Source organism: Limnothrix sp. HT2024 (genome assembly GCF_059138625.1).
This window is the reverse complement of record NZ_CM181121.1, coordinates 2,274,477-2,389,819: the sequence shown is the minus strand read 5'-3', so window position 1 is coordinate 2,389,819 and position 115,343 is coordinate 2,274,477. Positions and strand designations below refer to the sequence as shown.

85 protein-coding genes, 1 tRNA gene and 3 pseudogenes (2 of these 89 cut by a window edge) are annotated in these 115,343 nt (G+C 54.6%); 47 read left to right on the top strand and 42 right to left on the bottom strand.

From position 1 onward, the window contains the following. The 3 genes from galE to AC2IAX_RS09505 form a co-directional block, all read left to right on the top strand. On the top strand, positions 1-710 hold the 3' portion of the coding sequence (gene galE, locus AC2IAX_RS09515) for a UDP-glucose 4-epimerase GalE (protein ID WP_494387303.1). It extends 301 nt beyond the left edge of the window; 710 of the gene's 1,011 nt are visible here — the last part of the coding sequence; its start codon lies beyond the left edge, outside the window; it ends in the stop codon at positions 708-710. A 383-nt stretch (positions 711-1,093) separates the two neighbouring features. Then, the gene (locus AC2IAX_RS09510) at positions 1,094-1,846 is read left to right on the top strand and encodes a hypothetical protein (protein WP_494387302.1); all 753 of its coding nucleotides are present in this window, start codon (positions 1,094-1,096) and stop codon (positions 1,844-1,846) included. 43 nt (positions 1,847-1,889) lie between these two features. Further along, complete coding sequence (locus tag AC2IAX_RS09505; protein WP_494387301.1) at positions 1,890-2,351, top strand: type II toxin-antitoxin system VapC family toxin; 462 nt, start codon at positions 1,890-1,892, stop codon at positions 2,349-2,351. Positions 2,352-2,611: 260 nt separating this feature from the next. Here AC2IAX_RS09505 and egtD read toward each other — a convergent pair whose 3' ends face one another. The 11 genes from egtD to AC2IAX_RS09450 all read right to left on the bottom strand — a co-directional run bounded on the left by egtD (position 2,612) and on the right by AC2IAX_RS09450 (position 12,988). Beyond that, positions 2,612-3,622 carry an L-histidine N(alpha)-methyltransferase gene (gene egtD, locus AC2IAX_RS09500; RefSeq protein ID WP_494390344.1) on the bottom strand — a complete coding sequence of 337 codons (1,011 nt, stop codon included), beginning with the start codon at positions 3,620-3,622 and terminating at the stop codon, positions 2,612-2,614. A gap of 47 nt (positions 3,623-3,669) precedes the next feature. Next, entirely contained in the window at positions 3,670-5,178 is a 1,509-nt protein-coding gene (gene ovoA, locus AC2IAX_RS09495) for a 5-histidylcysteine sulfoxide synthase (protein WP_494387300.1), read from the bottom strand. 463 nt (positions 5,179-5,641) lie between these two features. Beyond that, positions 5,642-6,304 carry a Na(+)/H(+) antiporter subunit B gene (locus AC2IAX_RS09490; RefSeq protein WP_494390343.1) on the bottom strand — a complete coding sequence of 221 codons (663 nt, stop codon included), beginning with the start codon at positions 6,302-6,304 and terminating at the stop codon, positions 5,642-5,644. Further along, a complete protein-coding gene (locus AC2IAX_RS09485) occupies positions 6,304-7,035 on the bottom strand; it encodes a DUF4040 domain-containing protein (protein WP_494387299.1) in 732 nt (243 codons plus the stop codon). Before AC2IAX_RS09485 ends, AC2IAX_RS09490 begins: the two co-directional genes overlap by 1 nt. Then, the gene (locus AC2IAX_RS09480; protein WP_494387298.1) at positions 7,032-7,328 is read right to left on the bottom strand and encodes a monovalent cation/H(+) antiporter subunit G; all 297 of its coding nucleotides are present in this window, start codon (positions 7,326-7,328) and stop codon (positions 7,032-7,034) included. Before AC2IAX_RS09480 ends, AC2IAX_RS09485 begins: the two co-directional genes overlap by 4 nt. A gap of 2 nt (positions 7,329-7,330) precedes the next feature. Beyond that, positions 7,331-7,585: a hypothetical protein gene (locus AC2IAX_RS09475; RefSeq protein WP_099531615.1), complete on the bottom strand. Its 255-nt coding sequence runs from the start codon at positions 7,583-7,585 to the stop codon at positions 7,331-7,333. 57 nt (positions 7,586-7,642) lie between these two features. Then, positions 7,643-8,029 (bottom strand): Na+/H+ antiporter subunit E, encoded by a 387-nt coding sequence (locus tag AC2IAX_RS09470; RefSeq protein WP_494387297.1) that lies wholly within the window; start codon positions 8,027-8,029, stop codon positions 7,643-7,645. After that, positions 8,023-9,633 (bottom strand): cation:proton antiporter, encoded by a 1,611-nt coding sequence (locus tag AC2IAX_RS09465; RefSeq protein WP_494390342.1) that lies wholly within the window; start codon positions 9,631-9,633, stop codon positions 8,023-8,025. The genes AC2IAX_RS09470 and AC2IAX_RS09465 overlap by 7 nt, the downstream gene beginning before the upstream one ends. 437 nt (positions 9,634-10,070) lie before the next feature. Next, positions 10,071-10,409 (bottom strand): NADH-quinone oxidoreductase subunit K, encoded by a 339-nt coding sequence (locus tag AC2IAX_RS09460; RefSeq protein WP_494387296.1) that lies wholly within the window; start codon positions 10,407-10,409, stop codon positions 10,071-10,073. Between the two features lie 535 nt (positions 10,410-10,944). Further along, positions 10,945-12,264, bottom strand: coding sequence for an ABC transporter substrate-binding protein (locus AC2IAX_RS09455; protein ID WP_494390341.1), 1,320 nt, complete (start codon positions 12,262-12,264; stop codon positions 10,945-10,947). A 634-nt stretch (positions 12,265-12,898) separates the two neighbouring features. After that, positions 12,899-12,988, bottom strand: a tRNA-Ser gene (locus AC2IAX_RS09450). A gap of 102 nt (positions 12,989-13,090) precedes the next feature. Between AC2IAX_RS09450 and AC2IAX_RS09445 the strand changes: the two genes are divergently transcribed. After that, positions 13,091-13,270: a hypothetical protein gene (locus AC2IAX_RS09445; protein ID WP_494387295.1), complete on the top strand. Its 180-nt coding sequence runs from the start codon at positions 13,091-13,093 to the stop codon at positions 13,268-13,270. A gap of 162 nt (positions 13,271-13,432) precedes the next feature. Continuing rightward, positions 13,433-13,951, top strand: coding sequence for a low amplitude/bright protein LabA (labA, locus tag AC2IAX_RS09440; RefSeq protein ID WP_099531612.1), 519 nt, complete (start codon positions 13,433-13,435; stop codon positions 13,949-13,951). Between the two features lie 117 nt (positions 13,952-14,068). Here labA and AC2IAX_RS09435 read toward each other — a convergent pair whose 3' ends face one another. After that, complete coding sequence (locus tag AC2IAX_RS09435; RefSeq protein WP_494387294.1) at positions 14,069-14,284, bottom strand: hypothetical protein; 216 nt, start codon at positions 14,282-14,284, stop codon at positions 14,069-14,071. 99 nt (positions 14,285-14,383) lie between these two features. Between AC2IAX_RS09435 and AC2IAX_RS09430 the strand changes: the two genes are divergently transcribed. After that, on the top strand, positions 14,384-16,015 hold the full coding sequence (locus AC2IAX_RS09430) for a 2-isopropylmalate synthase (RefSeq protein WP_494387293.1): 1,632 nt from the start codon (positions 14,384-14,386) through the stop codon (positions 16,013-16,015). Positions 16,016-16,293: 278 nt separating this feature from the next. Here AC2IAX_RS09430 and AC2IAX_RS09425 read toward each other — a convergent pair whose 3' ends face one another. After that, complete coding sequence (locus AC2IAX_RS09425) at positions 16,294-16,569, bottom strand: MoaD/ThiS family protein (protein WP_494387292.1); 276 nt, start codon at positions 16,567-16,569, stop codon at positions 16,294-16,296. A 311-nt stretch (positions 16,570-16,880) separates the two neighbouring features. Beyond that, positions 16,881-18,233, bottom strand: a complete 1,353-nt coding sequence (gene thrC, locus AC2IAX_RS09420) for a threonine synthase (protein WP_494387291.1) — start codon at positions 18,231-18,233, stop codon at positions 16,881-16,883. Positions 18,234-18,534: 301 nt separating this feature from the next. Here thrC and AC2IAX_RS09415 point away from each other — a divergent pair, with 301 nt between their 5' ends. Continuing rightward, entirely contained in the window at positions 18,535-20,550 is a 2,016-nt protein-coding gene (locus AC2IAX_RS09415) for an alpha/beta hydrolase (protein ID WP_494387290.1), read from the top strand. A gap of 69 nt (positions 20,551-20,619) precedes the next feature. On the opposite strand, the gene btpA is transcribed toward AC2IAX_RS09415, so the two are convergent. Beyond that, on the bottom strand, positions 20,620-21,462 hold the full coding sequence (gene btpA / locus AC2IAX_RS09410; RefSeq protein ID WP_494387289.1) for a photosystem I biogenesis protein BtpA: 843 nt from the start codon (positions 21,460-21,462) through the stop codon (positions 20,620-20,622). A gap of 513 nt (positions 21,463-21,975) precedes the next feature. Here btpA and AC2IAX_RS09405 point away from each other — a divergent pair. Next, a complete protein-coding gene (locus AC2IAX_RS09405) occupies positions 21,976-23,589 on the top strand; it encodes an NB-ARC domain-containing protein (RefSeq protein ID WP_494387288.1) in 1,614 nt (537 codons plus the stop codon). Between the two features lie 357 nt (positions 23,590-23,946). On the opposite strand, the gene AC2IAX_RS09400 is transcribed toward AC2IAX_RS09405, so the two are convergent. Next, on the bottom strand, positions 23,947-24,420 hold the full coding sequence (locus tag AC2IAX_RS09400; RefSeq protein WP_494387287.1) for a (2Fe-2S) ferredoxin domain-containing protein: 474 nt from the start codon (positions 24,418-24,420) through the stop codon (positions 23,947-23,949). A gap of 115 nt (positions 24,421-24,535) precedes the next feature. Here AC2IAX_RS09400 and AC2IAX_RS09395 point away from each other — a divergent pair, with 115 nt between their 5' ends. The 5 genes from AC2IAX_RS09395 to gmd all read left to right on the top strand — a co-directional run bounded on the left by AC2IAX_RS09395 (position 24,536) and on the right by gmd (position 29,313). Next, on the top strand, positions 24,536-25,471 hold the full coding sequence (locus tag AC2IAX_RS09395) for a cell division protein FtsX (RefSeq protein WP_494387286.1): 936 nt from the start codon (positions 24,536-24,538) through the stop codon (positions 25,469-25,471). Between the two features lie 81 nt (positions 25,472-25,552). After that, positions 25,553-26,155 (top strand): peroxiredoxin, encoded by a 603-nt coding sequence (locus AC2IAX_RS09390; RefSeq protein WP_494387285.1) that lies wholly within the window; start codon positions 25,553-25,555, stop codon positions 26,153-26,155. A gap of 87 nt (positions 26,156-26,242) precedes the next feature. Then, positions 26,243-27,193, top strand: a complete 951-nt coding sequence (locus AC2IAX_RS09385) for a hypothetical protein (RefSeq protein ID WP_494387284.1) — start codon at positions 26,243-26,245, stop codon at positions 27,191-27,193. 123 nt (positions 27,194-27,316) lie between these two features. After that, entirely contained in the window at positions 27,317-28,021 is a 705-nt protein-coding gene (locus AC2IAX_RS09380; RefSeq protein ID WP_494387283.1) for an undecaprenyl-phosphate galactose phosphotransferase family protein, read from the top strand. A 203-nt stretch (positions 28,022-28,224) separates the two neighbouring features. Continuing rightward, the gene (gene gmd, locus AC2IAX_RS09375) at positions 28,225-29,313 is read left to right on the top strand and encodes a GDP-mannose 4,6-dehydratase (RefSeq protein ID WP_494387282.1); all 1,089 of its coding nucleotides are present in this window, start codon (positions 28,225-28,227) and stop codon (positions 29,311-29,313) included. Positions 29,314-29,473: 160 nt separating this feature from the next. Here gmd and AC2IAX_RS09370 read toward each other — a convergent pair whose 3' ends face one another. Both AC2IAX_RS09370 and AC2IAX_RS09365 read right to left on the bottom strand, forming a co-directional pair. After that, positions 29,474-31,255: an ABC transporter substrate-binding protein gene (locus AC2IAX_RS09370; protein WP_494387281.1), complete on the bottom strand. Its 1,782-nt coding sequence runs from the start codon at positions 31,253-31,255 to the stop codon at positions 29,474-29,476. A gap of 63 nt (positions 31,256-31,318) precedes the next feature. Then, entirely contained in the window at positions 31,319-32,395 is a 1,077-nt protein-coding gene (locus AC2IAX_RS09365; RefSeq protein ID WP_190355591.1) for a PIN/TRAM domain-containing protein, read from the bottom strand. 448 nt (positions 32,396-32,843) lie between these two features. On the opposite strand from AC2IAX_RS09365, the gene hemW reads away from it, so the two are divergent. Genes hemW through AC2IAX_RS09350 form a run of 3 tightly spaced genes read left to right on the top strand, consistent with a single transcriptional unit; the run spans position 32,844 to position 35,595 of the window. Further along, complete coding sequence (gene hemW / locus AC2IAX_RS09360; RefSeq protein WP_494387280.1) at positions 32,844-34,097, top strand: radical SAM family heme chaperone HemW; 1,254 nt, start codon at positions 32,844-32,846, stop codon at positions 34,095-34,097. Between the two features lie 23 nt (positions 34,098-34,120). Further along, entirely contained in the window at positions 34,121-34,981 is an 861-nt protein-coding gene (locus tag AC2IAX_RS09355) for a restriction endonuclease (RefSeq protein WP_494387279.1), read from the top strand. A 47-nt stretch (positions 34,982-35,028) separates the two neighbouring features. Continuing rightward, positions 35,029-35,595: a Uma2 family endonuclease gene (locus AC2IAX_RS09350; protein WP_494387278.1), complete on the top strand. Its 567-nt coding sequence runs from the start codon at positions 35,029-35,031 to the stop codon at positions 35,593-35,595. A gap of 433 nt (positions 35,596-36,028) precedes the next feature. Here AC2IAX_RS09350 and AC2IAX_RS09345 read toward each other — a convergent pair whose 3' ends face one another. Continuing rightward, on the bottom strand, positions 36,029-37,390 hold the full coding sequence (locus AC2IAX_RS09345; RefSeq protein ID WP_494387277.1) for a lysophospholipid acyltransferase family protein: 1,362 nt from the start codon (positions 37,388-37,390) through the stop codon (positions 36,029-36,031). Between the two features lie 215 nt (positions 37,391-37,605). On the opposite strand from AC2IAX_RS09345, the pseudogene AC2IAX_RS09340 reads away from it, so the two are divergent. The 8 genes and pseudogenes from AC2IAX_RS09340 to AC2IAX_RS09305 form a co-directional block, all read left to right on the top strand. Further along, a pseudogene (locus tag AC2IAX_RS09340) lies at positions 37,606-38,253 on the top strand (PDZ domain-containing protein); the annotation flags it as partial. Positions 38,254-38,349: 96 nt separating this feature from the next. Beyond that, positions 38,350-39,402: a DUF512 domain-containing protein gene (locus AC2IAX_RS09335; RefSeq protein WP_494390340.1), complete on the top strand. Its 1,053-nt coding sequence runs from the start codon at positions 38,350-38,352 to the stop codon at positions 39,400-39,402. 326 nt (positions 39,403-39,728) lie between these two features. Then, positions 39,729-41,711, top strand: coding sequence for a TolC family protein (locus AC2IAX_RS09330; RefSeq protein WP_494387276.1), 1,983 nt, complete (start codon positions 39,729-39,731; stop codon positions 41,709-41,711). Positions 41,712-42,178: 467 nt separating this feature from the next. Next, positions 42,179-42,475, top strand: coding sequence for a 2Fe-2S iron-sulfur cluster-binding protein (locus AC2IAX_RS09325; RefSeq protein WP_494387275.1), 297 nt, complete (start codon positions 42,179-42,181; stop codon positions 42,473-42,475). Between the two features lie 677 nt (positions 42,476-43,152). Continuing rightward, positions 43,153-44,763: an iron uptake porin gene (locus AC2IAX_RS09320; protein WP_494387274.1), complete on the top strand. Its 1,611-nt coding sequence runs from the start codon at positions 43,153-43,155 to the stop codon at positions 44,761-44,763. A 598-nt stretch (positions 44,764-45,361) separates the two neighbouring features. Continuing rightward, positions 45,362-46,732, top strand: a complete 1,371-nt coding sequence (gene clpX, locus AC2IAX_RS09315) for an ATP-dependent protease ATP-binding subunit ClpX (protein WP_494387273.1) — start codon at positions 45,362-45,364, stop codon at positions 46,730-46,732. 144 nt (positions 46,733-46,876) lie between these two features. After that, on the top strand, positions 46,877-47,731 hold the full coding sequence (locus AC2IAX_RS09310) for an alpha/beta fold hydrolase (RefSeq protein ID WP_494387272.1): 855 nt from the start codon (positions 46,877-46,879) through the stop codon (positions 47,729-47,731). Between the two features lie 191 nt (positions 47,732-47,922). After that, positions 47,923-48,711 carry a glycoside hydrolase gene (locus tag AC2IAX_RS09305; protein WP_494387271.1) on the top strand — a complete coding sequence of 263 codons (789 nt, stop codon included), beginning with the start codon at positions 47,923-47,925 and terminating at the stop codon, positions 48,709-48,711. 71 nt (positions 48,712-48,782) lie between these two features. On the opposite strand, the gene AC2IAX_RS09300 is transcribed toward AC2IAX_RS09305, so the two are convergent. Next, positions 48,783-49,754, bottom strand: coding sequence for a DUF3598 family protein (locus tag AC2IAX_RS09300; RefSeq protein WP_494387270.1), 972 nt, complete (start codon positions 49,752-49,754; stop codon positions 48,783-48,785). Between AC2IAX_RS09300 and pyk the strand changes: the two genes are divergently transcribed. Further along, a complete protein-coding gene (pyk, locus tag AC2IAX_RS09295) occupies positions 49,708-51,471 on the top strand; it encodes a pyruvate kinase (RefSeq protein WP_494387269.1) in 1,764 nt (587 codons plus the stop codon). The two genes, AC2IAX_RS09300 and pyk, sit on opposite strands and share 47 nt — an antisense overlap. A gap of 1,020 nt (positions 51,472-52,491) precedes the next feature. After that, positions 52,492-53,100, top strand: a complete 609-nt coding sequence (gene clpP, locus AC2IAX_RS09290) for an ATP-dependent Clp endopeptidase proteolytic subunit ClpP (protein WP_099531589.1) — start codon at positions 52,492-52,494, stop codon at positions 53,098-53,100. 401 nt (positions 53,101-53,501) lie between these two features. Here clpP and AC2IAX_RS09285 read toward each other — a convergent pair whose 3' ends face one another. Next, positions 53,502-54,632: a metallophosphoesterase family protein gene (locus tag AC2IAX_RS09285; protein WP_494387268.1), complete on the bottom strand. Its 1,131-nt coding sequence runs from the start codon at positions 54,630-54,632 to the stop codon at positions 53,502-53,504. A 325-nt stretch (positions 54,633-54,957) separates the two neighbouring features. Here AC2IAX_RS09285 and psb34 point away from each other — a divergent pair, with 325 nt between their 5' ends. Further along, entirely contained in the window at positions 54,958-55,137 is a 180-nt protein-coding gene (gene psb34, locus AC2IAX_RS09280) for a photosystem II assembly protein Psb34 (protein WP_494387267.1), read from the top strand. A gap of 294 nt (positions 55,138-55,431) precedes the next feature. On the opposite strand, the pseudogene AC2IAX_RS09275 reads toward psb34, so the two are convergent. From AC2IAX_RS09275 to AC2IAX_RS09260, 4 genes and pseudogenes are all read right to left on the bottom strand, one after another. Next, a pseudogene (locus AC2IAX_RS09275) lies at positions 55,432-55,722 on the bottom strand (transposase); the annotation flags it as partial. Positions 55,723-55,765: 43 nt separating this feature from the next. Further along, positions 55,766-56,589 (bottom strand): IS5 family transposase gene (locus AC2IAX_RS09270; protein ID WP_494387266.1). Its coding sequence is split into 2 segments (ribosomal slippage): positions 55,766-56,211 and positions 56,211-56,589, totalling 825 coding nucleotides; the frame shifts between segments, so codons are not numbered across the junction. A gap of 105 nt (positions 56,590-56,694) precedes the next feature. After that, positions 56,695-57,191, bottom strand: a pseudogene (locus AC2IAX_RS09265) (IS5 family transposase); the annotation flags it as partial. Between the two features lie 502 nt (positions 57,192-57,693). After that, complete coding sequence (locus tag AC2IAX_RS09260; RefSeq protein WP_494387265.1) at positions 57,694-58,209, bottom strand: hypothetical protein; 516 nt, start codon at positions 58,207-58,209, stop codon at positions 57,694-57,696. Positions 58,210-58,503: 294 nt separating this feature from the next. On the opposite strand from AC2IAX_RS09260, the gene hetZ reads away from it, so the two are divergent. The 3 genes from hetZ (at position 58,504) to AC2IAX_RS09245 (ending at position 61,309) form a co-directional block, all read left to right on the top strand. Continuing rightward, positions 58,504-59,682 carry a heterocyst differentiation protein HetZ gene (gene hetZ, locus AC2IAX_RS09255; protein WP_494387264.1) on the top strand — a complete coding sequence of 393 codons (1,179 nt, stop codon included), beginning with the start codon at positions 58,504-58,506 and terminating at the stop codon, positions 59,680-59,682. After that, complete coding sequence (locus AC2IAX_RS09250) at positions 59,675-60,793, top strand: hypothetical protein (protein WP_494387263.1); 1,119 nt, start codon at positions 59,675-59,677, stop codon at positions 60,791-60,793. The genes hetZ and AC2IAX_RS09250 overlap by 8 nt, the downstream gene beginning before the upstream one ends. 279 nt (positions 60,794-61,072) lie before the next feature. After that, positions 61,073-61,309 carry a NifU family protein gene (locus AC2IAX_RS09245; RefSeq protein ID WP_099531583.1) on the top strand — a complete coding sequence of 79 codons (237 nt, stop codon included), beginning with the start codon at positions 61,073-61,075 and terminating at the stop codon, positions 61,307-61,309. Between the two features lie 924 nt (positions 61,310-62,233). Here the strand turns inward: AC2IAX_RS09245 and AC2IAX_RS09240 are convergent. The 3 genes from AC2IAX_RS09240 to hemF form a co-directional block, all read right to left on the bottom strand. After that, positions 62,234-62,458 (bottom strand): DUF4327 family protein, encoded by a 225-nt coding sequence (locus tag AC2IAX_RS09240; protein ID WP_099531580.1) that lies wholly within the window; start codon positions 62,456-62,458, stop codon positions 62,234-62,236. Positions 62,459-63,042: 584 nt separating this feature from the next. Then, positions 63,043-63,402, bottom strand: coding sequence for an STAS domain-containing protein (locus AC2IAX_RS09235; protein ID WP_099531579.1), 360 nt, complete (start codon positions 63,400-63,402; stop codon positions 63,043-63,045). Positions 63,403-63,708: 306 nt separating this feature from the next. Next, positions 63,709-64,725 carry an oxygen-dependent coproporphyrinogen oxidase gene (gene hemF / locus AC2IAX_RS09230; RefSeq protein ID WP_494390339.1) on the bottom strand — a complete coding sequence of 339 codons (1,017 nt, stop codon included), beginning with the start codon at positions 64,723-64,725 and terminating at the stop codon, positions 63,709-63,711. Positions 64,726-65,627: 902 nt separating this feature from the next. Here hemF and AC2IAX_RS09225 point away from each other — a divergent pair. The 6 genes from AC2IAX_RS09225 to AC2IAX_RS09200 all read left to right on the top strand — a co-directional run bounded on the left by AC2IAX_RS09225 (position 65,628) and on the right by AC2IAX_RS09200 (position 73,464). After that, positions 65,628-66,707: an Mrp/NBP35 family ATP-binding protein gene (locus AC2IAX_RS09225; RefSeq protein ID WP_494387262.1), complete on the top strand. Its 1,080-nt coding sequence runs from the start codon at positions 65,628-65,630 to the stop codon at positions 66,705-66,707. 101 nt (positions 66,708-66,808) lie between these two features. Next, positions 66,809-68,068 carry a rod shape-determining protein RodA gene (gene rodA / locus AC2IAX_RS09220; RefSeq protein ID WP_242026199.1) on the top strand — a complete coding sequence of 420 codons (1,260 nt, stop codon included), beginning with the start codon at positions 66,809-66,811 and terminating at the stop codon, positions 68,066-68,068. A gap of 97 nt (positions 68,069-68,165) precedes the next feature. Further along, positions 68,166-68,831: a riboflavin synthase gene (locus AC2IAX_RS09215; protein ID WP_494387261.1), complete on the top strand. Its 666-nt coding sequence runs from the start codon at positions 68,166-68,168 to the stop codon at positions 68,829-68,831. Between the two features lie 518 nt (positions 68,832-69,349). Then, complete coding sequence (locus AC2IAX_RS09210; RefSeq protein WP_494387260.1) at positions 69,350-70,081, top strand: GUN4 N-terminal ARM-like repeat domain-containing protein; 732 nt, start codon at positions 69,350-69,352, stop codon at positions 70,079-70,081. A gap of 294 nt (positions 70,082-70,375) precedes the next feature. Continuing rightward, complete coding sequence (locus AC2IAX_RS09205) at positions 70,376-71,824, top strand: IctB family putative bicarbonate transporter (protein ID WP_494387259.1); 1,449 nt, start codon at positions 70,376-70,378, stop codon at positions 71,822-71,824. A gap of 230 nt (positions 71,825-72,054) precedes the next feature. Continuing rightward, on the top strand, positions 72,055-73,464 hold the full coding sequence (locus tag AC2IAX_RS09200) for a trypsin-like serine protease (protein ID WP_494387258.1): 1,410 nt from the start codon (positions 72,055-72,057) through the stop codon (positions 73,462-73,464). A 194-nt stretch (positions 73,465-73,658) separates the two neighbouring features. Here the strand turns inward: AC2IAX_RS09200 and cydB are convergent, their stop codons facing one another. Together cydB and AC2IAX_RS09190 are read right to left on the bottom strand one after the other, a co-directional pair. Then, entirely contained in the window at positions 73,659-74,672 is a 1,014-nt protein-coding gene (gene cydB, locus AC2IAX_RS09195; RefSeq protein ID WP_494387257.1) for a cytochrome d ubiquinol oxidase subunit II, read from the bottom strand. 30 nt (positions 74,673-74,702) lie between these two features. Then, positions 74,703-76,145: a cytochrome ubiquinol oxidase subunit I gene (locus tag AC2IAX_RS09190; protein ID WP_494390338.1), complete on the bottom strand. Its 1,443-nt coding sequence runs from the start codon at positions 76,143-76,145 to the stop codon at positions 74,703-74,705. A gap of 429 nt (positions 76,146-76,574) precedes the next feature. On the opposite strand from AC2IAX_RS09190, the gene AC2IAX_RS09185 reads away from it, so the two are divergent. Together AC2IAX_RS09185 and AC2IAX_RS09180 are read left to right on the top strand one after the other, a co-directional pair. Continuing rightward, positions 76,575-77,435 carry a GNAT family N-acetyltransferase gene (locus tag AC2IAX_RS09185; RefSeq protein WP_494387256.1) on the top strand — a complete coding sequence of 287 codons (861 nt, stop codon included), beginning with the start codon at positions 76,575-76,577 and terminating at the stop codon, positions 77,433-77,435. A gap of 334 nt (positions 77,436-77,769) precedes the next feature. Beyond that, positions 77,770-83,244: a trifunctional serine/threonine-protein kinase/ATP-binding protein/sensor histidine kinase gene (locus AC2IAX_RS09180; protein ID WP_494387255.1), complete on the top strand. Its 5,475-nt coding sequence runs from the start codon at positions 77,770-77,772 to the stop codon at positions 83,242-83,244. 32 nt (positions 83,245-83,276) lie between these two features. Here the strand turns inward: AC2IAX_RS09180 and AC2IAX_RS09175 are convergent, their stop codons facing one another. Together AC2IAX_RS09175 and plsX are read right to left on the bottom strand one after the other, a co-directional pair. Beyond that, positions 83,277-84,299, bottom strand: coding sequence for a beta-ketoacyl-ACP synthase III (locus tag AC2IAX_RS09175; RefSeq protein WP_494387254.1), 1,023 nt, complete (start codon positions 84,297-84,299; stop codon positions 83,277-83,279). Beyond that, a complete protein-coding gene (plsX, locus tag AC2IAX_RS09170) occupies positions 84,299-85,336 on the bottom strand; it encodes a phosphate acyltransferase PlsX (protein WP_494387253.1) in 1,038 nt (345 codons plus the stop codon). Before plsX ends, AC2IAX_RS09175 begins: the two co-directional genes overlap by 1 nt. A 942-nt stretch (positions 85,337-86,278) precedes the next feature. On the opposite strand from plsX, the gene AC2IAX_RS09165 reads away from it, so the two are divergent. The 5 genes from AC2IAX_RS09165 to AC2IAX_RS09145 all read left to right on the top strand — a co-directional run bounded on the left by AC2IAX_RS09165 (position 86,279) and on the right by AC2IAX_RS09145 (position 93,125). After that, on the top strand, positions 86,279-88,132 hold the full coding sequence (locus tag AC2IAX_RS09165; protein ID WP_494387252.1) for a diguanylate cyclase domain-containing protein: 1,854 nt from the start codon (positions 86,279-86,281) through the stop codon (positions 88,130-88,132). A gap of 201 nt (positions 88,133-88,333) precedes the next feature. Continuing rightward, positions 88,334-90,172 (top strand): threonine--tRNA ligase, encoded by a 1,839-nt coding sequence (thrS, locus tag AC2IAX_RS09160; protein ID WP_494387251.1) that lies wholly within the window; start codon positions 88,334-88,336, stop codon positions 90,170-90,172. A 140-nt stretch (positions 90,173-90,312) separates the two neighbouring features. Continuing rightward, positions 90,313-91,653: an AAA family ATPase gene (locus AC2IAX_RS09155; RefSeq protein ID WP_494387250.1), complete on the top strand. Its 1,341-nt coding sequence runs from the start codon at positions 90,313-90,315 to the stop codon at positions 91,651-91,653. Next, the gene (locus tag AC2IAX_RS09150; RefSeq protein WP_494387249.1) at positions 91,646-92,272 is read left to right on the top strand and encodes a hypothetical protein; all 627 of its coding nucleotides are present in this window, start codon (positions 91,646-91,648) and stop codon (positions 92,270-92,272) included. Before AC2IAX_RS09155 ends, AC2IAX_RS09150 begins: the two co-directional genes overlap by 8 nt. A gap of 364 nt (positions 92,273-92,636) precedes the next feature. Continuing rightward, positions 92,637-93,125: a hypothetical protein gene (locus AC2IAX_RS09145; RefSeq protein WP_494387248.1), complete on the top strand. Its 489-nt coding sequence runs from the start codon at positions 92,637-92,639 to the stop codon at positions 93,123-93,125. Positions 93,126-93,465: 340 nt separating this feature from the next. Here the strand turns inward: AC2IAX_RS09145 and AC2IAX_RS09140 are convergent, their stop codons facing one another. Further along, positions 93,466-93,864 (bottom strand): bactofilin family protein, encoded by a 399-nt coding sequence (locus AC2IAX_RS09140; protein WP_099534580.1) that lies wholly within the window; start codon positions 93,862-93,864, stop codon positions 93,466-93,468. Positions 93,865-94,646: 782 nt separating this feature from the next. Between AC2IAX_RS09140 and AC2IAX_RS09135 the strand changes: the two genes are divergently transcribed. Next, on the top strand, positions 94,647-95,597 hold the full coding sequence (locus tag AC2IAX_RS09135) for a DUF72 domain-containing protein (protein WP_494387247.1): 951 nt from the start codon (positions 94,647-94,649) through the stop codon (positions 95,595-95,597). Between the two features lie 55 nt (positions 95,598-95,652). Here AC2IAX_RS09135 and AC2IAX_RS09130 read toward each other — a convergent pair whose 3' ends face one another. From AC2IAX_RS09130 to rpsT, 9 genes are all read right to left on the bottom strand, one after another. Then, the gene (locus AC2IAX_RS09130) at positions 95,653-95,823 is read right to left on the bottom strand and encodes a hypothetical protein (RefSeq protein ID WP_190355568.1); all 171 of its coding nucleotides are present in this window, start codon (positions 95,821-95,823) and stop codon (positions 95,653-95,655) included. A 478-nt stretch (positions 95,824-96,301) separates the two neighbouring features. Next, a complete protein-coding gene (locus tag AC2IAX_RS09125) occupies positions 96,302-97,318 on the bottom strand; it encodes a hypothetical protein (RefSeq protein ID WP_494387246.1) in 1,017 nt (338 codons plus the stop codon). 136 nt (positions 97,319-97,454) lie between these two features. Continuing rightward, the gene (locus tag AC2IAX_RS09120) at positions 97,455-99,176 is read right to left on the bottom strand and encodes an Rqc2 family fibronectin-binding protein (protein ID WP_494387245.1); all 1,722 of its coding nucleotides are present in this window, start codon (positions 99,174-99,176) and stop codon (positions 97,455-97,457) included. Positions 99,177-99,251: 75 nt separating this feature from the next. Beyond that, entirely contained in the window at positions 99,252-100,382 is a 1,131-nt protein-coding gene (gcvT, locus tag AC2IAX_RS09115) for a glycine cleavage system aminomethyltransferase GcvT (protein WP_494387244.1), read from the bottom strand. 177 nt (positions 100,383-100,559) lie between these two features. Next, on the bottom strand, positions 100,560-104,579 hold the full coding sequence (locus tag AC2IAX_RS09110; protein WP_494387243.1) for a DNA-directed RNA polymerase subunit beta': 4,020 nt from the start codon (positions 104,577-104,579) through the stop codon (positions 100,560-100,562). Positions 104,580-104,674: 95 nt separating this feature from the next. Continuing rightward, entirely contained in the window at positions 104,675-106,753 is a 2,079-nt protein-coding gene (locus AC2IAX_RS09105; protein WP_494387242.1) for a DNA-directed RNA polymerase subunit gamma, read from the bottom strand. 99 nt (positions 106,754-106,852) lie between these two features. Continuing rightward, positions 106,853-110,152 (bottom strand): DNA-directed RNA polymerase subunit beta, encoded by a 3,300-nt coding sequence (gene rpoB, locus AC2IAX_RS09100; RefSeq protein ID WP_494387241.1) that lies wholly within the window; start codon positions 110,150-110,152, stop codon positions 106,853-106,855. Positions 110,153-110,293: 141 nt separating this feature from the next. Beyond that, positions 110,294-111,103 carry a TatD family hydrolase gene (locus AC2IAX_RS09095; RefSeq protein ID WP_494390337.1) on the bottom strand — a complete coding sequence of 270 codons (810 nt, stop codon included), beginning with the start codon at positions 111,101-111,103 and terminating at the stop codon, positions 110,294-110,296. A gap of 119 nt (positions 111,104-111,222) precedes the next feature. Further along, positions 111,223-111,513 carry a 30S ribosomal protein S20 gene (rpsT, locus tag AC2IAX_RS09090; protein WP_099534589.1) on the bottom strand — a complete coding sequence of 97 codons (291 nt, stop codon included), beginning with the start codon at positions 111,511-111,513 and terminating at the stop codon, positions 111,223-111,225. 574 nt (positions 111,514-112,087) lie between these two features. Between rpsT and hisD the strand changes: the two genes are divergently transcribed. The 3 genes from hisD to AC2IAX_RS09075 all read left to right on the top strand — a co-directional run. Further along, complete coding sequence (gene hisD, locus AC2IAX_RS09085; RefSeq protein ID WP_494387240.1) at positions 112,088-113,398, top strand: histidinol dehydrogenase; 1,311 nt, start codon at positions 112,088-112,090, stop codon at positions 113,396-113,398. Between the two features lie 363 nt (positions 113,399-113,761). Next, entirely contained in the window at positions 113,762-114,832 is a 1,071-nt protein-coding gene (gene acsF / locus AC2IAX_RS09080; RefSeq protein WP_494387239.1) for a magnesium-protoporphyrin IX monomethyl ester (oxidative) cyclase, read from the top strand. 252 nt (positions 114,833-115,084) lie between these two features. Continuing rightward, positions 115,085-115,343, top strand: the 5' end (the start) of a protein-coding gene (locus AC2IAX_RS09075) for a vitamin K epoxide reductase family protein (RefSeq protein WP_494387238.1). It continues 716 nt past the right edge of the window; 259 of the gene's 975 nt are visible here — the first part of the coding sequence; its start codon is at positions 115,085-115,087; its stop codon lies beyond the right edge, outside the window.

Here is a 115,343-nt window from a genome sequence, read left to right as displayed (position 1 = left end):
ACAACGTGGTGGGAACCTTGACCCTGTTGGAAGCCATGGTGGCGGCCCAAGTGCCCCATTTCGTGTTTTCCTCCACGGCGGCCACCTATGGTGTGCCCCAAACCCCGAAAATTGCCGAAGATCATCCCCAACTGCCGATTAATCCCTACGGGGAGTCTAAATTAACCGTCGAGCGCATGTTGCGGGATTTTGATCTGGCCTATGGATTGCGATCGGTCATCTTCCGCTACTTCAACGCCGCCGGAGCCGATCCCTCCGGCAACCTGGGCGAAGATCACCAGCCGGAAACCCATCTGATTCCCCTGATTTTGCTGGCGGCCCTGGGCCAGCGGGACAACATCGCCATTTTCGGCACAGATTACCCCACCCCCGATGGCACTTGCATTCGGGATTATGTCCATGTGAACGACTTGGCCCACGCCCATGTGTTGGGGTTGGAATATTTGCTGAACGGCGGTGAATCTACGGCATTTAATTTGGGCAATGGCAACGGATTTTCCGTGAAGGAAACGATCGCCGCTGCTCGCCAGGTCACCCAACGCCCGATCGTTGTGGTGGAGCGCGATCGTCGGGCTGGTGATCCGCCCGTGTTGGTCAGCAGCAGCGATCGGGCCCAGTCCGTTTTGGGCTGGCAACCGGAATACCCGGATTTAGAGGCGATCGTGTCCCATGCTTGGCACTGGCATCAACGCCGCCACGGCACTGAATAACGCCACCACGTCTTCACTGCTTCAACTCATGGTTGTGTGAAATAGTTGTGGCAGATCACCCTTACTTCCTCAGTCTGGGTGGCGTACTACAATTGAAATAACCAAATGGCAGAGGTTCCCTGCCTTAATATCAGTGTCCTAAGAGGATGTCTGAGAAGTATCTTTCAGTACGGGGCAAGCATCAATTATCGTGGAAGGGGCTTAAGCCCCTTGTTTGCGTTGGTCGCTGGATCGTACAGAGTAGCAATTTTGGCTTTCAGACATCCTTTAAGGCTCTGTTTCGGATCACTTCTTGGATCACTTTCCTGCTTAAACCAGCAATATTAGGATCAACAATCTAAGCCCTATAAAACAAACTAAATAAAAACTAGGAAGTGTAAATTATGAACACCGTAACAAAGTCTTCAATTGAATCCCTGGCCTCAGTTAATTCAGAATTGGTGAACTTCAAACAGCTTGATTGGCAATTCTTAGAAAAACTATTCCATACTGGTCATGATCAATCAATCTCAAGAGATCTTGAGCGTGATTTATTGGAACTTTTAGAAATTTCCCAAAAGATCAACCGAACCAAGACCCTTGCCAAGAAACTAGATTTATTTGTTTCTCAATATCGAATTCTGTTTAAGCAAATTCGCTTGAAATATGATGGAATTCTTTCGGAATTTTCTTTACAAGACCTAAAGGCATATGAAAAACAAATGGACGGAGTTTATCAACTTCTAATTATACATGGCTTGATTTTATCCTCTCTGGAGTCTTCAAGATCAGAACTCGAAAAATACCAAATTTTATACACAGGACTAATCCAGCTATCATCCTGGGTGGATAATTATTCGATCTATTTCTCCAATGAATCTATTGAGCAAGTGGAGTCTATTGCACAAGCTATTTTAGTGGATCAAGATTTGCAACCGAAGCCTGAAATCGAAAATGATCAGCCTGAAGCCCAATCATATTTACTGGCTTTGAGTAATACTGCTCATTCGATTCTTCATAAACTTGAAGATTCTGATCAACGACAGAGGAAGTTGTATGGGGAACTGACGGAAGAATCTGTTTTTTTAAAAGAAATTCAGATCAAAAATAATCAAAAATTAATGATTTGGCTGTCTCAAAAGCTCAATCAGAGCTAAATGATGAATTGCGGGCTTAAAACGTTGTAAATATTTGGCTTGAATGATCATTATCCTAGATTCAAATATCCTTGGATTCCTGACTAATCAAAACTCGCAATCAAATATGATTCGCCAGTGTCAAGAGTGGCTATATAAAGTGGTATCTCGCGGACACTTGGTCTACTCATCGGATATTTGCGATTACGAACTGAGGCGCGAGTTACTACGAATCAATAGCCAAGAAAGTATTCAAGAGTTGGATCGCCTCCGGGCAGAAGGATTAATCACCTTTCTGACAGTTGATATTCATGACTTAAGGATAGCGGCTGATCTTTGGTCAAACTCTAGAAAAGCGGGAAAGCCTAATAAGGATCAGAAAAATATTGACGTGGACTGCATTCTGTCTGCACAATGTCTCAATCTGAAGAAGCAATTTCCTGGTCATAGGGTTGTGCTTGCTACTATGAATCTAAAAGACTTTGAAGAGATGATTGATTGTGCATTGTGGGCAGATATTGGATAGCTTCTGATAACTTTAAAAAGAGGGTCACAATTTGAAAATGAGTGCTGTATTGACTCTATCAATTCTGGCCAATTAAAATGAATTGAACGTTAGTTCGAGTTAGCGCCACCATGCTCACTGATAGAAAATAGAAAGTTGAGAGGACAAATATTGACCTGCCCTCTCAATTTAGAAACTTCAAGAAAACAAGATGCTGACTAATTGAAGTCCCAAAGGAAGCTCATCTTCTATTTTTGCCCAGGCAATAATCGTGGTGTTGGTCAAAATTTTGTTGCTTGACACAACAGCAGTCCAAACCATTGCTGCGGATCGCTCCAGGTTTTGACGGTGGTGAGGCCGCGCGCTGCGAGTTGTTGGGGCAAGCGATCGAGCCGGAACTTGCGGGAAATTTCCGTCAAAATCGACTCGCCTGCTTGGAAGTTCACGGCAAAATCCAGGCGATCGAACTGCACTCGGCAATCGCGGTGGCAATGGAGATACATCTCAATTTGCGAGTCTGCGGTGTTATAAACCGCTTCATGACTAAAGGCATCGAGATCAAAATTTCCCCCAAAACGCCGGTTCAAATGGGCCAGCATGTTCAAGTTGAAGGCGGCCGTCACTCCCTGAGCATCGTTATAGGCTGCCTTGAGGATTTCCAGGTCTTTTTCAAGGTCAACTCCTAACAGGAAATAGTCACCGGGCTTGAGCGATTGGGCCACACGATCGACAAAGCTGTCGAAGTCTGCGGGGGAGAAATTACCCATCGAACTGCCCAGGAAAAACAAGAGGCGCGATCGCTCATTGCTGTGGGCTAAATAGTCCAAAGCTTGGTCATAGGTTCCCAACAGCCCCTGGATCCAAAATTCGGGATATTGTGATTGCAGTTGCACCACGCTGCTATGCAAAATGCCGCCACTAATATCCACCGGGAGATAGTGGCAAGTGTCGGGGCGATCGGCCCAGAGCGATCGATAGGCATCCAACAGTAAGCGAGTTTTGGTAGAACTGCCGCTGCCCAATTCAATCAGCTCATGGCTGTCGGTGATCGCAGCAATTTCGGTGGCATAGGTTTGCAAAATCCAAGCTTCTGTACGGGTTGGATAATATTCCGGAAGCTGGCAAATGTCCTCAAAGAGTTGCGATCCCCGATCGTCATAGAAATACTTGGGAGACAACTGCTTAGGGGTTTGGCTCAAGCCTTGGATCACCTCTGCGCCTTCTGGGGCGGCGGGTGCGTGGCTGTGATCCAAAACAATGATCGCTCCCGATCGAATATCCGCATCAACCATTTCAGCGGCGTTTACAGGGCGCGATTGAACAGACGAAGACCGGCTTTCTAGTGGCATAAATCACTTGTTCCTTGGGCAATCCGAAAGCCCACATGTTGATAGAAATGAGGTCGGAACCAATTGCGATAGGATGGCAGAGCCATAGAGCCATTGGTGGCCCAAGAACCACCCAACATCATGCGGTGATCTTCATCAAAAAAAGGTGCTGACTGATCCTCATAAAGGGGATGAGGTTCAAAGCCCGGTAATGGATTAAAGGCATCAGCAATCCATTCCCAAACATTGCCTCGCAAATCCGCAAGCCCTTGGGCGATCGCCCGGTTTGCATTCACGGCTCGGGGCGAGATCGATTGCCAGTGCAAATTGGGAGGCAATTCAGCAATGGGGCCTGAGTTTTGCCCAAAATCTTTCCCGAAAGCTTGCCCAAAATCTTGATCTAGATCTTGGATTAAAGGGCGGTTGAAGTGGGAATCTGTTGGCTGATTCCAAGGCTGAAAATCATGACTTTGAGTAGGGTTTTGTGCCTCTGTGGTTGACCACTGCAATGCACGATTCCATTCCGCCTCGCTGAGCAGTCGCACGCCTTTACCCTTCCAGCAACAGAAGGCGATCGCCTCGTAATAGTTCACCTCTGCGGGCCAGGCGAGGGGTAAATCACATTCAAAAAAGGTCGATCGATACCGGTAGTGATCTCCTTGCGGAATCCAAAACTTGGGATGGGAAACCTGGTAAGTTTCGCGCCATTGCCAACCCTCGGCTGACCAGTAGGCGGCGTTTTGGTAGCCACCGGCTGCCACGAACTCTTGATACTCTTGGTTGGTGATGAGGAACTGGCTCGCCCAAAAGCTGGGCACTTCCACTTCTCGGTGGCCATATTCACTATCCCAACCATAGGTGTGATCGGCTGGGGATTTGCCAAGGGTGACTGTGCCGCTAGGAATCAGGCGCATGAAATTTTGCGGCGCGGGCAAATCCGTTGGGGCGATCGACCAATCGGCCGGACATCGCAGGCGATCGAGTGGTAATTGGCGCAACAACATCGAAGAGGTTTCAATGTGAATCCGTTGATGTTCGATCGCCATCAACAGGGCCCAAAGGGGATGTTTGGGGTGAATAGGCAGTTCAAAATCAGCAGTTAAGATGATTTGCTCGATCGCTGCCTTCACCCGATCGCGATAGTCCCAAACAGCCGCCACTTCTGGCCATTGAATTTCGCCAATGACGGCATCCAATTCAACAGCAGTGTTAGGGTCAACCCCGATTTCAAACAACTGCTCATAGTCCGGGTTCAGCCGTTGCGACCACAGGCCAACTCGCACTAACTTATTGACATAAAAAACCGCTGAATGTCCTAGATAGAAAATCAGCGGGTTGCGTAGGGGATCTGGTCGTAAATAAAAGGTGGCTGGCTCTGCCAAACTGCTTAGCAGCTTATCTTCTAAAGCCCAGGCATCCTGAAAATAATGCAGCAGTTCCTGCGAGCAACAACGGTCTAACCGTGGCACAGTTGGGGCTGAATTCATCCGAAGGTCAGCCGGATTGGTTGCAACAGTCATATGGCTAGATCACCACGACGATTTCAAATGATCTGATCTCCAATGGTTTTAGCATTGGGCAATGGCCCGAGCCATCCCTTGAAAATCAAGACTGAATTTTCCCCATTGCGGTCAAAACCGATCCAGAAGGATCGGTTGAGGTCGCTTGCTTTGCAGTGAGTCTTGCCTAATTAGGATTTCAATGAGACAAGGGCAAAGGCTTGGGGAATTGTGTTCCCATCCTCAGTCTGATTTTGGATCCTGAAGGGGAACTTCAGCAATTCTTCAGCGTTATGGGATCCATTTCTTCACAAAGTGTGATTGAACATTTCTTCACAGAGTGTGATTGAAATTCCCTTGAAGAATCGCTGTCAGCAATTCGTTTTACAGATCATGTCTAAGCACCCCTTCCCAAGGTCGATCGGGGCGGCCAGCAGCATCACAGAAAACGATCAGTCAGATCACTCAACTGTAAAAGCCAAACCTAAAACAGTCCACGGTAGCGTATAAAAACTAACAACGCTGCCCAGGATCCCAAGGCCACTTTCACGGCTACTAGAAAGTTTAAAACGGGCAATAAACCGCCGCTGGCGAGGGTTCCTAACTCACCGTGGGGCAATTCGTACCCAATTAAGGTGATGACAGCCAAGGCGATGAAAACAAGGACGGAAATTTTTTCCCAAGTTGCAGCTCGCCAACGCTGATAAAGATTCTGCATCCAGTCCGGTGAAGCGGTAATGGTCACTAATCCGATCGCAGTGCCCCCCGCCACACCCGCTGCAAAGCCACCTCCGGGGCTGAGGTGACCGCGAATTCCTAGCTCGATCGCGACCAGGGCAGCAATCGTGGCCCCTAACCGCGCCAGCACGATCGAGGGCTGATCCACCAATCGTTGAATTGAGCAGGATGGATTTTCATTGGCCAATAAAAATTGCGATCCCATGATTGCAATTGTAAAGACCACCACCTCAAAAATGGTGTCGTATAACCGATTGCGGAAAATGATCCCCGAAACAGCATTCGGAACCCCGCTGTCGGTCACCACCGCCTGTACAATTTCAGCCCCAATCACATCTGGTGCGTAGTTGGGAAACAGCACCATTTTGCAATAGAACGCTAAGCCTGCCAGTACATAAATCCACTTAATCATGAGGGTTTGCGCTCCTGGGTGAGGGTGACGTTGGCTGACGAATCAGTTGATAAATTGGCTAATAAATTGGCTGACTGATGCGCTGACTGATAAGTAATGGTGGCCAAGTCTGACAGGGGCTTTTCCCGCATAATTTCGTAGAGCCGTTGAACGCGGGTGATGAGTTGTGGCTTTTCGGAATTGGGCTGAGGGGTTGTTGAATCTTCTGGGGCACTTGAGAGACCGAATGTTGGCGCATAAATGGCATGAACTTCCCGATCGCCCAAGGCTCGCTGGAGTGCCGTCAGGCTGGGATAGGGAACCAATTCAATGCGGAGGTAAAAGGGCTTGAATGTATTTGCTAAACATTCCACGACCGTGGGATCTAATTCCGCATTGGCAGACTCTTGGGTTAAGTCAGGTGCGTGGGTTTCTGGGTCTAAATGCAGTAAATGAGGCGGAGTAACGATAGTTGGATCTTCTAGATATCCCAACTGCAAAACTAGGGACGATCGCACGGCAATTGCATACAGTGTAATTGCCAGCAATGTGCCCATGAGTGCTTCCGTTAAAGACACATCAGCAGCACCCAAAATCGCATAAACAGCCGCCGCCAAAGCGCCCAAAATGCCACGGATCACCAGTGCATGGTAGGGATTCGATTGAAAAATCACCATCGCTGCCGAAAGTGGCAACAGCGCAGTGATCACATAAATTGGCAAATCATTAACCCAGTTCAACTCATTCATGGTTGGTCTCCGCTGGTGGAGCAGTAGGCCAAAACATAGCCCAACATGGTGTTCCAAACGGCCAAACAAATCATGGCTAAAATGAGCAATGGCCACTCATTGGGAATCTTTAATAGCAACCCAAACACGATCGCCAAAGATCCCAAAGTGTCCGCCACCGATAAGCCGTGCAATTTAAAAAGTACCGATCGGCGGGTGAGTAATTGTGTTGTGCCCCAAAACCAAAACACCATCCCACCCACTAAACAAACATTGCTGATGCCATCAATCAAAGGCATTTCCGTCCAGGTCATAATTAGGCTTCTCCCATTCGTTTCAAAACGTTAGCCAGCAGCATTAATCCCGCATTGCCCACGCTCAACACAATCACTGCTACAACCCCGATCGACCAATCATCGCGCTGCACCGAAACCAGCAAAATGGCGATTGAAACCTTGCTGGAAACACTCGATAGGGCCAACATTTTCTGCCAAACGTCTTCCTCCGTGCAGGCCTTATAAATTGGAATGAGTAAAGCCAAAATAGCCGCAATCAAAATGGCATTGGTCATGGTGAATTGAGCAACCTGAATCACGACGTTGAGCAGTCACGGTGAAGCAATCAAAACCTAGGGATCAATTTTGTGAACGGCATAGCCGGTTTTTTTGTCGTATCGGCAAACGATGGTTTTGGGGGTGAAGGTAATGAGAAAAATGTCTAAGAAAATCAGTTGAGTTGATCGCCGCTGAGGAACCTGTTCCCAAACAATGCTTTCCCGATGATGGGGACGGAGCATGATTTCAATGGATTCGATATAGGCCATGGGAATGGCAGTTGCGATCTTCCAGAAAATGGTGAGCCAATCTTTGAGGCGATCGGGTGCAAAGGACTGACGCGGCAAGAGCACAGCGACCACAATCCCGATCGCGAGGTTGACCCCGCTGCCATCGGCTGTTAGCAACAACCAAATCAGAAGGCGAAATAAAATAATTGCGAGCCGGCCGATCTTTACCATGACAATGCCATCCAAAACAGCACAACAGACGTTAAACTCATGGCCCCCACCAGGTGATCAAATTCTTCGGCCACCTGAGGTAATTTCACAGTGCTTTGACGAATCACAACCCAATAAACCAGCCAGCCTGCGGCAATGGTGAAACCAGCTTTACTGGCACTATCGATCGTGTAAGCGGCCCCATAAAAACCATTGGCGAGTACCAAGCTGACGAGCAGTAAAGTCACTGCAATCCAAAGCCCAGAATTAGTAGTGGTGGCGGCTGTTTTGGGTTCCAAATGGGCGGCACTTGTGCCAGCAAAATCTAGGTTTTGGGTAGCCAAACCTGATGTGGCTAATGCTGAGCTAGCCATGGCGGCTATTTCGGGTTGCGGCAGAGCATGGGATGTGATTTGGCCTGCCCCTTGGTCACTGCCGATCGCCTTGCCAAAGGATGGGAATCCATGGGGTTTGAGGAAGATGAATTTCGCAAAGGAAATGGCTGTTCCGATCGCGGCTGCATTCATCAGCATGGTTTGCCAAGGTTGCAGTTCTTTCAGGGTTAAAGCCTTGGCCGCAAAACCAGCTAAAAGAGGCAACCCAGAAATCGACAAACTAGCTAGCAGCAAGCCAACCCAAAGGGTGCGATCGATCGTTTGGCTTTTTAAAACTTTGAAGTTGCGGCTGGGCAAAGAACCCGCCAATAAAAACAAACAAGACTTCACCAAGCCATGGGTAAGGGCATAGAAGCCACCCACCAAGGGCGCGGCCAAAACAAATCCCAATTGCGAAATGGTGTGAAAGGCCAACATTCGTTTGGTGTCCTTTTCAAACATGGCGTAGCTAACCCCTAAAAGGGCTGTTGCGACCCCAAAGATTCGGACAATTAAGTCCAAATCATCAGACACCAAAGCACAGCGCAACAGAGGTAAAATACTGGCTTTAATGGCGATTCCCGAAAGCAGGGCTGAAACGGAGGTTTCTGATTCTGAGTGGGTGAGCGGTAGCCACAAACCGGAGATAAAAACCCCACCTTTCACCAACAGTCCTAAAAAGATGAGGGCGATCGCCTCCGGCGGAGCCTTGGCAAGACCTGCTAGGGCAAAGGAATGTTGATGTTGATAAACGGAAACTGCCCCCACCAGGTAAAACAACATGGCAGCATTGCTAATGAAGAGATAGCGCAGGGCGACCCAAATGGAGCGATCGCTGCGGGGATAGGCAATTAGCAAAAAAGCTGCAATGCCGCTAACTTCCAGGGCAATATAAATGCTGACTAAATCAGCGCAAATAAAAGCCGCATTGAGGCTGCCATGGAGCATTAACAATTGGCTGTAGAAAAATGCTTTCTTGGAACTTTGCCAGGAGTAGCACAAGACTGCGAGGGTGACGATCGCATTGGTCAAAATGAAAAAAGCCGCCAGGGAATCGGCAACCAAAGTCACCCCAAAGCGATCCAAGAGGGTCAGCGGCAAGGGAGCATTGGCGGTGAACAGCAGCCCAGCGTAAACGGCTGAGGTGACGGCAACCAGTAGGGACAAGACGCGATCGAGCTTGGGCAGCAGGGCAATCGTAAATCCCACCATCAGGGAAAAAACAACCCAGCCAACGGTTAAAGGTTCCAAGGTAGAAGATGCAAGCATGGTGGCTTCTGGGGGTGGTGAATGAGCCAGCAGTGGGCTATCAGCGACTCGATCCAGGGCGGGGCTAGCTCAGGACGCGATCGCATCCTGAACCATTGTTGAGCCATTTGGGATGCTGAGAATTGACGGAATTTGGGCGGGCAACGCCGCTCAACTCAGCAAGCATTTGTGGAATGATGAATGGTCAACGGAACAGTTAACTAAGGGATAGATTCAGACTTAACTCAAAGTTAATTTGCACTTAAACCTGAATCCATAAACGACTCAATCAAGAGTCATGAAATCAGAACCAACTCAAATGAGTCAATCGGGACTAATTTCAACAGAGTTAACTTTTCAGCGGAGTTAATCGAAAATTAATTGCCAGTTGACCTGAGCGCATTCCTCACTGAGAGCCAATTGGAAAATCAGCGAACTGCCTATCGCTGATTATTTTTCTCAATTTCAGCCGTTTCCAGGGTTGGATTATCCCGCGCTAACTTCATCACGCCCACCAGCATCAGCGCTTGGATGGAAAAGCCAATCACGATCGCTGTCAAAATCACCGCTTGGGGCACTGGATCCGCATAGGTCACATCACGGGGAGGTGATTGCAAAATGGGTGTAAATAGACCCGATCGCGCCGCTATGAGCACATAATAGGCAATAACACCTGTGCTCATCACATCCATTGAGACAATTTTCATGACTAGATTTTTCTTCAAAATCATGCCGAAAAATCCTAATAAAATAGTGGCAAAAACAAATCCTTCTAACATGGCTAGTTACTCTATGGCGAAAGGCATTTGAATCAACAACTCTGGAAATAAATCAACGTAATGAAAAATTGCCTAGGGCAGACTGATTAGCACAAGGGGCACAAATTGCTTATACAGAACAATTTGATCCTATTTTGACGAAATGCTTAGACAGAGAATTCAAAAATGGTCAGGCTGATGCGAAACTGCTAAGGCCCATCTAGCCCATTGGATGAGTGTGTTGCTGTCACCAGATAATTCAATTACTCTTTTTTAGTACTGATTTAACGACTATACTATGGAGCGCTTGAGGATTGATCGCCTTGGTCAATTAGAGACTGACATAAAAACTTAATTGTTTGATTGAATTTTCCTATTTGAATCTGAACCGATGGGTGCTGTTTGGAAAGGAGCAGGGACAGGAAGCACGCAACCGCAATCAATAGGGCGATCGAGTGGCCCATTGCAGCCTGCTCGATCGCCCCGGTGGCACTGAGTGCCGAATATTATGAAGTTTGATGAAGCTTGATTGGGTGCGACGGAATTCGATCGCCCCCTATTGCAACTTCACCTTGCCCTTAATCGAAATCTTGCCGTCACTCTCCACATTCCAAACGTCGTAGTTCCCCACCACGTCGCCGTTCTCATCAATGTCCACGTTGCCGCTTGCGCCCTGGTAGTTAATCTTCTTGCCCGCCTTCAGCAACTCCAGCCCCTTGCAGACATCGGTAACCGCTTCCCCGTCGCCGCTCGACACTTCCCGAATTTTGCTTTGGATGCCTGTGCCCGTGTTTTCGCCGGCCGCTTGGGCTGCCAAGGCCATCAACATCACCGCATCCCAGGTTTGGGGCACAAAAGCGGCGGGGGCTTTGTTCAGCTTCCGTTGCACCAACTCTGTCAGGGCCGTGAGGCTTTCGCCGTCGGCTCCGGGCACTGTCCCGATCGCCCCGGCCACAATCGGTTTTCCATCGGATCCCATCCCCACCTGTTTGGCCAGGTCGTCGGTCTTCATGCCGTCCGTCAGCATGATTTGCACCCCCTTGCTCAGGCCTTGCTCATAGGCCGCCTTCAGCAACAGGGCCCCACTTTCCACATAAAGAATCGCCGCCACCGCGTCGGGTTTTTGGCTGAAGGCCGCGTTCACTTCCGATTCAAAGGTGGCCGCCTTGGGGTCGTAGCGGGTGGGTTTGGCCTCATTCACCACCGTGCCGCCCAGTTTTTTGAACGCCGCGATGAATTTTTGCTCAAATCCCACGCCGTAATCGTTATTAATTACGATCGTGGAAACCCGCTTGTGGCCCCGCTCAAAGGCTAGCTTGGCCAACGCTTCGGCCTGGTAGGTATCCGGCGGAGCCGTCCGGGCCCAAAATCCTTGAAATTCACCCTTTTTCGCCCGTTCCGTGAATACGGGGCTGGTGCTGCCGGGCGAAATCATCATCACCTTGTTGCGCACGGCCACATCCACCGCAGCGCCGGAAACACTGCTGGCAAAGGAGCCAACTACCCCGGCCACCTTGTCCACTTCCACCAGCTTGGTCATCCCTTCCACGCCCACGGTCGGATCCGTTTGGTCATCGGCCAGCACCAGGCTCACGGGTTTGCCGTTTACGCCTCCGCAGGCGTTAATCGTTTCCACGGCCAGGGGCAAAACTTCGGACATGGGCTGCCCGATCGACTGCAAATCACCTGTGGTGGGCAACAGGGCCCCCAACTTCAGCCCATCGGCAGGCGCGGCGGCTTCCGGACTGTCTCCGGCGGGGGATGCGTTGGGCTGTCCGGCACAGGCTCCGAGCAAACTGGTCAAGGCCGCCACGGCCATCAGGGCTGGCCAGGTGCGACGCGGCTGTCTGGCTCGCGAGGTCAATTGTGGTTTCATGGGGTCGTGATGCTCGGGCATCGCAGTCATGGTTATTCACTCCTCAAGAATTGGAAAACCCAATGCGGCCTAGTCTTAGCCCGTTCTGGCTCGATCGAGCAAATCGATCGCCCAGGAGCCTCGGCCCTGAGTTTGCTCCTGGGTTGATTAGACTGGTTGATCAGACTGGTTGATCAGATGGGTTGATCAAATCAGGGGCCGGTCTGAAGCCCGGGTGGATCTAATCTCTCAATCTAATATTCAAATTCCATCTCTGAAACTGATCTCTAGACCTAATCTCTAGAATTCGTCTCTAGAACTCATCCCTAGACCTAATCTCTAGAATTCATCTTTGCAATCCATGAGTCTTCAATTTGCTTATGAATTTCATAATCGCCCGCGAGGGACATCTGAAAAGTATCTTTGGAGACTGGCAAAGCACCCATAAGCGTGGATGCAAGGCATTTCAGCCCTTTACCTGTGTCGATCGACCACGGATCAATTCTGGCTTTTCAGATTTGGCTTTTCGGGGATCCGCTCAAGCCGATGGATTTTTAAAAATATCTGTGACTGATGACTATTTTAATCGGGGTTAAACAGTCGTTGGCAGCCGTGATTGAAGCGATGCAAACTCTGATGCAAAGCCTGTTCAGAACGGAGAGAGAGGGATTCGAACCCTCGGAGAGTCTAAACGACCCTCAACAGATTAGCAATCTGCCGCTTTCGACCACTCAGCCATCTCTCCAGAAGGCGCTGTGTTGACAACGCGAGCTACATAGTAGCAGAGTTTTTTTGATTCTGTGAAGGGTTTTGGGAACAGTTTCACTTTTTTTGTTTTCAGGGAGCCATGACCAGCGGCGATCGCCCGATCGCGTTGAGTTCAGTTTCGGGGCGCGGTGTTCTCAGCGGTGGCCTCAAAGGATTGCTTGTGGGGGCGATCGGGCGATTCGGCCCCTCGGCGGTTTGTGTAAAAGTTAAGGAATATGTAAAAGTTAAGGAATATTATGAAGTGCTAGGCTCAAATTAGGCAGCTCACGGCGCGATCGCTCCCGCTGTATCGGGGTCTCAAGCATCAGCCAACCCTAAACCTCAGCCAGCCCCTTCGTTAGACCAAGCTGCCATACGCTAGCGTCTAAATCCCTAAACACTTCTCAAAACATCTGAATCAACCAGCTAGGCTTCCTTCTCTATGACAATTAATACCGCCCGTCTATCCATTTTTGTGGATGGCAACAATATGTTTTATGCCCAGCAAAAGAATGGCTGGTTTTTCGATCCTCGGCGGGTTCTTGAATATTTCACCGAACCAGCTAATGTGCAATTGATTAATGCCTTTTGGTATACGGGGCTGAAGGATCCTCAGGATCAACGAGGATTTCGGGATGCATTGATTAATCTGGGCTACACGGTTCGCACCAAACTGCTGAAGGAATATTACGACGATAAATCCGAGCGCTATTCCCAAAAGGCGAACCTGGACATTGAAATCGTGATTGATATGTTTAACACGGTTGATCAATATGATGCGGTGGTGTTGTTCAGTGGCGATGGGGACTTTGAGCGGGCGATCGAGCTGTTGCGCTCCAAAAACACCCACATCACCGTGGTTTCCACCGAAGGCATGATCGCCCGCGAGCTGCGCAATGCGACCGATCGCTACATTGACCTCAACGACATCCGCCGCAAAATCGAAAAGTCAGATTATTAGAGGATTGACGGTCAGCCAGTGATCGCAATTCATGGATCAATCGATCAATTGCGCCAACTGCTCTAGACAAGGGGCTTAGGGCCCGTCGTCGTTTAGCCCGAAACCCCAGATCTGCCGTTAGCAGACCGTGGGGGACAAGGGGCTTAAGCCCCTTGTTGTGACGATTAGGGTATGGAAGATCAACCGCTTCAGCATCACCTTGAAAAATGACGACACCCCCTGATCCCCTTGCCCCCTGAGTTTGGGCTGTGAGGTGGCATCAGGGCCGAATGGTGAATCATCCCGATCGCCCCTTGCGCGATCGGCAGCCAAAATCGTTAGAATAAACCCCATGGGCGCAACCTAAATTTAGCGTTGCGCTTTTGCATTTTTGGTTGTCCCCTATGAAAAGTTGTCCGCATTGGTCGCGGCCGATTCCTCGGAGGTAAATTCATGACCGCTCAGTCTGCTGGCCCGGTAATTAATCCCGATCGCGTTTTGATTTTTGACACCACCCTGCGCGATGGCGAACAGTCGCCCGGCGCATCGCTGAACGTCGAAGAAAAGCTAACGATCGCCCGCCAGCTAGCTCGACTGCAAGTGGACATCATCGAAGCCGGCTTTCCCTTCTCCAGCCCCGGGGACTTCGATGCCGTCCAGCGGATTGCCGCCGAAGTGGGAACCCCCAACGGCCCGACCATTTGCGGCTTGGCCCGTGCCCGCAAGGAAGACATTCAAACGGCGGCAGCAGCCCTGAAGGAAGCGGCGAAGTGGCGGATTCACACCTTCATTGCCACGTCCGACATCCACATGAAGTACAAGCTCAAAAAAGAGCGGCCGGAAGTGGTGGCGATCGCCGAAGAAATGGTGGCCTACGCCAAGAGCTTCACCAATGATGTGGAGTTTTCGCCGGAGGATGCGGGTCGCAGCGATCCGGAATTCCTCTATGAAGTGCTGGAACGGGCGATCGCCGCTGGGGCCACCACGGTGAACATCCCCGACACCGTGGGCTACACCACGCCTGATGAGTTCGGCGCGCTGATTCGTGGCATCAAGGAAAATGTGCCGAACATTGATCAGGCGGTGATTTCCGTCCATGGCCACAACGACTTGGGCTTGGCGGTGGCCAACTTCCTGGCGGCGGTGCAAAACGGCGCGCGCCAGTTGGAATGCACCCTGAACGGCATTGGCGAACGAGCCGGGAATGCGTCCCTAGAAGAATTGGTGATGGCGCTGCATGTGCGGCGATCGTTCTATAACCCGTTCTTTGGCCGTGCGCCAGAATCGGAAGAACCCTTGACCGGTGTGAACCTGAAGGAGATCTACCGCACCTCGCGCATGGTCTCGCAACTGACGGGCATGATCGTCCAACCGAACAAGGCGATCGTCGGGGCCAATGCCTTCTCGCACCAATCAGGCATCCACCAAGACGGGATGCTCAAGAACAAGCTGACCTACGAAATCATCGATGCCCAAACGATCGGGCGGACGGAAAACCAAATCGTCCTCGGCAAACTGTCAGGCCGCAACGCCTTCGCCACGCGCCTGAAGGAGTTGGGTTTTGATCTGACCGAAACGGAATTGAACAAGGCCTTCGTGCGGTTCAAGGACGTGGCGGACAAGAAAAAGGAAGTGAGCGATCGGGATTTGGAAGCGATCGTCAACGACGAAATTCGCCAAGTGCCGGAACTCTACCGCCTGGAGCATGTGCAGGTGTCCTGCGGTGACAAGTCCTGCCCCACGGCCACGGTCACGGTGCGGATGCCCGATGGGAGCGATCGCACCGATGCGGCCACCGGCACGGGCCCCGTGGATGCGGTTTACCGTGCCATCAGCCGGATCGCCCAAATCGACAACGACTTGATCGAGTTCTCCGTTCAATCCGTCACCGAAGGGATCGACGCGATGGGCGAAGTGACGATCCGGATTCGTCACGCCGACACGGTGTTTTCGGGCCACTCGGCCAACACTGATATCGTGGTGGCTTCTGCCCAAGCCTATGTCAGTGCCCTCAACCGGTTGGCGGCGGCCCTGCAAACGGAAGGGAAGCGCAACCCCCAAACGGAAACGGTCTCGATCGGGTAAATTTTGCCCCATGAGTCCCTAATTTCCTAAATGGGGGCGATCTTGGGGCGATCGATTGGGGGGCAGGTTCAGCGCCTGACCCCCGATCAAACCAAAAGAAAAAACGAGGATACCGCTAGGGTTCCCTCGTGTTGCCGCAAATTTAGTGAAGTCTATCGGATCCCGATCGCCCCGATTGATGCGCTAGGGCGATCGCCCGACTTTCTCCAAAGACTGAAAAAACTGAAAAACTGGGAAGCTGCCAACGGGGATTCCGAGGCATCAACCGTAACCTTGGTTCAACCGCCCGCGACGGCCGGCACGATGCTCACCTCATCGCCGTCGGCCAGGCTGGTGGCTTGGCCATCCAGGAAGCGGATGTCTTCGCTGTTCACGTAGACATTCAGGAAGCGGCGAAGTTTGCCTTCATCGTCGCAAATACGCGCCTTGATGCCGGGGCAGCTCACTTCCAGGGAATCGATCATTGCGTCGATCGTGTCGCCGCTGCATTCGATTTCGGCCCGATCCTCGGTGAATTTTTGCAGCGGGGTGGGAATCAAAACTTTAATGGCCATGGTCGTGCAGATTCAGAAACTCAGAACAACGCAAAACAAGACAAGCGATCAAATCAGCAATCAAATCAGCAATCGAATCGTGATTGCGAATCAGGATTGAAAACAATCCAAGCAAACCCACAAACAGCAGGTATGAACAGCCCGGGATTGGCCCTAACCTCAATCCAGTGGGGTGAGGGCCGCCGCCACTCAGGCCGGCCCGCTCAGGGGGCAAGTTCCCCATGCGCAAGGGCCATAGGCGCGTGACCACCTCCCGCGCGGTGAGGGTGATTCACGGTTTGGGTTGTGAATCACCCGGTCTTGGGAAATCCCTAGACCAAAACCTGTTGCCACTCCAGGCGATCGAGCGTGCGGGCCCGATCCCAAGCGCGCTCAAAGCTATCCAACTTCGGATCAATTTCCAACGGTTGACCCGCGTGGCTTTGAACCGCTTCTTGGGTTTTCAGGCCGTTGCCGGTGATGTAAACCACCGTGGTTTCGTCGGGGTTAATCTTGCCCGCTTCCACCAATTTCTTCAAGACGGCGATCGTCGTACCGCCAGCGGTTTCCGTGAAGATGCCTTCGGTTTCCGCCAGCAGCTTGATGCCTTCCACGATTTCTTCGTCGGTGGCGGTGTCGATGTGGCCGCCGGTTTTGCGGGCTTGCTCCACCGCATAGATCCCATCGGCGGGGTTCCCGATCGCGATCGACTTGGCGATCGTGTTGGGCTTCACGGGGGCAATAAAGTCCCGCTCTTCCTTGAAGGCCGTGGCGATCGGGTTGCAACCCTCCGCCTGGGCCCCGCTACACTTCACGGGCTTCGATTCCACCAAGCCCGTGGCGATCAGCTCTTGGAAGCCCTTGTGGATTTTCGTGAACAGGGAGCCAGAAGCCAAGGGAGCCACAATGTGATCCGGCAGTTGCCAGCCCAACTGTTCCGCCACCTCAAAGCCCAAGGTCTTGGAGCCTTCGGAGTAGTAAGGACGCAAGTTGATGTTCACGAAGCCCCAGCCGTAGCTGTTGGCCACTTCCGAGCAAAGGCGGTTCACTTGGTCATAGTTACCGCGCACCGCCATCACGGTGGGGTTATAGATCAACGTGCCCAACACCTTGCCCGATTCCAGGTCAGCGGGAATGAACACGCAGCATTCCAAACCCGCGTGGGCCGCGATCGCCGCCGTGGAGTTAGCCAAGTTGCCGGTGCTGGCGCAGGAAACCGTGGTGAAGCCCAGCTCGCGAGCACGGGTCAGGGCCACGGACACCACCCGATCCTTGAAGCTCAAGGTGGGCATGTTCACCGCGTCGTTCTTGATATAGAGGTTCTTGAGACCCAAACGACGAGCCAGGCGGTTAGCCTTCAGGAGGGGAGTCATGCCTGTGCCCACGTCGATCGGGTCGCTGCCGACGGGCAGAAAATCTTTGTAGCGCCAGATGGAGTTCGGGCCGGCCGCGATCTTTTCGCGCGATACGTTACGGGCGATCGCCTCGTAGTCATACTTCACTTCCAGCGGGCCAAAGCACAACTCGCACACGTGCATGGCGGTGGCTTCGTATTCAGCACCACATTCTTTGCACTTCAGGTGCGTAAAGTGGCCGCTGTGGCTATGGTGGCCATCGGCTGGGTGGGCGTGCTGGTGATCGGGCGATTCGGTGGCGGTGCGGCGGGTGTCGAGAACTCCAGTCATGGGGCGGTTTCGCTCCTGTTTTGCGGCAACGGGATTAGGGAGTATCCCATCGAATGCAGAAAGCGTATCACGGGTTACAAGGGGGGTGCAAACAATCCCGATTAAAAAAGTCGGGATTTGTTTTACACCGGTTTCAACGCCCAAAACCCGGATCTGTAAAGGGATATGTCGATCGCCCGCCATCGGTTAAGCTATCGATCGCACCTTGCTACAAAATTTTTATTTTTCTTAAGAAACTGTGATGGTCATCGGGCGGCGAGGGCATGGGTGGCAACGGTGGGTGATGGTGACAGGCTGTGCCATGGCGATAACCCTTTTGGGGGATGGTTTTGCCACGGGGTTTCCCATGGGCGTTGTTGCCGGAAACCACCCACCTGACCCATCGGTCGCCCTTGCCCTTACGTCACCCCGCTTCCCTATCGGTCAATTTGAAGCGACCCCTTGCCCATCGCTGCTGCGCACCGAGGCCTTGGCTCGGTTGGGCGATCGATTGCGTTGTGGCTTTGTGACCGTGCCGGAGCGCCACGCCAATCCCACGGGCCCCACCATTCGCCTGGCCGTGGCCCAAATTCGCAGCGATCGCCCCCAGGCCCAACCGGATCCCCTGGTGATGGCCCAAGGGGGGCCCGGTGGTTCCACCCTGATGCTGCTGGAACCCTGGTGGGAAGCCATCGCCGCCACGCCGGGCCTGGGCGATCGGGACTTGGTGCTGATTGAGCAACGGGGCACGCAATTTTCCCAGCCCTATTTGTTTTGCCAAGAAATCTACGAGGTCGATCGACAGATTGCGCCCCAACTGCCCCAGCTCAGCGAGGAAACCATTAACCAAAAAACCCTGGCGGCCTATGGGGCCTGTCGCGATCGCCTTGTGGGCCAAGGGGTGGATCTGGGAGCCTATAACAGTTGGGAAAATGCTGACGATATCCCGCTGGTGATGTCCGCCCTGGGCTATGACCGCTTCAATTTCTATGGGGTGTCCTACGGGACGATGCTGGGCCAACACCTGATGAAGCGCCATCCCGATCGACTGCGGAGCGTGATTTTAGATGCGGTGGTTCCCCTGAACACCAACTACATCACCGAATCCTTGCGCAGTCACGATCGGGCCCTGCGGCAACTGTTTGAACAATGTCGGCGATCGCCCGTTTGCCAGCGGGAATATCCCCACCTGCAAGAAACCTTCCAAGCCGTGGTGGCCCAACTGGAGCGCCAGCCCATCACCACTGAAGGCTTTGACGCGATCGCCTACGTGGATGCGCAACTGCAAGCGGGGCGATCGGGCCGAGTCCTGGCCGCCAATGGTGAGCAATTTTGGCGCACCGTGGCGATCGACGGCGATGGGCTGGTTAACCTGGTCATTTCAGCGCTCTACGACAGCAGCTTAATTCCGCAACTCCCGGAATGGCTGCGCGAAATGCGATCGGGCGACTGGTCTTCCCTCACGGAGCTAGCGTCCGATTGGTTCAGCCCCCTGGCCGACGGAATGCAACAATCGGTGCTTTGTGCCGAAGAAGCCGGATTCAACACCCCCATAACCACCGACTTGGGCAGCATCCTGCCGGAATTACGCCCCCTCAGCACCGATCCGCAAGAATTTCTAGACAGTTGCCGCCTCTGGCCGGTTCCCACCTTGGGCCCCGAAGCCAACCGCCCCGTGAGCACCAACATTCCCACCCTGCTGCTGTCGGGCAACTTAGATCCGGTCACGCCGCCACCCTTTGGCAATCAGGTGGCTGCTAGCCTGCCCCACGCCTATCACTACACCTTTTCCGGGTTGGGCCATGGGGCCTTTGCCAGCAGTGATTGCGCCAACCGCCTGGTTCGCGATTTTTTGCGCAATCCAAACCAAGCTCCCGATGGGCGCTGTGCGGCTCAGGTGCAATTTATGCCCCAAGTGCCGATGATTCCCGCCCTGCACGCGATCGCGGTGTGGGGCACGCGAGTTCGATCGCTCGTTCCCTTGGGTTGGCAGCGAGATCCGATCCTGACCAACCTGTGGCGATCGCCCGAAATGGAACTCAATGAAGGCCGAATCAGCTTCACATGGGTGGTGGGCGAAACCGGCCCCCAAGCCTTGCAACGATTGGGATTGACCGTTCCACTGACGGCCCAAGGATCCCAACAAGCGGGCGGGCGCACTTGGCAGCTTTATGCCAGTCCCCAAAACCCGGTGCAGGTGGCCACCACCACCGACGGCCAGGATACGTATCTCATCGCAGTAGAAAGCTTGCGCCAACGATCGCGCCAAGCCATTTTGCAAGGGGCGATCGCCGGGTTTCAACTGGCCCCCGCTATTGCGTTGCCGCCCAAGCCATAAACCCGGACTGATTAGTACCGAATTAATTAGGCTTTAGCCCCTGAGTTCCAGCCCATGGGTGCTCATTCATCAGCTCATGGGCGTAGGTGTCGGGACAACCATCGCCGGGGCCGGCCGGCCCCGACGCGCCACCTCCACAAACTGGCTAACCCGGTTCGGGTCGATCGGCAAATCCCGCCGGCCTCGCCGCTTCAGGGAACTGGCCACAATCACCCCATCCGCCACTTCCAGCAGTTGCGCCACATTGTCGTAATTAGCCCCGCTGCCCACAAAGATCGGCGTATCCCCCGCAGCGGCCTTGGCTAACTCCAAGTCTTCGATATTGGGCGGGCTGCCGGTGGCCCATCCCGACAAAATGGCCCCGTCGGCCAAACCGCGCTCGATCGTGTCTTGCACCGCCACCGTTAAGTTGGGTGACCCGATCGGGCGAGCATGTTTCACCAACACATCCGCCAAAATCTTGACATCACTGCCCAGTTCCCGCCGGTAACGCAGGAGCTGGTGGGCCTGGCCTTCAATCAATCCCTGATCGGTGGCCATCACCCCCGACAGCACATTGACCCGAATAAAGTGCGCCCCGGTGCAAGAGGCGATCGCAATGGCCGAATGGGCATCATTGCGCAACACATTCACCCCGATCGGTAAAGTCACCAAATTTTGTAAATGGTGAACCACCAGCGTCATGGCACTCACCACCGCCGGATCAACCGCATCTTTCGGAAAAGGGGCATCAAAAAAATTTTCCACCAAAATCGCATCCACCCCACCGGCAGCCAGCGCCACTGCTTCCTGTTCAGCGCGCTCAATAACTGCCTTAAGGCTCAGTCCCCACCGCGCAGAACTCGGCAGCGGCAACAAGTGGACGACTCCAATGATTGGCTTAGGATGTTTAAAGACTCGATCTAGATCCACGCAAAGACCTGAAAACTCGGCGAAACACAGCGGCGTTGCTAGCACCCCCCATTCTATCGAGCTTAGGGATCCCAGTCGGGTCAAATTTTCGGGCAAATTTTGAGGCCAGTTTTCGGGCGCGTTCTCGGGCAGGTTTTTGGGCACAGGGTTCGCCGTCGATCTTCATCCATTTCTGAGTCGGGTTTGGGGTGGTGTTTGGGGTGGTGTTTGGGGTGTCTCCCTGTCCGCTTATTTGCAGAGTGATTTCGACCCCATCCACCCCTGTAGTTAATGCCCATAAACTCATGCCCAGAAAATCCTGAATTCCAAGACTCCTTAGCCAGAGCAGAGCAAAACCTGTCTGGGAGGCACAAGTATCTTGAAAACACAATATTCTACCCTGCGAGATGCGAGAGCTTATCCCACTCTCCCCTGATAGCTACGAACTCATTTCTAGAAAATATTCATATAAGAAATACATTTTCGAGGCTAAGATAAAGGCCGAAGATTGTTTAGTACAGAGAGATTGGTGAATTGATTCCTCAAGACTTTTTGAGACAAATTGCGAAGGAGCATAGTGTCTCGAATACCGAGCTGGATGTGCTGGCCGCAGCCATCAATGGTGAGCCGATGAATGCCATTGCCCAACGCCTAGGAATCCGCCCAGAAGCGGCCCGTAAGCGCTTGGGTGAAGTGTATAAAAAGTTTCATATCGCTGGTGCTGGGCCAGGAAAATTGGCCAAGCTGCAGCAGATTTTGGTGTCTCAGTATCAAACCCGCCAAACACAAGGGCCGATCGTGGCAATGCCGGTCACCCCCGAAGTGGAAGTGGGCGAGTTGCCGCCTCAATATGATTGGGGAGAAGCGCCGGATATTTCGGCTTTCTATGGTCGTGCGCAGGAGCTGACCGCCCTGCAAACCTGGATTTCCCAAGATCACTGCCGTGTGGTGGCCTTGCTGGGGATCGCGGGGATTGGCAAGACGGCGTTGGCGGTTCGTTTGGCTCGATCGCTCGAGGAGCAAGAGGAGTTTGAGTTCATCATTTGGCGATCGCTCCGCCATGGGGTTTCGCCTCGCGAGGTGATTGGCCGGTTGGTGCAAACCTTGTCTCGCAAGCGCCAAACCTATTTGCCCGACAGCACCCATAACCGGATCACGTTGCTGATTGACTATCTGCGTCAACACCGTTGCCTGTTGGTGCTGGATGGGGTGGAGTCCGTACTGCGTCAGGGGGATATCTCCGGGCAATACCGCGACGGGTTTGAGGACTATGGTGAATTGCTGCGCCGGGTGGGTGAAGAGTCACACCAAAGCTGCCTGCTGCTCACCAGTTCTGAAAAGCCCCGTGAGGTGGCTCGCCTAGAGGGGAATACGCTGCCGGTGCGGGTGTCGCAGTTGGGTGCATTGGGCCCCGATGAGGCGGGTGAGATTTTCCGCGACAAGGGCTTGCAAGAGGAAAAACTCTGGAAAGAGTTGATTGATTTGTATCGGGGAAACCCGCTCACCTTGAAGATTGCTTCGACCACGATTCAAGAACTGTTTGGCGGTCGGGTGTCGGAGTTCCTGAAGCAATCGACGCTGGTGTTTGGGGATATTCGCGATTTGTTGCAACGCCAGTTCGATCGCCTGTCAGATATTGAACGGGCGATTGTTTATTGGTTGGCGATCGAACAGCAACCCCTGTCTTTGAGCCAACTGCGCGATAAGATTTCGATTCCGTTCTCGCAACCGGAATTAATCGAAGCGTTGGAATCCCTGGGCCGGCGATCGCTGATTGAGCGTGGCGCGGCCGGTGGGGCCATGTTTGGTCTGCAACCGGTGGTCTTGGAATATGTGACCCAAGAGTTTACCGATCGGGCTTGCTATGAATTGCAAGACCTATTGCGTACCCAAAAAATCGATCGCCTGGATCTGTTCCGTACCCATGCCCTCGAAGCCTCTGAGGGTAAAGATACGGGGCCAATTCTGCCGGCCGTGAAGGATCGGTTGCGGAAGCTGATTCGCAATGATCGCCAGCTCGAAGGTCAGCTCGATCGGGTGTTGGCTGTTTTGCAAGCCAAGTTTCCCCTCGAAGTGGGCTATGCCACCAGCAATGTCCAAAGCGTTTTGGAGTCGCTGCAGGTGGATCTGCCGCCGGTTGAAGCCTAGGGGCCATCGTCATCGGCTGGCGCGAGGCTAAACCGATTGAGTTTTGGTGCGTCAGTGGCCGTAACAAGGGGCTTAAGCCCCTTGTCTTTCCTGATCTGCTCGCCGTAACAAGGGGCTGGAATCCCTTGTCTCTTATGGTCTGCTCGCCGTAACAAGGGGCTTAAGCTCCTTGTCTCTCCTGGCCTGCTCGCCGTAACAAGGGGCTGAAGTTCCTTGTCTCTCCTGATCTGCTAACGGCAAAATCAGGCTTTTGGGTGATTTGACCCCAATCAAGACCCTCACTTCCTCTCTCTTCCGCTTGCTTGGAGAGCCAGGGGGTGAGGTTTTTTGATTGGAATATGCATTTTTGACCAACGCTCAAGAGGCGGCCCCAGTTTGACCATAGCCCGCTTGGCCGTAGTAGGTGCTGTAATCCATATGTAAGCGAGGATTCAGCAAATCTGAGACCGGGTGATTTTGCCGCAGATGTTCCTCAACAATCCTAGACACATCCGCTGGTGCTACCCGGGCATACCAAGTTTCATCCGGCACAATTCGCACACTGGGGCCCAAGTGGCACTGGCCATGACAATCGCTGGCGGTGACGGTGACCCCCGCTGGCAAGGCGGCGCTCTGGAAAGCGGCCAGCACGGCTCCCGATCGATTGCGGTAGCAGTGAACGTTTTGACAAATCAGGATCGATCGCCCATTTTCCCCAGCACCTAACTCGGCCGCAGGCTGGTTTTGGGATTGGAGTTCAGAATCAGCGGCGTTGGTCATAGCGGTAGCCGGGGCTTGCTTGGGTGTGTTTGGTGTGGAGTTGGGTGTGGATTGGGGCGCGGAGTGCGTCACGGGTGGCTTTCGAGGTAGTGGAATGGATGGGGCCAGGAGTCTGGCCAGGAGTCGAGACCGCCATCCCTCTGATTATGATGGTTCAAGAAGCGAGTCGGAGGCGAAGGCAACCCCCATGGGCGATCGGACGGCCATCCCTTGGCTGTATCTGTGGCAAGAAACCCGGCAAGGCCTGCGACGGGGCGGCTGGATGAATTGGGCCGCTGTGGGCACGGTGGCCGTGTCCCTATTTCTGTTTGGCATTAGCTTGCAGGGCACTTGGTATCTCGATCGGGCCCTGGCCAAACTGGGGAGCCAACTCGAAATTTGCGTGTATTTGCAACCCGGGGCCCAAACCGCCGCCGTTGCCCGATCGATCGCCCAGCTCGAAGGCGTGGTGGCCGTGCAAGTGATTCCGAAAGATCAAGCCTGGCAAGCATTGGTTCGGGATTTGGGCATTTCGGATATTGCCCGCGCCACCCAACAGTTGGAAGGCAACCCCCTCACCGACGAGCTGAAAGCCCAAGCGGCCCGGGCCGAGCTGACTCCCCAACTGGCGGCCACCATTGCCCAATTGCCCGGCGTGGATGCGGCCCGGTATGCGGCGGAAGTGGTGGTGCGGTTGCGGGAGCTGGATTGGGGGCTAAAGGTGGTGGCCACGGGCACGATCGTCCTGTTGGTTTCCGCCGCGATCGCTACGATCATCACCGCCATCCGGTTGGTGGTGGCCGCCCGTCGCCAAGAAATTGAAATTGCTCAACTGGTGGGGGCAACTCCTGTTTGGATCTATCTGCCCTTCATTCTTCAAGGGGCGGTTTTTGGGGTTCAGGGAGCCTCGATCGCCAGCTTGGCTGTCATGGCCTTGCAACAGGCCCTCGGTTCCTTGCTCAACAGCCGCTTGGGATTGGTGCAACTGCTGGCCCGAGACTTGCCCCTCACGGGTTCCGACTTGCTCCTGTTGCTTTCGATTTTGGTAGGGTTTGGCTGTTCCGTGGGTCTCTTGGGCAGCTATGTGGCCGTGCGCCGCACCACCAGCGACTTGGCGATCAGGGGCGCGGAGTTTGAGGTTTAGTCCAAAATTGCGATCGACCCCAAGCATCAAAACCGTTGATTAACCCCAATCCCGAAACTCAGGTCTGAGGAGGCTTGTTTGATGTTGCTTTCACACCGTTTGGCCCCTGCGGGGTCTGTGGCTTGGGTGCGCCCATGGCTCGATCGTGTGTTGGTAGGTTGTTTGGCTGGGGCGATCGCCCTGGCGCTATGGTTCGTTGGCCCCAATGCCGCCTGGGCCTTGGGTGGCCCGCAGCCGGCCTTGAATGCTCCGGCTCCCGATTTCACCCTGCCCAGCAACAGCGGTGATGGCACAATTTCGCTGCAAGATTACCGAGGCCAGTGGGTGGTGTTGTATTTCTACCCCAAGGATTTCACCTCCGGCTGCACGATCGAGGCCCAGCGGTTCCAGCGCGACTTGCCCCAATATCAAGCCCGTAACACCCAGATTTTGGGAGTTAGCGCCGATGATGTGGACAGCCACGCGGAATTCTGTGATGCGGAGGGGCTGCGTTTTCCCCTGTTGGCAGACACCGACGGGGCGGTCAGTCGGGCCTATGGTTCTTGGATGAATCCCATGTCCATGCGTCATACCTATCTGATTGATCCGGAAGGGATGCTGCGCGATCGATTCTTGAAGGTGCGGCCAGTGGTTCACAGTGCGGAAGTGTTGGAACGGCTGGATCAGTTGCAGAAAGTCGGCTGATTGACGGCCGGGGCGATCGAAGTAGGGTGGAATTGGCCGAATTCATAGATTGAATTCATAACCTTGAGCTGAGGAGTTGCGATCGCGGTGGCTGTTCCCTCTTGTTCCCTGTCGATCATGGTGGCGCGTACGGATTTGCCATTCATGATGCATACCATTCCGCACCTGGTTCGGAGTTGTAACTTTCCCTTTGTGGAGCGGGTGCTGTTTGTGGACACGGCTCCCCTGTCTGGCGATAAGGCTCAGCGTCCGGGCCTAGGGACGATCGAGCAGTTGCGGGCCGCCTGCCAAGAACTGCTCGATCGCGGCATTGTCGATCGGCTCGCGGACATGGACTATGGCCAACGGCCCCAGGTTTATCGCAAACACTTCGGTTGGCCCCTGCCCCACACCCACAACTGGAAGGGCTATCCCATCTTTGGCAGTCTCTACGCCCTCGAAGCGATCGCGGGTGATTATTTGCTGCACTTCGACAGCGACATGATGCTTTATCAAAAGCCCGGCCACGATTGGATTTCCGAAGGGGTGGAACTGCTCAAGGCCCGGCCCGATGTGATGTCCGTGCGGCCGTTGACGGGGCCGCCGGCCGATGCCATGCACCAGGTCAAACCTTTCACCCAAGACCCCGATGGATTTTATCGCTTCAAATTCTTCAGCAGCCGGGCCTTTTTGATCGATCGCCGTCGGTTTGACCAACTCCTGCCCTGGCCCATTTTGTGGCATCGATCGCCCCGGCCCTGGTTTGACCAACTCCCCACCGTCCTGCGCACCGCCTTGTATGGAACCACCGGGCGCGGCCGCCTAGACTCCTGGGAATTAATGGTTTCCAAACGGCTGGAACGGGGCCCCTGGTGGCGGGCGGTGTTGCCGTCCACCGATGCTTGGACGGTGCATCCCAATTTGCGATCGCCCGAATTTTTAGCCGCCCTACCGCAAATTCTGGCCAAAATTGAACAGGGTTGGTATCCTCCGGAACAGGCGGGTCAATATGACTTGCAAATTCAGCCCTGGTTGGCGGCCCTGGCTACCGAGAATTAGCCACCGGAATTGGCTCGATCGCCCCGGTAGTCAGTTCTTGAAGCGTATTGTCCGGGCCGGACTTTCGGAACCAAGCCTTATCATTAGGCTCAGGTGTGGTGTGAACAAACTTGAAGGAGTGTCATGCTGGCTAAGAGTCCTTCCGTTGCCAGCCGGGCCGGGCGATCGACCTCCCGTCGAAGCCTCGGGCCTGCCGTTATCAGCAACCTGAATGCGGACTTTGTTAAACGACTGTTTGACATCGTTTTTTCTCTATTTGTACTGATTGTTTTTTCGCCGCTGTATCTACTGCTGATTGCCCTGGTGGCCTTCAGCTCGCCTGGCCCGGTGTTTTATACCCAAAGTCGCGTCGGCAAAAATTTCCGCCGCTTTCGGTGCATCAAATTTCGCACCATGGTGGTGAACGCCGATGAAATGTTGGCCGCCATGATCGCCAAGGATCCCGCCCTGCGGGCCGAATATGCCGCCACCTGCAAGCTCAAGCGCGACCCTCGCATCACTTGGATTGGTCGCCTTTTGCGGGTGACCAGCTTGGACGAATTCCCCCAGTTTTTAAATGTATTGCTGGGGGATATGAGTGTGGTGGGGCCGCGGCCGTTGGTTCCCGAAGAATTGCCCATGTATGGTCGTCACATCCATAAGGTGCTGACCGTGAAGCCGGGAATTACCGGGCTATGGCAAGTGTCGGGCCGCAACGACATTCCCTACGATCGCCGCATTTCGATCGATGTGTACTACGCCAGTGCTCGGAACCTTTGGCTCGATATTTGGATCGTGTTAAAGACCCTCTGGGTGGTGATCGCCACCAAGGAGAACGGCGCTTACTAGGCCCGAGCGTTCTCGATCCATCAGCAATGACCCGCAACGATCGCCCGCAACAATGCCCGGTGGTTGGTGGCGGCCTTGCTCGCTCGTCATGGATAATGGCGACGGTTCGATCGCGCTTGGGTTGCGGTGCTGTTCTCCCTTCAGGTTCGATCGCCCAGCCCAGACGATCCCAACCCCCCCTTCAGTCGTAAATCCTGTCCCTAATGACGCAACCCAAGCGCGCCCTCATCACCGGCATCACTGGCCAAGACGGCTCCTATTTGTCGGAACTGCTGCTCCAAGAGGGCTATGAAGTTCACGGCATCATCCGCCGCACCTCCACCTTCAACACCGATCGGATCGACCACCTCTACGAAGATCCCCACAACGAAGGCGTGCGGTTGTTTCTGCACTACGGCGATCTGTGCGACGGTTCCACCCTCCGCCGGATCCTCGACAAAATTCAGCCCCACGAAGTCTATAACCTGGGGGCCCAGTCCCACGTGCGGGTGAGCTTTGACGAGCCGGAATATACCGTGGATGCCGTAGGGCTGGGCACCTTGCGAATTTTGGAGGCCCTGCGCGAAACCCAACAACGCACCGGCCAAGAAATTCGCTACTACCAAGCTGGCTCTTCCGAAATGTTCGGCAAGGTGCTGGAGGTTCCCCAAAAGGAAACAACCCCGTTTTATCCCCGCAGTCCCTACGCCTGCGCCAAGGTCTATGCCCATTGGCAAACGGTGAACTACCGCGAGTCCTACGGGCTGTTTGCCTGTAACGGCATTTTGTTTAATCACGAGTCGCCACGCCGGGGTGAAACCTTCGTGACCCGCAAGATTACGCGGGCCCTGTCGCGAATTTTGGCGGGAACCCAAAAGAAAATCTTTATGGGTAATCTCGACTCCAAGCGCGATTGGGGCTATGCCAAGGACTACGTGCGGGCCATGTGGCTGATGTTGCAGCAGGAACAGCCCGATGACTACGTGGTGGCCACCAACGAAACGCACTCGATCCGTGAGTTTTTGGATGTGGCCTTTGGCTATGTGAATTTGGACTGGCAGCAGTTTGTGGAGTTTGACCCACGCTACTTGCGGCCGGCTGAAGTGGATCTGCTGATTGGGGATGCGGGCCGAGCGAAGGAAAAGCTGGGCTGGGAGCCGTCGGTGACCTTTGAGGAATTGGTCAAGATCATGGTGGATGCGGATCTGCGGGCGATCGGGCTGGAGCCACCCGGCGAAGGGGAAGCCCTGATGCATCGGGAAGCGGCCACCGTGCGCCAGGACTCACCGATTACGGTGGACTTGGGCGGCTGATGCGGGAAAGTCAGGGGGCTGCGGCCCAATCGCGCCAATCATCAGTCGTGGGGGCAAGGGGCTGAAGGGCAAGGGGCTGAAGGGCAAGGGGCTGAAGCCCCTTGTCTGCGTTGATCGCTGGGGCGAGCAGAGTGGCAGTTTCGGCTGTTTAGCGATCCGCTCAAGCTTCCCGATCGAGCCGCAATTCATGGATATTCCAGAATGCACCGCCGAGGGCATTCACCTTTAGCCCTTGGATCGTGTTCCGCACGGCCACCAGAGAATAGGGCGTGATGAGGTGAATGAAGGGGAGATATTGCTGGGTTAACTGCTGGGTGCGGGCGTAAAGGGCGCGGCGCTTGGCTTCATCTAGCTCCTGGGAGGCTTGGGCATAGAGGCGATCGATCTCTAATTCCCAAGGGGCAAATTCCTGGCCCACCAGTTGCTTGCCGGGATCCGGCGTTTGGTTGAAGGCATGGAGCCGGCCCGTGACCCGCCACACATTGGAACCACCGTGGGGTTCAACGCCACCGGTAAACCCCAGCAAATGACATTCCCAATCCAGGCTATCGGAGAGTTTGGAAACCAAGCTGCTAAAGGCGATCGGCTGGAGATCAACCTTCATTCCCAGTTTGGCCAGGTCTTGGGCAATTTGTGCGCCCATGGCTTCGCGAATTTTGTTGCCCGCGTTGGTGATCAGGGTGAAGCGCACTCGGTTGCCGGCCGAGTCGAACAATTCCCCGTTGCGATTTTGGAAGCCGGCCTCGGTCAGCAGTTGGCGCGATCGCTCCAGGTTGAAACCATAGGTCAGCAGCCCCTGTTCCGGTGAGAGGTAATAGGGACTTTGGCTGGCGATCGGGGAATGTTGCAGTTGTCCCAGCCCTCGAAAGATGCTGTCGATCATGGTTTGGCGATCGATCCCGTGGGCCACCGCCTGCCGAAATCGCAAATCATTAAACCAAGCAGACTTCACCGGATCAACGAGAGGCTTACTGTCCCGTTTGCCCTTGTTCAGGTTGAAGCAAATGAACGAGGTGGTTAAGGTGGGGCCAGCGTTGTAGATCGTGAAGTTGCCGCGTTTTTCCTCCCGCTTCAGTAGGGAAAAATAGTCGGCGGTGACGCTGATTGAGTCCAAACCGCCCGATCGAAACTGCAAGAGGGAGGTGTCTTGGGATTCCACAATTTGCCAAACCCACTCTTCGATGTAGGGCTGGGGAGCGTTGTTGGGCCCCTTGCGCCAATAGTAGGGATTGCGCTCAAAAACCAGCCGTTGACTGGTGACGTATTCCTTGAGCCGGTAGGGGCCATTACCCACAATTTGGCTGGGTGGAGTGTCCACGCCCCAGGTGGTCAGAAATTGCGGCCGGCCATCGGTTCCTTTGGCTTTGAGGGTGGGCCGCAGGCGATGGGCGGGTAAAATGCCCACGCCCAAACTCCGCAAAAAAGGGGCAAAGGGTTCCGGAACGCTGAATTCCACCTGGAGCGGGCCCAGCATTTTCACTTGGGGCAGTGCGTTGCTTTGGCCCACCCGCAACACGTCTCGAATGCCCGTAGGAATCGCTTCGTTAAAGAAGACTTCATTGAAGGTGAAGGACACATCATCGGCAGTGAGGGGCGCACCATCCGACCAACGCAACCCCGATCGCAGGGTGACAACAATCCGCTGGCCGTTTTCGCTCATTTCCCAGCCGGCGGCCAGGGCCGGTTCCACTTTGCCGGTTTCTGGATCTTCTTCCACCAGGCCTTCGTAAGTGATGCCAAAGATGTTGGGCGATTCTTCGTTAATGGCGTAGTTGAAGGTTTTGGGTTCGCTGAGGATGCTGGTGACCAGTGGCGATCGCCCGCCACCGCCCGTGCTGCCTGGTTGCCCGCAACCCCCGATCGCCGCGATCGACAGCCCCCCCAAGGCCCACAGCAACCGCCGCCGAGTTAGCCCCACCGTCCAATCCGTTAACGTTGCCATGTTCCTTGTTGCTTTGTTCTGGATCCGAACCGCTGCCTAGCCCTGATGCAATGGCTTCATGGCCTATGAAACGGCGGCCTCGGGCTTGGCAAAAATCATCCGCCCGGCGGAAGTTTGCAGGGCGCTGGTGACCACCACCCGCAATTCACCGCCCAGGTAGGAATTGCCATCTTCGACCACCACCATCGTGCCATCGCTGAGATAGCCCACCCCTTGGGCCGGTTCCTTGCCTTCCCGGACAATTTTTAGCTCAATGCTGTCGCCGGGCAGGTAGGCGGGGCGCAGAGCATCGGCCAGGTCATTAACATTCAAGACCGGGACGTTTTGTACCGTGGCCACCTTATTCAGGTTGTAGTCCGTGGTCAGCAATGCGCCGTTGATTTCTTGGGCCAGCCGCACCAGTTTGGCATCAACGGTGGTGATGTCTTCGTAGTCGGCGGAGTGGATCGTGAGCCGATCGGGATAGGCCTCGCGCATCTGCTGCAAAATATCCAGACCTCGCCGCCCGCGCGATCGCTTTTGGTCGCTGGCGGAATCGGCAATCCGCTGCAATTCCTGCAACACAAACTGGGGCACAATCAAGCGCCCTTCAATGAATTTGGTTTCCAGCAGGGCCGTCAGCCGGCCGTCAATGATGCAACTGGTGTCCACCACCTTGGCGGCGGCCGGAGCCAGGGTTCCTTCACTGACCAGGATGGATTCAACGCTGTTGGGGTTAATTAACCGCAGGAACGATCGCCCGTGGGTGTCGGCCAATGATACGCCCGTGACCGCAAACAGCACACTACCCAACACCGCCACAAGGGGTTTGATGAACGCCAACTCCCAAGGAAACGGCAGCAGATACAAAGGAGCCAACATCAAGTTGGCCATCAACAGCCCCAACACCACCCCACCCGATCGGGTCAGCAGCCGATCGGGTGGCATTTGGCGCACCTGGTTTTCAATGCGTCGGTAGGTGGTTTGGCAAGCCAGCCCCAGCACCAAGCCAATCAGGGCCCCAAAACCCCCCGTGGCAAAGCTGAGGCCTTCCCGGTTGGTGACTTGGGCCAGGGTTTGGGCGGGCAGAAAGTCAATGCCGAAAAAGCCAATGCCCGCACCGGCGATCAGAAATGAAAGGATAATTACGGTGTCAATCATGGTCATCGATCGAGTGGACGATCGCCCGAGTCATCGCGACCATTGCTTAGAGCATTGCTTGCAGGCGGTGGATGCAGGAACGATCGCGGTGGCTAATTGCAGGCTCTTCGGTGGGTGGGGTGCTGAGTCGAATCGGGATCGGTCGCGGTGGTTGCTTCCGATCGCTCGCCCATAGGCGGCGATTTATAACGATTGCGCCCAATTCTTGACAGAATTTGATGAGTATTATAGCCCCGTGGCTTGGTGGCTTTGGCTGAAACCCAGGGCGGTTAACCGATCGAGCCAGTGAATCGAGCCAGCAAACCGAACGAGCTGATTTTCGCGCTCCCGCCAATCGATCCACATAAGCCGATCGCGCCAACCGGCAACACCGACCCAAGACACCGACCCAAGACACCAATCCGAAACGCCGACCCGAAACGCCGACCCGAAACGCCGACAGAATCCCATGAGTCATCCCGTCGCCCTGGCCCTGTCCCCGCCCCGGGCCGCCTATTTGCACATTCCCTTCTGTCGGCGGCGTTGCTTCTATTGCGATTTCCCCATTTCCGTCGTGGGTGAGTTCAAGACCTTTCGCGATCGCCCCGACCAACCACCGGAACCCGCCACGGGCCGCAATAGCGCCCAAATCATTGAATACTTGGCAGCCTTGGAGCGGGAAATTACCCTCGGGGCCGATCGCGCTACCGCCGACCAACCGCCCTTGGAAACCGTCTTTTTTGGGGGCGGTACGCCATCCTTGCTAGCTCCCGAACAGGTCGATCGGCTCTTGCAACTACTCGATCGCCGCTTTGGGTTGGCTCCCCAAGTGGAAATTTCCATGGAACTCGATCCGGGTACGTTCGATCGCACCTGGTTGGCGGGCTTTTTGGCGGCTGGGGTCAACCGCATTAGCTTGGGGGTGCAAGCCTTTCAAGCGGAATTGTTAGCCGCCTGTGGCCGATCGCATGGAGTCCAAGAGATTGAACAGGCCGTGGCCCTCTTGCAATCGGCGGGGGTCAAAAATTGGAGCCTAGATCTGATTTCGGGATTACCCAATCAGTCGATCGACCAGTGGCAAGCGTCCCTCGATCGGGCGGTGGCCTGTGGCCCGGCGCACCTGTCGGTTTATGACCTGATCATTGAGCCGCAAACCGTGTTCGATCAGCGCTACCAACCGGGCGATCGGCCCCTGCCCTCCGATGAACAAACGGCTCAAATGTATCGGATGGCTTCCCAAACCCTTCAGGCAGCAGGCTTCCAGCACTACGAAGTTTCCAACTATGCCCGCTCGGGTTTTCAGTGTCGCCACAACCGCACCTACTGGGAAAATCGCCCCTACTACGGTTTTGGGATGGGAGCCACCAGCTATGTGGCCGGGCAGCGCTTTGGCCGGCCCCGCACCCGAGCTGCTTATTACGATTGGCTGAACCATGGCGCAATTGAACCGCCGGCCCCGCCCCAATCCGCGCCCGATCGATTGGCCGAAACCTTGATGTTGGGGTTGCGGTTGGCGGAGGGCTTGGCCCTGGAACCCTTGCGCCGGGAATTTGGCCCGGTTTGGGTCGATCGGGTGTTGCAATGCCTCGATCGATTTGTGGCGGAGGGCTGGGTGGTGCGATCGGGCGATCGACTCGCTCTTGCAGAACCGGATGGTCTGCTATTTTCTAACAGCATTCTTGCGGAAATTTTCAGCACATTGGAACAAGAACCCTTTCAATGATTCATTTGCCTAAGCATGATCAAATGTATGCCGCAACCATCGAAGCACTTAAATTGCTGGGTGGTTCTGGCACAGTTCAGGAAATCTATGATCAAGTTTGTGAACTTGAAGGATTTACAGAAGAGCAACAAAATGTTCTTCATAAGAATGGGCCGCAAACCGTAATTGCCTATCGATTAGCTTGGACAAGAACGTATCTTAAAAATTACGGTGCAATTGAAAGTAATGAGCGAGGGAACTGGTCACTCACCGCAACTGGATGGCAGCTCACGCCAGCCACTATCAACCGAACTATGATTAATTCAGCTTCCAAGAAGCGAATTAGTCATCATGTTGATCAAGACCAGTTAGTCACTGAATCAGACATGGAAAGTTTTGATGAATTGGTTGGTGATACTCAAGAGCCTGCTCTTCTTCTGAATTCAGATCAATGGATTGAAAAATTACTGGAAGTATTACAAAGTCTCTCCCCGGATGCCTTTGAGCGTTTGTGTCAGCGCATTTTACGAGAATCTGGGTTTACGAAGGTTCAAGTTACAGGGCGAAAAGGGGATGGAGGAATTGATGGCGTTGGTGTTTTGAAAATCGCGCTCCTCAGCTTTCAAGTCTTCTTCCAGTGCAAACGATATAAAGGTTCCGTTGGCCCGGGTGAAATTCGAGATTTTCGAGGATCCATGATTGGCCGTACCGATAAGGGTTTATTTTTAACAACGGGCACTTTCACAGTTTCTGCTAAACAGGAAGCAACCCGCGATGGTGCGCCAGCTTTGGATCTCATTGATGGAGAAGAGCTATGTAGGCTATTAGTGAAGCTACAATTGGGTGTGAAAACCAAAACAATTGAAGTGGTAGAAATTAATCAAGATTGGTTTAAAAATCTTTGACTTAACCAAGTTCTTGGCTAAAATTGAACTTTCAACCGGTTAAGACAATGGTTGCTGCTTACTCCTACTTCAGCCCCGAGGAATATCTCAACCTAGAAGCCAATAGCCCCATTCGCCATGAATATCGATCGGGCTTGGTATATGCCATGGCCGGTGGAAGTGATGTTCATGACTTAATCAGCCTCGCGCTGGTGAGCCTACTGCGATCGCGCCTGAAGGGGCAAGGCTGCTTCGTCCATTCAGGCAACGTGAAGGTGGGGCGAAATCATGATTTTTTCTACTACCCTGATGTTTTCGTTACTTGCGATCCACGCGATCGGGACAATCGATATATTAAGTGTTATCCCTCATTGATTGCTGAAGTGCTATCCCCTTCAACGGAGCGGTTTGATTGGGGGGCCAAATTTGAAGACTATCAGCAACTAGAAACCCTAAAAACTTATCTTTTAATTTCCCAAGATCAAATGCAAGTGGAAGTGCGTCAGAAAAATGCATTAGGTGTCTGGGAAACAGAGCAATTTGGCCCATGCGATCGATTCCAAATGGTTGGCTGGAATTGGGAAATTGCGGTGCTGGACTTATACGAAGATGTGCAATTTCTGGGTATCAGTTAACTTTTGAATACGGTTCTTGGTGATCGAGTTGGATTTGGTAAAGCTCAACCCAACCGACCGAACTGTCGTGGCTGCCATTGAGGCCACTGTGGCCGTGATCGTCATTTCCGAACGCTTCCTGGCCCGTTGGATAGAGGCGAACCAGGAACAATTTGAGTTAGGGTCTAGGGCCTATCGTCATTCCCTGGGATCAAGTGCAGACGGTTGATTTTTCGTGCCCTAATCGCCGTAACAAGGGGCTTAAGCCCCTTGTCCCCCACGATCCATCTAGGGTTGCAGGCTAAACGACGACAGGCCCTAGGCCCCTTGTCCCCCACGATCCATCTAGGGTTGCAGGCTAAACGACGACAGGCCCTAGGCCCCTTGCCCCCCACGATCCGTTAACGGTGGAATCAGGGCTTCATGGAACTGGACGACAGGCCCTACGACCCTACTAGGCGATCAGGTTTTTGAGGGATTGGTGAATTTCCTGGGTGACCGATTGGAGGGTGGCGCGGCGATTGGCTTTGTAGTCCGCTGCGCGATCGCTCACCCAAATCGGGTTCGCAACCCGTAACCAAACCGCCTGTTTGCCCAGTTGCGGGGGCTTGCTGGTGTCGTCTCCCTGAATCCAGGTGGTGACGCGCCACAAAATCATGAGCGTTTCGGCAAACCGTTCGGCGGTGGGCTTTTCGCGCACATAGCGGCCCGTGACGGCGGTGAACCGTTCCACTAGGCGCATGTGTTGCATTCGGAGAGTGGCTTCGGCGGCCACCCAGTTGGCCAAACCTCGCTCCACCGGGCAGCGCGATCGCCCGTCATCGCAGTAGATCCGATCCCAGCCGGCCTGTTCCAACCGACGGCAGCGCTCTTCAACCGTGCCGGTGTTGGTTACGCCAAAGTAGGCTTCTCCCACCCGTAATGCGGTATCCAAGAGATTTTTCAGCCGTTGGCCCATGCGTTCGTTGGGGTCGGGCAAGTCCACGATCGGGAGGGTTTGTTGATAGAAGGTTTGATAAAACTGCTCCACCAAGTCCAGGAGTCGATCGCCCAAGAGATATAACCGCAGGTAGCGACCTTCTTCGGGGCTGGTGGGGGCGGTGGTTTTCAGGGGGTTCGTGAGGCCAAGGCTGGTTTCGATCGTGTCGATCAGCCGATCGATCCCGGCCCAAGGGGGCGAAAGGTAGGTGTATTGAATCCCGATCGGGACAATGGCCACCCGCTCCGATCGCCCGGCCGATCGCAAATCGTCCACCGTCCAAAAGGCCATTTGGGCCACGCCCGGTTCCAGGGGGCTAACAATTTCGCTGTGGCTGTTGGTTGCGCCTTCCGGGGCCGCCGCCAACGGAAACCGCCCGTTCAGCAACAGATCGCGAGCCGTTTTTAGCCCGGGGCGATCGAGCTTGCCGCGTTGCATTGACGTGCCGCCCAAGTGGGAAAACATCCAGGTCACTGCTTCCCCCGCCCAAAGGGGAATGCCGCGATCGTAGATAAAGTGTGTGTGCGGCCAATCCGGGAGCCGAATGCCCCGATCGCGCGCCGCCCGGGGCACTGCCTCCCACAGCAAGTGGGACATCACGAACGGATCATTGGTGCTGGGATGCCGAAAAGCCAAAATAAAGCGGAGTTTGCCCGCCTGGAAGTCGCGAAACAGTTCCGCCAACGTTTCAGCATTTTCCGTATGGAGTTTTGCGATGCCCTGTTGGCGAATCAACCAAGGAAAGATCCAACGCGCCAACCGATGTACCCAAGGGGTGTAGTTGGGCGGAATGAATTCCAGAGTGGGCTGAATGCCGGAAGCGGATGCAGCGGGCATAGGGTTAATCAACAGTTGGTAGAGTGGTTACGAGCAATCAACGGCCACCAAAGCCGCCCTGGCCTTGCCCAGTGGGGTTCAAGGCTTGGGAATCAACAGCATAGGCCCGATCGCCCCAGCACAATCGCCATTGGGTATCTGTATTTTGGCCGGTTGTGCCCAAGGAGAACGCGATTAGCGACCGCCTGGCCAGTTGTCTATTCAGGAGCGTGGGGATGAGCGAAGCAGCGGTGCGACCGGCCAAAATTACGCGAGTGTTGCCCGGATCAATTGCCCAAGAGGTGGGGTTTGAAGTGGGCGATCGGTTAGTGGCCATCAATGGCCAAAAACCCCGAGACCTGATTGATTACAACTTCCTCTGTGCCGATGAGGTGCTGGAGTTGGAAGTGCTGGATCAGCACGATCGCACCCATATTGTTGAAATTGAAAAGGACTATGACGACGAGTTGGGCTTGGAATTTGAAGCGGCCCTGTTTGATGGTCTGATTCAGTGCAATAACCGCTGTCCCTTTTGTTTTATTGATCAGCAGCCGCCTGGTAAGCGGGCATCGCTTTATTACAAAGATGATGATTATCGGTTGAGTTTTCTCTATGGCTCCTATCTCACCCTCACCAATTTGACGCAGCGGGAATGGGATCGCATTGAGCGGCTGCGGTTGTCACCTCTGTTTGTTTCGGTGCATTCCACGGAACCCGAGGTGCGATCGCGCTTGCTGAAAAATCCCCGGGCGGGCGAGATCATGAACCAGTTAGCTTGGTTTCGCGATCGGCGCTTGCAAATTCACGCTCAAGTGGTGCTTTGTCCTGGTATTAACGACGGGGTGCATTTGGCGCGAACCATTCATGATTTGGCCAGTTTCTATGGATCGCCTGCGGGGCAATCTGGGCCCGGTCGGCGGGCCAAGCCGGCCCTGGCTGACCAAGCCGCGATCGGGGGTGGTTGGGCCATTTCCGAGAATGTGACGTTGCTGGCGGGGCGATCGCCGGGGGCCGATTCGGGGGCGATCGAATCTGAATCGCTCGATCGGGTGACGGTGATCGATCGCCTCGACGGTTCAGAACCGGCAGAGTCGAATCTGTCTGACCCAGATGTTTTTGATCCAGATGTGTTCGATCCGCGATCGCAACCCATCGGCCTAACAGATTGGGATCCAGAGGAGGATCAAGCCGATGAGGATGACCAGTGGGATGAGGCCGATGGGTTCGATCGGGCCGCTTGGGATGATCAGGACTTCGATGATTTCAATGACGATCTAGATAGTGACCAAGACGAAGTGGAACCCCATCGCCCAACGGTCACTTCCGTGGCGATCGTGCCAGCGGGGCTAACGCAATTTCGCCCGGCCGACGATGAGCTACAGCCCGTCACCCCCGCCAAAGCCTGCGAAGTCATTGCCCAGGTGCGATCGCTCCAGCAAACCTTTCGCCAAACCCTCGGTTCCACGTTTGTTTGGTTGGCCGATGAGTGGTTCCTGATTGCGGGTCAGGATTTGCCGGAAATGGTTGAGTACGAAGATTTTCCGCAAATTGACAATGGCGTGGGTTCCATCCGGCTGTTTGTGGATCAGTTTGAACGGGCTTTGGCGGCGAACCCGGTGCGTGCAACCCCCTTTCCCCGCCGCCTCACCTGGGTGGTGGGGAACACGGTGGAGCGGCCCTTCAGTGGTTTGGTGCGCCAGCTCAATCAAATTTCAGGGCTAACGGTGCAGTTGGCGGCCCTGAACTCGGACTATTGGGGCCAAACCATGACCGTCACCGGCTTGCTGACGGGCCAGGATTTGGTGCAAAAGTTGACGGGCCAAGACTTGGGGGATGCGTTGCTGCTGCCGTCGTTGATGTTGCGCCATGGTGAACAGCGCTTTTTGGACGATATGACGGTGCAAGCGGTGAGCGATCGGCTGCAAGTCCCGATCGTGATTGTCACCAGCGCTGAAGCGGTGATTGAACAAGCGGTGGCCGCCGCTTGGCCCCAAGCGATCGCCCCCCAAGCGCCTAGTGATTTGCTGGCGTAGGAGTTTCGGGACTCGGGGGAGCGAGCCGGCCGATTCTGTAGGCCAGCCGCTAGACTAACCAGTATGCTTTTTGAGGCACAACCTCGATTCGATCCTGGTTCGACTCGGTTCGATCGAGCATCCACTGCGCAAGGCCATTCAACCGACGCTGGCAACCCCCCACAGGGAGCAATTCCTCCCTGAACTTTCGGGCCCCCGAACTTTCGGGAGTTGGCAGCGTCTGCTGGTGACTATGCGAGCAATAGGCGAGTAATTACGAACTTTGCACCAGTGGCAGCCGTCAAAACAGCCGGTTTTAGGCGTGAGGAGCGAAGCAAGTTTTGGTTATGAAGATTGCCCATCGAGCGATCGCCACGGGTTTAGGGGTTACCGTCGCGTTGTGTTGTTTGTGGGCGGATGCCGCCCGCGCCGAGTCGGTGGAAGCGGATGCGGCCGCCACCTTGGCTGAAGCTGATCATGTCATAGCCGACAAGTCCCCTACTTCGCCACCGGACTCAGCCGCCGCAACCGGTTCTGAATCTGCTGAATCGCCTCATTCGCCTGTTAATTCGCTGAATTTGCCGAAGCCAGCTAAACCGGCCAAACCGGTTGCGGGTGTGGTGGCCACCGCATTTCCGATCGCTGCCGACCGTGATCAGGAGTCGATCGCCCAAGAATCAGCCAGTCCAGAGCAAGCCAGTCAAGAGCAAGCCAGTCCAGAGCAAGCGCTTGCAGCAGATTCCCCCAGGGCCGACGCTTCCGAGTCGATCGGGGGAGATTCGGCTCCCGTTGCCCAAGCGAATGATAGTTCCAGTAATCCCGATCCGTTGGGAAATGTGCCCTCTGCGCCTGGTTCCTTGGGCGATCGGCCCGAAGGCAACACAGAAGCGGATGAGCTGGTGATCCAACGGCTGGAATCTGATCCAAACCCGCTGCAATTTCCCACCCTGCCGGAAGAAGTGCGGATCCTGTTGACCCAGCCGATTACCCTTGAGCAGGCCTTAGAAATTGGCCGTCGCAATAACCGAGATCTGCGCCAGGCCTACCTCAGCATTGAAAGTAGCCGGGCCCAACTGCGGCAGGCGATCGCCGCCAACTATCCCCAATTGCGGTTCTCCTCCTCCCTCACGGATTCGCTCACGGCCGGCAGCCGCTTGAACCTGTTGTTGCAAAATCGAACTGCCCGCCGTCTCGGCAACTTTGGGGGCCAGGTGGACATTGACACCCAGGATCAGTTCACCTGGAGCAGCGCTCTGGAACTGAGCTACAACATCTACACTTCGGGACTGCGGCCCGCGAACATTGCCGCCGCCCAAGCCCAGTTGCGAGCCACTGAGTTAGCCCTCGAAGCCACCTTTGAGGATTTGCGGCGCGACATCACCGATAGCTACTACCGGCTGCAACAGGAAAACGAGCAGCTCAAAATTGACCAATCGGCGGTCAAGTTTCGGGAGCAAAGCGTGAAGGATGCCCAAGCTTTGGAGAAGGCTGGGTTGGGAACGCGGTTTGAGGTGCTGCAAGCGGAAGTGGAATTGGCCAACGATCGCCAGTTGGTGGTGCAAACGCGCGATCGACAAACCCAGCGCCGCCGGGAGCTGGCCCGGTTGTTGAGTTTGCCGGAGGCGATCGACATCCAAACCGCTGACCCGATCGCGAAGGCGGGAGAATGGACGCTGCCCCTCGAAGACAGCATCGTGTTGGCCTATCGCAACCGCGCAGAAATTGAACAGCAACTGGCCCAGCGAGAACTGAACAGCGCCCAACGGCGGGCCCGGTTGTCTCAGTTGGGGCCCCAGCTCAGTGCCTTTGCTCGCTATGAGCTGCTGGATGTGATTCAGCCCGATGACGACTTCAGCTTGGTCAGTGGCTATTCCACGGGTTTGCAGTTGCAATGGACGCTGTTTGACGGCGGAGCGGCCCGGGCCCAGGCTCGTCAGGAGTCGGTGGCGATCGAGCAGGCCGAAAACGGTGTGGGCCGGGCGCGCGATCGAATTCGGTTTGAAGTGGAGGTGGCCTACTCCAACCTGCAAGCCAACGCCGAAAACATTCAAACCTCCCTCAAGGCGATCGAGTCAGCCCAAGAGGAAGTGCGCTTGGCGCGGCTTCGGTTCCAGGCCGGCGTGGGCACACAGACCGATCGACTCAACGCAGAAACCCGCCTCACCCGGGCGCGGGGTAACGTGCTGATTGCAATTATTGGCTACAACCGCGCGTTGGCCGCCCTCAACCGCGCCGTCAGCAACCTGCCGCCAGGCACGATTCAGCCGGTTCCGGAACCGATTCAACTGCCTGAACTAATCGATGCACCGACGGGCCCCACTACTCCGTAGGAAGTTGGGCCGGCCTGCGTCTGCATTCCAGCGGCTCGGGATCGATCAAATTTGAACGGCCTTGTTTAAGCTGTCTTGTTTAAACGGGCTTTTGGTCAATAGCCTTGCGTCTCGGGGGCGATCGGGCCGAGGTCGGTTTTTTCGACTCTCTGCCACGATTGCTCCTGAGGCGCTCGCATTACACTGGGGTAGCTCAACAAACTGCAACATCTTGCAATGATCTTGCAATCTTTCACCGATTGCCTTTGCCTTCACTGCATTTGTTGCCTTCACTGCATCTGTTGCATCTGTTGTGTCCCTTGCTGGTAAGCACTGCACCTGTGTTTGGGCAGATCCGTTGCATCGGTCGTGGTTCTCACCCCTGCCCGATCGCCCTGCCCGCCGCACGAGTTCCCGGTTCCCAGCAAAGACCCACAATTTCCCCTGAGCTACTACGCCCCGTCAGCGAGTCCCTTTCCCAACACCCTATGGGCACTATTCACTTCGTTAACGAAAACAAGGACGTAATCGCCGCCACCGGTTCCAACCTGCGAATCAAGGCGATCGAGAACGGCATTGATATCTATAAGCTGTACGGCAAAATGATGAACTGCGGTGGCTATGGCCAATGTGCCACCTGCGTTGTTGAAATTGTGGAAGGGATGGAAAACCTGTCCGATCGGACGGATTTTGAAAATCGCACCCTGCGCAAGAAGCCCGACAATTATCGTTTGGCTTGCCAGGTGTTGGTGAATGGCCCCGTAAGCGTGCGTACTAAGCCCTAGCATCGACTCGCAAACCCGGGTCTCCTGGAGGCTTTCGTGGCGATCGAATAAGATCCAACGCGATCGAATGAAATCAAAATGAAGTTAGACCAATGCGATCAAAATAGAAGTCAAGAGGCTCGCCCTTGCGTCTGAGGCGATCGGGTTGCAAGAATCAGTCAAGGCAACCTCAGCCGCCCGAGAATACCTTTTGGCAGTTTCTGGCTTTGGCAGTTTTGGGGTCAATCAACGGCTAAGTACAGCCCGAAGAGTTGACAACCACCGAGGGTAAAAGCGTTTCCTAGCGTTTTACCTTCGGTGTTCGCATTTTGGGGAGCTGATCGATTTTTTCCAGTCGCCTGGAGGAGAAGGATCCGGAATTGGGGGGCGATCGCTCCGCACTGATTGTGGCCATTCGCCGCGAAGACTGACAGCCCGCTTGCTAGTTTCGCGAGTCTTCCCCTCTCAACGCCACCCCAGCACCACCCCAATGCCATCAAATTTGATCGAACCTGATCTAATCTTCCTGATCTTCCCGATCGCTGATGAAATCAGGGGTTTCAGACCCTCCTTAACCGTAATTTTCGAGAATCTTTTCCAAGACTCGGTTTCGCCTCTTGTCGGTTCGATCTATAATCGCCACAGGAAGTGTACTGACTCAGTAACACTTTCACTGGTATCGGTGTGAGGAAACGCGAATGAAACTGTTCTGGAATGCACTGCGCCTGAGCCCGGCTGCTGCTGGCCTCTCGCTGTTGCTCGCTCAAGGCGCTTTTGCCGGCGAAGCAACGACCCAAACCAATATTGACGCTAGCCCTTCGGCGATCGAGCTTGGTCTGCAAGACGATCTCGCCAGCATGGACCAAGTGACCTCCGTGTCGCAACTGTCCGACGTGCAACCCACTGATTGGGCTTTCCAAGCGCTGCAATCGCTGGTTGAGCGCTATGGTTGCATCGCCGGTTATCCGGATGGCACCTTCAAGGGCAACCGCCCCCTGAGCCGCTACGAGTTTGCCGCCGGTTTGAACGCTTGCCTCGATCGGATCAACGACCTGATCAAGGCAGCTACCGATCCCTTGGCCACCAAGGAAGATCTGCGCAAGCTGCAAAAGCTGCAAGAAGAATTCGCCGCTGAATTGGCTGCCCTGCGCGGTCGTGTGGATGCCCTCGAAGCCCGCACCTCTGAGCTGGAAGCTAACCAATTCTCCACCACCACCAAGCTGACCGGTGAAGTGGTGATGGCCGTGGCCGCTGGCCTGTCGGACGTGGTCGGTGATGACGACAACGACGAAGCGGACAACGCCACCTTCTCGCACCGCGTGCGCTTGAACTTCAACACCAGCTTCACGGGTAAGGACTTGCTCCGCACCCGTCTGCAAGTGGGTAACGTGCCTCGTTACTACAGCAGCGAGACCAACATGGCTCGTTTGGCTTGGGAATCGAACACCAGCAACAACTTCATCCTGGATGAGTTGTACTACCGCTTCCCCCTGAACAGCGCCAACACCTGGCGCGCTTTCGTGGGTACGACCGGTCTGGACATCGACGATATCCACTACACCGCCAACCCCCTGTTGGAATCCTCGGCTGATGGCGCTCTGTCGCGCTTCGGTCGCTACAACCCCTTGTTCCGTCAGCCCCAAGGCGCTGGTATCGGTGTGAACTACAAGGGTGAACGTTTCCGCTTTGCCGCCAGCTACCTGGCCAGCGAAGCCAACGATCCCCAAACCGGTGCTGGTTTGTTCGACGGTAGCTACAGCGCTGCTGCGAGCTTGTACTACTCCCCCAGCAAGACTTGGGATATCGGTCTGCTGTATGCCTACGCTTACCACAGCACCGATGCTCGCACCCGTCCGAGCTTGACCGGTGGTACCGGCAGCTTCCTGGGCGACAACCCCTTCCGCGACCCCACCACCGCTCACAACGTGGGCGTGCAAACCACCGCGAAGCTGAGCAAGAACTTCGTGCTGAGCGGCTGGGCCGGCTGGACGTTTGCTAACGCTGAAGATAACGGCGATGGCAACGCTGACCTGTTCAACTGGGCTTTGACCTTCGCGTTCCCCGACCTGTTCAAGGAAGGCAGCGTGGGCGCTCTGGTTGTGGGTCAACAGCCCAACCTGTACAACGCTGACAACACCGTCGGCGGCGAAGATGATGACAATTCCTGGCACATCGAAGCCCTGTACAAGTTTGCGGTTAACGACAACATCTCGATCACCCCTGGTGTGATTGTGGTGACCGACCCCAACAACAACAACGACAACGACACCGCTGTGTTGGGCGTGTTGCGGACTGTCTTCAAGTTCTAAGTTGCAACCCCACTGCCGCGTTGAAATAACGGTGTAGTGGCCAATCAAGCTGGGCGGTGATTTTTGATCAATTAGCCCAGCTTGTTCAAGGGCAACTTTTAGAAACAGTGGTTGGTTGAACCCGTTTGCGGGAGCCGGCCTAATCCAAATGAAGCCATTTTCAAAAGAGTAAGTGTTACCCATGCACTTGCTCTTTTGTTTTGCTTGCTTTTCTGGGTGGGGGCGATCGGGATCCTGAAAACCTCATGGCAGTGCGATCGTTCGGCGTGCCTTTGCCAGGTTTTCAACGGCTTGCGGAGTGCTTGAGGCATAATGGAAAAAGGTATCCTCTGGTTAGATGTTTGCTCTCGCATTGTGACCACTAGGGTGACCACGCGCCCAAAGCCAGCGTTTGGCCAGCGGAAATGTTCGTGCGATCGCCCCTGAGGCGGAACTCAGGTTCTGTCAAGGGTTCCACCGGTTCACGGGTGGAACCAGGGACTTTGCAAATCTGCCATCAGCCAGATCTTGATTCACTACCAGCGCAGCACCCCTTTGCCATGAGCCAATGCTATGGGCAAATGCGGTAACGAGTGCGCGACTTCGAGGGGCAACCTGTATGTCGAAATTTGACTCCCATCTCAAGTGTTCGTTTTGTGGCAAGTCCCAAGAGCAAGTCCGCAAGCTTATTGCTGGGCCGGGAGTCTATATCTGCGATGAGTGCGTAGATCTGTGCAATGAAATTTTGGACGAAGAACTCTTCAATGGCGGCACAGCAACCCAAGCGCCGCCTCGTCCTGAACCGGCTGAGCGGACTCGCACCCGCACTCCCCGCACCACGCCCCATCGGGTCTTGAAGCCCCGGGAAATCAAGAAATACCTTGATGACCACGTTATTGGCCAAGACGAAGCCAAAAAAGTCTTGTCAGTGGCGGTTTATAACCACTACAAACGGTTAGCTTGCTTGCAGGAAGCCGAAAATGGTCAGGGATCCGCAATAGCTCCCGGTAATCCTAGTGCGCCTGCTTTGGATGATGGGGTGGAACTCCAAAAGTCCAACATTTTGCTGATGGGCCCCACGGGGTGTGGCAAGACGCTGCTGGCTCAGACCTTAGCCAAAATTTTGGACGTGCCCTTTGCGGTGGCCGATGCCACAACCCTGACGGAGGCGGGCTACGTTGGGGAAGATGTGGAAAATATTCTGCTGCGTCTGTTGCAGGTGGCGGATTTTGACGTGGAGGAGGCCCAGCGCGGCATCATCTACATCGACGAAATTGATAAGGTGGCCCGCAAGAGCGAAAACCCCTCCATCACGCGCGATGTGTCCGGGGAGGGGGTGCAACAGGCCCTGCTGAAGATGTTGGAAGGGACGGTGGCGAATGTGCCGCCTCAGGGGGGCCGTAAGCATCCTTACCAAGACTGCATCCAGATCGACACCAGCAATATTTTGTTTATTTGCGGTGGGGCGTTCGTTGGTTTGGAAAAGGTGGTGGAGCAGCGCACGGGCAAGAAGTCGATGGGCTTTGTGCGAGCGGGCGAAACCCAGTCCCGGGAGCAACGCACGGCGGATACTTTGCGCCACCTGGAACCGGAAGATCTGGTAAAGTTCGGAATGATTCCGGAGTTTATTGGGCGGGTGCCGGTGCTGGCGGTGGTGGAGCCGTTGGATGAGGAGGCCCTGATCGCGATCCTGACGCAGCCGCGTAATGCGCTGGTGAAGCAATATCAAAAGCTGCTGCGGATGGATAATGTGCAGTTGACGTTTGAGCCGGATGCGGTGCGGGCGATCGCCCAGGAGGCCTATCGGCGGCGAACGGGGGCCAGGGCCCTGCGCAGCATTGTGGAAGAGCTGATGCTGGATGTGATGTATGAAGTGCCGTCGCGGAAGGATTTGACCCGCTGTCTGATTACGCGGCACATGGTGGAGCATCGATCGACTGCGGAGTTGTTGTTGCACCCGTCGTCGCTGCCGAAGCCGGAGTCTGCCTAGCCTGCCCAAGACTGGAACTGGCTCAGCTCATTGGGCTAATGGCTCGATCGCGCCTGATGTTTGGGGGCTTGGCACTCGGTATCGAGGTTTGATCTTTTGATCGATTAACCTTTTTGCATTAACCTTCTTTGCTGCTCTGCAACCATGGCCTATGTGGAGGTGCGCGGAACAGCGCATTATTACGAGTGGATCCGACAGGGGGGCGCAACGACCCCAACCGGTCGGCCCATTATGGTGTTTTTGCATGGCTGGGGCGGTTCCGGGCGCTATTGGCGATCGACTGCGGCGGCCCTGAGCGATCGCTTCGATGCGCTGATTTATGACCTGCGGGGATTTGGCCGATCGCGCTTGCCCCAAAACCACCCTCCGGCCGATTCCCCAGACTACTGGTTGGAGGCCTATGGGGAAGATCTGATCGCGCTGCTCGATCGCCTGGGCATCACGGAGCCGGTGTATCTCAATGCCCACTCGATGGGGGCTTCGGTGGCCGTGTTGCTGATGCGACAATCGCCCGATCGAATTCGGCAAGCCATCCTGACCTGTAGCGGCATTTTTGAATATGACGCGGCGGCCTTTGCGGCCTTTTACCGGTTTGGGGGCTATGTGGTGCAATTCCGCCCCCCTTGGCTGTCTCGCTTACCCCTAGCGCCACAACTGTTCATGGCGCGGTTTTTGCATCGCTCCATCCCGATCTCGGAGCAGCGTGCTTTCCTGGAGGACTTCACTCAGGCCGATCGCGCGGCGGCTCTGGGCACGATTTTCACCTCCGTTAGTCTGCGAGCCGTGGAAGAGATGCCCGCTACCTTTGCGGCCTTGCCTGTGCCTACCCTGTTGGTGGCGGGACAGTTTGATCAAATCATTCCGCCGCGTTTGGGACAGCAGGCCGCTGCACTCAACCCTCGCATTACCTACCGCGAGCTGACGGCCACGGGGCATTTTCCAATGCTGGAGGATCCGGAAACTTACCTAGCCACAGTGTGCCAATTCCTGCATGGCTGAGGCTAAGGCGGACAAGGGTGTTGTGGGGTGATTCCCCTCAGCTTGCTGGAAGATCGGGCTTTAGAATGTGCCTGAGGGGAGCGGTGGACTCAGGTATCGATTAAAACTAGACCGTTCGTCGATTCAGGCTCAGTTTCCCGATCGCCCAATTTTGCCCCCTTGCCTCCGGTGCTCTATCCGGCTTTTGGCCCATGCTTGACCACGCCAACAGTTCGCCTACCGAGTTGCCACCAAAGTTGCCAGCACCCGCACCAGCGGAGGGATCGACGACCTTTTGGGGATCTTTGGTCAATGGGGCGATCGCGGCGGGCAGTGCCATTACCCTGCTGTGGTTGGGCTTGAACCTGTCGGAGTTGTCGCCATCGGGGGCAAATTATTTGGGCCCAGCCTTGAAGCTGAGCGAAGGCGTGGCCATTCCGCCTCTGGCCATGCGGGGCGGAGACCCTTATCTGCGGGCCTTGATGCGGACCATTTCGGTGAGCGAGGCCAATGGTCGCGATCCTTACGCGATGCTTTATGGCGGCCGACGGGTTCGGAACCTGAGCCAGCATCCCCAGGAATGCGTGACGATTTTGCTGGGGCCCAATATGGGCAATTGCTCCACGGCGGCGGGTCGCTATCAAATGCTCGATCGCACCTGGTTTGAAAAGGCGAAGGCCTATCACCCCGATCGCCACAGTTGGGGGGTCTTGGGCCGCTACAGTTTTGAGCCGGTTTATCAAGATTGGGTGGTTTATCGTTGGCTGAACGATCGGGCTGCTTGGGGGGTTGATTTGCGCCAGGCCTTGCGCCAGGGCCAGCTCGATCGAGTGTTGCGCCGTCTGTCTGGGACTTGGACGAGCTTGGGCTATGGCATTGAAACCAACCGCATGACCCGCTTGCTGCCCAGTGCCTATCGTCAAATTTTGCGAGAAGAGTTGAAACGAACTCAGGGGCCCGCCCAGCGGCCCGCCCAATCTAGCCCCGCTCCAGTGCCCTAGATCAGCACCTTATCCCCCAGGATTTGGCTCCCGATCGCGCCTCGCCACTAGGCCAGAGTTGTTGGGACAACCTAAGCAACGCGCTGTTCAGTGACCAGGGTTAGGCTAGCCCAGGCTCCCTGAGCATCGTAGCTGCGGATCAGCCGCTGGCGCAGATTGGGGTTGATTAACCAACCGGCCTCCAAAAAGAGCGGCTGTCGATAGTTGAGTTGCGTGGGAAAGGTGGCAGAAATTCCGTTGGGCAGCAAGAGCACCGTGCTGTTGCCTGCGCGGAACTCCAGCCGATTTCCCACAATCGCCGCGTCAGAGCCGATCGCCTGATTTCCGAACTTGAGCGTTTGCACCAGCCGATCGCCCGATCGCCGAACTTCCAGGTGCGACATGCCTGTTTGAGCCGGCTGAAAATCTGGATAGACCGTCACCCACTGCCCTTGCCAAACCCCCGGCAGCGCGGTTAACAGCGCTTCAGGGGTGAGCGGTTGGCCCGGCGGCAAGGTCGGCATAGGATCCAGGGTTTCCCGAATCAGGGAAAGGGGCATTAACTGCGCTGCCTTGTCGTAGCGGATCACCACCCTTACCCGCAAGGGCCGAGCCACCAATCCCAACTCGGCCCCAAATTCGGAAAAGGGCCCCAATTGCATGGAGCCTTGGGAAAATGCGCCGGTTTCGAGGGCTAAGAATCCTCGCCCCAGGCTGCTGTAGGTGAGTTCTAAATCTTGAACAGGGGCAGCGGTTTCGATTTCAGGAAATTGTCCATCGGTTGTGGGGGCAAATTGGCGCACCCGCTGATGAATGGTTTTGCCGCCTTCGAGGGGGGTAATGCTGGTGATGCTGGGACGATCGCTGAGGAGTTGTCCTTGGTCATCCGCCGTGGCAAAAGATCCATACCACTCACCCACGTTCTCTAGCAAGCAGTCCCAGGTCGATCGCATGGCCCATAGCAGAGAGAGGACTCCATCGATGGTATCGTAGTACCCGCAACGTTTCGAGACATTCATGGACTCGCCACAGCCCTTGCGCCGCACCAAAATCGTCGCCACCATTGGCCCCGCCACTAACACGCCCGATGTGTTGCGATCGCTCATTGAAGCCGGTGCCACGACGCTTCGCCTCAACTTTTCCCATGGCAGCCATGCCGATCATCAGTCCAACATCAAGCTGATTCGGCAAATCTCCTTTGAGCTAAATCAGCCAGTGGCGATTCTGCAAGACCTTCAGGGGCCGAAAATTCGGCTGGGCAAATTTGCTGAAGGGTCGATCGTGTTGCAAAAGGGCGATCCCTTCGTGCTCACCAGCCGGGAAGTGGTGGGTAATCAGGACGCAAGCTCCGTCACTTACGATTTGCTGGCGGAAGAAGTGCCTGAAAATGCCACGATTTTGCTCGATGACGGGCGCGTGGAAATGGTGGTGGAACGGGTCGATCGAGCCAAGGGCGATCTCCACTGCCGCACCATTGTTGGCGGCCGCCTCTCGAACAACAAGGGCGTGAACTTCCCCGGGGTTTACCTGTCGATCAAGGCTTTGACCGACAAGGATAAAGAAGATTTGATGTTCGGCCTCGATCAAGGGGTCGATTGGGTGGCGTTGAGCTTTGTGCGCAATCCCCAAGACGTGCTGGAAATCCGCGAGATGATTGCCAGTCGGGGCAAAAACGTGCCCGTGATCGCCAAAATCGAAAAGCACGAGGCGATCGAGCAGATGGAGGCCATCCTTTCGCTGTGTAACGGCGTGATGGTGGCGCGGGGTGATCTGGGGGTGGAACTGCCCGCCGAAGACGTGCCCGTTCTGCAAAAGCGCCTGATTCGCACGGCTAATCGCCTGGGAATCCCGATCATCACGGCAACCCAGATGCTCGACAGCATGGTCAGCAACCCACGGCCCACCCGTGCGGAAATCTCCGACGTGGCGAATGCCATCTTGGACGGTACTGATGCGGTGATGCTGTCCAACGAAACCGCTGTGGGTCAATATCCCGTGGAAGCCGTGGCCACCATGGCTCGGATTGCCGTGCGGATTGAACAGGAAAAATTCCAGTTCGATTTGGAAAGTGCTGGGCGATCAATCCCGAATGCGATTTCCAAGGCCGTTGGGGACATTGCGGCCCAGTTGGACGCAGCGGCGATCGTGACCCTCACCAAGTCCGGAGCCACCGCCCGCAACGTTTCCAAATTCCGTCCTAGTACGCCCATTTTGGCCGTCACGCCCCATGTCAACATTGCCCGTCAACTGCAATTGGTGTGGGGTGTGCGGCCGCTGATGGTGTTGGATTTGCCGTCACCCACCCAAACCCTGCAAGCGGCGATCGGGCTGGCCCAAGAACAGTACGTTCTGCGCGAAGGGGATTTGGTGGTGATGACCGCCGGTACGTTGCAAGGCATCTCCGGTTCCACAGACTTGATCAAAGTAGAAGTGGTGACCTCCGTGTTGGGCCGTGGCCGTGGCATTGGCCAAAGCTCCGTTAGCGGTCGGGCCCGGGTGGTGAAAAACCTGATGGATGCCAACTCCTTGGAAGCGGGCGAAATCCTCGTGGCTCCTGCTACCAGCGTTGATTGCATTGAAGCGATTCGCCGTGCCGGTGGTGTGATCACGGAAGATGGCAGCCTGACGGGCCATGCCGCCACGATCGCCCAGCGCTTAGGCATTCCCGTGATTGTCGGTGTGGACGGGGCCACCGATGCCATTCGTGACGGGGCGATCGTGACCTTGGATGCGCCGCGCGGAGCCATCTACTCGGGAGCGGTGGGAGCCATCAGCGAATAGTTCACGAATCGTTGGCGAGCGACTCAATGAATTAGTTCAGCGAAAGGAGCGGGCTGGGGGTGACCCGGGCGATCGCCCTGTGGCGATCAAAAAACTGACCCCCGCCCTTTCCAAATTAGAGTTCAACCGGCAAAATACTGGCATCCCCCCGCCTGGTTAGCCCCGATCTTCCCAAGGTTGGATCATCTCCACGGGCGAACCAAGTGGCGGGAAACGATCAATGCTGCTTTAGCGTGTCAAGCCGGCTGAAGACAAGCCAGTCACGAAAAAAGCAGACCGCAAACAGCAGATAGCCAGACAGTCAGACAGGGATAAAAACAGATGGGGTAAACGCTGGGTGAGCAGTTGTTTAACCAGTGGAAATGCTTGGTTAACCTCTCAGCCCAATTCAACTCAACCCAATTCAATTCAGCCCTTGTCTTTGGAGCCTGGTAATTCTTTACCAAAGGTTCATACGGAATGGGCGAAAGTTCATCCTAGCTTTACAGACAGCTAGGGGTTTTCGCATACCCTTAAAGTTATGAAAGTGCTGAAAACGCAATAAGGGCTAAAAACTCCATTGCATTCACGCGCTTGCGGACGAAACAAAAAAGTCACCCCTTTGGGGTCTCCGCAGCGTGCCATCTCTGTCTGACATCTCTGGCAATCTCCACAGACCCTGCTCTAACTCTCTTTTCCTGCTCTAACTCTCTTTTTACGACAACGGTTCATTGGGTGAGTGTGACTGACACACCACCCCTTTTTTTGTCCCTGGGCTTTGGGTTGCTGATCTGACGCTGTTGGCCTAGCGCTGCTGTGGACTCGATAATCGCGGGGGGATGGCGGATCAGCCCATTAACCTTCGATCACCCTTGTTTGGAATCGAGAGCGTGAAATGGGCGACCAGCTTGTTTCGCCTAGGCTCCATCGCGATCGAGCAGACCTCAGGGCGGAGACCCGTATCAAGACCCCTAGAAGGTATTTGGCGCAACTCGCTAGAATCAAGGTTGTTTCAGGTCATTCACAAGCCATAGGACGCGCATGATCCCGACTGTTATCGAACAATCTGGCCGCGGCGAACGCGCTTTTGATATTTATTCCCGGTTGCTGCGGGAGCGCATTGTGTTTTTGGGAACGGCGATCGATGCGGATGTGGCCAACTCGATCGTGGCGCAGCTCCTGTTCCTTGACGCGGAAGATCCCGAACAGGATATCTACCTGTACATCAACTCCCCTGGGGGTTCGGTGACGGCTGGCATGGGCATCTATGACACGATGAATCACATCCGCCCGAGTGTTTGCACCATCTGCGTTGGGTTGGCGGCCAGCATGGGAGCGTTTTTGCTCAGTGCCGGTGAAAAGGGCAAACGGATGAGCTTGCCGAACTCTCGAATTATGATTCACCAACCCTTGGGCGGCGCACAGGGCCAAGCAACGGATATCGAAATCCAAGCTAAGGAAATTCTGTATCACAAGGCCAATCTCAACCGTTGCCTGGCGGATCACACGGGTCAACCCCTGAGCCGCATTGAAGAGGATACGGAACGTGATTTCTTCATGTCGGCTGGAGAAGCCCAGGACTATGGCCTGATTGACCAGGTGATTAATCGTCGGCCGTCGGCTTCGGAGCCGTTGGTGGCTGCGGTTTAAGATGCGGCGGCGCGGCGGCGTGGCTGAGACTGTGTAACCGGCGTAACCGGCGCTGCATAACTTGCGCTGTGGGGCGATTGGCTTGCAGTGCTGGAAAAACTGAGGGCGCGGCATTTGGCATTGAATAGCCAACGATCGCGCGGGGGCAAGGGGCTTAAGCCCCTTGTCTGCTTTTGTAGGCCTCTTGTCTGTTTTTGTAGGCCCCTTGTCTGTTTTTGTAGGCCCCTTATCTGTTTTTGTAGGCCTCTTGTCTGTTTTTGTAGGCCCCTTGTCTGTTTTTGTAGGCCCCTTATCTGTTTTTGTAGGCCTCTTGTCTGTTTTTGTAGGCCCCTTGTCTGCTTTTGGGGGATGAGGCCAGAGCGAGTCGTTGCCTTGAAGATGGCTGGCTGGGCTTGATGTTTCTAGAGGCGCAGGGCGATATGGTTGTCGATGCGCGCGATCGAGCCGTCGGGGCCGATCGCCCCAAATTGTTGGCAGTAGTCCCGCACGATCGGGGGCAATTGCTGAAACTCAAAGAGCGTGTCCCCATTGGCCACATCGGCCCAGAAATTCCGCAACTGGGGAGCCAGCAAGAGCGCTTCATCTTGCGACAGCCCCAAACCGCCATACATCAGCATTTTCAACATAAACGGCGGACTTCGATCGCCCATCCACTGTCGAGAAAGGGCGGGCAAATCTTCCCAGCCGGGAACGGACTTCACGCGGCCCGATTCCACCTCCAACCAAGGATGACCCGCGCGATCGCGCCGCAAAGTCACCAGGCGGAACGGGTGGGGATAGCTGACCAAGGAGCCGGTGGTGATGTCATAGAGTCCGTCAGCTTCGGCAATGTCCTGCACATGGAGATGGCCCGTAAAAACTAACTGGATCCCGGACGATCGTAGCTTTTGGCGCAATTCGATCGCATTTTGGAGCATGTAACGACGGCCCAGGGGGTGAGTCGCCTGTTCCGGTAAATGCTCCACCACGTTGTGATGCACCATCACCAGGGTCAGATCCTGCGGGTTGAGCTGGGCAAGGGTGCGATCGAGCCAGGCCATTTGCTCCGAATCGATCGCCCCGACAATCTCTTTGCCATCCTCGGAAAGTTGATTGGAATTCAGACCAATCAGTTTCAGACCGGGCAATAGCTCTTGGATGTAATAGGGCTGCGGAGAATCCCCATAGCCAAAGTCCTGATACAGCGCCACAAACTCCGGCAGAGTCGTGATGCGGGGGTAACTCGATTGGGCAGGAAAATCATGGTTGCCCGGAACCACATAAACCGGATAGGGCAACTGTTTCAGCCGTTGTACCAGCCATTGATGATTTTCTGGTTCGCCATGTTGCGTCAGATCACCGGGCAACAACAAAAAATCTAAGTTTAGTAGCTCCAGTCGCTCCAGGATTTGCTCCAGGGCCGGAATCGCCACCTCCACCAAGTGAAATCGACTCGGATGGTCCCAAACCGTGTGGGGCAAAGCGACATGTAAATCGCTGATGACGGCAAAGCGGCAGGGGCGATCGGGCCACGGGGCGATCGAGGAGGACATAGGAAGCGATGAACGGGGGCTGAAGAACTAGACAAGGACGATCCCCGCTCAAAAACGAGTATAGCCTTGCGTTTCCGCCCCCGGGCGCGATCGGGACTAAAGCAAGCAATCTGTAGTGATTTCTAAATCGTTATTAACGCATGTGCTGATGAAGCAGTGAAATGATGGCTGACCTGATGACTAAACTGATGACTACAAAGGCTTTCCGCTTCAAATGGAGAAAGCAAGATAATTTTCGTCAAGTATTTTGTAAAAAAAATTTACAAAGTGCTATACTGTGAACCACAGGGCAACAAACAGCCCCCACACCCTTCGGAGCAGTGCCATGTACACCACCACTAACGAAACCGGCCAACTGAACAACTACGCCAAAGAGCCGAAGATGTACTACGCGCATTACCCCACCCTTTGGGAACAGCGCCGCTACGCGCAATTGGGTGGAGCCGCAGTCCTATTCCTGGGGCTAACTTTGGCAATTGCCTTCGCTGCATCCTCAGTGGCCTAGAGCATTGGAACCTTCGGGGTTAGTGTTAGCAGAGTCAACCCCTTTCTGCACCCGTAAGGGCGGTCGTTGACTTCTAATCTCGTTGATGATTCACAATGACGGTTTGCAGCAACTTCCCAAAGTAATGTTCTGCAATGGTTGCCCGCAGTAATTACTTGCCACGGCGATCTTTAGTCACCAATGGCTATTGTTGTCTGTAGCAAACCAGCCGCCATAAATAATACGAAAGCCACCCCAGTGCTGAGCATCGAGGTGGCTTTTGTTGTTTTTAAGAGCTGATTTATAAATCAATTATTAAGCATCTAGAGCAGCCAATCTTCTCACCATCAAATGCATTAAGCAGCCATAGATCATCCCTTCACTCGTCTCCGAATACAACTCATAGTCCTTACTCAATCGCCGAAATCGGTTCAGCCAGCCAAACGTCCGCTCGACAATCCATCGCTTGGGCAACGTCTCAAACCCTTTACTGACTCGGCTGATCACCTCCACGCGCACACTCTCACCACACACATGCTTCACAGCATCCGCAAACTTTTTCCCGGAATACCCCTGATCAACCCAAATAACCTCTAGCCGAGATAGCTTCTCCTTCACTTCCTCTAAGAGCTGATTTATAAATCAATTATTAAGCATCTAGAGCAGCCAATCTTCTCACCATCAAATGCATTAAGCAGCCATAGATCATCCCTTCACTCGTCTCCGAATACAACTCATAGTCCTTGCTCAATCGCCGAAATCGGTTCAGCCAGCCAAACGTCCGCTCAACGATCCACCGCTTGGGCAACGTCTCAAACCCTTTACTGATTCGGCTGATCACCTCCACGCGCACACTCTCACCACACACATGCTTCACAGCATCCGCAAACTTTTTCCCGGAATACCCCTGATCAACCCAAATAACCTCTAGCCGAGATAGCTTCTCCTTCACTTCCTCTAACACCACAATCCCTCCCAATCGCTCAGAAGCATTCGCTTCAGTCACCAACACGCCCATTAGGAACCCTTGCGAGTCAACGATAATGTGGCGTTTACGTCCCTTAACCTTTTTGCCACCATCGAAGCCGTAGACCACCCCCTTTTTTCCGTGGTTTTCACCGACTGAGAATCACCGATACTGACCCTAGATTGCTCTGAACGACCTAATTTGCTCCGCAGTTGCTCTCGAATTTGGTCATGCATTTGCTGCCAAATTCCTTTTCGTTGCCATTTCTGGAAGTAATGGTAGACCGTACTGTAAGGGGGTAAATCGTGAGGCAGCATTTCCCACTGGCAGCCAGTCCGCTGGACGTAAAAGATGCCATTGAGGATTTCTCGGAAATCAACTTCTATCGGATGTCCAAAGCCTTTAGGAGCGGGCAGCAGCGGCTGGAGGAGCACCCACTCATCGTCGCTCAAATCACTGGGATAGGCTTTGCGGGTAGGATTGGCAATGACCGGGAGACGACTCATGAGCTGGATGATGCTTCGGGTAGGTCTAGCCTAAAACCGGATTTAGAGCTGCCAAGTCGGCTTTAGCTTCTCTTTATAAATTAGCTCTAACACCACAATCCCTCCCAATCGCTCAGAAGCATTCGCTTCAGTCACCAACACGCCCATTAGGAACCCTTGCGAGTCAACGATAATGTGGCGTTTACGTCCCTTAACCTTTTTGCCACCATCGAAGCCGTAGACCACCCCCTTTTTTCCGTGGTTTTCACCGACTGAGAATCACCGATACTGACCCTAGATTGCTCTGAACGACCTAATTTGCTCCGCAGTTGCTCTCGAATTTGGTCATGCATTTGCTGCCAAATTCCTTTTCGTTGCCATTTCTGGAAGTAATGGTAGACCGTACTGTAAGGGGGTAAATCGTGAGGCAGCATTTCCCACTGGCAGCCAGTCCGCTGGACGTAAAAGATGCCATTGAGGATTTCTCGGAAATCAACTTCTATCGGATGTCCAAAGCCTTTAGGAGCGGGCAGCAGCGGCTGGAGGAGCACCCACTCATCGTCGCTCAAATCACTGGGATAGGCTTTGCGGGTAGGATTGGCAATGACCGGGAGACGACTCATGAGCTGGATGATGCTTCGGGTAGGTCTAGCCTAAAACCGGATTTAGAGCTGCCAAGTCGGCTTTAGCTTCTCTTTATAAATTAGCTCTAAGACTCGAATAGAAGTTAATAACCCTCTTGTCCCTCAATGCTTTCTTTTCACTGGGGCAAAGGGGATGCGGCAATAAGGCTAACCATGTAATCATTTCGTTAGGGCTAGGGCCTGCTGTCAATTGCCCGAAAGCCTGATTCCACCGTGAGTAAATCGTGAGGGGCAAGGGGCTTAAGCCCCTTGTTATGGCAACTGATTCCCGTTGTTATGGCGACTGATTCCCGTTGTTATGACGACTGATTCCCGTTGTTATGGCAACTGATTCCCGTTGTTATGACGACTGATTCCCGTTGTTATGACGACTGATTCCCGTTGTTATGGCGACTGATTCCCGTTGTTATGACGACTGATTCCCGTTGTTATGACGACTGACTTCGCAACTTTGACCCCATAAATTAGGGCGGCCACGCTACTAGGCAAAGTCTGAAGGGATCGTCGTGGCGCTATTGGGCAGTGGATTGGGAATCATGTCGCCCTCTTGCCACTGTTGAACTTGGGAAAAGAGGTTGCGAACGGTTTCTTGAAAAGCTTCTCGGGTTACTTCAATACCTTGCATGACATCGCCGGGAATGTCGAAAAATACGAGGCTATCGATCGTTTCCATAGCCATCAGTTGAAACAAGATGTGCGTGACGGGAAACGGGGCCGCCATCAGGTTGGGATCTTTGGTGGGCATGGGGCCGCGGGCTGCGTCTTGCAGGCTGGGAAAGGCGTAGACTACATTTTTCTCGACTCCCTGTTCACGGCGGTTCCCGAGGGTGACGCGCACCCAATCGCCATTCAGGGTTTGTAGGATGTAGTAGTCTTCGCGACTCAGTTGGTTGGCGAAGTAAATCAATGCTGGGGCGATCGCGGCAACGATTTCGGGAGTTTGACCGTCTTGGGGGGCATTGTCGATCAGAATTTGAATTTGGCTTTCAATATCCATGGGTTCAATGAAGAAGACGAAAAATGACGGTCAAGCTAGGCAGGGTGAGTAGCATTTTTAGCAATAGCCCTAGCGACAATCGCTTACGCCACAGCGATCGCCGCGCTTTGCCGCAAGCATTGTGCCTGCGGGTTCTGTGGCAAGTCGTTGGGGACTAATGGGGGTTACCGATCGCACAGGCGGTGTAATCGTCTGTGGTGGTCACCGCTGAGTCGATTATGCTTGTCATGGTAAACCGTTCCGTAGGACATCTCCGGAGTCTTGGGGTGGCATCAGTCGCAATGGTCGGTTGTAATGTTGGCATCAGACGAGAGTTGTAGGGGCGTGGAATCGACGATCGATTTATTGCAGCGGGAGTTGCGGTCAGGAACGACGGCTCCAGAGGCGGTTTGTGCAGCGGTGGCCGATCGAATTGCGGCAGAAGTCGATCGCATCTGTACTGAAAGTCGTCGGATCCAGTCTTCCGGGGATGTGTTGGGTTGGGCCCACAGCCTGGCTCGTCACCGATTGCAACAGAATTTGCGCTATTACCAGTTGGGATCCCAACGCGGCCGAGCCGAGTTGCACAGTACCCTCAGTGCCATCATTTACCGATACATTTCCCCAGCCCGATCGCGCACGAGCTATCAAGCGCGGCTGTTGGCGATCGAGGATTTCCTCCAGGGATTTTATGTGGAAGCGCTAGGGGCTTTTCGGCGCGAAAACCAGTTGCCCCCAGACTATACCCCTCGGGTACGGCTGGAGTTGGCGGAATATATGGCGTTTGTGGAGCGCTACGCCAAGCGCCGGATTCCGTTGCCCGGTGGGCGATCGCAGCAGTTGATTGTGTTGCGGGCCCAAACCTTTGCCCGTCAACAGCCCCCGGAAACCTCAATCGACATGGATCAGGCCGCCGAAAGCGCCAGTGATAGCGGTGAGGGCTACTCCTGGGATGATGCATCGGTGCAGCAAGTGCGCGATCGAATCAGCGCCAAGGAATCCACCGATGTGATGGATGGGGCCCTGCGCCAGGCGGTCGTGGATGAATTAATTGCTTACCTGCGCGATCGTAACCAAGAGGAATGCGTTAACTATTTGGTGCTGCGATTAAAAGACTTATCCGCCAGCGAGATTGAGAAAGTCTTGGGTCTGGATGCCCGCCAGCGCGATTACTTACAACAGCGTTTTAAATATCACCTCATTCGCTTTGCTTTGCTCCACCGTTGGGAATTGGTTCACCAGTGGCTTGATGTGGATTTGGAGCGCGATTTAGGCTTAACCCCTCGTCAATGGGAAAGTTTGCTCAATCAACTGGGCCCGGAAATTACCAAATTGGTGGAGCTAAAACGCGCGGGATCAGATGATCGAACCGTGGCCCAAGCGATGGGGATCAGCGCTTCTCAAGTGCAAAAGCTATGGTTCAAGTTGCTGGAAACCGCTTGGGAAATTCGTAATCGCACAGAGTCCGGAACGAGGAGGGGGACAGATGAATAGCAACTTAGATAGCGTTCCCGGTGCGTTGCAAGCGCAGCTCTTGGGCCAGTTATTGGATGTGGCCAAGGAACTCGACCCCACAACCACCCCTGATCAGTCCCGATCGCCTGAGCCGATTGAACTTGGGGCAACCCAGCTTGAGCCGATCGAGATTGATCAGGCGATCGAACAGGCCCTCGCTGCCCATGCCTTCGATCCCGCTGATCTCCTAGAGGGCGACTTTTCTGCCCTTGCGGATCCGGCGATCAACCCCGCACCAGCGCGATCGCTATCCCCCAGCGATTTATCGGTTGCGAATCCTATGCTCGAACTTGATGCAATGCCCGTCGTTGACCAGCGCTATCATGCCCTGCTGAAACAGCGGTTGATTCTAGAAGCCTCCCAGCGCCCTCCCCTGTTTCCTTGGGAGTCGCCCGAAACGGCGCTAGATTATCGCGACACTTACGAGGACGCACCCTCGATCGCCCAAGTTCCGCAAAATCCCTGGCTACGGCAGTTTCAGCAGCTCAACCTACCCACAAACCTGCCAGCGGAATTGGCCGAACGACTCTTGGCCGCTTGTCAAACCGTTGCCGCCCAGGCGCTCAAGGAAGGCGTAGCCCTCATGCAAGCCGTGGATGAGCTATTTCCTGACCAAGACCGCCTGCTGAATGCCCAAGCCTCCGTCGTGTTGCGCTGGGCAACGGCCGTGCGTACAGGCGCTGCCAATCGCTTCCCCATGGAATATGTGGAATACGATCGCGCCAATCCCCAGCAGCAAATGACCATTGCCCTGTTGGCCGCGCGGGAACTGCTGAACCGCCTGACCCTCGAACTCAGCGCCAAAACCCCCCAGGTCACCCAAGAATGGCTAGCCGATGGTGGTGCTTTGCGGATTGAGGCCCACTACATCCCCCAAGCCGATCGCCCTGCCTTGAACCTCACCCTCCGGCTTCCCGGCACGGGCACTGCCACCCTCAACGGCCCCCAGGCCTCCGTGCAAGCGGCTGGAGAAGGCCTCCTGCGCCTGTCCATGCGGAACGTCAAACCGGGCGATCGCTACCGGCTGTCCGTGGCCCAAGTGAGCGAAACGGAGCTTCCTCCCTTGACCTTCACGATTTTGGTGCGCTAGCTGCCCACGAACAAACAGCCACGAACGAGCGGCCCCGGGCAACCGACCGTGAGCGATTCGCCATGAACTGAGATCCCGTCAAATTGCGGGCATGACTCAAGAGCGCGACTCGGGAGCATGACCCAGATTTAGCAACCTGCCTGTTGTAAAAGTAATCGAGTCAGGCGATACACTAAAAGACGGGCGATCGCACGATCCAGCGACCTATCCATCGCCTGCCCCGAGGTCATCCCTCTAAGGAAAGTCCTCATCCGTTTTGCTAAATCCAGAACGCTCGCCATGACCCTACCCCTCACTGTTGAAAACGTCGAAACCACCCTTGATGAACTTCGTCCCTACCTAATGGCTGACGGCGGCAACGTTCAGCTTGTTGAAATTGACGGGCCCGTTGTCAAGCTGCGTCTCCAAGGTGCTTGTGGTTCTTGCCCCAGCTCGGCCATGACCCTGCGGATGGGCATTGAGCGTCGTCTGAAGGAAGTGATCCCCGAAATTGCCGAAATTGAACAAGTGGTTTAAATCGTTTACCCGAGCCTTTGGTTTGAGTCTCAACACTGAAACCTTTGACTCTCAAAAAAAAGTCAACACAGCCACTAAATACAACTGATCGATCGCTGATAAAACAAGGGGCTTTTGCTCCTTGTTTTCTTATTTGATTGTTCTGTTGTGGATTGTTTTCTGTAAATTTGCTTGTTTGTTCTCTTTGAATCTTGTTTAGCCCCCAGCGAGAGTTATTGTCTATTGAAAAATATCTAATTAATAGCTCAAGAAATTTAAAAACTTACGCATACGGGTTGGATTTGATTCACATTTCTTTGATTTGGGAATTTTGATTAACAAATAAAAATCTTCACGAAAACGTGAATAATAGTTGCTCTTGACCTTGATTCCTATTGGAAAAGAGAGATCAAAATTCCAGAAATCTAGAAGCCCAAAAATACAAAAATCTAGCCATCTAAAAACTAAAATCAGACAATAAAAATGTTACCGAAATACTTTCAGTAAAAGAGTTTAAATATAAACAGGCAAGGAGCTGATGTTCCTTGCCTGTTCAACGTTTGCGCCGCTTGGCGATCTGGATTACTTCAGCCTGTTTTCAGACATTCATTGAAATTTGTTGATCGACACTCTGTTAGATCCATTGATTGATAGACTGCGATTGATAGATTGAGTCTGATCAATCAATTTAATAGATCTAACCGGAGCTAACTAGACCTAATTAGTGCTGCTTAGATCTTGGGGTGAGTCTCAACGAGGCTGAATCTGAATGGGTCTGAATTAATCGCAGCAAGAGAGTGTATGTACCTCAGCCGATCGGCATGTGATTCTCTGATTTGGCGAGCGAAAGTTTCAAATTTGATGGGCGACAATGCCCACGTGATTCCACAGGGTAGCTTAAGGTTGGGCAAGCCAATTAATGTGCGTTTGATGGGGCTACTGGTCTTAATCGTTAGTCCATTCTTCGTGACTGAGCAGGTCTCCCACGCAGTCCCGGAGCAGATAGTCACACCGCTCTAGCTCAAACTCCACACAAGTCCATTCCCGAGGCGGAATAAATTGGCAGAGGACATAGAGGGGCTGATGACGATCCACGTTTCCCGTTTCCACGAGATGGCGGGCTTCGTCTCGGATCTCGTCGATCGAGTAACGCAGTTTCGTTTGCAGCATATAGAAGGCCCTCTTGGCGATCGATTCGGATGGTTCGGTATGGCTCGATTCAAATGCACCCTACTGTAACGCACCAAATTTATCTATGGCTGTTGCTTAGTAGCGGGCAATACTGAACTTTTACCTATTCTCATCCTTGCCCGAGGGGTTGGCACGGGTCTAATCGTTAAAAATTCTTAAAGACTGCGACTGTCCTGCAATATTTGATCATCCCCCTTATCATGGCTCTTGGATGGCGACTGGGCGGGGCGATCGAAGCCGCCCAGTCACGGGGCAAAATCAGTCCAGCTCTGGAACTGTGGGCACTGGCAATGGTTGTGAATAGTTGCCAAATAGTCGCGCGAGGAGTGGCGTGAGCAGTGGACTGAGGCAAAAAGTACCTAATTTGGCCCATAAACCGCAAGCACCGGAAGATCCATAGGACTCATCTTCCAGTGCTTGTGGTGGGTGATGCTATGAGCTAGCTGAAAGGTTGGCTGCTCCCGATCGGGCGGCCTGGGGTTTGCGATGCCTAGGCAGCGATCGCCCCTCTTGTTTGATAACAACCTAATTGCAACCGGCAGATGGCTCGCTAGGGTGAAGGCCTAGCTAGCGATCGTGCGAGGAGTGCCCTCAAGGGCTTGGTCTTCACTATCAAAAATTTCAAATACGGAATCCATCATGGTGACCTCGAAAACCAGCTTGGCTTCGGGGTGTACCTGACAGAGGCGAAAACTGCCTTTTTCCTTATCGGCATCACGCATCCCGGCAACGAGCGAGGTGAGGCCAGAACTGTCAATGAAGTTGACCTTACTGAGATTCACGACGATATGAGGACTCAGCTTAGAAATACATTCTTGCAGTTTGAGGCGAAATTGCCAGGCTGTCGTAATGTCCAGCCGTCCTTCAGGGGTGAGAACAATTACCGTCGTGCCATCTTTGGTCGTGTGGGTCTTCTGCTCCATGATGGATTGTTCGCTCTTGGGGGACTAGGAAGGGGGCTGGCCGACAGATCGTGTTGAGGACAGCGGCGGATCGGCAAGCACTTCATGACCATACCCAAACTCGGGGGCCAGTGGATGTGCAAAGAACGATCCCGGTCAGGACACGGAGATCGAAACAAAGCTGGGGGCTTGATGCTTCGATGTGATCGCACCGGCTACGAGCACCACGCAATCGGAAGCAGCGCTCGACAGGTAAGTCTCCTTCGGATTGTATCACGGCACCCCAGGAGACTTAAGGGGTCTCGGAGTGCCGTTTTCCCCAAGCTGCTAGGCAAGTCCAGGCACTTGAGGGGGTGCATTGAGCCAATCCTGCGGCTTCAGGAAGATCTCATAGAGACTCGCTTCCCGCGTGTTGGGGTCGGGTTGGTAGCCATATTCCCAACGCACGAGTGGCGGCAAAGACATCAAAATTGACTCTGTGCGACCGTTGGTTTGCAGCCCGAAGATCGTGCCGCGATCGTACACCAAGTTAAACTCAACGTACCGTCCTCGACGATAAAGCTGGAAATTTCGCTCCTGATCGCCATATTCCTGGGACTGACGACGCTCAATGATCGGCACGTAGGCCGGTAGGAAGGCCCGTCCGCAACCTTGCACGAAGCCGAACAACTCTTCCCAATTGCGCTGAGCCGGCACGCCCACTTGCTTGCTGTGTTGGGCGGCGGGGCCTTGGGCATCGGGGCCGCGATAGAGTTCGTTCGTACCGTCTTGGTAATCAAAGAAGATGCCGCCAACCCCACGGGTTTCATTGCGGTGTTTCAGGAAGAAATATTCATCGCACCAGAGTTTGAAGGTGTCGTAGTAGTGCGGATTGTGGCGATCGCACGCATCCTTCAGGGTTTGGTGAAAATGCACCACATCTTCCACAAAGGGGTAGTAGGGGGTGAGGTCAATGCCGCCCCCAAACCACCATACGGGGCCCGCTTCAAAGTAGCGGTAGTTGAGGTGAACCGTGGGGATGTAGGGATTTTTGGGGTGCAGCACCATGGAGGTACCGGTGGCATAGAAGCCGTGGCCGGCCGCTTCCGGGCGCTGGGTCAAAATTGAAGGGGGTAATTGAGTGCCCCACACTTCGGAGAAGTTGACTCCGCCTTGCTCAAATACGCCGCCATTGGTGATGACGCGCGATCGCCCGCCGCCCCCTTCGGGCCGTTCCCAGGCATCTTCACGGAACTGACCCGCCCCATCGGCGGCCGTCAGTCCCTGGCAAATTTCATCTTGAATTTGGCGCATCCATTGGCCAACCCGCTCACGGGAGTCGGCTGGCGGTGCGCCCGCAACCATGGGTTGGGCCTGGCCGTTGGCCTCGGGATGGGTGATCGATGACTTGGCGGGGGTTGCGAATGCGGTCATAGCTAATGTCTAACGCAGTTTGTTAGGAAGCTTTAGGAAAAGGAAACGCCCGCGATCGACCTAAAGTTAGGAACTCCCTCAGCCTGGGACGGGGGACGGCGATCGATCTTGGTAGAAAACAGGTTCTGGCGGTTGGGTCAGTTTCCTCACCCAAACGACAACCAGTGCCACGGTTGCTATTGACCCTCTAGCGTACCGGAGGCCCCTAAAAGTCCAGCCAAGCAGTCGTAGAACTTAACAATTTTGTTGTAATTCTGCTGCTGAATCGGAATCAATCGTTGGTACGAACGCTCGATCGCCTCCGATCGCCTAAGCCGCCGCCTACCAACTTCCCTTAACAAGACTGGGATCAAGATGGGGATCCGCTTGCAATTGAAGAACCTCCAGAGCCATGAGAGCGACTCAAACAGATACTCAAATCAATACTCATCAATGACTCAAACAGAACCCAAACAGATGTAGAAGCAATCTCTAGAACCCAACCCAGACTCCTGAGAACCGAGCCGCCCCAGATTTCCCCAAATCTCGATCTTGCAAGCCCTGAGAACAATCAGAACATGAGGAGCCTTCTGCTCGATCGGTAGCAGCCCACCGGCAAACGGTAAGATTTCAAAACATATAAACTCTGAGTACAAATCCTTAGAATCACCCAAAAGTTCCTGAATCCCCCCGACTCGCTGCCATGGCCGAACCATCGGCCCCCGCAATCAGAGTCTTGGAAACTTCAGTGAATTCGGGATCTCTGAGGGATCTGTTCGGGATCTCTTTTAGCCTCAGCTTCCGATTAAGACTCAGCTTTCGACTCAGCTACGCCAACGAATTCCCACTCACCCATGACTGCTACCGCCCTCAGTCCCGAAGCCGTGCTTGAGATTTTGCGCCCCGTGGAAGATCCGGAACTGCGCAAAAGCCTTGTTGAGTTGAACATGATCCGCAACGTCAGCATTGATGGTGGCGCTGTGCGGTTCACCCTGGTGCTGACGACCCCCGCTTGCCCCCTGCGGGAATTTATTGTGGATGACTGCAAGCGAGCGGTGAAAACCCTGCCCGGTGTGGAGTCGGTGGACGTGGAAGTGACGGCCGAAACGCCGCAACAGAAATCTTTGCCCGATCGCTCGGGAATTTCCGGCGTGAAAAACATCCTGGCCGTGTCCAGCGGCAAGGGAGGTGTGGGCAAAAGCACCGTAGCTGTGAATATTGCCGTTTCCCTGGCCCAAGCGGGGGCCAAAGTGGGGCTAATTGATGCCGACATCTATGGGCCCAACGTGCCGACCATGCTGGGTTTAACCCAGGCGGAGGTGATGGTGCGGCCAGGGCAGGGGCAAGGGCAAGACATCTTGGAACCGGCGGAAAACCACGGCGTGAAGATGGTGTCCATGGGCTTCTTGATTGACCCCGATCAACCGGTGATTTGGCGGGGGCCGATGCTGAACGGCATCATTCGCCAATTCCTGTACCAAGTGGATTGGGGCGAGTTGGACTATTTAATCGTGGATATGCCGCCGGGAACGGGGGATGCCCAGTTGACCATGGCCCAAGCCGTACCCATGGCGGGGGCGGTGATTGTGACCACGCCCCAAACGGTGTCGCTGATTGATGCGCGGCGGGGGCTAAAGATGTTCCAGCAGCTCAGTGTGCCGGTGTTGGGGATCGTGGAAAATATGAGCTACTTCATTCCGCCGGATCTGCCCGATCGCCAATACGACCTATTTGGTTCGGGTGGCGGTAAAAAGACAGCGGAAGAATTAGCAGTGCCGCTGCTGGGCTGTGTGCCCTTGGAGATGCCTGTGCGGGAAGGGGGCGATCGGGGTGTGCCCATTGTGGTGTCGGCTCCGGATTCGGCCTCAGCCCAGGCCCTGAAGGCGATCGCCCAGGCCGTGGCGGCACGGGTTTCGGTAATGGCCCTGAGCTAGTTTGCCTGAACTCGTTTGGGGGTTACCGGCGACTGGCGGCGAACCATCGGGCCATCGCTCCGCTACTGTTTGATCCAATCCTCGCCCTTTGCTTGCACTCAATGGCTTCTTCCATGTTGCGCTCCAGTCGCTGGAATCTCAAATCCCTGATTCAACCCTGGGCTGATATTGACTGGGTGTTGCTGCTGGCGGTCACGGTGATGACCGTTATTGGTGGCATCAGCATCCGCAGCGTCGAACTCAGCTCCGGGGGCACGAACTGGATTCAACACCTGGTGATGGGAGCCATTGGTTTAATCATTGCCCTGTGGCTAGCCCGATCGCGCTATGAAGAAGTGGAGCGTTGGCGCTGGTGGATCTATGGCGGCATTAACCTGCTGTTGATTGCGGTGATGCTGTTCGGGACAACGGCCCTGGGGGCAGAACGTTGGCTGACGATCGGGAACTTTAATATTCAGCCTTCGGAGTTTGCCAAGGTGGGGCTAATCATCACCCTAGCCAGCGCCATCAACCAAGAAAGCATTTCCACCCTGCCGCGTTTGTTCCAGGTGCTAGCCGTGACGGCCGTGCCCGCAGCCCTGGTGTTCTTGCAGCCCAGCTTGGGATCAACGTTGGTGCTGGGGTCGATTTGCATGAGCATGTTGTATTGGGGCAATGCCAATCCCGGTTGGCTGGCGCTGCTGGTGTCGCCGGTAATTTCCGCTGTGCTGTTTAACGTTTATTTGCCCGCTTGGTTGGCTTGGGTGGCCCTGATGGGGTTTGCGGCTTGGAAAAGTCTGCCCTGGCGCATCTATGGCAGCTTGGGGGCGATCGTGGTGAACCTGACCTCCGGGGGGTTGGGCAAAATCTTTTGGGACTTTCTGAAGCCATACCAAAAGGCCCGAATCACCATGTTTCTCAATCCAGATCAGGATCCGATGGGTGGGGGCTATCACTTGATCCAGTCGCGGATTGCGATCGGGGCGGGGGAACTTTGGGGCCAAGGGCTGTTCAAAGGAACCCAAACCCAGTTGAACTTCATCCCCGAGCAAGACACGGACTTTATCTTTGCGGCGGTGGGCGAAGAGCTGGGTTTTATTGGCTCGATCGTGGTGCTGGCCCTGTTTTGGATTATTTGTCTGCGGTTGGTGTCGATCGCCCAATCCGCGAAAGATAACTTTGGCTCGGCGATCGCGATTGGCGTGTTGGGAATGTTGATTTTCCAAATTACGGTCAACATTGGGATGACAATTGGCCTGGCTCCGATCACGGGGATTCCTTTGCCCTGGTTGAGTTATGGGCGATCGGCAATGCTCACGAATTTTGTGGCGATCGGGCTGGTACTGTCGGTGGCCAACCATCGCCAGCGGCTGCGATTCTAGCGGTTGCGATTCTGAACTGGGATTTCGTCACTAGAGTTTTGACGGCTCTCCCTTGTTTTCCGTGGCTTTTAACGGCATCAGGTATTAGGACTCAGCGGTGTTTACAGGATTGGTGCAAGGACTGGGAACCCTGGAACGGCTGGGGAACGATCGGGTGGTGATTACCTGCGAACCCGAAGCGATCGGGGCGATCGTCCCCGGTTTGGAACTGGGTGATAGCGTGGCGGTGAACGGGGTGTGCTTGACGGTGGAAACCCTGTTGCCCGATGGGTTTGTGGCGGCGGTGTCCCCGGAAACCATCGATCGCACCACTCTGGGGCAAGGGCAGCGCGTGAATTTGGAACCTTCGTTGCGGGTGGGCAGCAAAATTGGTGGCCACTTCGTGACGGGCCATGTGGACGGGCCCGGCTGGTTTGAATCGGCGATCGCCACGGCCACCTCCTGGGAACTGAGTTTTCAGGCGAGCGATCGGGTCGCGCGTTACATCGTTCAAAAGGGCAGCATCGCGATCGATGGCATCAGCCTGACGATCGCCGATTGTTCTGACGACGGCCGCTGGTTCAAGGTGGCCGCCATCCCCCACACTTATGCCCACACCACCTTGCAGGACTTGCAGCCCGGGGCCGCCGTCAACCTGGAAGGGGATGTGTTGGGAAAATATGTTGAAAAATTACTGCGATCGGGAGCGGTTCCCCTGAACGGCAGCGCTGGGGAGAGCTATGCCATTACCCCCGACTTTTTATCGGAGCATGGCTATCTTTAGAGGCTCGATCGCTCGTAGCCCGAACCAGCCCCATGCAGGGATTGCTGAGGAATACCGGGGCGATCGGGCAAGGGCCGCGAAACCCAGTACCATAGATCCCGGAGATTAGGCAGAAAGATTCAGCAAATCCCTGAGCAAACCTCAACGCTTGGCGATCATCATTTGCAATCTCGAAGCTGAGGAACTGTCGTCGTTTCGCCCGAAACCTCGGATCTGCCGCTAGCGGATCGTGGGGGGGCAAGGGGCTTAAGCCCCTTGGTGCAACGATTGGGGCAGGAAAATCAACGGTTTCAGCCTCACCTCGAAAAATGACGACAGCCCCTAGGCAAACCGATCAATTCATAACCGGCGACAACCGATCAAGCGCTGAATCAATAGGCTCTGATCAATGACTGAATTCATTTCTGATGTTGCGGTTCTTGAGGTTGCGGTTTGCGCTCCGGCCCCCGATGCGCCATTTCCGGCCGATTTTCCTTTAACAACCATTTCTTGAAAACGCTGGTTCTTCCTAGGTTGGCATGAGCGATTCCCCTGCGTCCGCCGTCATTGACCCGTCTACCGCCCTCGACTCCTTGGCCACCGCGCTCAACAGCGGCAACCTGAAAAAGCAATTGGCTGCCCTTCCGGCGTTGGCGGCCCTGGATGATGGTGTAGCCTTGCTGATCGACTTTGCCAAGGATCGATCGCCCCAGCCCTTGGCCATTGACACGATCGATCCGCTGCTGGGTCGCATCTGCCAACTGTTGAACCGGGCCGACTTGCCCCAGGCTCGCAACTTCCTCGAAGGCTACTATCCCGATGGGGTGGTGGAGTTGCCCGGGGAATGCACCGTGGACTACCAACCCATTCAAACGGCGTTGCTTGAGGAAGATTTTGATCAGGCCGATCGAATCACCATCCAAAAATTGTGTGAGCTGGCGGGCCCCGAAGCTGCCAAGCGCAAGTGGCTGTACTTCACCGAGGTCGATCGCTTCCCCGCCCTCGATCTGCAAGTGATTGATGGCCTCTGGCGTACCTACTCCGAAGGGAAATTTGGCTTTTCGATTCAGCGCGAAATTTGGCTGGGTGTGGGGCAAGATTGGGAAAAGTTTTGGCCCAAAATTAACTGGAAACAGGGCAACCACTGGACTCGCTGGCCCGGTGAATTTACCTGGAGTTTGGCAGCGCCCCGAGGCCATTTGCCCACCACCAATCAACTGCGGGGCGTGCGGGTGATGAATGCCCTGATGCGCCATCCGGCTTGGTCTTAGAGGATGTCTAAAAAGCCAACATTGCTACGCTGTACGCCCCAGAGATCGATGTAGACAAGGGGCTTAAGCCCCTTGTTCCTACGACAATTAGTCTTTAGCCCGTACTGAAAGATACTTCTCAGACATCCTCTTAGGGGTTAGCCAAGGGTTGCGCTGGTAGTTACGCAAAGGGTTGCGCGAATCGTTGAGCCAATTCGGGAAAACCGCCAGCGGCGCGATCGCTAGCCATTGGGCCCCGATCGCCCTAGGCTGAATGTGCTGTTTTCCACGCAGGCATCGCCGCCACCTCCTCGCATGACCCCTTGGGACACGATCGGGCAAACCCTCACCCTCTCTGGAGTCGCCTTAACCCAGTGGCGACAAACAAGCTGGCTGGGTCGTTGGATTGGGGCCCTCAGCGCCTGGCGACAAAGTAGCTGGCTGCTCCATTGGGGCGAAACCCTGCTGGCCCTGTTGGCGGCCGCGGTTTTTGGCTTGGCTCCCTTTGCCGAAACGGATTTGCTAGGGCTGTTGCTGTTGGCGGCCGGTGCTTTTTGGGTGTTGCTAACGGTGACTGATCGCCCCGTGGCCGCTGCGGAAGCTGGTGATCAGCCTGGATTGTTCACCCCCATTCACCTGTTGGTGTTGCTTTATGGGGCGATCGCCACCGTGGCTGTGGCCTTTTCGCCCGTTCAGGCGGCAGCCTTCGTGGGCTGGACTAAGTTGGTTTTGTATCTGGTCTTCTTCTGTGTTCTGGCTCGGGTCACCCGGTTGGAACGGGGCCGCGCCATCATCACCACCGTCTACCTGCTGGCCGCCTTAGCCACCAGCGTCTATGGTCTGCGGCAATGGATCTTTGGAGCCGATGCCCTGGCCACCTGGGTTGATCCAGAATCACCCCTCAGCAAAACCACCCGAGTCTATAGCTATTTGGGCAATCCCAACCTGCTAGCCGGTTACCTAGAGGCCTCGGTTCCCCTGAGTGTGGCGGCAATCTTGGCCTGGAAAGGCTGGATCCAAAAAATCTTAGGCGTGGTGCTGTTGGGACTGAATGGAACCTGTCTGGTGCTCACCTTCAGCCGAGGGGGTTGGATTGGGCTGGTGGTGGAGTTGGCGGTGCTGGGAATTTTGCTGCTCTATTGGTGGTCTGTGCGGTTCACTCCCTTTTGGCGGCGGTGGGCGATGCCGGCCCTGTTGGGCGGTGGCACAACCCTGATGGTGTTGGCGGTGGCGGCGTTGGAACCCCTGCGCGATCGGGTCTTCAGCATCTTTGCGGGCCGGGGCGACAGCAGCAACAACTTCCGCATTAACGTTTGGCAAGCGGTTTTGCAGATGATCCAAGACCGCCCTTGGTTAGGCATTGGCCCCGGTAATGTGGCCTTCAACCGTGTCTATCCGCGTTACCAAAAGCCGAAGTTCAGCGCCCTCAGTGCCTATTCCGTGGTTTTGGAAGTGTTGGTGGAAACGGGTGTGATTGGGTTCACCTGCTTTGTTTGGCTGTTGGGCATGACGGTTTATCAAGGGGGACGGGCCCTGAATCGACTGCGAAAACTGCAAGCCAACCAGGGCTATTGGTTGCTGGCGGCCTTGGCCACCATGGCTGGTATGTTGGCCCATGGTTTGGTGGATACGGTTTGGTATCGCCCCCAGGTCAGCACCCTATTCTGGTTAATGTTGGCCCTGGTGGCGGGGTTCTATCAACCACCGACCATCGCTTCAGCGGCAACCCCCGATCGCCCAAACTTGGCTAGCGAAGAGAGTTAATCTCATCCGCCCGTTCCTGATTGATGAACCCCAATTAGTTGATGAATCCCAATTAACTGAATCTCTTCAACCACACTCAACCGTTCAACCGTTAGTCAAGTAAACCGCTAGTCAAGCGCTGGAGAATTTTGCAGCCAGCGGGGGCAGATTGCTGGTTTGGGAAACCCGATCAAGCCGATCGGAGTCGAATCCCGCAGTGGCCTGTTGATGAATTCGGTTAACGGATAGTTATGACCCTTGAATCGCTCGATCGCCGTTCGCGCATTGCCGTTGCTTCCAATGAGGCGAACGATGTGCGGTTTTTGTCCTCCACGGGCCAGGGATTTGATGGGGTCGTGGGCTATGGCACCGGGGGCCAAGTGGACTGCACCGGCTCGCTGCTGTTGTCAGGTCAGCACGTGGTAACGGCGGCCCATTGTGTGGGCGATCGCCTGGTGAGCGACAGTAGCTATCAGGTGTATTTCGATCTGCCGGAGGGGCGACAGTCGGTGCGGGTGCGACAAATTTTTGTCCATCCCAACTGGGACAATTTCGATCCGGATTCCAACAACGATGTGGCGATCCTATGGCTCGATTCCCGCGCTCCCGATGGGGCCGATCGCTACGATATCTACCGCAGTGGCGATGAAGTGGGGCAGGTGGCGACCCTGGTGGGCTATGGTCAGCCGGGCACAGGCAGTGTTGGGGAGCTGGTGGGTGACTTTCCCGCCATTCGCCGGTTAGGAACCAACCGCATCGACGGGCTAGGGGATGTTTTAAACCGCCAGTCGAATGTGGCCGTGCTGCCTGGAACCCAGTTGATCTATGACTTTGACAATGGCACCGATCGCAATGATGGCCTAGGGCGTGATTTTGGCCTGCGCGATCGGGGCACGGGCAGCACTGAAGTGGGATCCAGCAGTGGCGACTCCGGGGGGCCCTTGTTTCTGGGCAACCGCGTGGCCGGGGTGGTGTCCTATGGTGCTGTGCCCCGGGCCACGGGAGCCGACGTGACTGGCGCAAACGATACCAGCTACGGCGAAATTTTTGCGGCGACCCGGCTTTCGGCTTTTTCCAGTTGGATTGACAGCACGATCGCTCGCACCCTTTCCGGCAGTGATCTGTTGGTCGGGACTAATCGCCCCGACACCCTTTCCGGCAACCAAGGCAACGACACCCTGGCGGGTCGCGACGGGAATGATTTTCTCTCCGGCGGCCGCGATGATGATCGCCTCGAAGGCGGTGACGGTGATGATGATCTGTATGGGAACCTGGGCAATGACCTGCTCTTTGGGGAAGCGGGCAACGACAGCCTCTTTGGTGGTCAAGGCGATGACACCCTGATCGGCGGCGATGGGAATGATTGGCTGAGTGGCGATCGGGGAGTGGACTTGCTGACGGGTGGGGCTGGGGTCGATCGCTTCATTCTCAATCCCACCACCGCCGACAGTAACCCTGCCCTAGCCGACATCATCACCGACTTCAGCGCGGAAGATGTGATTGGCCTCGCGGGAGGCTTAACGGCCAGTGCGATCGCTTTGGAAGTGGGTAATCTGCGCAACACGCCAGGGACATTTATTCGTGGCGCGGGTGTTGTGTTGGGATTTGTCAACAACACCGATCCCAGCCAGTTAGCCGGCCGTTTTGAGGCGATCGGCTAGGTCAATCCATAACTTGTTTATTCATGAACTCATGCAAAAACTCACAAGTGAGTTTTTACTGAGCCTGCCAATGAATTCTTCATCCCTGCTAACCAACTGTGATCATCGAGACAGCCCTCAAGCCTTTCCTTAAAGATGCCAACTGAGCATCTGGCTTGAATCGAATGAATACCATTGCAAAACCTCGAAAACCGTCAATGGTCATAGGCGCTGCCTGCCACCTTCCCTCGAAACACTACGTATTGGTAGATGTTGTAGAAAATCATGATTGGAATTAGAAATCCCACAAAAATGATCATAAACACCAAAGCACTAGGAGCGGCAGCCGCTTGGTAAATGGTAATTTGAGTTGGAATGATGTAAGGAAAGATAATTAGTCCCAGTCCTATAAAGGTTAATAAAAAAATTAAAATTGTCCAAACAAAGGGTGTGCGCTCCTCCTGCCGAAGAAGACTTCGCAAGAGTAAACCAACTAACAGCAAACCCAACAGAGGAATTGCAATGAAAATGTATAGCAAGGGTGGACTAAACAAGCGGGTTCGCACTGCCTCATAAAAAACAGGTGTGACAATCGTGATCAGAACTGCCCCAATTAAGGTAGTGATTGCCGCCAATTTCGCTGTTTGGAAATGGGTTTTTTGAAGGTCTCCCTCTGTTTTCAAAATCAGATAGGTTGAGCCAATCAAGACATAGCCCTGAATTAATGTCAGCGCCACGAGCAGCGATCGCCAATCGAGCCAATCCCAGGATGAGCCAATGAAATGCCCTGCCCCATCCACAGAAATTCCTTCGATCACGCTACCCAAAGCAAACCCTTGCCCCAGAGCTGCCATAAAACTCCCAATTCCAAAAGCTAAATTCCAAAACAGCTTCCGTTGAGAATGCTCCCGAAATTCAAAGGCAACTGCTCGGAAAATCAGCCCGAAAATCATGATGAAAATAGGAATGTAGAGCGCACTTAAAATTGTGCCGTAAGCCAAAGGAAAAGCTCCAAATAAAGCTCCTCCCATCACCACTAACCAAGTTTCATTTGCATCCCAAACATTGCCCAGACTAGTCATTAATAAACTGCGTCGTTCTTCATTGGAGCTAGTCAGAGATAAAATTCCTACCCCTAAGTCAAAACCATCCAGAATGACATACAAGAATAGAAACAATGCCAAGATAACAAACCAAACTTGGGGCAAAAAATGTAAAAGAGCATCCATGATTAATTGAAACTTGTCTGAGTTGGGTTGTTACTGTTGTGCTTCAGTGGGGCGCTGATCCGGGATGAATTGTGCAGGTTGAGGATCGACTGGCATTGGGTTGTCATAATTCGGCAAAGGAAGATCTAAATTAGGGCCCTGACGAATAATTCGACTGCCGAAATATAGTGTTGCTACAAACAAAATTGAATAGACGATCGTGAAGCTCAGTAATGAAGTCAGCACTGTGCTAGCGGGTAGTTGTGATGCGGCATCAGCAGTCCGAATTTGTCCATACAGCGTCCAGGGTTGACGACCCACGCAACGCACAATCCAGCCGGCCTCAACAGCGATATATCCCAAGGGAGCCGTGAGTATCCAACTACGGAGCAACCATTTTTGCTCGCTCAATTTCTCAAAATCGAGTTTGCCCCGCAGCCATTGCAAGCTACTCCAAATCATTAATCCGGCCATGAAAATGCCAATCCCACTCATGACGCGGAAGGAGTAATAAATCAGCCCCACCATGTGCGGGCGATCGCTCGCAGGCCAAGTTTTTAACCCTAAAACCGGCTCGGAGAGTTTAGCCTTGAACTCTAGAATGTAGCCCAATGCGTTGGGAATCGTAATTTCCCAGCGATTGCTTTCCTGTTGGTTGTCAAGAATGGCTAATAGGCTCCAATCTGCTGATTCACCTGCCAAAGATGTTTCCCACTTAGCTTCAATTGCTGCCAACTTTGTGGGCTGATAGTGATAAACCTGTTCAGCACTCAAATGCCCGACGTAAATCTGTAAAGGAGCAACTAAAATTGCTGCTGCTAGAACAATTTTGAGCGATTGAGTGAAGAACTCCTGATGCCGTTTTTGCAGAATATACCAAGCGCTAATGCCCCCAATGACAAAGAGCGAAGTCTCTAGGGTGGCTAAGAACATGTGCATCACGCTCTTAACCATGAATGGATTCAAAATAGCTTGAAAATAGTCACTGACTACAAACTTGCCATTTACCATTTCACCGCCTGCTGGAGTTTGTAGCCAAGAATTAGCGACCAAAATCCAAAATGTGGATAAGTTGGCACCAAAAGCAACCATAATTGTTGCCAGGTAATGAATAGCAGGATTGACCCGTCCCCAACCAAACAGCATAATACCTAAGAAGCCAGCTTCTAGCATGAAAGCCATCGCGCCTTCAAAACCCAAAATGCTGCCGAAAAAATCACCCACGGCTTCAGAAAAGGGAGCCCAGTTTGTGCCAAATTGAAACTCCATGGGTAATCCGGATGCGACCCCCACTCCAAAATTCAAAACATATAACTTTGACCAAAAACGAGCATGGTGATAATAGTCAGGGTTGCGCGTTTTTAGCCAAAGTCCTTCAACAATGACGAGATAAATGGCCATGCCCGTGGTTAAAACGGGCCAAAGCATATGGAAGATAGCTGTAACTGCAAACTGTATCCGTGATAACGCAACGGTGTTGGATAGAAAGTCCATCATTTGGGTTAAGACTAGAAAATGTGCGATCGAGCAGGATATGCCCTTGATGCTAACGAGAGAAATTACGAAACTTGATAATCCCGACAAAAATTTAAGAATTGATGCGCTTGAGAATTTCAATTTATGAAGATTTTGCAATCTTTAATTTTTTACCTTTTGGCTTCTTTAGCTTCTTTAGCTTAATAGTTCTGGAGTCTTGTCACTAAATTTGAGAAATGTTAGAACTTCATCATGATTCACCTTTGACGAGCTAATCATGTATTGCTGCTTATCGTCTGATTGATACTGAATGAATAAATGTTCAGTTGTTTTTGTTTAGCAGCAGGCTTGAAATTCGTTTTGGTAAAAATGAACCTTCTTGAAGACAGTTTTACTCTTCAATTGGTAGTTATACTTTTCAATTGGTGACGAACAAGGGAACTTAAAATGCAGTTGTCTCAAGGTTCAAATTATGATATTTCAATGATGTCAAAGGATGAACTTAAAATAGCAATAGGCTGGGCTAAACTAGAAGGATGGAACCCAGGAGTTAATGATTCAGATATCTTTTATGAAACGGATCCACAAGGATTCTTGGTTGGAAAACTGAACCAAGACCTGATCGCTTCAATTTCAGCCGTGCGGTATGGTAATACGTTTGGATTTATTGGCTTTTATATTGTGCATCCAGCGTTTCGAGGTCAAGGATATGGAATCCAAATTTGGCAACGAGCGCTTCACTATCTCAAAAATTGCACTATTGGCTTAGACGGAGTGGTGACGCAACAGGAAAATTATAAGAAATCTGGCTTTCAACTCGCTCATCGAAATATTCGATTTGCAGGAACAGCTCAACCTCAGGGAATAATGGATGCTGAGATTGTGAATTTAGCTGATCTGAGCTTTGATCAAGTTTCAACTTATGATCAAATGTTTTTTCCGGCAACTCGCGATCGGTTTCTGAAGCTATGGATTGAGCAGTGCCGCAGTTTTGCTCTTGGCATTATGCAAGATGGAAATTTACGAGGCTATGGAGTAATTCGTCCCTGCCATACGGGCTACAAAATTGGCCCCCTCAATGCGGAAACTCAGGCCCAGGCGATCGCCCTGTTTGATGCCCTAGTGGCTAAAGTGCCGATTGGCTCAGAGGTCTATCTCGATATCCCGGAGCCAAATGCGGAGGCGATCGCCCTAGCTGAAATGTATGGGATGCAGCCAGCTTTTGAAACTGCGCGCATGTACCGAGGGCGCTCACCGGAGCTGCCTTTAGGTCAAATATTTGGAATTACCAGCTTCGAGCTGGGGTGATGATGGTCATTATAGATAGTTTGATCAAAGTTGCCAGGTGTTCGTTAGATCCCTAGATTTTGCAGTTAAAACGCTAAGAAAGTTAAAATCGTAAAATCTATTGACATTCTCAATTGAGAGTCTAATGGATCTTCAGCATTGAAGATCCGTGTGCAACTTCCTGACTCGCTAACCCTAGAATTGTTACTAATCTTGACTCAAATTGCTACCAAAAAGTAATTGAGACCTCCAGAATTATATAAAATAATAAAATATGCAAATGATCCCTCTATCTTAGGAATATTTGTATCTTATTAAACCAGCACTTACGGATAATATACGGAGATATCAAAAAATGTTGGAAAAAAATCAAAATCCTTCCTCATCTATTTCTGTGCCTTTCTCTGATCGTTTTTCTGTTTTTCTGAATTCTCAACTATCGGATTATCAATTCACTGAAGAAATTTATCAAGGTTCTCGAACTGCTGTTTATCGCGGAATTCAATTGTCGTCACAACAGCCCGTTGTGATTAAGATTCTGCAATCAACCTATCCCAGTTTTGAAGAATTATTGCAGTTCCGGAATCAATACACGATCACCCAAACCTTGGACATGCCAGGGATTGTCCGCTCCTATGCCTTAGAAGCTTATGGTAATAGCTATGCATTAATTATGGAGGACTTTGGAGGAATTTCCCTTCGTGAATATGTCAAAGGTCAATCACTGTCCTTGTGCGAAGTCCTGTCCACTGCCCTCCAACTATCCGTTATTTTGGATTACTTGCATCAACAAAAAGTCATTCACAAAGATATTAAGCCCGCAAATATTTTGATTCACCCCTCTTCGGGGCAAATTAAATTAACTGACTTTAGTATTGCTTCTCTATTGCCCCGTGAAGCTCAATATCTTCAGAGTCCAACCAGCTTGGAAGGCACGTTGGCTTATCTGGCTCCTGAACAAACGGGGCGGATGAATCGCGGCATTGACTATCGCAGTGATTTTTATGCCTTGGGTGTGAGCTTATATGAGCTACTGACGGGACAACTGCCATTTCCCACGGCCGACCCAATGGAACTGCTGCATTGCCACTTGGCAAAACAGCCGATCGCCCCTTCAGCACTGAATTCAGAAATTCCACCCGTGATTTCTGCAATTGTGCTGAAATTGATGGCTAAAAATGCCGAAGATCGCTACCAAAGTGCTCGCGGGCTGGGGCATGATTTGCAAGCCTGTTTAGATCAACTGCAAGCACAAAATGCGATTGCCGATTTTGATCTAGGTACAAGGGATCTCAGTGATTATTTCTTAATTCCTGAAAAGCTCTACGGCCGTGAGCTGGAAGTGCAAACCCTGCTCGATGCGTTTGAGCGAGTTCAGCAGGGATCAACGGAGTTGATGTTGGTTGCAGGGTTTTCCGGCATTGGTAAAACAGCCGTCATCAATGAAATTCATAAACCGGTTACACGTCAAAAGGGATACTTCATTAAAGGGAAATTTGATCAATTTAATCGAAATATTCCGCTGTCAGCATTTGTGCAGGCTTTTCAAAGCCTGACTGGTCAATTGCTCTCGGAATCTGATCAGCAACTACAAAACTGGAAATCAAAAATTCTGGAAGCGTTGGGCAGCCAAGCACAGGTTTTGCTGGAAGTTATTCCAGGGCTAGAGCACATTATCGGCTCACAACCCCCTGCGCCGGAACTGTCGGGAACGGCTGCTCAAAACCGCTTTAACTTACTATTTCAGAAGTTCATCCAAGTTTTCACAACTGCTGAACATCCCCTCGTTATTTTTCTAGATGACCTGCAATGGGCAGATCCAGCCTCCTTGCAATTACTGAAAGTCTTGATGAAAGACCAAGGATATTTATTGATGTTGGGGGCCTACCGAGATAACGAAGTTTCAGTAGCTCATCCCTTAGTTCTGACCCTTCAAGAATTGGAGCAATCTCAAGCAACGGCTAATACAATTACACTTGGGCCACTGACGACCCAGCATCTGAACCAGTTGATTGCAGATACCTTCCATTGCTTGCCAGAGTTGGCATTGCCATTAACTAAGCTGGTTCATCAAAAAACCCAGGGCAATCCTTTTTTTACAACGCAATTTTTGAGAACGCTTCATGAAGAGGGTCATATTACCTTTAATGCCAGTTACTGTCATTGGGAATGTGATCTAACACAAATTAATATCCTGGCTCTGGCGGATGATGTGGTGGAGTTTATGGCAGTGCGACTGCAAAAACTACCGATTTCAACCCAGCAAGGCTTAAAGTTGGCGGCCTGTGTTGGCAACCAATTTGACTTAGAAACATTGGCAGTGATTGCAGAGCAGTCCTTGGCGGAAGCAGCCGCTGCGCTTTGGCGAGCGCTTCAGGAAGGGATGATTGTGCCAGTGAATCAAGCCTATAAGCTTTTTCAAGCAGAGGTCACTGCTCAGGGCGATCGCACCTATGACTTGAATCCAACCTATCGATTTCTGCACGATCGAATTCAGCAAGCTGCCTATTCATTAATTTCGGAAACGGAGCGACCTGCTCTTCATTATCGAATTGGCCGGCTCTTAGTCCAGCACTTTACCCAAAATGATCAGGAAGATCGAATTTTTGAGATTGTTAATCATCTCAATTTGGGTCGTGACCTAATTACGAATAATCTTGATCGGCGTGAGCTAGTTTGTCTCAATTTACAGGCAGGTCGCAAAGCAATTGTATCGGCAGCTTATAGGGCCGCTTTAGACTATTTGAATCAGGGCATTAATTTGTTGCCAGAAGATGCTTGGCAACAAGATTATGATCTGACTCTTGATTTACATCAACAACGCTTAGAAGCAGCCTACTTCAACACAGAGTTTGAGCAGCTAAAAACGTGGGGTAAAGTGATTTTGCAGCACAGCGCCTCAGTGTTGGATCAAATTAAAGTCTATGAAACCCAAATGTTGGTTTTGCAGGCGCAGAGCGAGTTTGCGCAAGTGATTGATTTAGGGTTGCAGGTTTTGCGACAACTGGGGATTGAATTTCCCTTGCAGCCAACACCCGCAGAAATTGATGCAGCTTACGAGCGATCGCGCCAGTCCTGGGAAGCTCAAGATCCGTTGAGTTTGCTGGATTTGCCACCGATGGAAGATCCAAAACTCTTAGCCGCCATGCAGATTTTGACAAATTTGTCGCACTCCGCATGTATGGCAGCTCCGGCTCTATTGCCGCTACTAATTTTTAAACAAATTGACCTTTCAATTCATCATGGAAACTGTGCGGTTTCCGTGGTTTCCTATGCAGATTATGGAATGGTTCTTTGCGGAATCATGAATGATATTCCCGCAGGATATCAATTTGCGCAGCTTTCGCTGGCACTCCTGGAAAAATTGCAAGCTAATGCGTTTAAAAGTCGAGTTTATTTGGTTGTGAATACCTTTGCTCGTCACTGGTGCGAGCCTCTGCAAGAGGTGACTCCAGCTTTGCTGGAGGGTTGCCGAAGTGGCTTGGAAAGTGGCGATTGGGAATGTGTGGCTCTGAATTTATTTACCTACGCTAATCACCAATATTGGAGTGGGCGAGAACTCCTGGGCTTGGCTGAGGAACTGCTGACCCATGAAACTGTAATTGCACAAGTTAAACAGCAAGCAGCTTTACGGGCCCATCAGTCTTATTTACAAGCGGTGTTGAATCTGCTTGGCAGATCGACCGTTCCCTATCGGTTACAGGGAGATGTTTTTGATCTGGAGCAATTGGCTCCCTCTCTCAAGACTGGGAACGATCGAGCCTCTCTGTTTAGTGGATATCTGCATCAAATCTTCCTTTACTACCTATTTGAAAAATATGACGAAGCAACAGAGTTGATTCCAATGGTTCAAGAGTATGAGGATGCGGGAATTGGCTTCTTTTTGATGTCAACTTGGGTGCTTTACCAAGCGTTGATTCAAATTCAACGGTATCCTTCGGCAACACCCTCCGAACAGGTGATGATTCGGGAATTGGTGCAAGTGGCCCAAGATCACCTCCATCAATGGGCAGTTTATGCACCCGAGAACCAAGCTCATCGTTGGCAATTAGTGGCGGCGGAAGTTAATCGGGTTTTGGGTCAAAGAACTGAGGCGATCGAGGCCTATGACTGTGCGATCGCGGATGCTAAAAAAAGTGGTTTTTCCCATGAAGAGGCACTTGCCAATGAGCTAGCAGCAAAGTTCTACCTCCAGTGGGGTAAAGAGAAGGTGGCAGCCGGTTACATGCAAGAGGCCTATTATGGCTATGCCCGTTGGGGGGCTAAGGCAAAAACTGAAGATTTGGAGCGACGCTATCCGCAGTTGTTGAGTCCAATTTTGCGCGCACCCGTACCAGCTTTTAATCCTTTAGAAACGCTGGCAGCGGCCACGATTCCGCAGGCGCTTCGAACCTCCGCCCATTACACTTCTCCAGGCCATGGGAGTGGCACGCCCAGTTCTTCCACGTCTGGTGTGAATGAAATGTTGGATTTGGCGGCGGTGATTCGCACCTCTCAGACCTTGGCGAGCACGATTCAATTGGATGACCTGCTGCGGCAACTGACGCAAATTGTTTTGCAGTGTTCTGGCGGTGATCGCTGTGCCTTGGTGGCTGCTGGGGGTGAAGGTAGGTGGCTGGTGCGGGCGATCGCGCGGCCAGAATCCGTGGAAGTTTGCACAGAACCTTTGGAAACCTGCACGGTTTTGCCGGTGCAGTTAGTGCAGTACGTTAAAAATACTGAAACAATGGTGATGATTGATCAGGGCCAAACCAGCCTGCCGATCACAGATCAATATTTGCTTCAGGAAGCACCTAAAAGTGTGTTGTGCTTGCCGATTTTGAGCCAATCGCAGTTGGTGGCAATTTTATATTTAGAAAATAGTGCGGTGGCGAATGTTTTTACGAACGATCGCCTCTTGGTCTTGAATTTTCTCTGCGCTCAGGCTGCGATTTCCCTTGAAAATTCACGACTGTATCAGCAAGCCCAGACCTATGCCCATCAGCTTGAGCAGTCTCAGTTGCAGGTGGTGCAAAGTGAAAAGATGGCCTCACTAGGGAATTTGGTTGCTGGTGTGGCCCACGAAATTAATAACCCGATCGGCTTCCTCAATGGCAGTATTCAAAATCTTCAGGATTCTATCCAAGATTTGATGGGCCATCTGGGGCTTTACCAGCAATATTATCCCAACCCTGAACCGGCAATTGAAAGCCATGCGAAAGCGATCGAACTGGACTTTTTGAATGAAGATTTACCAACGCTTTTGCAGTCTATGCAGTTGGCAACCGATCGAATCAAAGGAATTAGTAACAGCTTGCGAACTTTCTCGAGGGCAGATACCCAATATAAAATTCAGGCTAATCTTCACGAAGGGATTGATAGCACACTGCTGATTCTGAAGTATCGATTGAAAGCCAATGAATATCGCCCGGCAATTCAAGTTATTCAAGACTATGGAGATGTGCCCCCGATCGATTGTTTTCCAGGGCAACTGAATCAGGTGTTTATGAATTTGCTGGCTAATGCGATCGATATGTTTGATGAGTTGACTCAAGGATCATCCTTTGAGCATTGGGTTGCCCATCCCCAGCAAATTACAATCTGCACCAGGGTTGTGGATCAACAGGTGCAAATTGCCATTCGGGACAATGGCAAGGGCATGAGCGAAGCGGTGCGATCGAATATTTTTGACCACGCCTTCACGACGAAGGCCGTGGGCAAGGGCACTGGCTTGGGATTAGCGATCGCCCGCCAAATTGTGGTGGATAAACACGGAGGGAGTTTGGAGGTGCGATCGGAAATTGGCCAAGGCGCAGAGTTTATGATCCGCTTGCCGATTCATGGGGATTAGGCTGCGGGTCGGTGTCGGTTGGGCTGAGATGATCAACGGCCCCAGCGGACGATGACAGCCCCCCAGGACAAACCGGCCCCAAATCCGGCGAGCGCGAGGGTTTGGCCAGAATGAATTCGGCCGTCCCGTACTGCTTCATCAAGGGCGATCGGGATGGAGGCGGCAGAGGTGTTGCCGTAGCGCTCCAAATTGCTAATGGTTTTTTCGTGGGGTAAACCAAGACGATCGGCCACCGCATCGATGATTCGTTGATTTGCTTGGTGCAACAGCAGCCAATCTACCTGCTCAATCGACCGCTCCGCCCGATGCAAGGCCTTCTCGATCGCCTCGGGAACCCGCTTAACGGCAAAACGATAGACTTCCTGACCGTTCATGGTGATCGGCTGAAAATTGCCTTGGCCCACCACGGTTCCGTTTTTCAGGGGCTGCTCGATCGTTTCCCCCGCCAGGTTCAGCACATGGTTCATGGATCCATCGCTACGTAGCTCGAACCCTAGCAAGGCATCGCTGGCGGTAGGCTGCTCCTGTAGGTCGATCGCCTGCAACACCACAGCCCCAGCCCCGTCGCCAAACAGAATGCAAGTGCCCCGATCGCTCCAATTCACCCAACGAGAGAGCACATCGGCCCCAATCAGCAGCACATTGCGATAGACACCCGATCGCAAAAACTGAGCCGCCGTCACCAAGCCAAACGCAAACCCCGAGCAAGCCGCCGTCAAATCCATGGCCACCGCGTGGCTCGCCCCGATCGCCCCTTGGATGGCCCCAGCACTCCCGAACAAATCATCGGGCGTGGAGGTAGCCAGCAGAATCAAATCCAAATCAACCGCCTGGAGATCCGCCATCGCCAACGCCCGCTGAGCAGCCTTTGCGGCCAACGGCGTGAGGGATTCCTGCGGTTGCGCCAAACGCCGTTGACGGATTCCCGTCCGCGTGGCAATCCACTCGTCGGAGGTTTCAACCAACTGCTCTAGGGCAAGGTTGTCTAAAATTCCATCCGGCAAAGCTGAACCGCTGCCAATGAGGGCGATTCCAAAGGGCGATCGCGTTTGCATTAATTCTCCGAAGCAACAGCCTGCTGCACGCTTTGTTGATACTGGGCTTGGATTCGCTCAATCACATGGGACTCCACAGCCGCCTTGGCGAGGCGGATAGCCCCAAAGGCTGAAGGGGCCCGCGAGCTGCCATGGCCAATAATGCAAACCCCGTTCACGCCCAGCAACAAACCGCCCCCATGCTCCGCATGATCGACCCGTTGCTTAATGCGCTTCAGGTTGTGCTTCAACACCGTGACCCCAATCTTGCCGCGTGTGCCCTTGGGTAGCTCCTCCTTCACCACCTGAAGCATCGCGCTGCCTACAGCTTCCGCGAACTTCAGCAGTACGTTGCCCACAAAGCCATCACAAACAGCCACATCGAACTGACCCGAGAGGATATCGCGCCCCTCGGCATTGCCCGCAAAGTGAATGGCGGGATTTTCCGACAGCAACTGATGGGCCCGCAGGGCCAGCTCATTACCTTTACATTCCTCTTCGCCAATGTTGACCAAGCCCACGTTGGGCCGTTCCACCCCCAAAACATGTTGGCTGTAGATGGAACCCATCACGGCAAATTGCTCTAGGAATTTGGGGCGACAGTCCACATTGGCCCCCACATCCAAGATCAAAACTTGCTTGCCGTTGACCTGGGTTGGCAACACGGCCCCGATCGCGGGGCGTTCAATTCCCGGAATTCGTCCCAACCGCAGCAGTGCCGCCGCCATGGACGCGCCCGAGTGCCCCGCCGAAACCACAGCATCGGCTCGGCCTTCCTTGACCAGATTCGTGGCCACATTAATGGAAGAATTGGGTTTGCGGCGCAGGGCGGTTAATGGCTCTTCGTCCATCTCCACCACACCATCGGCGGGCACAATTTCGAGGTTTGAACCAGCATTGTGCTCTTTCAGGCAAGCCTCGATTTTGTGGGGATCACCGACTAGCAGAACCTTAACCCCCAGTTCTTCGCTGGCGCGCACGGCTCCGGCGACGATTTCTTCGGGGGCATAGTCGCCGCCCATTGCGTCAATTGCGATTCGATCCCCAGTTGACCCCATAGAAGCCGAACACGGTAGAAGTCTCCCAAATTTTACCAGACAGGGTGCAAATGGCTGTCGTTTGGCAATTGGGTTTGGCAATTAGGTTGAATCACTGGGCTTGGCAATTGGGTTTGGCGGCTTTTGGGGGGAGCGGCCGATGGCTGCTGGGGAATGGTGAACCCTGTGGGCCGATGCAACCGAGACTCCGGCCCTAAGTTAGAGTTAAGTTCGGGGCCGATCATCGCTTTGGCTTGGGGTTGTTGGCCACCAAACACTGATCACAGCAAGGTTTAGATGAGCACAGCCCTGTGGCCGGTTGTTTGTGGTGCGGGATTGGCTGCCTGCGCTTGTAGCCTAGATTTGCGGTCTACGATTTGCGGTTCTAAGATCGATTGTCTTCATCCATCCGTTTAATCAGTGCCGATCGAGCCACAGCCGAGGGGTAATGGGGCGATCGCCCTGAATGAAACTGGTTGCATCTCCGGTGATCCCCTGTGATCGATCAAGGGAAGATGGCTCACCATCAACTGCATGAGTGATTTCATGACCGATCATGCGTGATGCACTGGGGGAATCGATCGGAACTCAGATCAACGACTGATTGACCCATCATCGATCACAATCAATTTGAGATTCACAGTCCACTTGATCAGTACTCATTGATGAAACTGATCAGACCGATCACGTTAGCTGATCGCTACTGCTCTAATCCATTAAATCCAGTGATTGGGTGAGGGCGATCGGGAGAATCGGGGCGATCGAGGGTGGTCAAGGTGATCGGAAAGTGATCAAATCGACGGCGATCAAGGCGATCAAATTAATGAAATCGATTGACCTAGAGCCATTTGCATGGCGATCAGGCGATCGATGACATTAATGAAATCCGCAATGAAATCCGCAACCCCAATGCTCAAATATCTTGCGCAATCTACTGTCTGAGCCTGTCGGTGGCCAGGATGCATGGAAATTGAAGCGGCTGTTCAACGAACCTTTGCCACAGGCTCAGCGTCTGGATCGGTGGCGGAAGCGGCAAGACGCTGGATGGCTCTGCCCGATAGCGCTGCCCGATCGAGTTGTTTGCTGGTTCTCGAAAGCAATCAGCTTAAGGGCGTGGTCTTGCCTCGGGATCTCTTGCGGGCCCTGGCCACTCAGCCCAGTCGGCTGCTGGGAACCATTGCCCAGGCCGTCCAACCAATCTTGCTCAAGGACTTGGGGCAATGGATTGGCACCATTGAGGGCCTCCGAACCCTGTTGGATCTGTTTACCCGCCAAGGCCTCGATATTTTGCCCGTGGTGGATGGGGGACTGCGGCCCCTAGGGGTGTTGCCGCTGATGGTCGTCTCCCAAGAGCTGATTTTGCGACTGCAACAACAGGCCGATCACCGTGACCTGGCCGAGCAGCAGTTAATGACTGCCTATGCCGAGATGCGGGGCATGTTGGAAGCCTTGCCGGATCTGGTGCTGGAGTTGTCAACGGAGCAGGCCCATGTGCGGGTGATGCCCACCCAGTTGGCCCAGGTGTCGAATCATGGGGGTGAGCTAATTAATCAGATGGTGGAGATTCTGACGGATTCCACCCGATCGGGCCCTTGGTTGGCCGCCGCGCGGGAAGCCATTCGGCAACAGCGTTCCCTGTCCTTGGAATATTCCCTGCGGCTGGGGGAGCAGGAGGCTTGGTTTATCGCCAACATCGCCCCCACCTCCCACAGCAGCGTGATTTGGGTGGCGCGTGATATCAGCGATCGCAAACGGGCCGAGCGGGCCCTGGCCGAAGCCAATGTCCAACTCAAGGCTTGGATTGATACCCTAGAGCGCCGCAACCAGGAGTTGAAACTGCTGGGCGATCTCAGCGGCCTGCTGCAAACTTGCCTGAGCATCGCTGAGGCGGGCCGTGCCTTGCCCAGTGTGTTGATGGCTTTGTTTCCGCGCTGTAGTGGAGGGGTGTTTTTATACGACGACAGCAAGGGCGTATTTTCCCTGATCAGCCAGTGGGGCGATAGTTTCTCCAGCCAATCGACCTTTGCCTTTCGCCATTGCTGGGCCCTGCGGCGTGGGCGATCACACCGAGTGGAAGCGGGGCCGCAAAACCTGCGCTGTCAGCACGCCTTTGAGGGGTTCATTGGCGAATCTCTCTGTATGCCTTTGGTGGGGCGGGGGCAAACCTTGGGCCTGTTGCACCTTTGCACCCAGCCCAATCAGCGTTTGATTTCCGAATACCAACCCATGGCCACGGCCGTGGCGGAGCACTTGGGCTTGGCCTTGTCTGATATGCAATCGCGCCAAAAACATAACCTGGTGACGCTTCAAGATGAGGATGCACAACTGTTTAATCGGCAATATTTAGAGCAGCGGCTTCAGCGCGACTTGTTAAATATGGCCCGTGCCCAGCAACCCTTGAGTTTGTTGGCGATCGCCCTGGATGGGTTGGCTGTGGCGGAGCGTCTTTCGGGCCAAGATACCAGCCGATATCTGTTGCAACGGGTGGTGATGCGGTTGCGCAACCATATTTCTGAGTTGGAAGCCCTGGGGCGCTACGGCAAATATGACTTGGTGCTGTTGCTGCCCAACACGGAGATTGAGGAAGCCTGTCGCCGAGCGGAGCGGTTGCGCCAACTGTTGTCGTCGTTGGATGCGTCCCTGCTGGAGTTTGCGCCCCAAGGAATTGGCGTGGCGATCGGGATTGCCAGTTTCCCAGACCATGGCCGCACGGCGGCTGAGTTATTGCACCGGGCAGACGTGGCCCTGTATCGGGCCCGATCGGGCAAGGGTAACGGGATTGTGCCCTATAGTTTGCCCGACAGCGATCGCGCCTAGATCGTCCATTCCCGCTCATCGTCCTGATTTCGGCCCTGAGCATCCGGTTCTAGACCGCTACCCGATCGCCGGCCTCGTTAAGATAGAAGGCCCCAAGCGGCGGTTCGCGAACCAAAAGTCGGGCCCTGTCGTCAATTGGCGTTAGAGTAGCCACAATGCGCGATCGACCGTCGCTTTCTACTGTTGTTGAGTTTCGTTGGTATGGTTCAGCAATTGCCCGATCGTCCCCTGCCCGCCGCCGACCAGGTTGATAAAATCACCCTGCCGAAAACTAGCGAATCGGAAACGCTGAAGAAAATTCGCCACACCACTTCCCATGTGATGGCCATGGCGGTGCAGCGCTTGTTTCCCAAGGCCCAAGTGACGATCGGCCCCTGGATCGAAAACGGCTTTTACTACGATTTTGATAGCCCTGAACCCTTCAGTGAAGAGGCGTTGAAGGCGATCAAAAAGGAGATGATCAAAATCATCAACAAAAAGCTGCCGGTGATTCGCGAAGAGGTGTCCCGCGAGGAAGCCAAGCGCCGAATTGAGGCGATCGGGGAACCCTACAAGCTGGAAATCCTCGACGACATCAAAACCGAGCCGATCACGATCTATCACCTGGGCGATCAATGGTGGGATCTTTGCGCCGGGCCCCACCTGGAAAACACCTCGGAAATTAACCCCAAGGCGATCGAACTGGAAACCGTGGCCGGAGCCTATTGGCGCGGTGATGCCACCAAGGCCCAGCTCCAACGGATCTATGGCACGGCCTGGGAAAGCCCCGAGCAACTGACGGAATATAAGCGCCGCAAGGAAGAAGCCCTCAAGCGCGATCACCGCAAACTGGGCAAAGACCTGGGGCTGTTTATCTTTGCCGATCCCGTCGGGCCCGGCTTGCCCCTCTGGACTCCCAAGGGCACGATGCTGCGATCGATCCTGGAGGACTTCCTCAAAGGCGAACAGGTGAAACGTGGCTACTTGCCCGTGGTCACGCCCCACATTGCCCGGGTGGATTTGTTCAAAACCTCCGGCCACTGGCAAAAATACAAGGAAGACATGTTCCCGATGATGGCCGAGTCGCCGGACGAGGCGGCCGCCGAATTGGGCTTTGTGCTGAAGCCGATGAACTGCCCCTTCCACATCCAAATCTTTAAGAGCCAGTTGCGATCGTACCGAGAGCTGCCGATGCGCCTGGCGGAATTTGGCACAGTCTATCGCTACGAGCAGTCCGGCGAGCTGGGCGGCCTAACAAGGGTACGCGGCTTCACGGTGGATGACTCCCACCTATTCGTGGCTCCCGAGCAACTCGACGCGGAATTTCTGAAGGTGGTGGATCTGATCCTGACGGTGTTCAGGGCGCTGCAACTGAAAAACTTCAAAGCGCGCCTTAGCTTCCGCGATCCCGACTCCGACAAGTACATCGGCTCCGATGAGGCCTGGAACAAGGCCCAAAACGCCATTCGATCGGCCGTACAAACTCTGGGCATGAGTTCCTTTGAAGCCCCCGGCGAAGCCGCCTTCTACGGGCCCAAGCTGGACTTTATTTTCCAAGATGCCCTGGAGCGCGAGTGGCAACTGGGGACGGTGCAGGTGGATTACAACCTGCCGGAGCGCTTTGATTTGGAATATGTGGCGGCCGATGGCAGCCGCCAGCGGCCGGTGATGATTCACCGGGCCCCCTTCGGCTCGATCGAGCGGCTGGTGGGCATCCTGATCGAAGAATATGCCGGAGATTTCCCCTTCTGGTTGGCTCCGGAGCAAATTCGGCTGTTGCCCGTGGGCGACAACTTCCGCGACTATGCCGATCAAGTGGTGACGCAGTTGCAGTTGGCGGGCATTCGCGCCACGGTGGATGGTTCGGGCGATCGGCTGGGCAAAATTGTCCGCAACGCCGAAAAGGAAAAAATCCCCGTGATGGCCGTGGTCGGCGAAAAGGAGCTGGAAACCAACAGCCTCAGCCTTCGCACCCGGGCTGACGGCGACTTGGGATCGGTGACGGTGGCCACCACGATCGAACGGGCCACGGCCGCCAACCGCGATCGCACCACCTTCTAAGTAGACTTGTGCCCGAGTTGCTAGTCTAGGGCTATTACTGAGGTGTTGTTGGTCTGGATCATGACTTGATTATTGTCTCTCCCAACCAACAACACTGCCCATTTAGTTCAGCAGAGGCTTCACTGACAGGCGCTAATCTCATGAATTCCTCGCAAACAGCTCAGGTGTCAAAACCTCAACCAGGATTTGGCATTAGTCGAATTGCTATTCAAGGCTACAAGTCAATCGACAATCAATGTTCTATTGATTTGGGTTATCTAACTGTTTTAGCCGGATCTAATAGCTCCGGAAAATCGAGTTTGTTGCAACCGCTCTTAATTCTTAAACAAACTCTGGAATCTCAGTTTAATCCTGGAAGTTTGCTCATTAACGGCGGTTCTGTCAAACTGACTGCGGTGAATCAAATTCGTCCCCTGTCTAATTCAAACAAATCTTCTAACTTAATTATTGAAATTGGATTATCTTCAGGAAGGTTCGCACGACTTAGATTTTCCAAAATTCCCAAAAAGCTAGGATTACAAGTCACCGGCTCTGATTATCTAATAGGAGAGCAAGAGATCTCTCTCAGCAAAAGCCTATCTCGTGAAGATCTATTAAATTTAGTTCGACAACAACTGAAAAACAGTCCTCTTCCTCCAAACCTATATGAGCAATATACAGATAACCCTCTCATCGAAAAAAGCTGCTTTCTTGATTTAGCTTTAAGGGACAATGGCTTTTCAATTTCCTTTAGCCTGTCTGATCAGTATGCGAAGGAAATACGTCGAATCATTCATGTTCCAGGCATTCGGGGAAATCCGGAAAGGGCGTACGAAAAAACAGCTATTGGGCCAGAGTTTACTGGTGTTTTTGATAAGTACGTAGCCAGTGTGGTTCTGTCCTGGAAAACGGAAGATAAAGAAAGGTTTCGGCAATTAACTTGGGATCTTAATGAATTAGGTTTGACTTGGAAGATTGATGCTAAACAAGTGGATGACTCACAGCTTGAGTTACGAGTTGGTCGCTGTCCTGTCGATGGCTCAAGCAGGAATAAGAAATACAAACCCAGTGATACCGTCAACATTGCAGATGTTGGGTTTGGAGTTTCACAGGTTTTACCTGTCTTGGTAGCATTATTGGTTGCAGAGCCAGGGCAGCTTGTCTATATTGAGCAACCCGAAATTCATTTACATCCCAAAGCACAAGTGGCTTTAGCTAAGCTGTTAGTTCGAGCTGCACTTCGGAAAGTTCGGGTCGTTGTCGAAACCCACAGCTCTATCCTGCTACTAGCAATTCAAGCACTGGTTGCTGAAGGGGAACTACCACCTTCGGACACATACCTTCATTGGGTTAGTCGTAATACCGAAGGCATGACTGAAGTGAGTAGCCAGCAACTTGATGAAACTGGTGCTTTTGGTGACTGGCCCGAAGACTTTGCAGATACTATGTTAGATCTTAATAGTCGCTACCTAGATGCCGTGGAAAACACAATATTTGGCTGAGGACTTATCCAGAAAAATACAAAGAACTGAAATGAGCAAAAAAACTGGAAAGAGCCTAGTAATCGATGCTTGCATTGCGCGATCTGCTAGCGAAACCAATCATCCTATCTCTAGTGCATGTCGAGAATGCCTTAAATCAATTCTGAAACATTCGCACCGCATGGTTATAACAAAAGAAATTTCTCGAGAATGGAGAAAGCATCAATCACCATTTGCTCAAGAGTGGCTCAAGACGATGTTTCAAAGAAAAAGACTTCATAGTCTTAAGCCTTCCCAAGTTGAAAACATAGACGGATTAATGGATTTTATTGACACTTTAGAATTTCAGAAAGAGAGAGAGGATGCTTATAAAGATATACATCTCATAGAAGCAGCCATAGCTTCTGACAAGAGGATTATTTCATCGGATGAGAAAACAGCACGAAAGTTTTTCAGCGCTGCGACTGAGACTGTTCCTATCATTGGAGATATCCTGTGGGCTAACCCAGTGAAGCCTGAAGAATCAGTAGCAGATTGGATCGCTCAAGGCACTCCACTGGAACCCGAGAGAACGCTTAAAGCATTTCGACAACGATCGAAAACTGCCCAAGGCTCAAGCTCGCCTGAGAGAATTGGATAGAGTATTTGTCACTTCCATGTCTATCAGATTTACGATATTGCCCAATTTTCATGAATAATTGTGGCTGGTGAATTTTAATCTTTGTTGTTTTCGCTGTAAGCCAGCTACAAGGGATTTTGGGGTCGGTGACGGTGGCCACCACGATCGAACGGGCCACGGCCGCCAACCGCGATCGCACCAATTTTTAGAGTTCAGGGCAGCGCCAGCCCAGAAAAGCTCTAGCCTAGGGAGGTGGAAACGGCCGACCGTGCCCCTGTCCTCGATCGGGGATGTGCCTAGGTTTCTCATTGCCCCATCCTCGATCGTCCAACGGCTCAATAGTTCCCCATCAAGTCCCCATCACAAGTACCGCTTGAACTTTGCGATGAAACTTCAATCCACAATTGCAGCGATCGCCCTGGGTTTACCGCTGCTGCTGACCCCCACCGCTGCCCAAGCCAACGAATACGATCGCTGTGTGCGCGACCTGCGCGACTCCAACATCAGCCCCGACCTGATCGCTAGCTCCTGTGCCTATGTTCTCCACCCCGAGGATTTGGGCGACTGCGTGGAGCGAATTGACGAAAAAACCACCATCGCAGCGGAAGCGGCCCTCAGAACCTGTCGGCAAGCGCGCCGCCCGATCGACACCGCCAACTGTGTGGTCAGCATCTCGCGGGCCGGAGCCGTTGACGGCAGCGCCGTTTTGGAGCACTGTCGCCGCAGTCTGCTGCCCGAACGGTTTGCCCGCTGTGTTACCACCCTGAATCGCCAGGTGACCAGTGACCTGACCACCGCCATGGGCCAATGCATTGACGGGCGCGATCGCCCCCGTGACATGTATCCCGAATATCCCGGGCGATCGGGCAACTGAGATTGGTGACTGAGATCGTAAAACTGAGGCCGTAAATCAGCGTTTTGGTTGATTTGGGTTCCAGTTGGTTTGGGTTCGATCGGGTTTGGCCCACCTGTCTGTGGCCCTGCCAAGCCCACACCCTCTTCAAGAGAACTGGATCTATCTCCTAGGGTTAAGCCGCAGTCGTTGAGGCTGAACCGCTAACCCCAGGAGATAGACCCAATCCCAGTGATCTCAATTGTGGGCAGGATATTCAATCCTGAAGCCTATTAGGTGTTGGTTGATAGTTTTTGGATGGTTGGTGGATTGTTCACGGCATGGTGCCCCCTCTCACCTTGCCTAGTGCCCTCGGAAATTCCTACTCGCTGCGGCCCACCAATTTGGGAATCGGTGGCGCAACGGGCAACAGGTTGGCATCCTTGGTGACAATGTGGCCCACGTAGAAAGCTCCCGCTTCAATGTTCAGGGCGCTAACCACCACATCCCCCTCCAGGCGTGAGGTGCGCGTTAGGGTCAGACTCCCTTCGGCCACAATACTGGCCTTCACTGTGCCGTGAATGATAATGTTGCCGGCTTTGACCTCGGGCCCTTCGATCGAGCCAGTCGCCGAAATCTCCAAATCCCCATTCACTTCCACCGTGCCCCGCACCGCACCATCAACCCGTAAACCGCCCTGGACTCTTAAGTTTCCTTGAAAATCACTTCCCTCAGCCAGATAGGTCACTGACGGCATTAGTTTTTTGCTACGTCCAAACATCGGTTAACTCCAGAGTCACTATTGCATTGATCCATCCCCGCTTTCCTCCCAGCACGCGGCCTCGCGATCGAGGCCTGCTTCATTTTTCAACTCCTTGAAATTGCTTGAACTCCTTTGCAAGTTTGCTGGGTCATTGACCCAGGTGGTGTTGCCATCAACAACAATTTATACTTCCGATCCTTGTTATTTTTCTGACCTCTTAGTTTTTCCGTTCCCTGCGTTTAAGGCGTGTTACTGATGGTGGCTTGCTCTAGGGGATAGAGTTGTCTTGAGATAAATGTCCACAGCCTGATTTCAGGGTTTTTACGGACAAGATGCACTGATTTGGGTAATGGATAAAACTGTGAATCAACCATCGCCAAACGGTTCTGAGCTGGTGGTTGATGGAAGAGGATCAAACAGGGGCTAAGTTCTAAAATTCCCAAAAATTGCCCAAAATAAGCTCGAAATCCTGAAAAATTTGATTTTTCTCGACAATGATCGCCAAGAATTTTCTGAACGACGGTTTTCTAAATTTCAGAACAATCAATGCGACTCAGAACCTAGGAACCCAAACGAACGTAAATCAATCACGGTCGGTCTTTGGGCGTAATTTTGCCAGAATCGTTGACCTGTAATTGATGGTGAGTTGAGTCATGGGCGAGGGCTGCTGAATTGGGATGCAGCTTTACCCGTGACGGGTCATGCCCCCTGAAGGATCGTGGGACATTTTGGAGAAGCAATGATTGCAAGACAATCGGAAGGATCTATTTTGAAGGATCTATAGGGTATGACAATAGGGTATGGCGATCGATTGGCAATTTCGGCTCGGTTGTGCTGTGTGGTCTTATCCCGGTTGGGTGAGTTCCGTCTATCCTGCGGGAACTTCGGGGCAAAAAGCCCTGCGTTGTTATGGCGAGCGGTTTTGGACCGTTGAGGGCAACACGACGTTTTATGGTGTGCCAACGGCAGCCACGGTGCAGCGCTGGGGATCGTTGGTTCCCGATGGATTTCGCTTTTGCCTGAAGTTGCCTCGGGATGTGACCCATCTGGGGCCCTTGCTCGATCGCGGGCCAGCGGCGTTGGCCTTTGCGGAGCGGGCGGCGGCCTTGGGCGATCGGTGCGGGCCCTTGTTTGCCCAGCTTCCTCCTAGCTACGGCCCCAGCCAGAGTGCAGATTTGCGACAGTTTTTGAGTCAATGGCGACAGTCAACCGATGTCCCTTTGGCGTTGGAGGTGCGTCACCGGGATTGGTTTTTGCCCCATTGGCGCGATCGCCTCAACGGTTGGTTACGAGAGCTGGGAATGGGTCGGGTGGTGTTGGATACGCGGCCCATTTATCGGGGTCTGGATTTGGCCCGGGAAGATCCCCAACGGCAATCCCAACGGCGCAAACCGGATTTGCCGCTGCAAGCCTGTGTAACGGCGGAGTTCGCGATCGTCCGGTTCATTTCCCACCCGGAAGCCTGGCGCAATGAGGCTTATTTGTTGGAATGGCGCGATCGGGTGTTGCGCTGGCTGGAGCGAGGGGTGCAACTGTATTTTTTTGTCCATTGCCCGATCGAGGATCATTCGCCCCACACGGCCCGCCAGTTTCAGGCTCTGCTAGAGGCGGCGACGGTTCCGGCCGTGGCCGCGATCGCCCCTTTGCCTTGGAATCAGTTATCAGTCACCGAAGGCGCGGCCGCAATGGCCAGGGATCGGACTGGGGGCGATCGCTCCGGATCCCAAAACGATCAGCTTTCCCTGTTTTAGGGGGCCGTATTTTGAGGGAGCCGTATTTTGAGAGAAAGAGACCGCAGCGAAGCGACTACATCAGACCGGTGCGATCGACCAACAGGGCCACACCTGCCGAAAAGGCCGTAATGCCCATCGCGATCCAGGGGCTTTGACCAAAGGCCACCGCGAAGGACACGGCCACACCGGCCCCAACGGCAGCGGAAATAACACCAGTGACCAAATCTTTTTGCTCGGGTTGCATGGTTTTTTTCCTTGATGATTTCTTAAACAAAAGGCACTAATAAGAACCGCTAATGAGCGGTTGTGCTGTCCCAAATTACCATCCCGATTTCACTGGGCGTTTAGGGAAAGCCTGGCTTTGCAATTAACCTTTAATAAGCTTGAAAATTCTTGAAGTTTCGCGATAAAAATTCACACATTAGCCAAATTTTCGTCGATCAGAACGTAATAAACGGCAATGAATAAACGAATAACAGTTCCAATGCAGTCGCCTAAAAACGGGATCGCCAAGAGCCGATCGGTGAAATAGCCGTGAAATAGCTAGGGAGTTGGTCAACAGGCATCTAGGAGATAGAAAAACCGTGAAAGTCTGTGAAAAAGATAAGAAACGGTTGATTCAGAACAGGGTGGTTGAAACTGATCAATCAAAACTCATCTTCTATCCTAGGAACTGCTTTACAGGGTGGTTGAAACTGATCAATCAAAACTCATCTTCTATCCTAGGGACTGCTTTGGATAAAACGCAGCCCGCTGATGAGGGGTTCCCCATTGGGCGATCGCTCGATCGGGGCATGGGGCCCCGATGGGGTTGGGTAAAACAGCTCGACGGAACAAAGGGGTGCGGGTTGTTCCTCGCCCGCATCGTAGGGACAGCCATAGTACACCAGGCGATCGGCCAGGCGCTGGGTTTCGATCGGGCGAAAAGCTTGATTATTGTTCAAAATTCTGACGTAAGCTAAGGCGGCCACTTGGGAGATGGGCCGATAAAACGACAGGCTGTAGCTAACGGATTCCGTGCCATTCCGCTGTGCAATCAGAGACAGGTTGTTAAAGGGATAAATCCGCACCGAGCAGGGGGAGGTCACGTCATAAAACCCGCAGGCTCGATTCAGCGCTTGCACCTGTTGAAAGCGCGATCGATTGAAGGGTTGGCGACTGAAGCGCCCATCTTCCACATCCTCCAGAGGCTCCACTGGCTCAGACGCGGGTAAACCCGCCGGGGCAAGGGCTTCCGAAGTGATTTCCCATAGTTCCGCACGACAAGGGGCCGCCCCCCGATTGCAATTCTGGGGCCGCTGGCCGTCGGGGCCCACCTGATAGATTTGGGATCCTTCAATCAGAAGCCCCTGTTGATCATTCAGCCAAAGGGGATTGGAAAAGCGGCCGCGATACTCAATGGCGCGGTTGGCCGTGCCGTGGCGCTCAACGGTGGTGGTGTCATCTGGCTCGATCGTGATCGATTGCCCCGTGCCGCTGCCTCCCAAAAAGTTGAAGGAGCGCCGGCCAATGAAGGGAAGTGCGCTGGGCGCTTGGCTCAAGGGGCCCAGCCGATCAGTAACGGGGGCGCGGGGAAACGCGATGGCCCGGGGATGGCGGGGGGCGATCGCGCTTTGCATCCCAATGGCCTGAGCGGGCCCGGAACTCCACAAGCCCCACAACAGGGCGATCGGGAAAGCAAGACTTCGGCCCCGTTGGCTCCAAACCGATAGTGCGCCGTGATTCAACAAGAGATTCATAAATCGATGATGGCTTGGATAGCGGGCAGCCGGAAGAAGCAGGGGACGATCGCCCGGTCTGGCCCTAGGGTTGGACAGGATCTCCCGCAAGATGATCGAGCGTTTCGAGCGATCGCCCTTCAGCCCGACCAGATCCTTAGCCCGCCAGCGATCGCTGCGGTTGTCCCCAAATCACCCGCTCATGCTTGTAAATCACTAGCCCCGGCTTAGCACCCTTGGGTTTGTATAGATGCCGGGGTTCCGTGTAAATCACGGGAACCTGTTCTGCCTGCCGGGCCCGGCTGTAGCGGGCGGCCAGATCGGCGGTAAATTGCAAATCGGCGCGATCGGGCTGGGATCCCGCTGGCATCCGCAACAGCACGTGGCTACCGGGAATTTCCTGGGCATGGAACCACAAATCATAGGCCGTGGCCAACCGGAAGGAGAGCCGATCGTTCTGGGCGTTGTTGCGGCCAATCCAGACTTCATAGCCGCTGGGGGTGGTGAATTTGCGAAACCCTTCGCCGGGGTCGGGCAAGGCGCGACGATAGCCCGGATCCTCCAGGTAGCCTTCCTGCACCAGCTCATCGCGAATTTCTTCGAGGGCGCTCAGATCCTCGGGGCCACCGTAGTCCTCAAATTCACTGAGGCTTTCTTCCACCTCTTCCAGGTAGGCCAATTCACTGCGGGCGGCCATCAGCAACGGTTCGATCGCGCTGCGGGAGCGATCGAGCTTTTGATATTTTTTGTAGAGCTGTTGGGCGTTTTGCACGCCGGTTTTCGCCGGATCCAGGGCGATGGTCACGGGTGCGCCGGTCTCGAAGTCTGGCAGGCTGATCCGATCCATTCCCGGTTGCCAATGGTGTAGATGGGCCATCAACAGATCAGCCCGCGATCGAAACTGGTCGGCCTCGGCGGATTGGGCCAGGCGATCGGTAAATTCTTCAACTTTTTTGCGCAGCTTGCTGGCGAGGTTGCTCACCTTTTGCCGCAACTGTTGCCAAAGCCGCTGGAAGGCTTCCCGATCGAGCCGATCGCCATAGTAGCGATCGAGCAATTCTTGCACCGACGGGGCCGATCGCTGCTCCTGCCACCCCAGCACGTCGTAACCCGCTTCCGTCCAACCGGGCGCAAAGTCTCCCATCTCCAGCCGTTTCAGCCAGCCTTGCCAAACCTCAAACAGCCGCTGCTGGGTTGTTAGCTCCAGGGTTTCCACCGGTTTCTGAGGGTCAATTTCGGCCGCAGTCAGCAGGCTTTTAACCAACGGCGAGCTGAGGCCGCGATAGGTTTTCAGCAGTTGGCGACTGATGGGGCCAGGAATCAAGGAAACCCGCTCCCACCAGCGATCGAAGGATTCGGTTGGTTGCGGTGTGGCCTCCGTCAGTTTGGGCGGCGCACTGTAGCGATCGCCCGTTTGAATCGGCCGCACCCGCGACTGCTGGGCGCTCACCTGGTGGGCTGCGGTGACGATCGTGCCGTCCGCCGTGGTCAGAATGGCATTGCTGTACTTGCCCATAATTTCCACGTACAGGTGCCACAGGGGCGGATCGCCCGGCCGCTTAGCAAATTGCAAATCCACCACCCGCTCCCAGGGGGCCACCTCCGCAAAAGACACCAGGGCCAAGCCTTTCAGTTGATGCAACAACTGTTGGCTAAAGGTGAAGGTGTCCGGTTCCTTGGGCGGGGCGGCTCCGATGCAAAGCCGCGCCGCCTGGGGATGCCAGGAAATGCCCAACCAACCGCGCCGCTCGATCGTCCGCAGGCAAAGGTAAACCGTGAAGCGATCGCGCTGAAAAACCTGTTCCAAGCGGGCCGGTAACCAGTCGCGCCGCAGTTCCCACAAACTCGCTATCAGGGTGGTGTAATCAACGGGTTGCATGGGTCACTCTCGGGCGGGCAACGGATCAAGCGGCGGGTCAGGGCGATCGGGACGATCGGGCCAATAGGCAAACCACTAGGGTTTGGGACGGCGGTAGAAGGGGCGATTGACCACCTCAGCGGTGATGAATTTATTCCGAATTTGCACCTCCAAGGCTTGCCCCACTTCCGCCAGGGCCGTGGGCACGTAGGCCAGGGCGATCGGGCGACTGAGGGTGGGGGAAAATGTCCCGCTGGTGACGATGCCCACCGGCTCGCCCTGGTGCAACACCGGGTAATCGTGGCGGGCAATGTGGCGATCGGGCAAGCTCAACCCCACCAGGCGGCGGGGAATACCGGCCGCCTGTTGAGCCTCCAAGGCCGCCCGCCCGATGAAGTCTCCCTTGCGATCGAGATGCACCAGCCAATCTAAGCTGCCTTCAAAGGGCGTGGTTTCCTCGGTGATGTCCTGGCCATAGAGGGCCATGGCCGCTTCCAAACGCAGGGTATCGCGGGATCCCAGCCCACAAGGAGCCACGCCCGCTTCAATTAACCGTTGCCAAAGCCGTTGGCCCGCCTCCAGATCCAGCATGATTTCAAAGCCATCTTCACCGGTGTAGCCGGTGCGGGCCATGAAAACGGGATCGGTTCCCAGGTGCGTGCGAATCGATCGATAGAACTTCAATTGTCCCAAATCCGCCGTGATCCAGGGTTGCAGGGTGGCGGCGGCGGTTGGGCCCTGCACCGCAATCAGGATTTGCTCGGGCGATTGATCAATAACCGTCACCGCCGGATCCAGGTGAGCTGCCAACCAAGCCAGATCCTTGGCCGTGGTGGCAGCGTTAATGATCACCGTGGCCCGATCGATCCCTTCGCTATAGACAATCAGGTCATCCACAATGCCGCCCTGTTCATTCAGCAGCACCGTATATTTCCCTTGCCCCGGCTGGAGCGGGCTGAGATCGCTGGGCACTAACTGCCCTAAGGCTGTTTGCCAGGGGCCTTGCAGTGCCAGCTTGCCCATGTGAGAAATGTCAAAACAGCCCACACCCGATCGCACGGTTCGGTGCTCTTCCATCAGGCCAGCAAACTGCACTGGCATTTCCCAACCGCCAAAGCCGGTCATTTTTGCGCCCAACTCAACACAGGCGGCAAACAAGGGGGTACGGCGTAGCTCGATCGCGCTCAAGGGATTGTCCTCAAGGGTAGAAATTGGGGCTTTTCCCATTATGCCGGGTTGCTCACGCCGCCATCAAAAAGGAGCGATCCCATGATCTGGATCGCTCCTCGGAATGACGCTTAATCAGGATGCATCAAGCGGCTGCATCCAATTGCTGAGGTTGGGCGCTGCCCCCATGACCCGCTCCCCGATCGAGCCGAGCGATCGGGTCACAGGGCTGAACACCTAGTCTTCCTCATCGAAATCTTCACCGCCGTCGGTGTAGCTCTCTTCCTCTTCCTCATCGCCGCCGCTGGTGTAGCGGCTGCCGTAGCTGCCACCAATGTCCTCATCATCAATGATCGCCGGGTTGCGACTCAGACCATAGGCCGCCTCAGCTCCCAGGTCGATCGTCCCTTCCAGCTCATAGGCCCGCGCCGTGCGATCGTCCAGCACCACATCGGCCAGTTCCCCATCGTCGCCGTAGAGCGGATCGGTCAGGGTATAGCCCGTGGTTTCGTAGGGGCTAATTTCATCCACCAGGCCTTCTTCGTAGGCATTGAAGCCCGTACCCGCCGGAATCAGACGACCGATGATCACGTTTTCCTTCAGGCCACGCAGCCAATCGGATTTGCCCTCGATCGCCGCCTCCGTCAGCACCCGCGTGGTTTCTTGGAAACTGGCCGCCGAAATGAAACTGTCCGTGTTCAGCGAAGCCTTGGTGATCCCCAACAGCACGGGCGTGTAAAGGGCCGGAGCCGCGCCGGTAATTGACATGGCTTCGTTGACCCGCTCCACCTGTTGCAGTTCCACCAACTCACCCGGCAGCATCGTCGTATCGCCACCGTCATCGATCCGCACCTTGGAGGTCATCTGCCGCACAATCACTTCAATGTGCTTGTCGGAGATTTCAATTCCCTGGGATTGGTACACGGACTGTACTTCATCCACCAGGAACTTCTGCACCCGCTGCAAGCTGTCGAGGGCCGCTTCGTAGGGCGACATCAACTCCGCGTAGTAGTTGTAGAAGATTTCCAGGGTTTCGTGGGGGTTGGCCGGGCCGTCGGTCAGCGGTTCCGCCACGTTCGCCGCTTGACCATCGACCACCTGCACGTTTTGGCCGGCTCGAATCGGGTATTCCGCCAAGGTGCCATCGTTCTCGATGATCTTGACTTCCACCGTGTCATCTTCCCCATAGACCACTTGGGCCGTACCGGGACGACGGGCCAACACGCAGGCTTCCTTGGGCTTCCGGGCTTCCAGCAGTTCCTCAATCCGGGGCAGACCCTGGATGATGTCTCCGGTTTTGGTGCGCTCAAACACCAGCAGCACGAGGTTGTCACCCCGCTGCACCAGGTCGCCATCGTCAATGTGCAACACGGCTTGGGAGGACACGCGGTAGGGGCGTGCCACCCGCAACACCACGTGATCTTCCCCGATCGACAGCACTTGGCCCGATTCGGTGCTGACCTGACCGGGGGCAATTTCGCTCTTGCCCGCCACCACCAGGTCATCCACCTTCACGGTTGGGGCTTCTTGGGTTGCCACCGTCAACTGATCGGTGGGGCGCATGATCAACAACCGTCGCAGGCTTTCACCATCGCCGCGAATACCGCGCACTTCCCCGCCGTCTTTGGCTTGGATTTCGGTGCGGGCCACCACGGCTCCCGGATCCACCCGATCGCCGTCCTTCACCAGCAGCCGCGTGTGGGTGCTGCCCTGGGTCGGATCCGCCGACACGTCCCGCCGCACCACCAGGGATTCCAAAATCACCAGTTGCAGGCGCTTGATCTCTTCGTCCGTGGGATCATCCACCAGTTCAATATCGGCGGCCAACTGCGGCGTACCCTTATCCATTTCCAGGATCAGTTGGGTGCGCAGCAGGTCAATCCCTTCCACGGACTTAACCCGCTCACCGTCCTTGAACGGAATCCGCTGCACGGCCCGCAGTTTGATCGATCGCCCGGCTTCTTCGGCGGAATCTTGGCTCGGCACGGCCGGCTCATCGGGCACGGTGAATTCAATCACCGGCCGCAGCAACAGCCCGGACCCTTCCGGCGTTTCCACATATTCCACACAAACCAGCTCTTCGGCCGGCAAGCCCGGAATGATGTCTTGGCCGGGGGTGATGATTTGCCCATCGACGGTGGCCACCAAGTCCGGATCATCGACCATCCGCAGGTCACCGGGCTTGATCGAAATTTCCCGCAGAATGTCGTTCTTTTGGATCACTTCCACGATCCCGGCGCTCTGGCAGAAGATGTCTTTGACAATCTCCGTGCCCGCTTCCACATATTGACCGTCTTCCACCATCAACAGGGAGATGTCCTTGTTGATTTCGTGGGTTTCTTCGGGAATCCAAAGCAGCGTGCCCCCTTGGAGCACCTCATAGCCCTGTTTGCCCTTGGCTTTTTTAGCCACTTCCACGCCGGAGTAGCGCAGAATCCCGCCGGTGCTGGTGCGGTAGTGATCGTCAATCAGCTCGGCCACCACTTGGTTGTGCAACACCTTGGTGCCGGGGGTGGCAATCAGGGAGAACAGTTGTCCCCGATCGGTCTCAATCAGGTAGTGATCACGACCTTGGGCGCTTTCGGTGCGGATCCGAGCTTCGTTCAGCAACACCGAGGCGGTGATGATTTCAATTTCCCGGCTGCCGGCCTTGCCGTCGGCCTCGGCCACCTCGATCGGGAGGCGCACCACCCCGCCATGTTCCGTCACCAGGCGAGTTTCCGCCAAAATGCTGTTGGCTTCTACCACGCTGCCATTTTTGACCGTGGGTTCAGCCCCCGGCGGCAGGTTGTAGACTTCCCCAGACAGCACCCAAATCAGCCCACTCCGTTGAGCAATCCGGGTGGTGTTGCCCTGGCGGTCTTTTTTCTCTTCGGGATAGACTCCATCGAACAGCACCTCACCGGCCATGTCCGAAGGCACGTCTTTGGTGGCTTTTTCCGTGGATTTCCGGGTGGTGCGCCCTTGGGCTTGCACCTCCACCAGCATTTGGCCCAGCTTCACTTCCTCGCCGCTGCGGGCAATCAGGATCGAACCTTGGCTGGCTTCAAAGGTTTCCTTTTTGCCGCTGGCTTCCACGGTGAGTTTGGTAGGCGCTTCCAGCAACAGGGCATCTTCCCCGTGGCGGGTACGGAAGGAGCGGGCCCGTAGATTTTTGGGATATTTGACCACCCCATCAAAGGGCGCACGAATTTGACCGGCCACTTCCCCGGTGAAAACACCCCCCGTGTGGAAGGTGCGCATGGTGAGCTGGGTCCCGGGTTCCCCGATCGACTGGGCGGCAATAATTCCCACCGCTTCGCCCATGTCCACCATGCTGCCGTGGGCCAAGCTCCAGCCATAGCACTTTTGGCAGACCGATCGGGCCGCTTCACAGGTCAGGGGCGATCGGACGATCACCTCTTCCACGCCCGCCGCTTCGATTTCCTTGGCCAACTCATCGGAAATGTCTTGGTTGCGGGCCGCCAGCACCTCGCCGGTTTGCGGATGAACCACATCCACCGCCACCACCCGACCCAACAGCCGGGAGCTAATCGGAATCAGGATTTTTTCATCGTCGGTCATGGCCCGAACCGGAATTCCCCGCTCCGTGCCGCAATCGGTTTCCCGAATGATCGTGTCCTGGGACACGTCCACCAATCGGCGCGTTAGGTAGCCGGAGTCCGCCGTGCGCAATGCCGTGTCCACCAACCCCTTACGGGCCCCGTAGGAGGAAATGATGTATTCGGTAACGGTCAGCCCTTCGCGGAAGTTGGTTTTAATCGGCAAGTCGATGATTTCCCCTTGGGGGTTGGCCATCAAGCCGCGCATCCCCACCAACTGGCGCACCTGGGACAGGTTCCCCCGTGCCCCGGAGAAGGCCATCATGTAGACAGAGTTCAGGGGATCGTTGGCCTCGAAGTTGCGTACCACCTCATCTTTCAGGTTTTCGCTGGTGCCGTTCCAGGTGTCGATTACCTTTTGGAAGCGCTCCACTTCCGTGATTTCCCCGCGCACATATTTGGTTTCCGTGCGGCGGATTTCCTCTTCTGCGGCTTCCAGTAGTTGGCGCTTAATGGGCGGAATTTGCAGGTCATCGACGCTAATCGAGACCCCGGCGCGGGTGGCGAATTTAAAGCCCAGATCCTTCAGGGCATCGGCGAGCTGGGAGGTGCGGGCCGTCCCATAGTGGGTAAAGGCCCAGGCAATCAGGTTCCGCAGTTGACCCTTACGGATCACGCGGTTGTAAAAGATGGGTTGGGTCGGTTGGTCAGCCATGATCGGTTCGATCTTGTTGCGGTGATGGGGCCAGGCGGGGAAAGGCGATCGCCCCGATCGGGGCCAGGGCCAACGGGGCGATCGCGCAGGCTGGATTAGCCGATGCTGAGGACAGCCTGTTGAATCGTTTGGTTCAGCAAAATGCGACCCGGTGTGGTGCGGATATATTGGGTCAGCAGTTCACCATCGCACTCGCGCCGGAGGCTGAGGGGGCGGCGGGTCTTTTTGCCCAGGGTGATGGTGGTGGCGGTGCTGCCTGCGGGAATCGTCACGGACTCGGCCGGCTGGGCCACCCGAATCGTCACCTGCTCCGGCGTAATCCGAATCACTTGCCCCGTGGCCGGCGCGCTCACACCGGCCGCCAAGGCCGTGCCTTCGACCACCACATGGCCATTGTTAATCACGGGGGTTTCACCATTCAGGGATACATCGATGGTGTCTTCGCCCACCATCACCCACTGCTCCCCAACTCCCTCGTCATGCTCCACGGGGCCGTTGTATTGCACCCAAACATAGGTATGGAGACCCACCTTGCCCCGATCGTAGGCGATCGTCGCATCATCCAGGCTGGCAAAGTAGCGCAGCACATCGGCTTTCTGGTTCGGGTTTTCGGCCGTTAGGTAGTAACAGCCCAACACCATGTCTTGGCTAGGGGTAATAATCGGGCGACCCGTAGCCGGGGACAGCACATTGTTAGAAGCGAGCATCAGCAAGCGCGCTTCCGCCTGAGCTTCCAAAGATAGGGGCACGTGTACCGCCATTTGGTCGCCGTCAAAGTCCGCGTTAAAGGCCGGACAGACCAGCGGGTGCAACTGAATAGCGCGCCCATCCACCAGAATCGGTTCAAAGGCCTGAATCCCCAACCGGTGCAGGGTCGGAGCGCGGTTCAGCATCACCGGGTGGCCGTCAATCACCTCTTCCAGCACATCCCAAACAGCGGGATCGTTGCGCTGGATCATCTTCTTGGCGGCCTTGATGTTGTTGACCAGACCTTGCTTAATCAGCCGGTGAATCACGAAGGGCTGGAACAGCTCGATCGCCATTTCCCGAGGCAGACCGCATTGGTGAATCTTCAGATTCGGCCCCACCACGATTACGGAACGGCCGGAGTAGTCCACCCGTTTACCCAGCAGGTTTTGGCGGAACCGACCCTGTTTCCCTTCAATGATGTCCGACAGGGACTTCAGGGGGCGGTTGTTGGCTCCCACCACTGTTCGACCCCGCCGACCGTTATCGATCAGCGCATCCACGGCTTCCTGCAACATCCGCTTTTCGTTACGGACGATGATTTCCGGAGCCAGGATCTCTTGCAAACGAGCCAACCGGTTGTTGCGGTTAATCACCCGACGATAGAGATCGTTCAAGTCCGAGGTGGCAAAGCGACCGCCATCCAACTGCACCATCGGGCGCAGGTCGGGCGGAATCACCGGAATCACATCCAGCACCATCCACTCGGCCTTCGCCCCGGTAGCCACAAAGTTGTCAATCACCCGCAGGCGCTTGATCAACTTAGCCCGCTTTTGTCCCTTGGCCGTGGCGATTTCTTCCCGCAGGCGCTCGGCTTCCTGCTCCAGGGGAATATCCTGCAACAGGCGCTGAATCGCTTCGGCCCCGATGCCCACTTCCACGCCTTCGAGGTCTGAATCATCGGCGTAGAGGCGGTCTTCAATCTCAATCCACTGCTCTTCGCTTAGCAGTTGCTTGTAGCTGAGATCCGCCGCATTGCCCGGATCAAGCACCACGTAGGAGTTGAAATACACCACCTGCTCCACATCGCGCAGGGGCATATCCAACAGGATTGCCATGTAACTGGGGATCCCCTTCAGGTACCAGACGTGGGTCACCGGGGCCGCCAGTTTGATGAAGCCCATCCGGTGACGACGCACCCGCGATTCGGTCACTTCCACGCCGCAACGTTCGCAGACAATACCGCGGTGGCGCACCCGCTTGTATTTGCCACAGTGGCATTCCCAATCCTTGGCGGGGCCAAAAATCCGCTCGCAGAATAGCCCGTCCATTTCGGGCTTCAGGGTGCGGTAGTTGATCGTTTCGGGCTTGGTCACTTCACCGACGATTTGACCATTGGGCAAGGTACGCTCGCCCCATTGGCGAATCCGCTCGGGCGAGGCGATGCCGATCTTTACGTAGTCAAAGCGCTGCTTGAGTTTCGACATGGTTGTTCGGTGACGGTGGGCAATCAGCAGGCAAACGGGAATGGGTCGATCGCCCCAGAGAAGCAATTAAGGGGGCGATCGATCCGCAGAACTCACACCTTACTCGTCGTCAAACCCTTCACGGGCAAACACTTCGTAAGTGGGACGGGTGGGCGCACGGCGAACACCGGGGATATCGATCATCAGGTCTACCTCCACATCGCGGCTGGTGCCGTCGTCTTGGATTTCGCTCTTGTGGACGGCGATGTCCAGGCAGAGGGACTGCAACTCGCGCATCAGCACCTTGAAGGATTCCGGCGTGCCGGGGCGCGGGATCGCTTTGCCCTTGACGATCGCGTTGAGGGCTTCGTTGCGGCCCTGCATGTCGTCGGACTTGACCGTCAACAGCTCTTGCAGAATGTAGGCAGCCCCGAAGGCTTCCAGGGCCCACACTTCCATTTCCCCGAATCGCTGACCGCCCTGTTGGGCCTTACCGCCGAGGGGCTGTTGGGTTACCAGCGAGTAGGGGCCGGTGCTGCGGGCGTGGATCTTGTCATCGACCAAGTGGACTAGCTTCAGCATGTAGCCCTTGCCGACGGTGACGGGGCGATCGAACGGTTCTCCCGTCCGGCCGTCGTAGACCGTGATTTTGCCGGGATTCGTCGGCTCAAACAGCCAGTCCTTGCCGGTTTCGTCGCGGGCTTCCTGCAACTTGCCATGCACCGCCAAGCGGGAGGCTTCTGCCCCGTACATTTCGTCAAAGGGCGTGACCTTGAAGCGCATCCCCAACTGCTCACCGGCCCAACCCAGCAAGCACTCAAACACCTGACCCACGTTCATCCGGGAGGGCACCCCTAGCGGGTTCAACACCACATCGACCGGGCTACCGTCGGGCAAGAAAGGCATATCTTCCACGGGCAGGATCTTGGAGATGATCCCCTTGTTGCCGTGGCGGCCAGCCATCTTGTCGCCCACTTGGATTTTCCGCTTTTGGGCCACGTAAACCCGCACGACCATGTTCGCGCCTGGGGGCAGCTCGTCGCCCTGCTCTCGGGTAAATACCCGCACATCAACAACGCGCCCCTTTTCACCATTGGGCACGCGCAGGGAGTTGTCGCGCACGTCCCGAGCCTTCTCGCCGAAGATTGCCCGCAGTAGTTTTTCTTCCGGCGGTTGATCCGATTCACCCTTGGGCGTGACTTTGCCGACCAGGATGTCACCGGATTCCACCCAAGCGCCGATCCGGATGATGCCGTGCTCGTCCAGTTGCCGCAGGGCATCTTCCCCGACGTTGGGAATTTCGCGGGTGATTTCTTCGGGGCCGAGCTTGGTTTGGCGGGCTTCAATCTCGAATTTTTCAACGTGGATCGAGGTATAGACATCCTCGGCCACCAGGCGCTCACTGATTAGGATTGCGTCTTCGTAGTTGTAGCCTTCCCAGGGCATGTAAACGACGGTGACGTTTTGCCCCAGGGCCAGCTCGCCGCCTTCAGTGGAAGAGCCGTCGGCCAGCACTTGCCCCGCCACGACGCGCTCGCCACTGTAGACCAAGGGGCGCTGGTTCAAGCAGGTGTCCTGGTTCGATCGCTGGTATTTTTGCAACTCGTATTCCAGGATGTTGCCGTCCGGATCCTTGACGCGGATTTCCTTCGCGGACACGTAGACCACTTCCCCAGCGGTGCGAGAGACGATCACCATCCCCGAGTCGCGGGCGGCCTGGGCTTCCAGACCCGTGCCCACCAAGGGGCGTTCGGGCCGCAACAGGGGCACGGCTTGCCGTTGCATGTTCGATCCCATCAGGGCCCGGTTTGCGTCGTCATGCTCCAGGAACGGAATCAAAGACGTGGCTACCGAGATGATTTGTACCGGGGAAACGGCGATGTAGTCCACCTGGTCAGGGGTGGTGGTGGTGAACTCCTGGCGGTAGCGCACGGGCACCGATTCCCCGAGGATGTAGCCGTTTTCGTCCATGGGCACATCCCCAGGCGCGACGCGCACATCGTCCTCTTCGTCGGCAGTCATGTAGATCGGCCGGCGATCGAGCCGGACGCGGCCATTTTCCACCGGGAAGACCGGGGTGGTAATGAATCCGTAGGGGTTGACGCGGGCATGGGTCGCCAAGGAACCAATCAAACCGGCGTTCGGGCCTTCCGGCGTTTCGATCGGGCAGATCCGGCCATGGTGGCTGGGGTGAATGTCGCGCACCGCAAAGCCCGCCCGCTCCCGGGTCAGACCACCGGGGCCCAAGGCGCTGAGGCGACGCTTGTGGGTCAACTCCGCCAAGGGATTGGTCTGATCCATGAACTGGGACAGTTGGCTGGAGCCGAAGAACTCCTTAATCGCCGCCACCAGGGGTTTCGGGTTCACCAAGGAAGCGGGCGTTAGGGAATCCGCATCGGAAACGGTCATCCGTTCGCGAATGATCCGCTCCAATCGGTTCAAGCCGACGCGCACTTGGTTTTGCAGCAGTTCACCGACCGATCGCACCCGGCGGTTACCCAGGTGGTCGATGTCATCGGTGCTGCCCAGGTCAAATTCCAGGTTGATCAGGTAGTCGATCGCCGACAGGATATCCTGCGGAGTCAGCACGCGCACTGTGTCGGGAATGTTCAGGTGCAGCTTGCGGTTGATCTTGTAGCGGCCCACCTTGCCCAGGTCGTAGCGCTTGGGATCAAAGAAGCGTGAATCCAACAGTTGCTGACCGCCAGAAACCGTCGGCGGTTCGCCCGGCCGCAGCTTGCGGTACAGCTCCATCAGCGCTTCTTCTTCGGAGAAGTCGCCTTCTTTCTCGATCGTCCGTTGGAAATATTCCGGGTGACGCAGCCCATCGAGAATTTCCGCCGTCGTCCAACCCAGGGCCTTCAGCAGCACTTGGGCCGACAGTTTGCGGGTCTTATCGATCCGCACCCAAACCATGTCGTTTTTGTCGGTCTCGAACTTCAGCCAAGCGCCCCGGTTGGGAATCAAGCTAGCCGAATAGGTGCGGCGACCGCTCTTGTCGATTTCGAACTTGTAGTAAACGCCGGGGCTACGGACGATCTGATTCACGATCACCCGTTCCGCGCCGTTGATGATGAAGGTTCCCCGCTCCGTCATCAGGGGCAGATCGCCAATAAAGACTTCCTGCTCCTTGATTTCGCCGGTTTCCTTGTTGATCAACCGGGTCGGCACATACATTTGCACCGAATAGGTGGCATCCCGCCGCTTGGCTTCATCAACGTCGTATTTGGGCCGCTTCAGCTTGTAGTTTTTGCCGATGAAGTGCAGCTCCAACTTGCCGGTATAGTCCGTGATCGGGGAGAAGCTATCGAGTTCTTCGATCAGGCCTTCTTCGAGGAACCAACGGAAGCTGGCCCGTTGAATTTCAATCAGGTCGGGCAGCAGAAACGAAGGGGTCGTGGTCGCGAGTTTGTCGGTCATGCGTCTCCTGGGGGCGGTGATGCCAAGTGCAAACCCGTTGGCAGATGGAACGCGGGCAGCAAAACAGCAGCAAAACAACGGTGACCGGGCCTGACTAAGGGGCGAATCGCAGGGGCGATCGCCCGGCCCGGCTGCGGGGCCCTAGGCGAGGGCCAGGGCGGGAACGGTGGGTTCGATCGACTGGGGCAGTCGGAACAACTGGCGAGCATTGGCGCTGGTCTGCTCACCCAGGGCGATCGGGTCAAGATTCCGCAGGGCGGCTACCTGGTTGAGCACCGAAACCACGTAGGCCGGTTCATTGCGACGACCGCGATGGGGCACGGGAGCCAAAAACGGGCAATCCGTTTCCACCAACAGGCGATCGAGCGGCACCACCTTGGCGGATTCCTGAATGTCTGGGGCATTCTTGAAAGTGACCGTGCCGCTGAAGCTGATGTGAAATCCGAGTTCCACAAACTGCAAAGCCTGCTGAGGGGTACCTCCCCAGCAGTGCAAAACTCCCGCCGGACAACCCGGGCGATCGCGCAGAAACTCAAGCATTTCCTCCGCAGCGTCGCGGCAATGGATAATCACCGGCAGACCCAAATCGCTGGCCAAATCGAGCTGGGCCCCAAAGGCCGCAAACTGCACTTGATGGGCCGTTGATTTGTAGAAGTCGAGACCGGTTTCGCCAATGGCCACCACCTTTGAATCCGATTGAGCCAAGGTGCGAATTTGCTCGCCCAACGCCTCTTGCCACTGATGTTCCGCCTCCAGTGGGTGTAGCCCAACGGCGAAAAACACTTCAGGGCAAGCTTGGGCGATCGCCTGAATCGCCCCAAACTCGCCCGGATGCACACAAGCGTGAACCAACGCGTCAACGCCGGCCGCCAACCAACGCTGGCGAACGGCGCTGAAATCATCACTAAAGTTGGGAAAATTAACGTGAACGTGCGTGTCGATCGCTTTCACGGCGCGTTTACCCACCTCGACTACGGCTAAGGGTTAATGCTTGGGATCTCAGCCCAGCAGTCTCAGTCAGCGATGGACAACGCACCAAGGGTGGCGAGGCCCCATCGCCTAACCAACCCTTAAGCAGCGACAGCCTTCTTCAGGTAGCTGGCCAACTTCGACTTTTTGCGCGCAGCGTTGTTGCGGTGATAAACACCCCGCTTCACGGCCTTGTCAATTTTGCTGGCGGCGTTGGACAGATTTGCTTGGACGGCTTCCAGGGCTTCCGGCGAAGGGTTGGCCGCGTAAGCATCCACCGACGACAGATATTTCTTGGTCAGGGTTCGCACCGCCGACTTATAAGCTTTATTACGCAGTCGATTACGCTCTGCGATCTGAACGCGCTTGATTGCAGACTTAATATTAGCCACGGTCGATCTCTTAGGATTTCGATTGCAACGTTGACACTAGATTCCCATGCCTGGGCAAGGGGGACACCCAAACCAGAGGATTTGGGTTCTTGCTTGTTTCTCGTGGTCGAGTCTTCCGCGCCTTCGTTCTAGGATGAGACCAGGAAAAGTCTCAGGGTCGCTCCGCAGGCTGACACCGCTACAATGAGCGGTCAAGAAGCATCGGCACTGGTTCCTTGGGCCCGGTGAGTCGTGACGCTGGTGAGCAAGAAAAAATTTCGGCTCTGGCAGTCACCCTTTGGCAAGGCTGGACAAGGAGAGATTGGACGGTGTTGGAACTGCCCGGCGATCCATAATAACACCCACTGCCGGAACTCGTGCAAAGAACTCCGGAATTTTGTTAAAAAATGTTTTAATACTCACCGCATTCGCCCGGCGATCGGGACTCTGGCGCGATCACTTTTTAACCCTTGCTCTCAGGAGACAAGGTTTTCAGGCTGCCGAGTGTTTCTATAATGATGACTACGCCGATCTCGTCGGTAGCCACGGGGCGCTGCGAGGTCGCCGAATTGGACGACCAGGACGCGAAGACTCCATGTTGCGAATTATTACCGAATTGGCCGAGGCCCGGTCGGAGCTACGGCGGATTTGCGATCGCACCCACGATGAGCAGGTGACGCACAAGGAAGCCACCGTGCGTCAGATCCTCCAAACCGTGAAGCGCCAAGGCGATCGGGCCTTGCTGGCCTACACGGAAGAGTTTGACAAGCAGATTTTAACTGCCGAGCAACTTCGCGTCACGGGGTCGGAACTGGATGCGGCCTATCAACAGGTTTCTAAGGAACTGCTGTCCGCGATCCAACTGGCGAGCCGACAAATTGAGGAATTTCACCGGCTGCGGGTTCCCAAAAGCTGGGTGCAATTTGGCGATCGAGATGTGGTCTTGGGCAAGCGCTACACACCGGTTGATCGCGCCGGTCTTTACGTTCCCGGTGGTCGGGCTGCCTATCCCAGCACCGTGCTGATGAATGCGATTCCGGCCAAAGTGGCCGGGGTGGAGCGAATTGTGATGGTGACCCCGCCGGGGCCCGGGGGTGCTTTGAACCCGGCCGTGCTGGTGGCGGCCCAAGAAGCGGGCGTGACGGAAATCTACCGCGTGGGCGGGGCCCAGGCGATCGCCGCCCTCGCCTACGGTACGGAAACGATTCCGAAAGTGGATGTGATCACCGGCCCCGGAAATGTTTACGTGATGTTGGCCAAGGGGCAAGTCTACGGCACGGTGGGCATTGACTCCCTCGCGGGCCCCTCGGAGGTGCTCGTGATTGCCGATCGCACCGCGGACTCCACCCACCTGGCCGCCGACCTGCTCGCCCAGGCTGAGCATGACCCCATGGCCGCCGCCATCCTGATCACCACCGATGGCGACCTGGCCGGAAAGGTGGTCAACGAGGTGAAGGATCAACTGGCAGATCACCCTCGGCGGATTGATACGGAAAAGGCGATCGCCCATTTCGGTCTGGTTGTTGTGGTGGAAACGCTGGAACTGGCGGCGGAATTGTCCAACGAATTTGCACCGGAACACCTGGAATTGGAAGTGGCGGAACCCTGGGATCTTCTGGAGCGGATTAAACATGCCGGAGCCATCTTCCTGGGCCACTCCACACCGGAAGCGGTGGGCGACTACCTCGCGGGCCCCAACCACACCCTGCCCACCTCCGGTGCAGCCCGCTATGCCTCGCCCCTGAGCACGGAAACCTTCATGAAGCATTCCAGCATCATTTCCTATTCCGCCGGGGCCCTGTCGTCCGTGTCTTCGGCGGTGCAGGCCTTGGCGGAGGCGGAGGGTCTGCCGTCCCATGGCTATTCCGTGAAGGTGCGCACCGATCGCCCCAGCCCCGAACGCTAGGGGGATCAGCAGGGCATTAAGGGTATTAGAAGTTGAGATTTGTTGCAGATTGTTACCTGTTGTTGTAACTCTTCATATCCCATCCCCCATCCCCCCAAAGGAGATTGATAGACTAAACAACAGTTTTTTTAAGGCTTTGATCCTTAGCGATCGTTAGCAAGCCGTTTTTAAAATCCCCATGCAGTCTTTGATCCCGCACAACCGCTGTGCAGTTGTCAGGAAAGATTGGCTGCTGATCATCCCGTTGACGACCCTTCCCTAGCACGCTGATAGATCCGTTCAGATTGCTCCAGTCAGATCGCTACAGATCCTGTCTGGCTCAGTCATCCGCCCAACCCGTACCTCGATCGCACTAAGCAATTCATGGTTAGCACTCCCCAAAAACCGCAAGCCGTCCAGCCGGGAGTCAAAGTTCCCGCCAAGGACACGATCCTCACGCCGCGCTTTTACACCACCAACTTCGAAGAAATGGCGGCGATGGATATCTCCGCCAACGAAGAGGAACTCCAAGCGATCATCGAAGAATTTCGGGTGGACTATAACCGCCACCACTTCGTGCGCGACGAGGAGTTCAACCAAAGCTGGGATCACATTGACGGCAAAACCCGCGAGCTGTTCATTGAGTTTCTGGAGCGCTCCTGCACCGCTGAGTTTTCGGGCTTCTTGCTTTACAAGGAACTGTCGCGGAAGCTGAAGGGCAAAAACCCGGTGCTGGCCGAAGGGTTTGAGCTGATGTCGCGGGATGAAGCACGCCATGCGGGCTTCCTGAACAAGGCGATGACGGACTTCAACCTGTCGCTGGATTTGGGCTTCCTGACCCAAAGCAAGAGCTACACCTACTTCGCACCGAAGTTCATCTTCTACGCGACCTACCTGTCGGAAAAGATCGGCTACTGGCGCTACATCACGATCTATCGCCACCTGGAGAAGAATCCCGAAGACCGGATTTATCCGATCTTCCGCTTCTTTGAAAACTGGTGCCAAGACGAAAACCGCCACGGCGACTTTTTCGATGCGGTGCTGCGGGCCAATCCCCAGTTCCTGAACGACTGGAAAGCCCGTCTCTGGTGCCGGTTCTTCCTGCTGTCGGTGTTTGCGACGATGTTCTTGAACGATCTGCAACGGAGCGGGTTCTACGCGGCGATCGGGCTGAACGCTCGCGACTATGACATCGAAGTGATTAAGAGAACCAACGAAACGGCGGGTCGGGTGTTCCCGATCATCCTGGATGTGGAGAACCCTGAGTTCTATGAGCGGCTTGATCGCTGTGCTGCCAACAACATCAAGTTGGGTGAAATCGCTGCCTCGAACGAACCGGGCTTCGTGAAAACCCTGCAAAAGCTGCCGTTGATTTTGAACACGGCTTGGCAGCTCATTGCCCTATTCCTGATGCCGCCCATCCGGGTTGACCAAAATTGGTCGGTGGCTCGCTAGAACTCGGGAATTAGCCCTGATTTGACTGTCATTTCGAGCTGATTTGGTGGCCAGTGCTCAGCACTGGCCATCTTTTTTTGTCTTCTTTTCTGCGTTTTGATCGCTGTTTCTGGCCCGTCGAGCTAACCATTGACGCACCATCAAGCAATGATTCGTTGACCTTCCTAGACAGCGGTAAGGTCGTTCGCTACCCTGAAGTCTGTAGTGACGGCTTTGCCGTATCCCGATCGAGATGGTTCTCTGTGCCTTGCCATGACTGCTTCTAGCACAAAACGCCGCCGCCAACTGCCTTGGCTCCATCGCCACGGTCGCACCGTAATTGCGGGCATCGCCGGAACCGGTTTGGTGCTCACCAGCTATCTAACCGTGGTGAAGTTAACGGGCGCGAAGGCGGCTTGCCCCACAGAAGGGTGCGATCGCGTCCTGAACAGTCCCTATGCCGAGGTGTTGGGGATACCGCTGCCGCTGATTGGGATGCTGGGCTATGCAGCCATGTTGTTGTTGGCGCTGG

Coding starts and splice junctions, on each gene's coding strand:
- AC2IAX_RS09235 (WP_099531579.1), bottom strand. CDS start 63,402: ATGGAGCAGAAGACCCACACGACCAAAGATGGCACGACGGTAATTGTT.
- AC2IAX_RS09345 (WP_494387277.1), bottom strand. CDS start 37,390: ATGCCCGCTGCATCCGCTTCCGGCATTCAGCCCACTCTGGAATTCATT.
- egtD (WP_494390344.1), bottom strand. CDS start 3,622: ATGGTTGATGCGGATATTCGATCGGGAGCGATCATTGTTTTGGATCAC.
- AC2IAX_RS09330 (WP_494387276.1), top strand. CDS start 39,729: ATGAAGATTGCCCATCGAGCGATCGCCACGGGTTTAGGGGTTACCGTC.
- pyk (WP_494387269.1), top strand. CDS start 49,708: ATGGACTCGCCACAGCCCTTGCGCCGCACCAAAATCGTCGCCACCATT.
- AC2IAX_RS09125 (WP_494387246.1), bottom strand. CDS start 97,318: ATGAATCTCTTGTTGAATCACGGCGCACTATCGGTTTGGAGCCAACGG.
- labA (WP_099531612.1), top strand. CDS start 13,433: ATGACAATTAATACCGCCCGTCTATCCATTTTTGTGGATGGCAACAAT.
- AC2IAX_RS09245 (WP_099531583.1), top strand. CDS start 61,073: ATGACCCTACCCCTCACTGTTGAAAACGTCGAAACCACCCTTGATGAA.
- AC2IAX_RS09110 (WP_494387243.1), bottom strand. CDS start 104,579: ATGGCTGACCAACCGACCCAACCCATCTTTTACAACCGCGTGATCCGT.
- AC2IAX_RS09285 (WP_494387268.1), bottom strand. CDS start 54,632: ATGTCCTCCTCGATCGCCCCGTGGCCCGATCGCCCCTGCCGCTTTGCC.
- AC2IAX_RS09260 (WP_494387265.1), bottom strand. CDS start 58,209: ATGGATATTGAAAGCCAAATTCAAATTCTGATCGACAATGCCCCCCAA.
- AC2IAX_RS09390 (WP_494387285.1), top strand. CDS start 25,553: ATGTTGCTTTCACACCGTTTGGCCCCTGCGGGGTCTGTGGCTTGGGTG.
- hemW (WP_494387280.1), top strand. CDS start 32,844: ATGAGTCATCCCGTCGCCCTGGCCCTGTCCCCGCCCCGGGCCGCCTAT.
- AC2IAX_RS09475 (WP_099531615.1), bottom strand. CDS start 7,585: ATGACCAATGCCATTTTGATTGCGGCTATTTTGGCTTTACTCATTCCA.
- AC2IAX_RS09430 (WP_494387293.1), top strand. CDS start 14,384: ATGACCGCTCAGTCTGCTGGCCCGGTAATTAATCCCGATCGCGTTTTG.
- AC2IAX_RS09140 (WP_099534580.1), bottom strand. CDS start 93,864: ATGTTTGGACGTAGCAAAAAACTAATGCCGTCAGTGACCTATCTGGCT.
- clpX (WP_494387273.1), top strand. CDS start 45,362: ATGTCGAAATTTGACTCCCATCTCAAGTGTTCGTTTTGTGGCAAGTCC.
- AC2IAX_RS09395 (WP_494387286.1), top strand. CDS start 24,536: ATGGGCGATCGGACGGCCATCCCTTGGCTGTATCTGTGGCAAGAAACC.
- AC2IAX_RS09185 (WP_494387256.1), top strand. CDS start 76,575: ATGCAGTTGTCTCAAGGTTCAAATTATGATATTTCAATGATGTCAAAG.
- AC2IAX_RS09460 (WP_494387296.1), bottom strand. CDS start 10,409: ATGTTAGAAGGATTTGTTTTTGCCACTATTTTATTAGGATTTTTCGGC.
- acsF (WP_494387239.1), top strand. CDS start 113,762: ATGGTTAGCACTCCCCAAAAACCGCAAGCCGTCCAGCCGGGAGTCAAA.
- thrS (WP_494387251.1), top strand. CDS start 88,334: ATGGTTCAGCAATTGCCCGATCGTCCCCTGCCCGCCGCCGACCAGGTT.
- AC2IAX_RS09380 (WP_494387283.1), top strand. CDS start 27,317: ATGCTGGCTAAGAGTCCTTCCGTTGCCAGCCGGGCCGGGCGATCGACC.
- AC2IAX_RS09425 (WP_494387292.1), bottom strand. CDS start 16,569: ATGGCCATTAAAGTTTTGATTCCCACCCCGCTGCAAAAATTCACCGAG.
- AC2IAX_RS09210 (WP_494387260.1), top strand. CDS start 69,350: ATGAGCGATTCCCCTGCGTCCGCCGTCATTGACCCGTCTACCGCCCTC.
- rpoB (WP_494387241.1), bottom strand. CDS start 110,152: ATGACCGACAAACTCGCGACCACGACCCCTTCGTTTCTGCTGCCCGAC.
- AC2IAX_RS09480 (WP_494387298.1), bottom strand. CDS start 7,328: ATGACCTGGACGGAAATGCCTTTGATTGATGGCATCAGCAATGTTTGT.
- AC2IAX_RS09355 (WP_494387279.1), top strand. CDS start 34,121: ATGTATGCCGCAACCATCGAAGCACTTAAATTGCTGGGTGGTTCTGGC.
- AC2IAX_RS09165 (WP_494387252.1), top strand. CDS start 86,279: ATGGAAATTGAAGCGGCTGTTCAACGAACCTTTGCCACAGGCTCAGCG.
- AC2IAX_RS09180 (WP_494387255.1), top strand. CDS start 77,770: ATGTTGGAAAAAAATCAAAATCCTTCCTCATCTATTTCTGTGCCTTTC.
- AC2IAX_RS09175 (WP_494387254.1), bottom strand. CDS start 84,299: ATGCAAACGCGATCGCCCTTTGGAATCGCCCTCATTGGCAGCGGTTCA.
- AC2IAX_RS09370 (WP_494387281.1), bottom strand. CDS start 31,255: ATGGCAACGTTAACGGATTGGACGGTGGGGCTAACTCGGCGGCGGTTG.
- AC2IAX_RS09120 (WP_494387245.1), bottom strand. CDS start 99,176: ATGCAACCCGTTGATTACACCACCCTGATAGCGAGTTTGTGGGAACTG.
- cydB (WP_494387257.1), bottom strand. CDS start 74,672: ATGGATGCTCTTTTACATTTTTTGCCCCAAGTTTGGTTTGTTATCTTG.
- AC2IAX_RS09105 (WP_494387242.1), bottom strand. CDS start 106,753: ATGTCGAAACTCAAGCAGCGCTTTGACTACGTAAAGATCGGCATCGCC.
- AC2IAX_RS09250 (WP_494387263.1), top strand. CDS start 59,675: ATGAATAGCAACTTAGATAGCGTTCCCGGTGCGTTGCAAGCGCAGCTC.
- gcvT (WP_494387244.1), bottom strand. CDS start 100,382: ATGGGAAAAGCCCCAATTTCTACCCTTGAGGACAATCCCTTGAGCGCG.
- AC2IAX_RS09310 (WP_494387272.1), top strand. CDS start 46,877: ATGGCCTATGTGGAGGTGCGCGGAACAGCGCATTATTACGAGTGGATC.
- AC2IAX_RS09200 (WP_494387258.1), top strand. CDS start 72,055: ATGACCCTTGAATCGCTCGATCGCCGTTCGCGCATTGCCGTTGCTTCC.
- plsX (WP_494387253.1), bottom strand. CDS start 85,336: ATGGGGTCAACTGGGGATCGAATCGCAATTGACGCAATGGGCGGCGAC.
- AC2IAX_RS09325 (WP_494387275.1), top strand. CDS start 42,179: ATGGGCACTATTCACTTCGTTAACGAAAACAAGGACGTAATCGCCGCC.
- AC2IAX_RS09190 (WP_494390338.1), bottom strand. CDS start 76,145: ATGGACTTTCTATCCAACACCGTTGCGTTATCACGGATACAGTTTGCA.
- AC2IAX_RS09435 (WP_494387294.1), bottom strand. CDS start 14,284: ATGGGGTTTATTCTAACGATTTTGGCTGCCGATCGCGCAAGGGGCGAT.
- thrC (WP_494387291.1), bottom strand. CDS start 18,233: ATGACTGGAGTTCTCGACACCCGCCGCACCGCCACCGAATCGCCCGAT.
- clpP (WP_099531589.1), top strand. CDS start 52,492: ATGATCCCGACTGTTATCGAACAATCTGGCCGCGGCGAACGCGCTTTT.
- hemF (WP_494390339.1), bottom strand. CDS start 64,725: ATGGTTGCGGGCGCACCGCCAGCCGACTCCCGTGAGCGGGTTGGCCAA.
- AC2IAX_RS09320 (WP_494387274.1), top strand. CDS start 43,153: ATGAAACTGTTCTGGAATGCACTGCGCCTGAGCCCGGCTGCTGCTGGC.
- AC2IAX_RS09240 (WP_099531580.1), bottom strand. CDS start 62,458: ATGCTGCAAACGAAACTGCGTTACTCGATCGACGAGATCCGAGACGAA.
- AC2IAX_RS09130 (WP_190355568.1), bottom strand. CDS start 95,823: ATGCAACCCGAGCAAAAAGATTTGGTCACTGGTGTTATTTCCGCTGCC.
- hisD (WP_494387240.1), top strand. CDS start 112,088: ATGTTGCGAATTATTACCGAATTGGCCGAGGCCCGGTCGGAGCTACGG.
- AC2IAX_RS09445 (WP_494387295.1), top strand. CDS start 13,091: ATGACCAGCGGCGATCGCCCGATCGCGTTGAGTTCAGTTTCGGGGCGC.
- gmd (WP_494387282.1), top strand. CDS start 28,225: ATGACGCAACCCAAGCGCGCCCTCATCACCGGCATCACTGGCCAAGAC.
- ovoA (WP_494387300.1), bottom strand. CDS start 5,178: ATGACTGTTGCAACCAATCCGGCTGACCTTCGGATGAATTCAGCCCCA.
- AC2IAX_RS09510 (WP_494387302.1), top strand. CDS start 1,094: ATGAACACCGTAACAAAGTCTTCAATTGAATCCCTGGCCTCAGTTAAT.
- AC2IAX_RS09350 (WP_494387278.1), top strand. CDS start 35,029: ATGGTTGCTGCTTACTCCTACTTCAGCCCCGAGGAATATCTCAACCTA.
- AC2IAX_RS09205 (WP_494387259.1), top strand. CDS start 70,376: ATGACCCCTTGGGACACGATCGGGCAAACCCTCACCCTCTCTGGAGTC.
- AC2IAX_RS09365 (WP_190355591.1), bottom strand. CDS start 32,395: ATGATTGACACCGTAATTATCCTTTCATTTCTGATCGCCGGTGCGGGC.
- AC2IAX_RS09415 (WP_494387290.1), top strand. CDS start 18,535: ATGGCGATAACCCTTTTGGGGGATGGTTTTGCCACGGGGTTTCCCATG.
- AC2IAX_RS09505 (WP_494387301.1), top strand. CDS start 1,890: ATGATCATTATCCTAGATTCAAATATCCTTGGATTCCTGACTAATCAA.
- AC2IAX_RS09470 (WP_494387297.1), bottom strand. CDS start 8,029: ATGGTAAAGATCGGCCGGCTCGCAATTATTTTATTTCGCCTTCTGATT.
- rodA (WP_242026199.1), top strand. CDS start 66,809: ATGGCTTCTTCCATGTTGCGCTCCAGTCGCTGGAATCTCAAATCCCTG.
- AC2IAX_RS09305 (WP_494387271.1), top strand. CDS start 47,923: ATGCTTGACCACGCCAACAGTTCGCCTACCGAGTTGCCACCAAAGTTG.
- hetZ (WP_494387264.1), top strand. CDS start 58,504: ATGTTGGCATCAGACGAGAGTTGTAGGGGCGTGGAATCGACGATCGAT.
- AC2IAX_RS09145 (WP_494387248.1), top strand. CDS start 92,637: ATGAAACTTCAATCCACAATTGCAGCGATCGCCCTGGGTTTACCGCTG.
- AC2IAX_RS09225 (WP_494387262.1), top strand. CDS start 65,628: ATGACTGCTACCGCCCTCAGTCCCGAAGCCGTGCTTGAGATTTTGCGC.
- AC2IAX_RS09485 (WP_494387299.1), bottom strand. CDS start 7,035: ATGAATGAGTTGAACTGGGTTAATGATTTGCCAATTTATGTGATCACT.
- AC2IAX_RS09135 (WP_494387247.1), top strand. CDS start 94,647: ATGGCGATCGATTGGCAATTTCGGCTCGGTTGTGCTGTGTGGTCTTAT.
- AC2IAX_RS09155 (WP_494387250.1), top strand. CDS start 90,313: ATGAATTCCTCGCAAACAGCTCAGGTGTCAAAACCTCAACCAGGATTT.
- AC2IAX_RS09300 (WP_494387270.1), bottom strand. CDS start 49,754: ATGGTGGCGACGATTTTGGTGCGGCGCAAGGGCTGTGGCGAGTCCATG.
- psb34 (WP_494387267.1), top strand. CDS start 54,958: ATGTACACCACCACTAACGAAACCGGCCAACTGAACAACTACGCCAAA.
- AC2IAX_RS09455 (WP_494390341.1), bottom strand. CDS start 12,264: ATGAAACCACAATTGACCTCGCGAGCCAGACAGCCGCGTCGCACCTGG.